Origin of the sequence: Streptomyces sp. RFCAC02, from assembly GCF_004193175.1 — a bacterium.
Classification (GTDB): domain Bacteria; phylum Actinomycetota; class Actinomycetes; order Streptomycetales; family Streptomycetaceae; genus Streptomyces.
In genome coordinates this window covers 2,202,876-2,316,245 of record NZ_SAUH01000001.1, presented here as the reverse complement: position 1 = coordinate 2,316,245, position 113,370 = coordinate 2,202,876, and the positions used below count along the sequence as shown (strand labels likewise).

Sequence of the window (113,370 nt, the reverse complement as noted above, 5' to 3'; positions counted from 1 at the left end):
GCGGCCAGGACGCGGAACGGAAGCTCGGCGGCATCCTCGCGGAGCGCGCCGACGGCGGTGTCGTCCTCGGCATCGGCCTCAACGTGAGCCTCCGCGCCGACGAACTGCCCGTCCCCACCGCCGGCTCGCTGCTCCTGGCCGGCGCCGCCGGCACGGACCGCGATCCGCTGCTGCGCGCCGTCCTGCGGTCCCTCGGCCAGTGGTACGGGCAGTGGGCGGAGGCCGGGGGCGACCCCGCCGCCGGTTCGCTCCAGTCGGCGTACGCCGCGGGCTGCGCCACACTCGGCCGCCGCGTCCGCGCCGAACTCCCCGGCGGCGGCGAGCTGCGCGGCGAGGCCGTCGCGGTGGACGGGGACGGGCGGCTGGTCATCGCCACCGGACCGGGCGCGCGGCAGGCGGTGGCGGCCGCCGACATCGTGCACCTCCGGGCGACGTGACGTTCGGCACAGCTACCGTAGGGTGGGTGCGTGAGAACGCGCGACGGGCGCTGCCGAGGGACGTACGGTCGAGCAGCGCGCAGCGAAGGGTACGCCCCCCGGGCCGCCGGTGCCGGGGCCTTGTCCGGCGGTGACCGTGGCCGGCACTGACGCGGCACAGCCCGTGCCCGAGGGCGACGAGCCCCGGCCCGGCCGTGGCGTCCCGGACGGTGCCGCACCGTACCGGGGGCAGCAGCCGCCGCCCGCGCCGGCGGACGGGGACGGCGCCGCCGTCGACGAGGACGAGTCCGACGACACCATCGCGCTGCGCATCGAGGCGCTGATCATCGGCGCCGAGCGGCAGTACACCCCGTTCCAGGCGGCGCGCGCGGCGGGCGTGCCGATGGAGCTGGCGTCCCGTTTCTGGCGGGCCATGGGGTTCCCCGACATAGGGCAGGCACGGGTCCTGACCGAGGCGGACGTGCTGGCGCTGCGGCGCCTCGCGGGCCTCGTGGAGGCGGGGCTGCTCAGCGAGGCGATGGCGATCCAGGTGGCCCGTTCCACCGGGCAGACGACGGCGCGTCTCGCGGACTGGCAGATCGACTCGTTCCTCGAGGGCCTGACCGAGCCGCCCGAGCCGGGCATGACGCGGACCGAGGTGGCGCTGCCGCTGGTCGAGCTGCTGCTGCCGGAGCTGCAGGAGTACCTGGTGTACGTGTGGCGGCGCCAGCTCGCCGCCGCCACCGGGCGCGTGGTGCAGGCGCAGGACGACGCGGAGATGGTGGACCGCAGGCTGGCCGTCGGCTTCGCCGACCTGGTCGGCTTCACCCGCCTGACGCGCCGCCTGGAGGAGGAGGAGCTGGGCGAGCTGGTCGAGGCGTTCGAGACGACGGCCGCCGACCAGGTCGCGGCGCAGGGCGGACGGCTCATCAAGACGCTGGGCGACGAGGTCCTGTTCGCCGCCGACGACGCCGGGACGGCCGCCGACATCGGGCTGCGGCTGGTGGAGACGCTGCGTGCGGACCCGATGATGCCGGAGCTGCGGGTCGGCATCGCGTTCGGCACCGTCACGACGCGCATGGGCGACGTCTTCGGCAACACGGTGAACCTCGCCAGCCGTCTCACGTCGATAGCGCCGAAGGACATGGTCCTGGTGGACGGCGCGCTGCGCGACGAGCTGACGTCGGCGTCCCTCGCGCCGCGCTCGGAGAAGGCCGCCGACGAGGAGGCGCCGGCGCAGGACTACCGGTTCGCCCTCCAGCCGCTCTACCAGCGGCCGGTGCGCGGCCTCGGCATCGTCGAACCGTGGCTGCTGACCCGGCGCGACGGCGCGGGCGGCCCGGTCTGACCGACAGCGCCCGCGGGGCCGTGCCGCGGTGCCACAATGCGCCCCATGAGCGATACGGCTGACGACGCGCGGCGGTACGGCCCCTGGGTCGCGGTACGGCGCGGCGGCCCGGGCGGGCGGGTCGCCGAACTGGTCCTGGACCGTCCCGGCGCGCTGAACGCCCTGTCCACCGACCTGGCCCGCCACCTCGCCGCCGCCTGCGCCGACCTCGCGGCCGACCGTACGGCGCGGGCCGTCGTCCTCACCTCGTCCGGGGCGCGCGCGTTCTGCGTCGGCGCGGACCTGAAGGAGCGCGACGGCATGGACGACACGGCGCTGCGGCGCCACCGGACGGTGCTGCGCGCGGCGTTCACCGGCGTCCTGGATCTGCCGCAGCCGACGGTGGCCGCCGTCGCCGGGTACGCCCTCGGCGGCGGGTACGAGCTGGCGCTGTCGTGCGACCTGATCGTGGCGGACGCGACGGCCGTCGTCGGGCTGCCCGAGGTGTCGGTGGGCGTCATCCCGGGCGGCGGCGGGACGCAGCTCCTGCCGCGCCGCGTGGGGTCGGCGCGGGCCGCCGAGCTGATCTTCACGGCCCGCAGGGTCGGCGCCGCCGAGGCCGTGGACCTGGGCCTCGTGGACGTCCCCGCGGCCGAGGGCGTACCGGCGCGCGAGGAGGCGCTCGCCCTCGCGGAACGCATCGCGGCGCACTCCCCGGTCGCGCTGCGGGCCGCGAAGCGTGCCCTGCGCACCGGTGTCGGCCTCGATCTGCGGGCGGGCCTCGAAGTGGAGGACGCGGCGTGGCGGACGGCCGCGTTCTCGCCGGACCGGGTGGAGGGCGTGCGGGCGTTCACGGAGAAGCGGGCGCCCGAGTGGCCGGGCGACGGCGCGGACCCGGCGGACGTGTGACGCCCGGCGCGGAGTAGCTGAGCATCCCACCGCGCGCCGGACGCCCATAGCCTGGGCGTATGGGTGACGACAGCCGGCTGCGCGCCGTCGCGGGCCTCGCGCAGCGGATGGCCGCCGCGCAGGCGCTGCACGAGGCGGCGCTCGCGGCGGCGGAGGGCGCGCGCCGGGCGCTCGGCGGGGCGTGTGCCGCGCTGTCGGTGTGGGAGCCGGACCGGGGGCGGCTGCGGGTCCTCGCGAACGCGGGGGTGCTCGCGCCCGGCCGGGAGCGGTTCCCGGCGGACGAGTCGTACGCCGCGCCGGACTTCCCCGCCTCCCCGGGGCGCCCGCGGCCGGGTCCCGGGCCGCGTGTCGTGATCCCGCTGCTGCTGGACGGGCGGCCGTGGGGGGAGCTGTCCGTGGCGCGGGAGGCGGGCGCCGAGGAGTTCGGGCCGGCGGCCGGGGATTTCGCCGCGGTGCTCGGGTCGGTGATAGGGGCCGGTCTGGTGAGTCACGAGCGGCTCGCGGAGGCGCGGCGGCTGGCGTTCACCGATCCGCTCACCGGGCTCGCGAACCGCCGCGCCGTGGACCTGCGGCTGGCGGAGGCGCTGGGCAGGCACCGCGCGACGGGGGTCGTCGTCAGCCTGGTGGTGTGCGACGTGAACGGTCTGAAGCAGGTGAACGACACGTTCGGCCACGCGACCGGCGACCGTCTGCTGGAACGTTTCGGCACCCTGCTGGCCGGCTGCGCCGCGACCGTGCCAGGGGCGCTCGCCGCGCGGCTCGGCGGGGACGAGTTCTGCCTCCTCGCGGTGGACGCCGACGCGGCCGACGTCGAACGGGCGGCCGGCGAGGTGTGCCGCCGGGCGGCGGAACTCGACCTCGGCGACGGGGTGGCCTGCGGGATCGCGTCCACGGGCGGGGCGATCGGGCCGCTGCGCTCGGCGCGGCGCCTGTTCCGGCTCGCGGACGCGGCGCAGTACGAGGCGAAGGCGACGCGGTCCCGCGAACCGGTGGTGGCGGGCCGGCCGGGCGCGGGGGACGCCGCGGTGGCGCTGGCCGACGACACGGCGCCGGCGGGCGGGGACCGCCGGGCGCTCAGGAGCCGGAAACCCCGCTGAGCCGCGACGTCAGGGCGGCGGGGGCGGCACCGATCACGTCGTCCAGGGCGGAGCGGGAGACCTCCAGGTCCACGATGGCGCGGGTGAGGCGGTCGCGCTCCCTGCGGAGGTCCGCCAGCAGGTCGGGGCAGGTGGGGACGAGCCGCTCGCCCTCGTCGCGCAGGCACGGCAGGATCGCGGCGATCGTCGCGGTGGTGAGGCCGGCCGCCAGGAGGCTGCGGATGCGCCGCACGACCGCGGCGTCGCGCTCCTCGTACTCGCGGTACCCGCTGGGGCGGCGCGCGGGGTGCAGCAGGCCCTGCTCCTCGTAGTAGCGCAGGAGGCGTTCGTGGACGCCGGTGCGCCGGGACAGTTCTCCGATCCGCAGGGTCATGGCGGGCTCCTCGGGCGGCGGTTGCGGGACTTGACTCTCACACGGATGTCAGAGTTTAGCGTCCGGGCATGACCACTGACAGGAACCGGAGTTCCCTCCTGCTCGCCGCCCTGTGCGCGGGCGTCTTCGTCGTCGGCACGGCCGAGTACCTGATCGCGGGCATGCTGCCCGAAGTGAGCCGTGACCTCGGGGTGTCCGAGGGGACGGCGGGGCAGGCCGTGACCGTGTACGCCCTCGGCGTCGTCGTCGGCGGCCCCCTGGTGGCCGGGCTGACGGCGCGGCTGCCGCGCAAGGGCGTGGCCGTCGGACTGATGGCGCTGTTCGCCGCCGGCAGTGTCCTGTGCGCCGTGGCCGGCTCGTTCGCGCCGCTGCTGGCCGGGCGGCTGGTGTCCTCCTTCAGCCACGCGGCGTTCGTCGCCGTGGCGCTGCTGACCGCCACGGGGCTGGTGCCGGCGGAGCGCATCGGGTCGGCGATCGCCCTGATCGCGTCCGGCTTCACGGTGTCCACCCTGCTCGGCGTGCCGCTGGGCGCGCTGGTCGCGGAACGGGCGGGCTGGCGCACGCCGTTCGCCGCGCTCGCGGTCCTCGCGGCGGTGGTCGCCGCCGTCCTGGCCGTCGCGCTGCCGAGCCAGGGGGCGGGGGAGACCCGGCTGCGGGACGAGATCCGGGTGGTGACGCGCCGTCCCGTGCTGCTGTCGGTGGCGGCCACCGCCGTCGGGTTCTCGGGGGTCGCCGTCGTCTTCACCTACATCGCGCCGCTGCTGACCCGCGTCGCGCACTTCTCCGACACGGCCGTCTCGGGGCTGCTGCTGGCGTACGGCGCGGGCAGCACGGTCGGGAACCTGGCGGCGGGGCGGCTGTCCGACCGGTCCCTCGGCGGCACGGTGCGGGGTGTCTTCGGCGGCCTCGCGGGCATCCTCGCCATGCTGCCGTTCGCCGTGCTGTGGCAGCCGGCCGCCGTCGCCGCCGTGCTGGTGCTCGGCCTCCTCGCGACGGCGACGATCGCGCCGCTCCAGAGCCTGATCCTGCGGCACGCCGGTGACGCGCCGACGCTCGCGGTCGCGGCGAACGTCGGCGCTTTCAACCTGGGCGCGGCGGCCGGCTCCGCGCTGGGCGGGGCGATGGTGGCGGCGGACGCGCTGCGCTGGACGGGCCTCGCGGGCATGCTGCTCAGCCTGGGCGGGCTCGCGCTGACGTACCTGGTCCTGCCCCGGACGGGCCGGGACGGCACGGCACGCGTCCCGGACACGGGACGGTCGCCCGCCACGGCGTGAGGCGCCGGTCAGCGGCGGCCGAGGGGCGTCCCGTGATCGAGGCGGGTCAGCTTCTCGGGGTTGCGCACGGCGTACAGGCCGGTGACGCGGCCGTCGTCGACACGCAGCGCGATGACGGTGTCGACCGTGCCGTCCCGGCGGACGACGAGCGCCGGGTCGCCGTTGACCCGCGTGGACTCGAACGTCATGGTGTCGGCGATCCTGCCCAGCACCCCGGCCACCCGGACGGCGCCCACGACGGGTTCGAGCGCGGCCCGTACGACGCCGCCGCCGTCGGTCAGCAGCACGACGTCCGGCGCGAGGATGTCGAGCAGGTCCTTCAGGTCCCCCGTCTCGACGGCCTGCCGGAACGCCTCGACGGTGCGGCGGGCGTCGTCGGCGGTGGCGGCCCCGCGCGGCCGGCGCGCCGCGACGTGGTTCCGCGCGCGGTGGGCGATCTGGCGGACCGCGGCCGGGCTCTTGCCGACGGCACCGGCGATCTCGTCGTACCCGAGGTCGAACACCTCGCGCAGGACGAACACCGCCCGCTCGGTCGGCGCGAGGGTCTCCAGCACCAGCAGCATGGCCATCGAGACGCTGTCGGCCAGTTCGACGTCCTCGGCCACGTCGGGCGTGGTCAGCAGCGGCTCGGGCAGCCACGGGCCGACGTAGGACTCCTTGCGGCGGCCGAGGGCGCGCAGGTGGCTGAGCGCCTGCCGGGTGGTGATCCGGACCAGGTACGCGCGCCGGTCCCGCACGACGGTGGGATCGACGCCCACCCACCGCAGCCAGGTCTCCTGCAGGACGTCCTCGGCGTCGGCGGCGGAGCCCAGCATCTCGTAGGCGACGGTGAAGAGCAGGTTGCGGTGGGTGACGAACGCCTCGGTGACGCCGTCCAGTGCGTCCCGTGCCCGCTCGTGTGTGGTGCGCTCGTCCATCCCCGGCTCCCGCCTGTTCGTCCACGGCTGCGTCGCGCACAAGACGCCGGCGTCCGCCGTTCCGTGACAGCCGCGGCCGGTGACGTACGCCACACCGCCGGGCCGTCACACGATCGTGGCCGTCGGCATCTTGTGGTCGTCCGGTGCGGACAGATGGCACACCACGAGTGAGGACGACGTCATGGAACGCCGTTTCGACCTGTTCGACAGCCCGACCGCCGCGAAGGTCGCGGCCCGGGGGAGGACCGTTTCCTCACGGCCGGCCCGGCGGCGGCCGGGTCAGCCGGCGGCCGCGGTCCCGGTGTCGGGATCGCCTGCGACGCCGGACAGGTCGCCGGCCTGGTCGCTGATCCCGTCGAGGTCGGCCTGCTCGGCGGGGACGACGGTACTGCCGGTGTCCGCGTCGGTGTCCGGGTGCGCGGGGGGCAGGAACCAGCCCAGGCACAGGACGCCGGCGGCCACGGTGCCGCACAGGATCGCGCGGCGGTTGACGCGGGTGGGGTTACCGTCCACGGGGACTCCCGGGGGTCGTACGAGGGGGGTGGTGCCGAGCGGGGGGCGCGATGGGTAGCGATGTTACGGGCGTCTGCGGGTCGCGGGAAGTGGCCGCCCCCGTGCGCCTTACGCTCCGGGGCATGAACGAAGAGCTGAGCGGGGAGACGCGTCACGTCCGGGTTCGCGTGGAGATGGTCCTGGAGATCACGGAGCGTGACGAGCTGATCCGCGCGGCCTGGGCACGGATCGAGGGCGACGAGCTGATGCCGCCCGCCGAACGGGAGCAGGCCGCGCGGGCCGTCTCCCAGGACGAGGCGGAGGCCGTCGCCTACCTGATCGACCCGATCGACCTGGTGGGCACGGTGCCGGGAACCGTGCTCGCGCAGGCGTCGTGGAGCAGTGAGCAGGCGGAGTACGACCCCGACGAGGCATGGGAGGACCTGGAGGACGACGGGACCGACGGCGACTGACCCGGCCTCATCGGGGCGCCACTCGAACGAGTGGTCTATCGCACGGATTCACTTACAGTGGAACCGGCTGCCGTGGGATCCGCGTTCTTCCCCTTGTGTCCTGTGGGGGGACACGGCAGCGGACGGAGTGGCGAACTGATGAGGGACGGCATGCGGCGCAAGGGCCTGACGGTGGCGGCTGCGCTGCTCACCGGAGCACTGACGTTGACCGGTTGCGGCGGGGGCGGTGACGACGATTCCGGCGAATCGGGCGGCGCCGGCGGCACCGAGAGCGCCGGCCAGACCGACGCGGACCGGGCGGCCGAGGACGCCGACACCTCGCAGGCGGTGATCTCCATCACCCCCGAGGACGGCGCGGACAACGTCGGGATCAACAGCGACGTCCAGGTGACCGTCGAGGACGGCACGCTCGACTCGGTCGTGCTGACCGCCACCGAGGCGGGCACGGAGATCGCCGGGACCATATCCGACGACGGCACGAGCTGGGCGCCCGACGACCAGCTCGAGCGCTCCACCGCCTACTCGCTGACGGTGCAGGCCAGCGACAGCGAGGGCCGCGAGGCCCACCAGAGCGCCGCCTTCACGACCGTCTCCCCGGAGAACAGCTTCATCGGCTACTTCACGCCCGAGGACGGTGTCACCGTCGGCGTGGGCATGCCGATCTCGCTCAACTTCGACAAGGCCATCACCAACCGCGCCGAGGTCGAGGCCGCCGTCTCCATCAACACGAGCAGCGGCCAGGAGGTCGTCGGCCACTGGTTCTCCGACACCCGGCTCGACTTCCGGCCGGAGAGCTACTGGGAGGCCGGCAGCCACGTCGAGGTCGAGCTCGACTTCGACGGCGTCGAGGGCGCCGACGGCGTCACCGGCGTGCAGGACCGCACGTTCAGCTTCGACATCGGCCGCTCCCAGGTCAGCACGGTGGACGCCGAGTCCATGCAGATGACCGTCGTCCGCGACGGCGAGGAGCTGCGCACCCTCCCGGTCTCCGCCGGCAGCGACGAGAACCCCACCTACAACGGCCAGATGGTGATCTCCGAGAAGCACGAGGAGACCCGCATGGACGGCGCGACCGTCGGCTTCACCGACGACGACGGCAAGGGTGAGTACGACATACCGGACGTGCCGCACGCCATGCGCCTGTCCACCTCGGGCACCTTCGTCCACGGCAACTACTGGGCCGCCGACAGCGTCTTCGGCAGCGCCAACACGAGCCACGGCTGCATAGGTCTCAACGACACCCAGGGCGCCGACGACGACTCCACGGACGCCGCCTGGTTCTACGAGGAGTCCATGATCGGCGACGTCGTCATCGTCGTGAACTCCCCGGACGAGCAGATGGCCCCGGACAACGGCCTCAACGGCTGGAACATGGACTGGGCCGACTGGACCGCCGGCAGCGCCCTGGCCTGACGCCACGGCCGTACCGCGGGTCCGCCTCGAGGCGGACACGGAGGATCCCCGGCAAGGGGGACGTCCGTGTCCGCCCCGCCGCATACCGTGCGACGCATGACCGAACCGGTGACCGCGGCCCCACGGGGCGCCCGCGACCTCAGAGCCGTCCGCGCCGCCCTGGCGGCGCCCTGGCACGACCTCGGCCGTGACCTCGTCGCCGAGCGCCACCTGCCCGCCCTGGGCCTGCCCGCCGCGGTCACCGCCGGCCTCCCCGCGCCGGCCCGCCGCGCGCTGCGGCCCTCCCGGCGCCTGTCCTACGGCCTCGTGGGGATCGTCGCCGTCCTGCTGACGCTCGGCGCGGGGGCCTGGGAGCAGTCCGACTTCGCCGACGACGCCCGCGGCACATGGCACGTGGTGCTCATCGCCGTACCCCTCCTCCTGGCCACCACCCGGCCGGTCCTCGGGTTCTGGCTGTCCCTGGGAAGCCTGGCGCTCCAGTCGACGTGGTCCCTGACGAGCGGGAGCTGGCCGTTCAGCAACCTCGCGATCGCCGCGCACATCCTCGTCATGCTGACCGTGATGCTCAGCGCCCGCCCGCGCGCCGCCGTGCCGATGTGGCTGCTGACGACCGCCACCGGCCTGCTCGTGACCGCCCGCGGCGGCAATCCCACCGGCAACAGCGACCACATCGTCTGTGCCGCGTTCGCCCTCGCCGCCCTGACCATCGCCGTTCTGCTCCGGGCCTGGGCCGACTCGCGGCACCAGGTCGCCGCCCAGAGCGCCGTCACCGAGCGGGAGCGCAGCCGCCGCACCGTCCTGGAGGAGCGGACCGCCATCGCCAGGGAGCTGCACGACGTCGTGGCCCACCACATGTCGGTCGTCGCCATCCAGGCCGAGGCCGCGCCCTACCGGGTCGCCGATCCGCCGCCCGAGCTGGTCCGGGCCTTCGCCACCATCAGGGAGAACGCCGTCACCGCCCTCACCGAGCTGCGCCGCGTCCTCGGTGTCGTCCGGGCGCCGGCCGACGCCGCCCCGGACGCGCCGCAGCCCACCCTGGCCCAGGTCGACACGCTGCTGGCCCGGGTGGGCGATGCCGGGCTGCCCGTCGAGAAGGCGGTGACCGGCGCGGTCCGCGAGCTGCCCCCCGGCGTCGAGCTGTCCGCCTACCGCATCGTCCAGGAGGCCCTGAGCAACGCGCTGCGCCACGCGCCCGGCGCCGCGACCCGCGTGGAGCTGTCCTACGTCATCGGCGGTCTCGGCCTGCGCGTCGTCAACGGCCCGCCCGCCGCCGTACCGCCCCCGCGAGCAGGGTCCCCGGGCGCGGGGCACGGCCTGACCGGCATGCGGGAGCGCGCCGCCATGCTGGACGGCGACCTGACGGCCGGCGCCACACCGGACGGCGGCTGGGAGACCACCGCGTTCCTGCCCGTCCCCCCGACCCGTTCCCCGGAGCCCGCGTGACCGTCCGCGTCCTGATCGCCGACGACCAGATGATGGTGCGGGAGGGCTTCTCCGTCCTCCTCGGCGCCCAGCCCGGCATCGAGGTCGCCGGCGAGGCGGTGGACGGCCGCGACGCCGTCGGGAAGGCGGCCGCGCTCCGCCCCGACGTCGTGCTGATGGACATCCGCATGCCGGTGCTCGGCGGCATCGAGGCGACACGGGAGATCACGGCGGGCGGCGGGCCGGACGGCACCGTGCCCCGCGTCCTCGTCCTCACCACCTACGACCTCGACGAGTACGTGTACGAGGCGCTGCGCGCCGGGGCGTCGGGGTTCCTCCTGAAGGACGCGTCCGCGCGGCAGCTCGCCGACGCGGTCCGCCTGGTCGCCGCGGGCGACGCGCTGCTCGCGCCGAGCGTGACACGCCGCCTGATCAGCGAGTTCGCCCGCATGGACCGCGCCCCGAGGCCGCCGGCGCGGGCGCGCCTGCGGGATCTCACGGAGCGGGAGACGGAGGTGCTCGCGCTGGTGGCCCAGGGCCTGTCGAACGCCGAGATCGCGGGCCACCTCGTCGTCGCGGAGTCGACGATCAAGACGCACGTGAGCCGCATCCTCGTGAAACTGGACCTGCGGGACCGCACCCAGGCCGCCGTCGTCGCGTGGGAGACGCGCCTCGTGACGCCCCCCTGACACGCGCCGGGGGCGGCGGGGCGGCGGCACCTGCCCGCCGTCCCGCCGCCCCCGGCCGGTCTCACGCCACCGTGCCCCATTCGCTCTCGGAGAACGTGTAGTCCTCCTCAAGACCGGACTCCCAGGTGACGTGCAGCGTGCCGTCCTCGTTCAGGACCAGCGTCGCCGAACGGTCGGGCCAGGGCTCGGCGCCCTGCTGGAGGCAGTCCTCCGGGGCGAAGGTGAGGGTGCCGTCGGCGTACACGCCGCGGTTGCACAGGTCGCCCTCCGCCTCCAGGCTCTCGATGAACGACACCTCGTCCGGGCCCTCCACGACGATGCGGTGGGAGCGGCCGGGGTCGGCGGGGTCGACGAACCAGTTGCCCATGAGGTCGTCCACCGACGGGGCGGCCGATCCGTCCGTCCCCGCCTCGGCGCCGTCGCCGCTCCCGCCCTCGCCGTCCTGGCCGCTGTCCTGGCTTTCCGCGTCGGTGTCCGCGTCGGTGCCGCCCTCGTCGGCAGCGGTCTCCCCGCTTCCCCCGTCCGACGAGGCGTCCTCGTCACCGCAGGCGGTGAGCGACAGGGCCGCCGCCGCGGCGACCAGGGGGAGGGCCAAGCGTATTGCCGTGCGCATGAATTCCTCTCGGAGGCGGTCAATCGGTCCCGTGAGCGTAGACCGCCGCCACCGGGAGGCCCGCACCGGCCACCGCACGTGACGTCCGACGGCCGGTCAGAAGGTGTACGGCGTCAGGTACTCCGGCATGAGCAGCCTGCTGCGCGGCGCCACCCGCCGCACGGCGTCCGTGAATTCCGTGAGCCGCCGCCGCGTGTCCGCGTCCGGCACCCGCGGCGGGTTGACGAGCGGCACCTCGAAGTTGTCCCAGTGCACGGGCACGATCGTCGCCGGCCGGTCCAGCGCCTCCAGCAGACGCGGCACGTAGTCGTGCGTGGCCTCGCTCGACTGGACGGCGATCATCGCGACGTCCGGCGCGAGTCCCGCGACGTTCCGCTCCACGAAGTCGCTCGCGCCCATGAAGAAGACGGACGGGCCGCCGCGGACCGTCACCTGGAACGCCAGGGTGTCGCCTTCCGGGAGGTCGGCGACCGTCTCCGGCGGGGCGGGCGGCGCGGTCAGCACACCGGGGAACAGCACGGACCACGAGGGGTTCCTGCTGTGCAGGGACGCCACGACCTCGACCGAGAACGCGTCGAACTCCAGCACCTCACCGCCCTTCACGGTGCTGAGCTGCCCGGTCGGCACGCTCATCGCGCGGGCGGCGTTGTACGTGGAGAGCGTCCCGATGACCCGGGCACCGGTGGTGGTCGCGATGTGCGGGACGTCGTTGAAGTGGTCCCAGTGCGTGTGCGTGACGAGCACGGTGCGGGCGCCGGCCGTGTGCGTGTCCACCGTGTCGGCGGCGACGGTCAGCCCCGTGCCGGCGCGGAAGCCGCCCGTCCACATCCCCGTGTCGTACCGGCTCAGGTACGGGTCCACCAGCAGGACGTGCTCGCCGGCCTCGACCCGCCAGCCCGCCGTGCCGAGCCAGGTGAACGCGGCGCCGCCGCCCCCGTCGTGCCGCCGCGCCGCCCGGGACGCGGCCGGCACCGCCGCCGACGCCGCGCCGCTCGCCGCCGCGGTGCCCGCCGCGAGCGCCGTGCCCGCCGTCACCGTCCGCAGGAATCCCCGCCGTCCGACACCCGCCATGATCCATCTCCTCCCCGGCCCGGACAGTCCCGGGCCTCCGCAAGGACACGGCGTACGGAACCACCCGCCGGCGCCCCCCGTCCAAGACGCGGCGGGCCGCCGACCGATACGCGATCGCGTATCACCGCACGTCAGAGCGGTCCGTGCAGCTTCTCCACCGCCTCACGCACCGCCCGGCCGAGGGCGAGGTCGACATCCAGCCGGCGGCTGTCCCACGTCGGGGTCGCCGCGAACGCCGCCACCGCGCAGCGCCGCCCGTCCGGGCGGGCGACGATCCCCGCCTCCATGTGCAGCCCGGGCAGCGTGCCCGTCTTGCCCGTCACCGCCACCTCGGCGGGGAACGCCGCCCGCAGCCGTGTCCACGCCATCTGCGTGCCCATCAGCCGCCGGACCAGCGCGCACGCCTCCGGCGGACCCGCCTCGTCCCGCGCGATCAGGGCCATCAGCCGCGTGATGTCCCGGGGCGTGCTGGACGTGGTGTGCGCCGGGTCGAACACCCGCAGCGCCCGCCTCCGTCCGTCCGGCAGCCCCGGGTAGACGGCCGCGAACTCGGCCGCGTCCCGCGCCCCCACGTCGGCGAACATCGACTCGAGCACCTGGCGCGGGCCGCCCCTGATCCGGGTGCGCGCGAGGCCCAGCTCGGCGGCCAGCAGCGGCAGCACGTCCGCGCCGACGCGCCGGAGCAGCACGTCGGCCGCGGTGTTGTCGCTCACCGACAGGGCGAAGTACGCGAGGTCCCGCAGCGACACCTCGACGTCGTCCGCGCAGCCCGCGAGCCCCCAGCCGCCCAGCCGGTCCGCCGCCCGCACCACGACCCGTTCCGCCGGGTCGAGCTGCCCGGCCGCCGCCTGGCGCGCGAACTCCAGCACCAGCAGCACCTTCAGGATCGACGCGATCACCACCTGGTCGTCCGCCCCCGAACCGGTCTCGCCGTCGCCGTCGATGTCCCGCACATGCAGCCTGATGTCCACGCTCTCCGTCATCCGTCTATCGTCGCCGCATGGACCTGCCCCGCCACCTGCGTCACTTCCTGGCGGTCGCCGACGAACTGCACTTCGGCCGCGCCGCCGAACTCCTCGGCATGGCCCAGCCACCGCTCAGCCAGTCCGTCCAGCGCCTGGAGCGCGAACTCGGCGTCGCCCTCTTCGACCGCGGCCGCCGCGCCATCGCCCTCACCTCCGCGGGCCGGCTGCTGGTGCCCGAGGCCCGCCGGCTCCTCGCGGCCGACGCGCGCCTGCGGGCCGTCATGGCCGGCGCCCGCGAGGGCACGCACGGCACGCTGCGGGCGGGCGTGCCGCCGGAGATGCCCGCCACCGCCCTGAACGAGATCCTCCGCCGCCTCGCCGCCACCGCCCCCGGGCTCGACCTCGAATTCCACGAACTGACCTCGGCCGAGCAGCTCGGCGCCCTCGCCGACGGCCGCATCGACACCGGCCTGCTCCAGCACCCGTTCCCCGCCGACGGGCTGGTCCTCGGACCGCCGGCCCGTACGCGCCTCGGCGTCGTCCTCCCGCGCGGCGGCCCCCTCGCCCGGCCGGCCGCGCCCCCGCCCGCGCTCGCCGACCTCGCCGGGCACGACCTGGTCATGGCCCCGCGCGACGCCGCGCCCGCCTGGCACGATCTCGTGCTCGCCACCTGCCGGGACCACGGCTGGGCGCCGCCGCGCGTCCGGTACGCCCGCACGCCGGACGTCCTCCTCGGGCTCGTCCTGGCCGGCCGGGGCGTCGCCTTCACGACGGAGGAGCTGGCCCGCCGTCAGCCGCGGGTCGCCTGGCGCCCGCTGGCGGGCGACCCGCTGACCGCGACCTGGGTCCCCGCCCGGCCCGCCGGCACCCCGCACCCGGCCGCGCCCCGGTTCGCGGCCGTGGCGGGCGCCGTCCTCGGCGGCGCCCCGGAGCCGGCGGCAGGACCCGCCGCCGCCCCCGGCGCGCCCGCGCCGTGGTCGGTCGTGTTCGACGGCGGCTGACCGTGGCCGTCCCGTTGCCGGGAGTTGACCACCCGCGCACCGGAAACGTTGAATACTGGGCACGACGCGTGATGGACGGGGCGGCGGAGGGGGCCGGCGTGGATGGCGTGAACGACGGGGACGACCGGGACGGCACGGTCGTCGTACGGGTGCTGCCCGGCCCCGACACCGACGGCGAGGACCTCGCGGATCTGGCGCAGAGCCTGCGCGGCGACCTCCTCGACCTGGACGTGGAGGACGTCGCGCCGCTGACGGACGCCGACGTGCCGCAGGGGGCCAAGGGCCTCGGCACCGTCGCCGGCGGCATGCTGGTGCGGATCGGCGTGTCGGCGGCACTGCGGTCGGTCGTCGCCGCGGTGAAGCGCTGGACGGCCCGGGACGCGGCCCGTTCCGTGGAGATCCAGTTCGGGGACGACGTGCTGCGCGTGACCGGGGTCACCGCCCAGCGGCAGGAGGAACTGATCGAGGTCTGGCTTGAGCGGCACCGCTCCGGCGCCTGAGCCGCCGCTCGGCCGCCGCTCCGCCCTGATCGCCGCCACCTCCAGCTACGCGGACGACGCGCTGGAGCGGCTGCGGTCGCCCGGCGAGGACGCGCGGGAGCTGGCCGGTGTCCTCGGCGACCCCGCCGTCGGCGGCTTCGACGTGACCGTGCTGTCCGACCCGACCGCCCACGCGCTGCGCGTCGGCCTCGCGGACTTCCTCGCCCACCGCAAGCCGGGGGAACTGGTCCTCGTCTACCTGTCCTGCCACGGCCTCCTCGACCGGCGCAACAAGCTGTACTTCTGCGCCGCCGACACCCGCAAGGACCTGCTGTCCGCCACCGGTGTCGAGGCCCGCTGGGTCCTCGACCTCATGGACGACTGTCACGCGAAGAGCCAGGTCCTCATCCTCGACTGCTGCTACAGCGGCGCGTTCGCGCGCGGTGCCAAGGGCGACGGCGACGGCCTCGACCTGGAGCGCCGCCTCGCCCCCGCCGGGCGCGGCCGCGTCGTGCTGACGGCGTCCCGCGCCGGTGAGTACTCGTTCGAGGGCGAGCCGCTGGGCGAGGGGCGCGCCCCGGGCTCGTCCGTCTTCACGGCCGGGCTGATCGACGGCCTGCGGTCCGGCGCGGCCGACGCGGACCTGGACGGGCTGATCTCCCTGGACGACGCCTACGCCCACGCGTACGCCCATGTCCAGGCCAGGGGCGCCCGGCAGACGCCGCAGCGGTGGCTGTACGGGGTGGAGGGCCGCATCTGGCTCGCCCGCAGCCCGCTCGGCCCCGGCGGGTCCGGCACGGCCGGGGCCTCGGGCGGGTCCGCGCCGGATCCGCTGCCCGAGTCCGTGCGGATGGCTCTCGACAGCCCGTGGCCCGCCGTCCGCGCGGGAGCCGTGCGCATCCTCGGCGACTGGCTCACGGACGGCGACCCGGCGCTGGCCGAGGCCGCACGCGAGCGCCTCCGTCACATCGCCGACCACGACATCCCCGCCGTGGCCGAGGCCGCCCGCGGCTGTCTGACCCCGGAGCCGGACCACACCGCCGAGGCCGGGGCGCTCGCCGACGACGCCGAGGAGCACCGCCTCGCCGGGCGGCGGCAGGAGGCGCTGGCCGGCTTCGACGCCGCGCTCGCCCTCGTCCCCGACTTCGTCCTCGCCCTCGCCCGCCGCGGTGAGACGCACCGGGCGGCCGGCCACACGCGGGCCGCCACCGCCGACCTGGACCGTGCCATCGCCCTCGACGCGGACAACGCGTTCGCCCTGGCGAGCCGCGGCGAGCTGCACCGCATCGGCGGCCGCCCCGCCGCCGCCCTCGCCGACTTCGACCGTGCCATCGCCCTGGAGCCCGACTACATCTGGGCGCTGGCCCGCAGGGGCGCCGTGCACCGCGGCGAGAAGAACGACGACCAGGCGGCGGCGGACCTGGACCATGCCCTGGAACTCGACCCGGACAACGCGTTCGCCCTCGCCGAGCGCGGCGCGCTGCGCCTGGTCACCGCGGCGGTCGACGATCTCGCGGACGCGCTGGCCGACCTGGACCGTGCCGTCGAGCTGGAGCCGGACAACGCGTTCGCCCTCGGCCAGCGGGCCGCGCTGCACGCCATGGCCGAGCGGGACGAGCAGGCGCTCGCCGACTTCACCCGCGCCATCGAGCTGAGCCCGGACGACGCCTTCGCGCTCGCGGGCCGGGGCGAGCTGCACCGGCTGGCCGGCCGGCCGGACGAGGCGCTCGCCGATCTCGACCGCGCCGTCGAGCTGGCGCCGGGCGACGTGTTCGCCCGCTCGCGCCGCGGCGGCGTGCACCGCCTGGCCGGCCGGCGCGACGCTGCGCTGGTCGATCTCGACCGCGCCCTCGGCCTCAGGCCCGACAATGCGTGGTCGCTCGCGGAGCGGGGCGCGCTGCACCTCACCGAGGACCGCCGCGACGCGGCCCTGCTCGACCTGGTGCGGGCCATCGCCCTGGCGCCCGACAACGCGTTCGCACTCGCCAACCGGGGGGAGCTGCACCGGCTGGCCGACCGGCCCGAAGCGGCGCTCGCCGACCTCGACCGCGCGCTCGCCCTCGCCCCCGACAACGTGTACGCGCTGGCCCGCAGGGGCGCCGTGCACCGGGTCGCACAGCGGCGCGACCGCGCCCTCGTGGACCTGGACCGGGCGCTGCGCCTGGCGCCGGACGACGCGTTCGCCCGCGCCGAGCGCGGCGCGCTGCACCTCACCGACAAGCGCTTCGACCAGTCCCTCGCGGATCTGGACCGGGCCATCGAGCTGGCCCCTGACAACGCGTTCGCGCTCGCGAACCGGGGCGAGCTGCACCGGGTGCGGGACCGCGCCGACCAGGCCCTCGCCGACCTCGACCGCGCCATCGAGCTCGATCCGTCGATGGCGTGGGTCATCGCGAGCAGGGGGGAGCTGCACCGGCTGGCGGACCGTCACGACGCGGCACTCGCCGACTTCGACCGCGCCCTGCGCATGACGCCCGACTCCGCCTGGACGCTGGCCCGCCGTGCCGACCTGCACCGGGTCGCGGAACGCCTCGACGCGGCACGCGCCGATTTCGACAGCGCGCTGCGGCTGGAGCCGGAGGACTCGTTCGCGCTCGCCGGCCGCGGTGCCGTCCACCGGGGGGCGGGGCGTCACGACGCGGCCCTCGCCGATCTGGACCACGCGCTGCGCGTCGATCCCGAGCACCTGTTCGCCCTGATGGAGCGCGCCCGCGTGCACTACGCCGCGGGCCGTCGCCGGCAGGCGCGCGCCGACCTGGACCGGGTCGCCGCCCTCACCGGGGGGCGCCGCCCGGCGCTGTGACCCGGGGTTGAACACCCGTGCGGATGGGCATCTTCTCCCCGGGGGAAGGGGGGAACCGATGCCCGGTGCCGTTCCGACTGTGTCCTCTCTCGTGTCCGGCTCGGTCTGCACCGCCGCCGGGATCGCCGTCGCGGCCCTGGCCGTGGACGACTTCCGTCTCGACGGTCCGGTGGCCGGCCGGGTGGCGACCGTCGTCTGCGCCGTCCTCGTCTGCAACGGCGCGCTGTACCTGCTCGCCCGGGCCATCACCGGAGGGCGGACGCCGCGGTCGCGCGCGCTGCCGGCCGTGCTCGCCGGCCTGGTGCTGTGGCCCCTGCTGCTGTGGGCGTGCGTGCGCCTGGCGCGCGCGGCCGGTGCCGACGTCCGGCTCGACGGGGTGTGGCCCGTCGTCCTCAGCGCCCTGGTCACCCTGTCCTTCGTCTCGACGTGCGGCATGCTCGGCGGTCTGCGGCGGCGCGAGGGCCGGCGCTCCCGGCTGCTCGCCGCCGCCTCCGTCCTCCTCGTCACCGGTGTCCTCGCGGGCGTGACGGCCGTGCTCGGCGGCGTCCGCCTCGAACCGGGGGAGGGCTGGCGCCAGGCCCTCACGATCGCTGTCCTGGCGCTGCTGTACACCTGGCGCCCCCACACGACCGCGACGCTGCCCTCCCTGACCGTCACCATCGTGCTGCTCGTCGCCGTCGACACGCTCCTGCTGTGGCTGCTGCTCCTGCTGGCGGAATCGATGACGACCCCGCTCCACATGGACGGTCTCTGGCCACTGCCGCTCACGGCGGCCCTGCTGTGGTGCGCGGAGTGGCCGAAGCGGCTCGCCGTCCCGCCGCAGCGGTCGGCGGCACCACCGCCCCCGATGCCGCACGACCCGTTCTTCCCGCACGGCGGCCCCATGTCGCCGCTGTACTGACCGCTCCCGCCGTCCGCCCCGCGCGCGTTAGGCCACCACGGGGGAGTGTCGGGCGTGCCTCCGACCGAAGACCGCCCGTGACCGCCAAGGTGCGAGCGATGAGAGCGATGGAACACACCAGACGCCGCTTCCTCGGCACGGCCGCCGCCGCCCTCGCCCTCACCGGCGCGGGACCCGGCCTCGGCACCGCGCGGGTGTGGGCGGCCCCGCGCTTCGCGACCGACCCGTTCGCGCTGGGCGTCGCGTCCGGCGACCCGCTGCCCGACGGGGTCGTCCTGTGGACGCGCCTCGCGCCCGACCCCCTGGCCCTGGACGGTCGCGGCGGCATGCCGGACGGCCGGGTCGCCGTGTCGTGGCAGGTCGCCGACGACGAGGCGTTCTCCCGCGTCGTGCGCGAGGGCACCGCCGAGGCCGTCCCCGAACTCGCGCACTCCGTGCACGCCGAGGTCTCGGGCCTCGCGCCGGGCCGCGACTACTTCTACCGGTTCCGCGTGGACGGCAGCGGCGACATCAGCCCCACCGGCCGGACGAGGACCGCGCCCGCGCCCGACGCCGCGCCGGACGCGCTGGCGTTCGCGTTCGCCTCCTGCCAGTGCTGGTACGAGGGCTTCTACACGGCGTACCGCCACATGGCCGCCGAGGACCTCGACTTCGTCGTCCACCTCGGCGACTACCTCTACGAGTACGGCGTCGGGACGAACGGCGGCGTGCGCGGCATGGAGCTCGACGCCTCGTTCCAGCACGAGACGTACTCGCTCACCGACTACCGCAACCGGCACGCCCTCTACCGCCTCGACGCCGACCTCCAGGCCGCGCACCGCGCGTTCCCGTGGATCCTCACCTGGGACGACCACGAGGTGGAGAACAACTGGGCGGACGGCGTGGCCCAGGTCGACAGCGACGGGTTCCCCGACGACGACCCGGACGCCTTCGCCGCGCGGAAGGCGGCGGCGTTCCAGGCGTACTACGAGCACCTGCCGCTGCGGGCGCCGCAGAAACCGGACGGCTCATCGGCGCGGCTGTTCCGGCGGCTCGGCTTCGGCGGCCTGCTCGACCTGCACGTCCTCGACAGCCGCTCCTACCGCGACGACCAGGTGTGCGGCGACGGCACCAAGCCCGGCTGCGACACGGAGCGCTCCGACCCCGCGCGCACCATGCTCGGCACCGAGCAGGAGGCGTGGCTGCTCGACGGCGCGGGACGGTCGGCCGCCACCTGGAACGTCCTCGCGAACCAGACGCTCGTCGCGCAGGTCGACCACGACCCGGACCCGGAGGTCTTCTCCGCCGGCCTCGACATGTGGGACGGCTACGCCGCCGCCCGCGACCGGCTGCTCAACGGGCTGTACGAGCGCGGCGTGCGCAACCCGGTCGTCCTCACCGGCGACATCCACCGCAGCGTGGTCGCCGACCTCAAGCTGGACTTCGGCGACGAGGACTCGCCGGTGGTGGCCACCGAGTTCGCCGGCACCTCGATCAGCTCGGGCGGCGACGGCACGGCGATGGACACGTTCGGCTTCGACTGGATGACGCCCGGCGTGAACCCGCACCTCAAGTGGCACAACGCGCAGCGCGGTTACACCGTCTGCACGGCGACGGCGGCCGAGTTCCGGGCGGAGTACCGGGTGCTGTCGCAGGTCGCCGAGCCCGGCGGCGACGTCTCGACGGCGGCGCGGTTCACCGTGACGGAGGGCCGCCCCGGCGCCCAGCAGGCATGAGACGCCGGCCGGCCGTCCACACCCTGTGGACGGCCGGCCGGGCTGCCGCGCCTTTCGCCCCCGGCAGAACCGCTTCGCCCCCTCTTTCCGTTTCCGCGCCCGCTTCCTACGCTGAAGCCGTGAGCACTCCAGCACACCGCCCCGTCCGCACACTCCCCCTCCCCCCGGCCGCCGAGCCCGCGAAGGAGCCGCTGTGGCGGGACGTCGTGGGCGGCGTCCTGCGCCGTGAACGGCTCGCCCAGGACCGCACCCTCAAGGACGTCGCCGAGGCGGCCCGCATCTCGATGCCGTACCTCTCCGAGATCGAGCGGGGCCTCAAGGAGGCGTCGTCCGAGGTCCTCGCGGCGGCCGCCCGCGCGCTCGGCCTCGGCCTCGCGGAGCTGCTCGCCCTGGTCCACCGCGACCTGATCCGTCTCACCGCCGTCCGGCGGGACGACCGGCGCGCCGCCACGGCCGCCGCACCGGTCACGCCCGTCACGTCGATCACGGCCCTCGCCGCCCGGCGACCCGGCCCGCGGGCGTCGGCGGCCGGCCCCGGCGAGGTCAGGCTCGCCGCCTGACCCGCCAGCTCACGCCGCGCCCGGCGGCACCCGGCGGCTCAGCACGTGGTCGGCCAGCCCGTACTCGACGGCCTCCCGCGCCGTGAACACCCGGTCCCGGTCCATGTCGGCCCGCAGCTTCCCGGTGTCGTGCCCCGTGTGCCGCGCCAGGACCTCCTCCACCTGGGCGCGGATCCGCTTCATCTCGGCGGCCTGCAGCGCCAGGTCCGACACGGTGCCGCGCTGCCCGCCGGACGCCGGCTGCCCGAGCAGCACCCGCGCGTGCTCCAGGACGACGCGCCGCCCCTTGTCCCCGCCGGCGAGCAGCACGGCCGCCGTGGACGCCGCCTGCCCGACACAGATCGTCGAGATCGGCGAGCTGATGTACGCCATCGTGTCGTAGATCGCCATCAGCGCCGTGTACGAGCCGCCGGGGGAGTTCAGGTAGATCGCGATCTCGCGCTCCGGGTTGGCCGACTCCAGGTGGATGAGCTGCGCGATCACGACGTTCGCGACGCCGTCGTCGATCTCCGTGCCGAGGAAGATGACCCGCTCGTTCAGCAGCCGGCTGTAGATGTCGAACGCCCGCTCGCCCGCCGGGGTGCGCTCCACCACGGTCGGGATCGTGTACTGGCCCATCAGAAACCCGCCCTCCGCTGTCCGCCGCCCGGCCGGACGTCCGCCATCGTCTCCACCACCCGGTCGACCATCCCGTACTCCAGCGCCTCCCGCGCCGTGAACCAGCGGTCACGGTCGCTGTCGCGCCGGATCGTCTCCTCGGTCTGGCCGGTGTGGTCGGCGAGGATGCGCTCGACGGTCCGCTTGGTGAACTCCAGGTTCTCCGCCTGGATCTCGATGTCGGCGGTGGTGCCCCCGATGCCCGCCGACGGCTGGTGCATCATCACGCGGGCGTTCGGCAGGGCGTACCGCTTCCCCCGGGTCCCGGAGGTGAGGAGGATCTGCCCCATGCTGCCCGCGAAGCCCATCGCCAGCGTGGCGACGTCGTTCGGGATCAGCCGCATGGTGTCGAGGATCGCGAGCCCGGCCGTGATCGAGCCGCCGGGGCTGTTGATGTACAGCGCGATGTCGGTCCTCGGGTCCTCGGCGGACAGCAGGAGGAGCTGCGCGCACACCCGGTTCGCGGACACGTCGTCCACCTGGGTGCCGAGGAGGACGATCCGCTGGGTGAGGAGCTGCTCGGCGAGGTGGTCGTCGAACCGTGTGGCGGCGGTGTCCCCCTCCTCCGCCACGGGCGTCATGAACGGTGGTGCCATCGTCGTCCCTTCCTTCCGGCCTGGAAGCGGCCCGCGCCCCTGCCGGCCGCGCACCGCACCCCCACTGTCGGCCGGGAACGACGACGGAAGAAGGAAAATCGGCCCCCGGCAGATCCGCCGACAGCAGACCCGCCCCGCGAGGCGGGAGAATCAGGCGGCGCGGGGAATGAACGAGACCTCGGTGTCCTCCGGATCGATCGCTACGTCCAGCGTCGCGTCGAGGGCCGCAGCCAGCCGACGCAGGAGCGGTAGCGCTGGTGTCGTACCACCGCCTTCGAGACGGTCGATGTCCGCCACTGTGAGGCCCGTCCGCCCGGCGAGCACCGCCCGGTCGATTCCCAGGGCAGTACGGCGGTCGTAGACGGCCTGTCCCAGGGCGATGGCAGCACCGGCCTCGATGTAGGCGGGATCGGCCCGATGCTCGTCGGGGATCATCCATGACGTGTGATAACCCGTGCTCATGACGGCTCCTCCTCAAAAGCCCGGTGGTACGCGGCCGTTCGCCGTCGGTCCCGACCGGCGGAGGCAGGTGCGCTCAGCCCGCGTACCGCGCGACTCCCACCGGGCAGGTGAGGCCCGTGCCGCCCAGGCCGCAGTAGCCAGCCGGGTTCTTGTCCAGGTACTGCTGGTGGTAGCCCTCAGCCGGGTAGAACGGGTGGTCGGCGGCCGGCCGGATCTCCGTCGTGATGGGGCCGTAGCCGGAGGCCGCCAGAACGCGCTGGTACGCCGCCAGGGAAGCCCGTGCCCGTTCCGCGTGGTCGTCGGAGTGCGTGACGATCGCGGACCGGTACTGCGTGCCGACGTCGTTGCCCTGCCGGTTGCCCTGCGTCGGGTCGTGCGCCTCCCAGAACACCTTCAGCAGGTCCTCGTACGACACGGCGGCCGGGTCGAAGACGACGCGGACCGTCTCGGCGTGGCCGGTCAGGCCGCCGCAGACCTCCTCGTACGTCGGGTGCGGCGTGATGCCGCCCTGGTAGCCCACCAGCGTCGTCCACACGCCCGGCGTCCGGTAGAAGCGCCGCTCGGCGCCCCAGAAGCAGCCGAGGGCGAAGTCCGCCACGGCGGAGCCGGCCGGGTGGGGGCCGAGGAGGGGGGTGCCGAGGACCGTGTGGGTCCCGGGCAGCTCGAAGGGCGATGCCCCGCGGCCCGGCAGGGCCTCCTCCGGGGTGGGGAGGCGGTTCCTGTGTGCCTGGGCGTACAGCATGGTGGTTCCACTCGTTCCTGACATGGCGCGCCGTGGCGCCGTTACCTCATTGACGTGCTATGGCCGTGGCGCGGTAGCGGGCGTACATGGCGGCGGGGTCGCCGCCGTCCACCCACGGCACCGCGCCCACGTAGCCGTCGACCGCACGCACCTGCTCGGCCGCCTCCGGGTACCGCTCGGCGCGGACCAGGAAACACAGCAGCAGGTGCCGGACGTGCGGCACGACCGGGTGGCCGTCCCGCACCGTGTTCAGGGCGTACTGGGCGGCCTCGATCGCGTCCCTGACCACGGCGCCCTGGTACATGCCGGGCGAGTGCTGGAGGTCCGGCAGGTGGTCGTAGACGGCGAACAGCGGCAGCGCCGGCAGCAGGCTCCCCTCGCCCGCGGCCCCCGCCGCGGCCCGCGCGAAGCCCTCCGCCTCGGCCCGCGACCCGTGCCACTTCTCCGACAGGTACGGCAGCGCCGCGAGGTGCGCCCCCATGTGCTCGGGTGCGCGGCGCGAGATCTCGCCCCACAGCGTCTCGAAGTCGGGCCGCCGGTAGCTCAGGCCGCGGGCGATGAACAGCTCCGTGATGTACGGCACCGGGTCGTCCGGCGCCAGCCGCGCCGCCTCGCCGCAGACCGTCCTGGCCTCCTCCAGCACGATCCGGTACTCGGCGGCGCCCGGGTCGGCCATCGCCTGCCACACGAGGAACTGGGCGTACACCTGGGCGCCGCCCGCGTCCCCCGGCTCGTCCGCGCGCCAGCGCCGCAGCCAGCCCGCGTCGGTGCCGCCCTCGCCCCGCCGGTGCGCCGCCAGCTCCATCGCCGCGGCGCCGGCCAGCGACTGGACGCGCTGCCAGCGCAGCTCCGGGTCATCGGTGAGGGCGAGGAGCTGACCCGCCGGACGCCAGTTCTGGGTCCGCTGGGTCTCCTCCAGCGCCGTCACGAGCTCGTCGTCGGGACCCGGCAGGCGGACGTCGAGCAGGTCGACGGGCACCAGCCCGCCCGGCGCCGCGTCCGGCGGGAAGCCGGGGCCGCCGGGCACATCGCCGTCCTTCGCGAACATCCCCGCGCCGCCGGGACCGGCCTGCGCCGCGGCCCGTTCGAACTCCTGCCGCTCACGCCGCCGGCGCAGGACCGGCGGCACCACGAAACCTCCGATCACGCCGAGCGCGATCAGCAACATCAGGGCTTCCATGACGGTGGCGGCTCCCCCTGTCGTTCCGCGGACGGGTCTGCGCGGGTGACGTACGGCTGTCCGTCCACCCTATGCCGCGCTCCCGCGCGGCACCGACTCCACCGTACGGCCCACTACCGTGGTGCCATGAACGAGCAGCACAGCGAAGGGCACCCCGACGGGCGGTTCGAGACGCTCGCCATCCACGCCGGCCAGGAGCCGGACCCGGTGACCGGCGCCGTCGTCCCGCCCATCCACCAGGTCTCCACCTTCAAGCAGGACGGCGTCGGCGGCCTGCGCGGCGGCTACGAGTACAGCCGCTCGGCGAACCCGACGCGCACCGCCCTGGAGGAGAACCTCGCCGCCCTGGAGGGCGGCCGCCGCGGCCTCGCGTTCGCCTCCGGGCTCGCGGCCGAGGACTGCCTGCTGCGCACGCTGCTGCGGCCCGGCGACCACATCGTGCTGCCCGGCGACGCGTACGGCGGCACGTTCCGCCTGGTCACGAAGGTCGTGGAGCGGTGGGGCGTCGCCTGGTCCGTCGCCGACACGGCCGACCCCGGGGCCGTACGGGCGGCGCTGCGGCCCGAGACGCGGCTGGTGTGGGTCGAGACCCCGTCGAACCCGCTCCTCGGCATCACCGACATCGCGGCCGTCGCCGGTATCACGCGCGCCGCCGGCGTGCGCCTGGTCGTGGACAACACCTTCGCGAGCCCCTACCTCCAGCAGCCGCTGGAACTCGGCGCCGACGTCGTCGTCCACTCCACCACCAAGTACCTGGGCGGGCACTCCGACGTGGTGGGCGGCGCGCTCGTCACCTCGGACGCGGGCCTCGGGGAGGAGCTGGCGTTCCACCAGAACGCGATGGGCGCCGTCGCCGGGCCGTTCGACGCGTGGCTGGTGCTGCGCGGGATCAAGACGCTCGCCGTCCGCATGGACCGGCACAGCGCGAACGCCGCCCGCGTCGTGGACACCCTGACCGCCCACCCGCGCGTCACCCGGGTGCTGTGGCCGGGGCTGCCCGAGCACCCGGGGCACGAGACGGCGGCCAAGCAGATGCGCGGTTTCGGCGGCATGGTGTCGTTCCGCGTGGCGGGCGGCGAGGAGGCGGCCGTCGCGGTCTGCGACCGGGCGCGGCTGTTCACGCTGGGCGAGTCGCTCGGCGGCGTGGAGTCGCTGATCGAGCACCCCGGGCGCATGACGCACGCCTCGGCGGCCGGCTCGGCGCTCGAGGTGCCGGCGGACCTGGTGCGGCTCTCGGTGGGCATCGAGGCGGCCGACGACCTGCTGGCCGACCTGGCGCAGGCGCTGGCCTGACCGGGCGGCCGGGCCGGGTCAGGCGGGGGGCCGGTCGCCTTCGGTCGCGGCCGGCGCCCGCCCGGTCGGCGGGGCGGACTGCCACGCGGCGATCGCCTCGTTGAACCGTGTCAGGAGCGCCGCGAAGTCAGCGCGCTGCCCGTCCGTCCAGTCGTCCGTCAGCAGCGCCATGAGCTGCCGCCGCGACCTGCGGACCTCGTCGAGACCGGCCCGGCCGAGGGGGGCGAGGCGCAGGACGACGGCCCGCCCGTCGTCGGGGTCGGGGTCGCGCAGCACGAGGCCGGCCTCCACGAGCGGGGCGACCTGCCGCGTCACCGTCGACGAGTCGATGCCCATGCCGGCGGCCAGGGCCTTCACCCCGGTGGGGCCGTGCCGGTCGAGGCGGCTGAGCAGCAGGTAGGCGGCCCGGTCGATGGCGCCGCCGGCCGGGGCCGTGGCCGACCCGGCGAGGCGCGTCTGCTCGGCGCGGCGGGCGAAGAGCGCGACCTGGTGCTGGAGGGCATCGAGCAGCTCGGGCGAGGGCGCTGATGGGGTGTCGTCAGGCGTCATGTCCCGGTTCGGGTCCGTGTGGCGCGCGGCGGCGCGGGATCGGCGGTACGGAGGGTGGCTCCGCGGACCCGTTCAGCGTACTGGCCCGGGCGGGTGTCCCGCGCAGGGCCGCCGGACGCCGGCCCTGCGACACTGGCGGCATGTCCGAGAAGGATCGGTTCCGGCCCGGGCCGGACGACGTGCAGGCGGCCAGGAAGACCCTCGCCGGTGTGACCAGGGTGACCGCGCTGGAGGGCAGCCGCTACCTGTCGGACCTGGTCGGCGCGCCCGTGCACCTGAAGTGCGAGAACCTCCAGCGCACCGGATCGTTCAAGCTGCGCGGCGCGTACACCCGTATCGCGGGGCTCGGTCCCGACGAGCGCGCCCGGGGCGTCGTCGCCGCGAGCGCGGGGAACCACGCGCAGGGCGTGGCGCTGGCCGCCTCGCTCCTCGGTGTCTCGGCCACGGTCTTCATGCCCGTGGGCGCGCCGCTGCCGAAGATCGCCGCGACGCGGGAGTACGGGGCGCGGGTGCGGTTCGCCGGGCAGGTGGTCGACGAGTCGCTGGACGCGGCGCGGGAGCACGCCGGGCGGACGGGGGCGGTGCTCATCCACCCGTTCGACCACCCGGACGTGGTGGCCGGCCAGGGGACGGTGGGCCTGGAGATCCTGGAGCAGTGCCCGGAGGTGCGGACGATCGTCGTCGGCATGGGCGGCGGCGGGCTGGCGGCCGGCGTGGCGGTCGCGGTGAAGGCGGTGCGGCCGGACGTGCGGGTGGTGGGCGTGCAGGCGGCGGGGTCGGCGTCGTATCCGCCGTCCCTCGCCGCGGGGCGGCCGCTGACGCTCGACCGGGTGGCGACGATGGCGGACGGCATCAAGGTCGCGCGGCCGGGGGATGTGCCGTTCCGTGTCGTCGCCGAGCTGGTGGACGAGATCCGCACGGTGGACGAGGGGCAGCTCTCGAGCGCGCTGCTGCTGTGCCTGGAGCGGGCGAAGCTCGTGGTCGAGCCGGCGGGCGCGAGCCCGGTCGCGGCGCTGCTCGCGGCGCCCGGGGCGTTCGGCGGCGGGCCGGTGGTGGCCATCCTGTCGGGCGGGAACGTCGATCCGCTCGTCCTCCAGCGGACGCTGCGGCACGGCATGGCGGCGGCCGGGCGGTACCTGTCGCTGCGGCTGGTGGTGCCGGACCGGCCGGGGGCGCTCGCGGCGCTGCTCGCCGAGCTGTCGGCGGCCGACGCGAACGTCCTCGCGGTCAACCACCTGCGCACCGACCCCCGTCTGGCGCTCGGGGAGGTCGAGGTCGAGGTGCACGTCGAGACGCGCGGCCCGGAGCACTGCGCGGCCCTGTCGGATGCCCTGACGGCGGCGGGGTACCGGATCCTCGGCTGAGCCCCCGGATCGGACGGCGTCCCGACGGGTGTGCGAGATTCACCCCCACGGGGGCTATCGCGTTGTATCGCGATACGCGTAGGCTGATGCCGCGCGTCACACGGGCCACGTCTGACGCGCCGTCACGCACTTCCGCCGCCCGCGGTGATCCACTGTGCTGCGTCCCCCGCGCACCGATCCGGCGCGGGCGGCCTTTCGAGTCATCAGCCGGCCCACCGACCACGACCCGGAGGAGCACATGCCAGGGGCCATCCACGCCGAGGCGCTGGTGAAGACGTTCGGCGACGTCCGCGCGCTCGACGGCGTCGACCTCGACGTCCCCGAGGGCACCGTCTTCGGCCTCCTCGGACCCAACGGCGCGGGCAAGACGACCGCCGTGCGCGTCCTGACGACCCTGCTGCGCCCGGACAGCGGCCGGGCCGTCGTCGCGGGCGTCGACGTCCTCCGCCAGCCGAACCGCGTCCGCCGTTCCATCGGCCTGTCCGGCCAGTTCGCCGCCGTCGACGAGTACCTCACCGGCCGGGAGAACCTGGAGATGGTCGGCCGCCTCTACCAGCTCTCCCGCCGCGACGCCCGGCGCCGCGCCGAGGAGCTGCTGGAGCGCTTCGCCCTCGCGGACGCGGGCGGCCGCATCACGAAGACCTACTCCGGCGGCATGCGCCGCCGCCTCGACCTGGCCGCCGCGCTCGTCGTCAGCCCGCCCGTGATGTTCATGGACGAGCCGACGACCGGCCTCGACCCGCGCAACCGCCAGGCCCTGTGGGACGTCATCCAGGAGCTGGTGCGGGGCGGCACCACCCTCCTGCTCACCACCCAGTACCTGGAGGAGGCCGACCACCTCGCGGACGGCATCGCCGTCGTGGACCACGGCCGGGTCATCGCCCGCGGCACGTCCGACGAGCTGAAGAGCCGCACCGGCGGGGACGTCGTGGAGCTCATCGTCCACGACCGGGCCGACCTGACCGCCGCCGACGAGATCCTGCGCCGCGTCGGCGACGGGGAGACCACCCTCGTCGAGCACACCCGCAAGCTCGCCGTCCCGGCCGCCGGCGGCGCGAAGCTGCTCGCCGAGATCATCCGCGAACTCGACGGGCGCGGCATCGAGATCGACGACATCGGACTCCGCCGTCCCACGCTGGACGACGTGTTCATCTCGCTGACCGGCCACTCGGCCGGCGACATGGCCCTCGCCGACGACCCGGCGGAGAGACCGGCCGGCGGCTCCGGCGGGCAGTCGGGACCGGCCAGGAAGGAGAACGAGCAGTGAGCATCGCCGCCCGCGAGGAGACCGTCCGCCCCCCGGCGCCGGCCGGTGAACGCATCGGCTTCCGCCAGGGCGTCCACGACTCCGTGGTCGTCGCCCGGCGCAACCTGCTGCGGATGCTGCGCATCCCCGAGGTCGTGGTCTTCAGCCTGGTCCAGCCCATCATGTTCGTGGTGCTGTTCTCGTACGTCTTCGGCGGCTCCATCAACCTGCCGGGCGCGGGGCTCGACGCCACGGCGTACCGCGAGTTCCTGATGGGCGGAATCTTCGCCCAGACGGTGACCTTCGCGACGGCCGGCGCCAGCGCCGGCATCGCCGAGGACATGCAGAAGGGCATCATCGACCGGTTCCGTTCCCTGCCGATGGCGCGCGGCGCGGTGCTCACCGGCCGCACGTTCGCCGACCTCGCCCAGACGGCCGTCATCATGGCCGTCCTCGCGGTCGTCGCCGCCCTCGTCGGCTGGCGGATCCACGACGGCGTCGTGAACGCCCTCGCCGCCTTCGGGCTGCTCCTCCTCCTCGGCTACGCCTTCACGTGGATCGGCGCGCTCATCGGCCTGTCGGTCCGCACGCCGGAGGCCGCCACCTCCGGGGGGCTGGTGTGGCTGTTCCCGCTGACGTTCATCTCGAACGCGTTCGTCCCCTCGGAGAACATGCCGTCCTGGCTCCAGCCCGTCGCCGAGTGGAACCCGTTCAGCGCCACCGTCCTCGCCGTCCGCGACCTCTTCGGGAACCTGCCGCCCCACTACCGGGCGCCCGACGCGTGGCCGATGCAGCACCCGGTGCTGGCGTCGCTGCTGTGGTCCATCGTCATCATCACCGTGTTCCGCACCCTGGCCGTCCACCGCTACAAGCGCGCCGCCTCCTGACCCCCGGCGGTCACATCCCTTCCACCCCTCCCTCTGCAACGACTTGGTCTCGAACCACCCCTGATGTGGCGTGAAATGACCGCTTCCCGGGCAGGGGCCGGTCGCAAGCGCGAGCACAGGGGGGCGCCCGATGCCGGTGGAGACACGCCTGTCCAGGCGTCATGAGGCCGAGGCGGAGAGCCTGCTCGCGCGGGCCGTCGAGGCGGAGGCCGCGCGCTCGGAGGGCCGCATCGACGCGGAACGTCTCCTCGCCCGCGCCCGTGCGGCCCTCCCCGAGATCGTCCGTCCCGCGGCGGAGGAGTACGAGGCGTACCGGCGCGCCGAGGAGGACAGCGCGCCCGGCAGGCTCGCCGACCGGTTCGGCGCCCGCGCGCTCGGCGGGCTCACCGCCGCCGCCGTGGCCGCCGGGCTGGCCGCCCTCCTCCTCGTCGGCGGCATCGGCTCGCCCGCCACCGCGTTCGCCGACTCCGGCCTCGTCATCGCGGCCGCCTTCGCCGGGTTCGCCCTCCAGGCCGTCGTCGCCCACCTGTGGTCGGCCGAACGCACCGCCGGCAGCCGCAACCAGCCCGGCGGCGTCGAGCAGCTCCGCCTCGCCTGGCGCAACGCCGTCGAGGTCCGCGGCCTCCGCCCCTGGCTCGACCAGCAGCGCGCCGTGGCACCGCGCCGCGACCCCCTGGCGGCCGCCGCCCGTCCCTCCGCCGCACCGGCACGGACCGCGCCCGCCACCGGCGGCGCCGCGCCGGGCGAGGGGGACGCGGCCACGGCGCCCCCCGCCGCCCGGCGCCGCGGGGCCGCGCGCCTCACCACCCGGCGGACCCGCCCCCGCGACCGCGACCGCAGCGGCGAGGCCCGCGCGCGGGCCGCCCTCGCCCGGTCCTTCGACCGGCTCGACGACTCCGGCCGGCCGTTCATCGGCCGCCGCGCCGAGCTGACCGGCATCACCCAGTGGGTCGCCCGCGACCGCGCGGGCACCGGCACCCGCCCCACCGTCGTCGTGCTCCACGGCCCCTCGGGATCCGGCCGCACCACCCTCGCCCGCCGCGCCGCCCTGGAGACGCGGGAGCTGTTCCGCGGCGCCTGCCTCGTGGACCTGCGCGGCCAGAGCGAGGACCCGCTCACGACCCGCGACGCGCTCCTGCACCTCATGAACCGCCTCGGCGCGCCCCGCGACCAGCTCCTCTTCCGCGAGGCCGCGCGGGGCGCCGACCCGGCCCGCCTGCGGCGCCTCACCGAGCGCTACCAGCAGCACCTCACCGGCCTGCCCGTCGTCATCGTCCTGGACGACGCCACCGACCCCGAACAGGTCGCCACCCTCGTCCCCGAGCGGTCCGACTCCCTCGTCCTGGTCACCGCCGCCGGCCCCCTCGACCTCCCAGGGGACCTCCAGGCGTCCGTCCACCACCTGGCCCTCGGCCCCCTCGACCAGGCGGCGGCCGAGGAGCTGCTGCGCGCGTCCGTCGCCGACGGCGGCACCGACACCGAGGCGCCGGCCGCCCACCCGTACGACGAGGACGGCTGGCGGCGCCTCACGGAGCTGTGCGACGGCCGGCCGCTCCTGCTGCGGCTCGTCGGCCCCGCCCTCGACCGCCGCCCGCCCGGCGCGCTCGCCGACGACCTCGCCGCGGCCCGCACCGCCGACACCGCCGCCGACGGCCCCGCCGAGCGCGCCCTGCGGCTGCGGTACGACGCCCAGCCCGAGCCGGCCCGCCGCCTCCTGCGCCGCCTCGCGCTCGTCGGCCGCGCCAGCCTCGGCGCCCGCGCCGCCGCCGCGCTGCTTGACGTGACCGAGCAGGACGGCGCCCGCGGCCTCGCCGACCTGGCCGCCGCCGGCCTCCTCACCGGCGATCACGGCGACCGCTACCGGCTGCACGAGCTGGTCCGCCGCCACGCCCGTGCCCGCCTCGCCGAGGAGGAGTCCGACGAGGACCGGTCCGCCGCCCAGGAACGCCTCATCCGCAGTTACGCCGAGCTGGCGGACACGGTGATCCGCCTGGTCGACGGCAAGACGTCCACCCGCGCCGGCCACCTCCCGGCGGCGGCCGGCGGCCACGGCTTCCGCTCCCTGGACGCCGCGCTGCGCTGGCTGGACGAGGAGACCAGCTTCATCACCGCGACCCTCCGGCACGCCGACGAACGCGTCGACCGCGAGGCCGTCGGCCACCTGCTGGGGGCGCTGTGCGACCACTGCCTGCTGCGCGGCGACCTGTACCGCCTCGGGGAGCTGAACGAGCTGGCCCAGTCCCTCGGCCGGACGCCCCTCACCCGCTCCGTCCAGTGGCGCACCGGCGTCGCGGCCCGCCAGCTCGGCGACCTGGACCGCGCGAACTCGACGCTCAGCTCCGTCGTCACCGCCTACCAGCGGGACCGCCACGACGCCGGGACCGCCCGCGCGCTGCGCGACCTCGGCATCACGCTCCAGCACCAGGGCAGGCTGCGCGAGGCCGGCGGCAAACTGCGCGAGGCCCTCGCCCTCCAGGACGCCGCGACGCTGCCGGGCGACCGCGCCTGGACCCTGCACGCCCTGGCCGCCGCCGAACGGACCCGGGGCCGCCTCGGGTCGGCCCGCGCCCTGCTCGCCGAGGCCCTGCCGCTCCACCAGGCCGGCGGCAGCGTCCACGGCGAGGCGTGGACCCGCTTCGGGCTCGGCCAGACGCTGCTGACCGCCGGCGACATCCCCGCGGCCGAGCGGGAGCTGCGACTCGCCATCGACCTGTACGACCGCTCCCGCGACGTCCGGGGCGTCGCCTGGTCCCAGACCGAACTGGGGCTCGCCCGGGTCCACGACGGCGACCCGGACGCCGCGCGCGAACAGTTGCGCTCCGCCCTCGCCCGCCACCGCGACACGGAGGACGCCCGCGGCGAGGCGTGGACGCTGTACGGCCTCGGGCAGGCGCTGGAGGAGGCGGGCGACGGCGCCGGCGCGATCCGCGCGCTGGAGCGCGCACGCACCATGTTCTCCCGGATGCGGGACATCTACGGCCTGGCCTGCGCCCGCCACCACTCCGCACGGGTGACGCGCGACCTGCGGGCGGCCGGCACCGGCTCGCTGCGCAACAGCGGCTTCGCCCGCCAGCTCCTCACCGACGCCCGCCGCGACTTCGCGCGGGCCGGCGCGCGTCACGGCGAGGGCTGGTCCCTCGTGGAGCTGGCCGTCATCGACGCGGGCAACGACCGCGCCGGTCAGGCGCTCGCCCTGGCCGACGAGGCGATCGCCCTCTTCACCGAGGGCTACGGCGAGGGCCGCCCGGACCGGCGCGGCGCGGACTGGGCGCGGTTCCTGCGGACGACGCTCCTGCCGCTGGCGTCACCCGGCGGTTCGGTCGTCGGGCAGGCGGTCGCCGCCGAGGAACTCGCCGAGCTGCTGGCGGACGACCACCCGCGGCGCGATCCGCGCCTCACCGAGGCGGCGGGGAGCCACGCCCTGATGCTGGAGCGCGGCCAGGGCCCGGAAACGGGCTGGACGGCATGGCGGCTCGGCATGGTTCCGGGCCGGGCCGCCCGTGATGTGCAGGCCGTGCTCGATGCCGGCTGACGGCCGGCCGCCGCGCGCCGCCGCACGCGCCGCTCAGGAGGAGCGCGACCCCGCCGTGGCGGCGTTCTCGCCGCGGGCGGCCGTGGAGCCCTGGGCCGGCACATCGGCCGCGGCCGCGTCCTCCGGGACGCTGATCCTGCCGAGGTGCCTGCTCATGGACTTCAGCAGGAGCCACACGCCCACGCCCAGGACGGCGAACACGATGAACCCGAGCACGCCCGGCGTCACGGTGTAGTTGTTCAGCTCCTTGGAGGCGAGGGGCAACCACTCACTCATGTCGTCCATGCCCTCAATTCTCGCGGATGCCCGCGAACAGGTCCGACTCGGGTAGGGAGGTGTCGATCCGGGACCGCGCCAGCTCGTAGTCCTCGGTCGGCCACACCTCCTGCTGCACGTCCATCGGCACGCGGAACCAGCTCCCGTCCGGGTCGATCTGCGTGGCGTGCGCGATCAGCGCCTTGTCCCGCACGGGGAACCACTCGGCGCACGGCACGCGCGTCGTCAGGGTCCGCTCCGGGATGCCGGACTTGTCCCAGCGCTCCAGCCACTCCGCGTACGGCGACTCCAGGCCGCGCGCGAGCATCGCCTCGTGCAGCGCGACGGTCCGTGCCCGGTTGAAGCCCTGCTGGTAGTAGAGCTTGAGCGGCTGCCACGGCTCGCCCGTGCCCGGGAAGCGCTCCGGGTCCCCCGCGGCGTCGAACGCGGCCATGGAGATCCTGTGGGTCATGATGTGGTCGGGGTGGGGGTAGCCGCCGTTCTCGTCGTAGGTGAGGATCACCTGCGGCCGGAACGAGCGGATCAGCCGCACCAGCGGTTCGGTCGCCGCGTCGAGGTCCTGGAGCGCGAAACAGCCGTCGGGCAGCGGGGGCAGCGGGTCGCCCTCGGGCAGCCCCGAGTCGACGAAGCCGAGCCACTCCTGCCGTACGCCGAGGATCTCGCGGGCCTCCGCCATCTCCCGGGCGCGGACCTCGTGGATGTGCTCCTCGATGTACGGGTCGCCCTGCAGCTTCGGGTTGAGGATCGATCCGCGTTCGCCGCCGGTGCAGGTGGCGACCATCACCTCCACGCCCTCCGCCGCGTACCGGGCCATCGTGGCGGCCCCCTTGCTGGACTCGTCGTCCGGATGGGCGTGCACGGCCATGAGCCGCAGCTTCTCAGTCACGCTCGGTCCTCGTCGTCTCGATCCACAACAGGCTTCTATAGTGACGGATGGACCGGGTGGGCTATTCCGCATTTTCCCGGCCGGTCCGAAGGACACCGGGCGAGCCGGGCAACCGACCGAGGACCACGCCATGACCGAAGCGCGTACGAAGCTCCCCGCGGGCCGTTACGGGGCCGACCCCGTCGCCGACGCCCGCACGGACCGGCGGCTGCGGGCCGTCGGGCTCGTCCTGGGCGCGGCGCTGCTGGCGTTCGTCGGCTGGGCCGGCTGGTCGTACGTCGCGGGGCAGGAGGTCAGCGGCGAGCTGACCGGTTTCGAGGTCGTCTCCGAGCACGAGATCGACGTGTATCTCGCGGTCCGCAAGCCGGCCGGCGCGGACGGCGTGTGCACCGTGCGCGCGCAGTCCGAGGACGGCCTGGAGGTGGGGCGCGCCGATTTCCGTTTCGATGAGGACACGGACAGTGTCCACCGCTCCGTTACTCTGAGGACCACGCAGCGTGCCACCGCCGCCGAGCTGATGAGCTGCTCGGAAGCCGAGGGCGCCGCCGGCTGACCCGCCGGGGTTTCACGCAGCGCAGCGGAGGGTAATCCTTCCGCACATCGGTCGTCGGGTTGTTAGAGTCAACATTTCGATCGTTGTTTCGCCCGCCCAGGGGCGCAGACCCCAGGGGCCGGGCGCTTGTTTTTATTCCCACCCTGTACCCGAGGAGCAACCTGTGACCCAGACCAGCGGCACCGTGACCTGGCTGACCCAGGAGGCCTACGACCAGCTCAAGGCGGAGCTGGAGCATCTGTCGGGTCCCGCGCGCGTCGACATCGCCAAGAAGATCGAGGCGGCCCGTGAGGAGGGCGACCTCAAGGAGAACGCCGGCTACCACGCCGCCAAGGAGGAGCAGGGGAAGATGGAGGCGCGCGTGCGCCAGCTCACCCAGCTCCTGGAGACGGCGCAGGTGGGTGCCCCGCCGGCGGACACCGGTGTCGTGGCGCCCGGCATGGTGGTCACCATCGCGTTCGACGGCGACGAGGACGACACGATGACGTTCCTCCTGGCCTCGCGCGAGTTCGCGACCTCGGACATCGAGACGTACTCGCCGCAGTCCCCGCTGGGCTCCGGCGTGCTGGGCAAGAAGGTCGGCGACGACGCCGAGTACGAACTGCCGAACGGCCGGACCGCCCACGTACGGGTGCTCGCCCTGAAGCCGTACCAGGCCGCCTGACACCTCTCCCCACCCCCGGGGCACCGCCCACCACCACCGGCGGGCCCCGGCAGCGGGCCTTCGCCACCGGTCACCGGCCGGACGCCGCCGGGCGGGACGACGGCCCGAGCGCGAAGGCCGCGAACCGGGGCAGGATGGGGGGATGAGCAACCGCCTCGCCGCAGAGACCTCGCCCTATCTGCTCCAGCACGCCGACAACCCGGTCGACTGGTGGCCCTGGTGTCCCGAGGCGTTCGACGAGGCGCGGCGGCGTGATGTGCCGGTGCTGCTGAGCGTCGGGTACGCGAGCTGTCACTGGTGCCACGTCATGGCGCGGGAGAGCTTCGAGGACGCCGGGATCGCGGCGTTCCTGAACGAGCGGTTCGTCGCGGTGAAGGTGGACCGCGAGGAGCGGCCCGATGTCGACGCGGTCTACATGGAGGCCGTGCAGGCGGCGACCGGTCACGGCGGGTGGCCGATGACCGTGATGATGACGGCGGACGGGGAGCCGTTCCACTTCGGTACGTACTTCCCGCCGCGCCCGCACCCGCAGCTCCCGTCGTTCCGGCAGGTCCTGGAGGGCGTGGACACGGCGTGGCGGGAGCGGCGCGGCGAGGTGACGGGGATCGCGGCGCGGATCGCCGAGGAGCTCGCGGGCGCCGACCGGGCGTACGACGCGCCGCGCGCGCCGGGGGCGGACGACCTCGCGGCGGCGGTGCGGGGCCTCGCGGCGGAGTTCGACGAGGCGCGGGGCGGCTTCGGCGGCGCGCCCAAGTTCCCGCCGTCGATGACGCTGGAGTTCCTGCTGCGGCACCACGCGCGCACGGGTTCCCCGGAAGCGCTGCGGATGGCGGAGCGCACCTGCGAGGCGATGGCGCGCGGCGGGATCCACGACCAGCTCGGCGGCGGGTTCGCGCGCTACGCGGTCGACGCCGCGTGGACCGTCCCTCACTTCGAGAAGATGTTGTACGACAACGCGCTGCTGCTCCGTGTCTACACGCACCTGTGGCGCGTCACCGGGGCTTCCTGGGCGCGCCGCGTGGCCCTCGGGACGGCGGATTTCCTGGTGCGGGAGCTGCGGACGCCGCAGGGCGGGTTCGCCTCCGCGCTCGACGCGGACAGCGCCGTCCCCGGCGGCGGGCACGAGGAGGGCGCGTACTACGTGTGGACGCCGGAGGCCCTGCGCGAGGCCCTCGGCGGCGACGAGGCCGAGGCACGGCGGGCCGCCGAGGCGTTCGGGCTGACGGACGACGCGCCCGTGCTGCGGCTGCCGGGTCCCGGCTGGGAGGTGCCGCACGAGCTTCGGTCCCGGCTGCTCGCCGCCCGTGAGCTGCGGGCGCGGCCCGGCCGGGACGACAAGGTGATCGCCGCGTGGAACGGGCTGGCCGTCGCCGCGCTGGCCGAGACGGGCGCCTGCTTCGACCGGCCGGATCTCGTCACGGCGGCCGTGGACGCGGCCGGACTGCTCGCCCGGGTGCACCTGGACGGGGCTGGCCGCCTGGTCCGTACGTCGCGCGACGGCCGCGCCGGGCCGAGCATGGGCGTGCTGGAGGACTACGGCGACGTCGCCGAGGGCTTCATCGCGCTGTACGGCGTGACCGGTGACCCGGTGTGGCTGCGGCACGCGGGGGCGCTCCTCGACACGGTGCTGACCCGGTTCACCGGCCCGGACGGCGCCCTGTTCGACACGGCGGACGACGCCGAGCGGCTGATCCGCCGCCCGCGGGACCCGATGGACGGCGCCGCGCCCTCCGGCTGGACGGCGGCGGCGGGCGCGCTGCTGTCGTACGCCGCGCTGACGGGCGACGACCGGTACCGGGCGGCGGCCGAGCGGGCGCTCGGCATCGTGACACCGCTGGCGGGCCGGGCGCCCCGGTTCATCGGGTGGGGGCTCGCGGTGGCGGAGGCGGCGTACGACGGGCCGCGGCAGGTGGCGGTCGTCGGCCCGCGCGGTGACGCGGCGACGGAGGCCCTGCACCGCACGGCGCTGCGCGCGGCGGCGCCGGGGGCGGTGGTGGCGCTGGGCGCGCCGGACGATCCGGAGCAGGCGCCGCTGCTGGCGGGCCGGCCCCTGCGGGAGGGGCGCCCGACCGCGTACGTGTGCCGCGGGTTCGAGTGCGACCTGCCGACCACCGAGCCGGAGACCCTGGCCGCGCAGCTCGGGGGCGGCCGCTGAGGCGCCGCCCCCGGCCGGGTCAGGCGGCGTGCTGGTACGCCACCAGGGACACGCCCACGTAGTGCACGATGAACGCGGCGAGCGTGAACAGGTGGAACACCTCGTGGAAGCCGAACCAGCGCGGCCACGGGTCGGGCCGCTTCAGGCCGTAGATGATGCCGCCGGCGCTGTACAGCAGACCGCCGGCCAGCACCAGGACGAGGACCGCGCCGCCCCCGCTGTGGAGGAAGTCGGGCAGGAAGAAGACCGCGGCCCAGCCCAGCGCGATGTAGCAGGGCGTGTAGAGCCAGCGCGGCGCGCCGACCCAGAAGACGCGGAACGCGATCCCCGCGAGGGCGCCCGCCCAGACGCCCCACAACAGCACCTGCTCCCGTGCGCCGTCGAGCAACAGGATCGTGAACGGTGTGTAGGTGCCCGCGATGATCAGGAAGATGTTCGCGTGGTCGAGGCGGCGGAGCAGCCCGGCGATCGGCGGACTCCATGATCCGCGGTGGTAGAGCGCGCTGATCCCGAACAGCAGGCAGGCCGTGAGCGTGTACACGGCGCAGGCCAGGCGGGCGTCCGGGGTCTCGGCGAGCGCGGTGAGGAAGACGCCAGCTATCAGGGCGGCGGGGAACATTCCGGCGTGCAGCCAGCCACGCATGAGGGGCTTGGCGAGCGAGGTCATGCACCGAATGGTACTGGGGCGCATCCCTGACCGGATCTCGCTCACATGAGCTGCTCTGGACACAGACGAGAGAACGAGGCACTATCAAACGAGCGGGGTGTTCATCCAATGAGCATCCGGCGTGTACGTGCGGTTCGCCCGTGCGAACTCAAAACAACCCTCAACCTCCAGGATCGAACGTGACGCTGACTCCAGCAGCTCCCGTCGCCGCCCAAGCCCCGACCCGCCACCGCGAGCTGATCGCGTGGGTCTCCGAGATAGCAGCCCTGACCGAGCCGGACGAGATCGTCTGGTGCGACGGCTCCGAGGAGGAGTACGACCGGCTGTGTGCGCAGCTCGTCGAACGGGGCACCTTCACCCGTCTGGACCAGGGCAAGCGCCCGAACTCCTACTACGCCGCGTCGGACCCGGGCGATGTGGCCCGCGTCGAGGACCGGACGTTCATCTGCTCCGAGAAGGAGGAGGACGCCGGCCCCACCAACCACTGGATGGACCCCGCGGCCATGCGGGACGTCTTCACCGGGCAGGACGGCCTCTTCCGCGGCTCGATGCGCGGCCGGACCCTGTACGTGGTGCCGTTCTGCATGGGGCCGCTCGGCTCCCCGCTCTCCGCGCTCGGCGTCGAGATCACCGACTCGGCCTACGTCGCGGTCGCCATGCGCACCATGACCCGCATGGGCGCGGACGTGCTCCGCGAACTGGGGGAGGACGGCGCGTTCGTCCGGGCCGTGCACTCGGTCGGCGCGCCCCTCGCGCCCGGCGAGAAGGACGTGCCGTGGCCGTGCAACACGGTCAAGTACATCTCCCACTTCCCGGAGACCCGCGAGATCTGGTCCTACGGCTCCGGCTACGGCGGGAACGCCCTGCTCGGCAAGAAGTGCTACGCCCTGCGCATCGCGTCCGTCATGGCGCGTGACGAGGGCTGGCTCGCCGAGCACATGCTCATCCTGAAGCTGACGCCGCCCGGCGGCACCGAGCCGACGTACGTCGCGGCGGCGTTCCCGTCCGCCTGCGGCAAGACCAACCTGGCCATGCTGCGGCCGACCCTCCCGGGCTGGAAGGTCGAGACGATCGGCGACGACATCGCGTGGATGCGGTTCGGCGAGGACGGCCGGCTGTACGCGATCAACCCGGAGGCCGGTTTCTTCGGCGTCGCGCCCGGCACCGGCGAGGACACCAACGCCAACGCCATGGCCACCCTGTGGGGCAACTCCGTCTTCACCAACGTCGCCCTCACCGACGACGGCGACGTGTGGTGGGAGGGCATGACGGAGACCCCGCCCGCGCACCTCACCGACTGGCGCGGCAACGACTGGACCCCCGACTCGGACACCCCGGCCGCGCACCCCAACGCGCGGTTCACCGTCCCGGCGGCCCAGTGCCCGACGATCGCCCCCGAGTGGGAGGACCCGGCGGGCGTGCCGATCTCGGCCATCCTGTTCGGCGGGCGGCGCGCGACCGCGGTGCCGCTGGTCACCGAGTCGTTCTCGTGGCGGCACGGCGTCTACCTGGGGGCGAACGTGGCCTCCGAGAAGACCGCGGCGGCCGAGGGCACGGTCGGCGAGCTGCGCCGCGACCCGTTCGCGATGCTGCCGTTCTGCGGCTACAACATGGGTGACTACTTCGGTCACTGGCTGCGGGTCGGACAGAACGCGCCCGACCCGGCGAAACTGCCGAAGATCTACTACGTCAACTGGTTCAAGAAGGACGCCGACGGCGGCTTCGTGTGGCCCGGGTTCGGCGAGAACATCCGGGTCCTGAAGTGGATCGTGGAGCGCCTCCACGGCACCGCCGAGGGCACCTCGACGCCCATCGGCGTCCTGCCGGCGCCCGGCGCGCTCGACACGGACGGGCTGGCCCTGACCCAGGAGCAGCTCGACTTCCTGCTGGAGGTGGACCCGGAGACCTGGCGCCGGGAGACGGCACTCGTGCCCGACCACCTGTCGACGTTCGGCAGCCACACGCCCGAGGGCCTGTGGGAGGAGTACCACGCCCAGGTTGAGCGACTCGGCTGACCCCGACCGGCTGGGTCACGACGGCCCCCGCACAACGGAGTGCGGGGGCCGTCGGCCGTTTCGGCGCGCCGTGGGCGGGGCGGTCAGTACTGGGCGTAGCCGTCGAGGAAGGAACCGATCCGCTCGATCGCGTCCTTGAGCTCGACGGCGGACGGCAGGGTGACGATCCGGAAATGATCGGGCTCCGGCCAGTTGAAGCCCGTCCCGTGCACGATCATGATCTTCTCCGACCGGAGCAGATCGAGCACCATCTGCCGGTCGTCCTTGATCGGGTAGACCTTCGGATCGAGCCGCGGGAACGCGTACAGCGCGCCGCGCGGCTTCACACAGCTCACCCCCGGGATCTGCGACAGCATCTCGTACGTCACGTCCCGCTGCTCCCGCATCCGGCCGCCGGGCAGCACGAGCTGCTCGATCGACTGCCGCCCGAAGAGCGCGGCGGCCACCGCGTGCTGCGCGGGCATGTTGGCGCACAGCCGCATGTTCGCCAGGATGGTGAGCCCCTCCACATAGGAGGTCGCGTGCTCCTTCGGCCCGCACACGGCGAGCCAGCCGCAGCGGAAACCGGCCACGCGGTAGTTCTTCGACAGCCCGTTGAACGTGAGCGTCAGCACGTCCGGCGCGAGGGCGGCCGTCGAGGTGTGGGTGGCGCCGTCGTAGAGGATGCGGTCGTAGATCTCGTCGGAGCACAGCACCAGCCGGTGCCGGCGCGCGACGTCCGCGAGCTGCCGCAGCATGTCGTCGTCGTAGACGGCGCCGGTGGGGTTGTTCGGGTTGATGATCACCAGGGCCTTGGTGCGGTCGGTGATCTTCCGCTCGATGTCGGCGATGTCCGGCATCCAGTCGGCCTGCTCGTCGCACCGGTAGTGGACGGCCGTGCCCCCCGCGAGGGACACCGACGCCGTCCACAGCGGGTAGTCCGGCGCCGGGACGAGGACCTCGTCACCGTCGTCGAGCAGGGCCTGCATGGCCATCTGGATCAGTTCGGAGACGCCGTTGCCCAGGTACACGTCCTCGACGGACAGGTCGATGCCGCGGGTCTGGTAGTGCTGCATGATGGCGCGCCGCGCGGACAGCAGGCCCTTCGCGTCGCCGTAGCCGTGGGCGGTGGCGACGTTGCGGAGGATGTCCTCCAGGATCTCCGGCGGGCAGTCGAAACCGAAGGCCGCCGGATTCCCCGTGTTGAGCTTCAGGATGCGGTGCCCCGCGGCCTCGAGACGCTGCGCCTCCTCGAGAACCGGTCCCCGGATCTCGTAGCAGACGTTGGCGAGCTTGGCCGACTGGATCACCTGCGTCATGCTGGCAACCTTACGGCCGCGTTACGCGGCACGCCGTGTGTTTTCCCCCACGCGGGTGATCCCGCCGCCGGCGGGCGCGCCGCCCGTGGCCCGCCCGCACCGGCCACCGGAGGCGCCGTGACCAGCCCGTTCGACGCGCTCGACGACGAGATCGTGGACCACCGGTTCAAGGGACTGCCGCCGGACGCGGCAGGCCGTACGGTCCGCGCCCTCGCCCGGGAACGCCGCGGACTGTACACAGGCGGCTTCACCACACCCGTCCTCGTCCTGTCCGCCCCCGCGCTGCGGCACAACCTCGCCGCCCTCCAGCGGTACGCGGGCCGCCACGGCCTCGCGTTCGCCCCGCACGGCAAGACGTCCATGGCGCCGCGGCTCTTCCGGCGGCAGCTCGACCACGGCGCCTGGGGCATCACCGTCGCCGTCCCGCACCAGGCCCGGGTCGCGCGCGCCTTCGGTGTCCCGCGTCTCTTCCTGGCCAACGAGCTGGTCGATCCCGCCGCCCTGGCGTGGCTCGCCGCCGAGCAGGACGGCGATCCCGCGTTCCGCTGCCTGGTCTGCGCCGACTCCGAACGGGGGGTCGCGCTCATGGACGCCGCCCTGCGCGCGGCGGGGGCGCGGCGGCCGGTCGAGGTGGTGGTGGAGCTGGGCGCGCCGGGCGGCCGGACCGGCGCCAGGGACGCCGCGGCGGCGGGGCGGGTCGCCGACGCCGTGGCGCGCGCGGGGACGCTGCGTCTCGCCGGTGTCGCCGGGTACGAGGGCGAGGTGCCCGGCGCCGACGGCCCCGGCGGCGGGGCGGCCGTACGGGCGTGGGTCGACGGGCTGTGCCGGCTCGCCGTGGCGTTCGACCGGGCCGGGCGGTTCGCGGGGCTGCCGGAGATCGTCGTGAGCGCGGGCGGCAGCGCGTGGTTCGACGTGGTGGCGGCCGGGTTCGCGGCACTGCCCCCGCTGTCGGCGCCCGTGCTGCGGCTCCTGCGGTCCGGCGCGTACGTGAGCCACGACGACGGGCGCTACCGCGACGCGACGCCGTTCAACCGTGTGCCGGGCGAGGGGTCGCTGCTGGCCGCGTTCCGGCTGTGGGCGCAGGTCGTCTCCCGCCCCGAGCCCGGTCTCGCGCTGCTCAACGCGGGGAAGCGCGACCTCGCCTACGATCTCGGCCTGCCGTGCGTGCTGGCCGTCCGCACGCCCGGCGGCGGGATGCGGCCCGGCGGCGGCGCGGCCGTCGTCCGCCTCGCCGACCAGCACGCGTTCGTCACGGGGGAGGACCTTCCCGAGGTGGGGGACTGGGTGGCGCTCGGCATGTCGCACCCGTGCACGGTCTTCGAGAAGTGGCCGCTGATCCCGGTCGCCGAGGACGACGGCACGGTCACCGAGTACCTCCGCACCTTCTTCTGAGCCACCCCGGGAACGGGCGGCCCCGGCCGCGGGTTCGCCGTACATCACGGTTCGTCGCCGTTCCCCGCCGCGCTGTTCCGGGTGGCGGGGGAGTCGATAAGCTCCGACCGGGCACCTCACCCAATACCGGACGGGTCCTCAACCCGAGGGAGCGGCATGCCGATTGCCATCGCGGTCACCAGTGCCGGTCTCGTGCTGCCGCCGACCGACCAGCACACTCCCGGTGCCCACATCCTGACCCGGCCCGAGGACCAGGACTTCCCGACGGCGCTCGCCGAGACCGCCCAGCTCATCGACCGGCACGGCCATGTCGTCGTCGTGCACCCGGCGACGGCCCCCCGTCCCTACGTCCAGCGTCTGCACGCCGTGCGCGCCATGCTGGAGTCCGACCGCATCGCCCTGCTGCCCAGCGCCCTGCCTCCGCTCGGCACCGCCGTCCTCGTGCGGCAGCTGAGGCAGTTGTCCGTCTGCGACTTCGCGCCCGGCGTCCTCGGGGCGTCGGCGCGGCTGCTCGCCCACTACGTGTACGCGGGCGCCCTGCTCGCGCCCGGCGTCCGCCTCGACCGGCTGCCCGTCCGCCTGCCCGGCGGTCCCGCGGCGGCCGGGCGGGGCGGCGGGCCGGCGGCCGTGCTGGCCGGCCCCACGACCCAGGTGGTCAGGGCACAGGGCGGCGAGCGGCTGGAAGGGCCGCAGTTCTCCACCTCCCTCACCTACGCGCCCGGCGCGATCGGGGCGGGCGGCGAGTGGGTCACGGCGCGGCTCGCGCACGACTGGCAGGTGCGCGGCCTGCACCCGGTGCCGCTGCCGGAGGAATCGGCCGCCTGGTGGGGCACGCCGAAGCTCGTCGAGTTCGCGGCCGCGATATCCGACGTCTCGCTGCTCTACCAGATGGTCAACTCCATGCGCCAGGAGACGTGTCACTGGTGCGGCCTCACCCTCATCGGGGACCGCTGCGCCTTCTGCGCCGCACCCGTACCGCAGATACGGGACCGTGCGGCGCCCTCCGCGCTCGGGCACGCCAGGCACCGCGCGCTGACCCCCGGCGGCCCGGGACGCTAGGGCGATCCGGACCGGACCGGCCGATGCCCCGCACCGACGACCGACCGACACCCATCGACGAGTACGACGAGCACGAGAAGGTAGAGACACTGCATGAACGCTCGCCAGCGACGCGGCACGCTGCTGCTGATCGCCTCGCTCGTCCTCGCGCTCGGTGCCCTCGCCGGCGTCGTGGCCGTCGTCAACGACGTGGAGTCCCGCGTCGGACCCGAGCGGACCGCCTACGAACTCGCCGAGGACATAGCCCCGTACGAGGAGGTGACGCCGGACCGGGTTCGGGAGGTCTCCATCCCCGAGCGGTACATCTCCGACTCCGCCGTGACCGACCTCGACCAGCTCGACGGCCGCGTCGCCGTCGGACCGCTCACCGAGGGCTCGCTCCTCCAGACCGACATGCTCGCCGAACGGCCCGAACTCGACCCGGGACAACAGGAGATCGCGGTCATGATCGACGCTTCCACCGGTGTCGCCGGCAAGATCTACCCGGGCGCCACCATCAACATGTACGCCGCCTACCGCGTGAACCAGCGGACCGGCGAGGCCGGCGGCGGCAGCGAGGACACCGAGTACGAGATCGTCCGCCTCATGGTGAACAACGCGGAGGTCATCGAGGTCGGCGACCTGACCGAGGTGGACGACGAGGACCGGGGCGCCACCGAGGCCGTCCCCATCACCTTCGCGCTCGACAACGCGGATGCGCAGCGGGTCACCTTCGCCGAGGCGTTCGCGGAGCAGGTCCGGCTCGCCCTGGTCGCTCCCGGCGACGAGCAGGAGATCCCCGAGGAGGAGCGCACGTACACCATCATTGGCGACATCGGCGGCGATCCGCACGCGGACCTCGGCGCGCAGATCCCGTGAGGAGCGAGCTGACCCGATGACGACGCGCATCCTCCCCGCGGTCGGCGACCCGGACGCCGCCCGTTCCGTGATCACCCTGCTGAGCCGGCTGCCCGACTGCGAACCGCTCCGCCCCGTCCCGGACTCCACCGCCCTGCTGGACACCCTGGCCTCGCTGGGCCGGGAGTCGGTGGCCGGGCTGCCGGAGGTCGTCGTGGTGCACGAACGGATCGGGCCGCTCCCGGCGCTCGAACTGATCCGCGAGACGGCTCTCAGGTTCCCCGCCGTCGGCGTCGTGCTGGTGTCCGCCGACCCCTCGCCCGGCCTGTACTCGGCCGCCATGGAGGCGGGCGCGCGCGGCCTCGCCGGGCTGCCGCTGTCGTACGACGAACTGGCCGCCAGGGTCGGGTCGGCCGCCCAGTGGGCCGCCGGCATGCGCCACCACCTCGGCGGCCTCGACACCGGCCCCGAGGCGCCGGGCGGCCGGGTCATCACCGTGTCGGGCGCCAAGGGCGGCGTCGGGACGACACTGGTCGCGTCCTGGCTGGCGCTGGCCGCGCAGACCGCGGGACCGTTCGAGCGCGGCGCGCTCCTCATGGACCTCGACCTGCTGGCCGGCGACGTCGGCTCGTTCTTCGACGTGCAGTTCCGGCGGTCCGTCGCCGACCTGGCGGGCATCCAGGACATCTCGCCGCAGGTGCTGGCCGAGGCGGTCTTCACGCACGAGACGGGGCTGTCGCTGCTGGTCGCGCCGGCCGAGGGGGAGCGGGGCGAGGACGTCACCGACGCCGCCGCCCGGCACGTCCTCGCCGCGGTGCGGTCCCGCTACGACATCGTGGTCGTGGACTGCGGCTCCCACATGAACAGCGCCGTCGCCGCCGCCGTCGAGACGGCCGACGCGGCCCTGCTCGTCACCACGCCCGACGTCATCTCCGTCCGCGCCGTCAACCGCATGGTCCGCATGTGGGACCGCCTGCGCGTCCGCAAGGCGCAGGACACCCTCACGGTCGTGAACCGCGCCAGCCGCTCCAGCTCGATCCAGCCGCAGCTCATAGCCAGGATCACCGGGACGACGGTGGCGCGCTCGGTCGTCCCCGCGGCCTTCAGGGAGCTCCAGGAGGCGCAGGACGCGGGCCGAATCCAGGACCTCGACGCCAAGTCCCAGATCCGGCGGGCGCTGTCCGCGCTCGCGACGGAGCTGGGGCTCGTGCCGCCGCAGGCCGCCCCCGCGGCCGCCGGACGCCGCCGGGGCAGGCGGGGATGACCGGCCGGCCGGCCCGGCGCACCGGTGCCGTGGCCGCGGCCCGGGACGCCCGGGCGGCGGACCGCGGGTCCGTCATCGTCGAGTTCGCGGGGCTGCTGCCCCTCGTGCTGCTGATGATGGCCGTCATCTGGCAGTGCCTCCTCATCGGTTACGCCTTCTATCTCGCCGCGGGCGCCGCCGACGCCGGCGCCCGCGCGGGCGCGGCGGCGGACGGCGACGGGACCGCCGCCTGCGTCTCGGCGGCCGAGGACGACCTGCCGGGCGGCTGGGACGCGGACGTGTCCTGCCCGCTGGACGGCGCTGTGCGCACGGCCCGGGTGCGGGTGAGCGTCCCCGTGATGTTCCCGGGCGCGTTCAACCTGCCCGTCACCGTCTCGGGCACGGCCGGAGCGGCGGAGGAGGGCCCCCGGTGAACGGCACTCCCCCCACCGCCCCGCACGGCGCCCACCGTCGCGGGCGCGCGCGGTGGCGCGGCGACCGCGGGGTGACGGCGGTGGAGTTCGCCGGGTGGGTGCCGCTGCTGCTGCTCGTCGCGTTCGCCGCGCTGCAGCTCGGCATCACCGGGTTCGCCGCCATCCAGGCCGGCTCCGCCGCCCGCACCGCCGCCCGGCTCGCCTCCAGGGAGGAGACGGAGGACGAGTACCGGGAGGGCGGTTACGCGTCGCTGGGCGGGATGTTCGCCGAGCGGGCCGAGATCGACCTGACCGCCGCCTGCGGGGAGGAGGCGACGGTGACCGTCCGCGTCCCGGTGCCGTCCGTCCTGCCGTTCTTCCTCGACAGCGTCGGTACCGCCACCCGTTCCGTCACCATGCCCTGCGACTGAGGAGGCAGCGATGGGTCTGCGATCCCGTGTCACCACCCCCGGCGAGCCGGAGGCCGCGGGCCTCGGCGACGGCCGCCTGGTCGCGACGTACCGCGCCGTGCTGCTGGAGGAGATCGACCTCGCGGAGATGTCCTCCCTGGAGGTCGCCGAGCGCCGCGACCGCCTCGAACGCGTCCTGGACCACATCCTCAGCCGCGAGGGACCGGTCCTCTCACCGCAGCAGCGCGCCCTCCTGATCCGCCGGGTCGTGGACGAGGCCCTGGGCCTCGGCATCCTCGAACCGCTCCTGGAGGACACCTCCGTCACCGAGATCATGGTGAACGGCCCCGACCACATCTATGTGGAACGCGGGGGTCGCGTCGAGCGGCTGCCTCTGCGCTTCGCGTCCGACGAGCAGCTCATGCAGACGATCGAACGCATCGTCTCCACCGTCAACCGCCGCGTGGACGAGTCCAATCCGATGGTGGACGCACGCCTCCCGACCGGCGAGCGCGTCAACGTCATCATCCCTCCGCTCTCCCTCAGCGGCGCCACCCTCACGATCCGCCGCTTCCCGCGCGCCTACACGCTCGCGGAGCTGATCGGCTTCGGCACCCTCGACGACCACCTCGTCCTCCTCCTCGCCTCTCTCGTCCGGGCACGGTTCAACGTGATCGTCTCCGGGGGCACCGGCTCCGGGAAGACGACCCTCCTCAACGCCCTCAGCGGCCTCATCCCCGACGGCGAGCGCATCGTCACCGTCGAGGACGCCGCCGAACTCCAGCTCCAGCAGAGCCATGTGATCCGCCTGGAGTCCCGTCCGCCCAACATCGAGGGCAAGGGCGAGGTCACGATCCGCGACCTCGTCCGCAACTCGCTGCGCATGCGCCCCGACCGGATCATCGTCGGCGAGGTGCGCGGCGGCGAGACGCTCGACATGCTGCAGGCCATGTCCACCGGTCACGACGGATCGCTCGCCACCGTCCACGCCAACAGCGCCGAGGACGCCCTGCTGCGGCTCCAGACCCTCGCCTCCATGTCCGAACTCCAGGTCCCCTTCGAGGCGCTGCGCGACCAGATCAACAGCGCGGTCGACATCCTCGTGCAACTCGTCCGGCACCCGGACGGCACCAGGCGCCTCGCGGAGATCGCCGTCCTCGCCTCGCGGGGCCACGAGATGTTCCGCATCGCGACACTCGCCGAGTTCCGGGTCCGGCCGATGGGCCCCGACGGCCGGATCCACGGCGAGTTCGTGCACCACCCCGTCCCCCGAGCCGTCGCCGAACGCCTCCGGCTGGCCGGCGAACAGGTACCCGCCGCGTTCGGCGTGCACCTCGACGACTCCCACCTCGCCGTCCGGGAGGCGAGCTGACCCGTGCGCAGCGACCTCACCCTCCTCGTCATCGGCCTCACGCTGGCCGCACTGCTGCTGGCCGTCGTCGGCGTCCAGCTCTACGCGTCGGGCCGTGCACAGCGCCGCGAACTCCTCACCCGGCTGACCGCGACCGCCGCGCTCCCGCCCGGCGATCCGGCGGGCGCCGCGACGCCCGCCGGACGCCGCCGCCGGTTCGCCGCGGTGGACCGGCGGCTGCGCGCCTCGCCCGCCGGCCGCCGGCTGCGCCGCAAGGTCGAGGCCACGGGGCTCGACGTCTCCGCCGGCGAGTACACCGTCTACGTGCTGGCGGCCGTGGCCGTGCTGTGGCTGGCCGGCAGCGTCGTCCTCGCCCCCTTCTTCGGTCCGCTGTGCGGCCTGATCGCCCTGTGGGGCGGTAACGCCTTCCTCGGCTGGCAGCGCGCCCGCCGTACCGAACAGTTCATCGGACAGCTTCCCGAACTCGCCCGTCTCATCGCCAACGGCACCGCCGCCGGTCTCGCCATGCGCACCGCGCTGTCCATGGCGGCGGAGGAGATGGAGGACCCGGCGGGCGCCGAACTCGCCACGGTCGCCGACCAACTGGCCGTCGGCCGCTCCATGGAGGAGGCCCTCACGGAACTGAACGCGCGGCTGCCGTCCCGCGAGCTGAACGTCCTGGTCACCACGCTCGTCCTCGCCAACCGCGCGGGCGGCACCATCGTCTCCTCGCTGCGCAACCTCACCACCACTCTGGAGGAGCGCAAGGAGACCCGCCGCGAGGTCCGCACCATGCTCGCCGAGATCAACGCGACCGCGCTCACCATCCCGTTCCTCGGCATCGGCGCCCTGCTCATGATCAACGGCATGTCCCCCGGCGCCCTGGGCCGCGTCACGAGCAGCGGGATCGGGCAGGCCGCCATGGTCGTCTCCCTCGCGCTGTACGTGATCGGCTTCGTCGTCGTCCGCCGCATCGGCCGCATCGACATCTGACCCTCCCGACGTCCCGGATTCCCCTTGATGACCTTGCGTGAGCACTCGTACCCATTATGCACACTCCGTAATCGTGCGCAACTGTGTGTGACAGAGCGGGCGGGCCGGCGCGGTCGGCCGCGTTCCGACCGACGACAGGAAGACGACTGATGGTGGGACTGCTGCTCGGCCTCGCGATGGGGATCGCCGTCCTCGGCATCCTGACGGCCATCCGGATGCTCCGCACCGACGCGCCCCTGCCGTCCGACCTGGCCGTCGCCCTGGAGATCGGCTCGACCCGCGTATCGGCCGGCGGGTCCGCCGTCGACCGCCTCGGGATGCGCTTCGCCCCGCTCGTCCTGCGCCTGATGGGACCCAAGGCCGTCGAGCGCAAACGCCGCCGCATCGACCAGGCGGGCAACCCCGGCGGCCTGACCATCGACCGCTACGCCGCCCGGCGTGCCGTCTACGGGGTCTTCGGCATCGTCATCGCCCTCGCCACGTGGTCGTCCGGCGTCCCCCTGCTCGCGCTCCTCGGCCTGGCGTTCGGCGCGTTCGCGGCCGACGCCGCCATCTGGCAGGGCATCCGCGAACGCCGCGACGTCATCGACCGCACGCTCCCCGACTTCCTCGACGTCCTGGCCGTCGTCGTCTCCGCCGGCCTCGGTTTCCGGCAGGCCCTCGACCGGGTCTCCGCCCGCTACGAGGGGCCGTGGGCCGACGAGATCCGCATCACCCTGCGGCAGATGGACATGGGCGTGCCCCGCCGCCAGGCGTTCGACGACCTCCGCAGGCGCAACGACTCCGAGCCCGTCAACCAGTTCGTCTCGGCCCTCCAGCAGGGTGAAGAACTCGGATCACCCATCGCCGACACCCTGATCCAGATCGCGCGCGACATGCGCCGCACCGACGCCCAGAACGCCCGCCGCCGCGCCGCCCGCGCCATACCGAAGGCGACGGTCGCGACGCTCGTCTTCATGCTTCCGGCGACGATGATCCTCATCGTGACGGGCATGATGCTCGGTACGGGAACGGACATCGGCGGGATCCTGGGCGACTGAGCGGCCCGCCCGGCCCTGTTGCGCCGCTGTGCGGCGGCTGTTACGAATCCGTGGAAGTGCGTGCGCGGCGACCCGCGTAGGCTGGCCTTCAGAGGGGGTGTTGCCCATGGCTCAGGGTGACCTGGACGTCACGTATCAGGACATGCACGACGCGGCCGACCGTCTTCGCGAGGCGAAGGACGAGCTGACGACCAAGTTCGACCAGTTGCGGACCTACATCGCCGACCTTGTGACGGACGGCTATGTCACGTCCCAGTCCTCGGTGAAGTTCGACACGTCCTACGACGAGTTCACAACGGGTGCGAAGGAGGCCCTGGAGGCTCTCCAGGGGCTGGGTGACTTCCTCGACGGGGCGGCCGACGGCTTCGCCGATCTCGACAAGCAGCTGGAGGAAGGTCTCCGCGACTGACGCCGGGGCCGGGAAGAGGAGCGGCCATGGCCGACAAATGGGTGGACACCGTCACCGTCGAACGCAAGGGGTTCCGGATCTCCGTTCCGGACTCGTGGTGGGAATTCGACCTGCGTCCCGAGACCCGGGACAACAGCATCCGGCGCATGGTGGACGAGCGGGTGAGGAACGTCCCGGAACTGGCCGAGCACCGCGAGGTGGTGGCCTCCTTCCTGCGCCGCCAGGCGCGGCAGGCATGGGACTCGGGAGCGGTGTACTGCGGCTGCATGGCCGAGAGCTTCGGCGGCGGTCCGCCGATCACCGCGACCGTCACCGTCTCGATCATCGGCGCCCGCACCTCGTCGGGGGAGGTCCTGCCGACCGACCCGGCGGCCATCGCCGGCCAGCTCGGCACGAAGACCGCGCGCCGTGAGGGGGACGCGTGGCGGGACGTCAGCACGGCCGACATCCCGGAGGTGGGCACGGTCGCGAGGACCAAGGGCGTCGAGGACATCGCCGTCCCCGGCGACAGCCGTACGGTCCGCGCGGTGCTGATGCAGACGTTCATCCCGATCCCGGGTGATCAGCAGGCCGTCGCGCTGGTGTCCGGCAGCAGCCAGGTCCTGGACCTCGCCGACTCCTTCTTCGACGTCTTCGACGCCATCACATCCACCTTCCGCTTCACGGCGGCGTAACCGAGGGGAGGGCAGAGCATGGGCGACAGCGGTGAGCGGATGGCCATTCCGCTCACGGAGCTGACGGAATTCGCGCCACAGCTCCGCGAGGTCAAGGACTACATGAACCGCACGGGCGACACGTTCGACTCGTACAACGACTCGTTCGGCGACGACCGTGTGGTGGACGCGCTCGACAGCTTCGTCAGCGGCTGGAAGGACGGCCGGGGCGACATCAGCGAGCAGCTCGAGGGTCTCGCCAAGATGACGGAGACCGTCATCCAGACGGTCAACGACTTCGAGGCGGAACTGGAGGCCACCCTGGAGGGGGACGGCGGCGGCGAGGGCGGCTAGCGCCCCGTTCGACACGGTCGCCCGACGGGTTTCACGGCGCGGCGCGCGGGGCACGGTCCCCGTGCGCCGCGCCGTGCGCGTACGCGGTGCCGTACCGGTACGACAGCCGCGCCACCGCCGTCGTACGGAAAGCGTGCGCGGTGTCAGCTGATCGGATGGTCTCTCTGCCCAAGCCGCGTCCGGTGTGGCACAGTCGGTGGCGACAGGTGTACGGACTGGCCTGCGGGGAGGGGGTCGGGCATGACACGTCGGGCCGTCAACCATGGATCGGGCGGCAGGAGTTGCAGCCCGCCCGCGACAACGCGGCGGGCCGTACCGCAGTACCGTGAGAACCGGACCACCACGGGCTCGGAACGACCGTCCGACCCGGCCCCGGCCGGAGGAGAGGGACACCATGGGCAGGCTGCTGCTGCGCTGGAAAGCCGCCGTCAGAGACCGACTTCAGACCCGTCACAGGGACAGCGGCGCAGGCTTCGTGGAGTACGCCGGCCTGCTGCTCTTCATCGTCGCCATCGTGCTCGTGGTCAGGGCATTGCCAGTGGGAAGCACGATCGGCAACTTCATCATGGACCGGGTCAACGCCGTCACCGGCGGTTCCTGAGCCACGTCCCGAAGCGGCGCGACGCGGGGGCCGTCTTCCCGTTGTACGTCTGGATGGTGACGATCTGCCTGCTGGTCGCACTGACGTTCTTCGTGTTCGCCCAGGCGGCGTCATTGCGTAACGGTGGGCAGTCAGCCGCCGATGCCGCAGCTCTCGCGGCGGCCCAGGAGGCGAGGGACACCCTGTTCGACGACCTCATAGAAGCCGTGGCTGACGGAGAGGGGGATCTCTCGGCGATCCTCCAAGCTCAGGATGTGGAGACGGCTGCCTGTTCAGCGGCGCAGGACTTGGCCGGTCGCAATGGGGCGTCCGTCGAAGAATGCGTCAAGCTCGATGGCCGGGCCGGGTACCGCGTCACGGTGCGCACTGAGGCATCCGTCGGGGACACGATCATCCCGGGTACCGAAGGACGGCATGCCGTACTGGAAGCCGTAGCGGTGATCGAGGGACTGTGCACGGCCGAGTCGGGCGATGAGTCGGATCCGGGGGAAACGCCCGATGATGACGACCCTGGGGATGGCGAAGACGAAGGCGGCGGCGAGCAGGACGATGCCACTCCCGTGACGCTCGACTGCGAAGACCGCGAGTGGGTCATCGACCCCGATGACAACGACACGGGCGACCTTCCCGATCCTCGGGATCTTTTCCGCGTTCATCTCGAAAACTGACGTTATCTACCACGATGCATTGAAGGACCGGCGCCTGATGGACCTCCGTGATAGCAAGTCCCGACTCATCCTGATCGTGGTCGCGCTGGGCGCCGCGTTGGTGATCGCGGTGGCAAGTTGCTCGGGTTCGGGCGACAACGAAGAGGCCCAGGGAAACGGCAGTATCTCGGAAACCGATTCCCCGGATGACGGCGCGGGCGCAGGTGGCGAGGAGCAGGGCGATGAGGACGCCACCGAGGCGGAGGGGGATCCGGACGAGGCGGAGCCGCTGGCCGAGGTGACGGGACAGCCGGATCTCACTCTCACGATCACCAGAGCCGAGCGCGAGGAGGGCGGGTTCCTCACGGTCGAGGGAACGTTGCACAACGGCGGTGGCTCACAGTGGTTCGATCTTCGTTGGGCGGGTGCCGAGGAGGAGCTGGCCGCGAACGGTGCTTCCATGGCCGGTGCCACGCTCATCGCCCCGACAGAGGGCAAGCGATACCTCATCTTGCGTGACACGACCGGCCGCTGTCTGTGCACCGGATTCGGTAGCGGGATCGCGCCCGGTGCCACGGTACCGTGGTTCGCCCAGTTCCCAGCGCCGGACCCGGCGACGACCGAAGTCGAGTTCCAGGTGGCGGACATGCCGCCGGCCACGATCGAAATCCGCTGAGGGGACCGCAGATGACCTACGGAGTGCAACGGCAGGCCCGCGCGGCCGCCGCCCTGTTGGCGGGCGTGGCTGTCATCACCATGGGAACGCCAGCTCTGGCTGACGATGGGGATACAGGTACTGAGCAACCCCCCGGCTACGAAGCGCCGCCTGTGCCGGAGGTGGATCCGGATGCTTCTGGGCTCCAGCTTGCGGATGGTGCGGAACTGGCCGAGCCGCGCGTCCTGGACATCAGATTCATCACCGAAAGTCTCGGTGACTCTGCTGGAGATGAAGGCGGTCAGAGCGGCGAGGAGACAACGACTGACGGCTCGACCGGCGGAGGCGGCGGCGAGGAGCCGAACGGTTCCGACGACGGCGCGCAGCGTGAGGAGCGAGTCGGGAGCAGTCACAAGTTCACGCTCCAGACGGACGTGATCTTCGGTGAGGGCAGCAGTGAGATCACCCCCGAGTCGGAGGAGGCGCTCGCCGAGGTGGCGGCTGCCATCGACGAGTACCAGCCGGCCCGCGTGAACGTCTTCGGCTTCACCGACGACCAGGGTTCCTACGACAGCGGCACCGCTCTGTCGGAGGAGCGCGCGCGGAATACCCAGGAAGTGCTGCTCGGGCTCATCGAGGACCCGTCCGGCATCGAGTTCAACGTCCGTGGCTACAGCGAGGACTACCCCCTCTACGACAACGAGACCGAGGAGGGCCGGCAGCGCAACCGGCGGGTGGAGATCTCCTGGCCCACCACCGAGTGAGGCCCGGGGCTCACCCGAACCACGGGCTGCCCGCCACGCGTATAGGAGAGGTGGACGGTGCCCGTGCCGCCCGAGCCGAGCCGCGCCGGCAGGCGGTATCCGGCCACCTCGCGCGGGTCCCGGTCGCCGAGGGGACGGAACGGTGGCGGTGCGGCGCCGGCACGCCCGCCCCTGCTCCCCGGGCCCGTACCCGCTGCTGCCCCTGCCACGGTGCCCCCACGGTCGGCACCGCCCGCACGGTCCATTCGGCGGCCGTGTCGCGCAGCGCATCCCAGTGCGGGCGGCGCGTCACTTGCCCCGCCGGGCTCCGGCCGGTACCGAGGGACCGTGACGAGTTTCACGTATCCCCGCGTCGGCGCCACCCGTGACCTGCGCCACGGCGGCGAACCGCCGCCCGGGTACCACCTGCTGCGCGTCCGCGCGGACATCGGGCACGGCCGGGATACGTGGGAGCGGGCCGTCCGCGCGGTGCTGCGGTGGGAGATGCACCGCGCCGCCGGACTGCGCGTGCGGGCGGACACGGACGAGGCCGTTCCGGGTGCAACGGTCACGGTCGGGCTCGGCATCGGCCCGCTGCGGCTGCCGGCAACCTCCCGTGTCGTCTGGACGATCCACGAACCCGACGCCGCCGGCTTCGGCTACGGAACGCTCACGGGGAATCCCGTACGGGGTGAGGAGGCGTTCGTCGTCGAGCGACACTCCGACGACCGGGTGTCACTCGACGTGACGGCGTTCAGTCGCGGGGCGGTCTGGTACACACGCGTAGCGGGACCGTTCGGGCGCGCGGCCCAGCGTGTCATTGCGCACAGTTACGCCCGCGGGCTGGGTCGCCTGTGCCGGAGGGGGTCACAGACGTCCTGACGGTGCGGTATCGTTCCTGTGTTGGCAGCCGCTGACACCCCTTACTGCCACCGTCGCCACTCCCACCCCGGCGGCGGCTGGCGGGCCGGGCCGTGAGCCACCCCCCCCGCTCCGGTCCTGCCCTATCAACGGGCCGGTCTGCCCTTCCCCCCACTCGGGCAGGCCGGCCCGCATTACGCTCGGCGCGTGTCCTCCTCTCCCGCGACTCCCGCGGTGCTGTTCGTGACGGTGGCCGCGCTCTGGGGCGCAGTGGCCGGTTCTCTCCTCGTACGGCCCGGGTACCGGTTGTCCGTCGCCCCCGGTGAACCATGGCGTCCGGCGTGTCCGGCGGGGCATCCTTTTCCCTCCCGTCCCCTCGGCGGCTGGCTGGGCCGCGGTCGCTGCGGTGACTGCGCGCTGCCCCTCGCCCGCACGCCGCGCGGCCCCCTTGTCCTCGCCGTGGTGTGCGCCGTCTGCTGCGCCGGGCTCGCCGCCGTATCGGGGAGCCGGCCGGAATCCGTCGTCTGGCTGCTGGCGGTGCCGGCCGCCGTCCTGCTCGCGGCCGTCGACTTCGCCGTGCAGCGGCTGCCCGACGTCCTGACGCTGCCCCTGGCCGCGGTGCTCGCGGCGGGGCTCGGAGTGGCGGCGCTGCTTCCCGGCGCGGGCGGGAGCTGGCCCCGGGCACTGCTCGGCGGGGCGGCGCTCGGCGGCGTCTACTTCGTGCTGTTCCTCGTCAATCCGCGCGGGATGGGCCTCGGTGACGTGAAGCTGGCCGTCCCGATCGGGGCCGCGCTCGCCTGGTACGGCTGGGACGCGGTGCTGCTCGGCACCTTCATGGGCTTCCTGCTCGCGGCCGGCTACGGCCTGATCCTGACGGTCCGGGGCAGGGCGGGGCGCCGGACGGCCATCCCGTTCGGGCCGTTCATGGTCCTCGGCGCGTTCGCCGCCCTGACGCTCGCCGCGGCGGCCGCGTAAATATCCGTGCGGCTATGCCCCCAGGAGCGCCGGAGATGCGTTACGGTGGAAACCCCCCCTCGGGCCGGTCCGTAACCCCCCCCACGGACCGGCCCGCTTTTTTGTGCCGCCAGGGGGGTGGACCGTTCGGGGGTAGAGTTCCGGCACACCCGAGCGGTCTTCGAGGGGCTGGCACATCGCATGAGCGCGGTCAAGAGCGCAGTGAAGAACACGCTGCGCCGTCTGGTCATACGTCTGTACGCGCGCCGGGTGGAGGACCGGCTCGACACCGCGCGGGCGCCCAAGCACATCGGCGTCATCCTCGACGGCAACCGCCGCTGGGCCAAGGCCGCCGGCGCGCCCACCCGGCGGGGGCACGAGGCCGGCGCCGCGAAGATCCGCGAGCTGCTGGGCTGGTGCGCGGAGACCGACGTCGAGGTCGTCACCCTCTGGATGCTGTCCACCGACAACCTGAACCGCGAGCCGGACGAGCTGGCGCAGCTCCTCACCGTCGTCGAGAACGCGGTGCGGGACCTCGCGGCCGACGGCCGGTGGCGCGTGCACCACGTGGGGGCGCTCGACGTGCTGCCCGAGCGCACCCGGCGCGTGCTGCGCGAGGCGGAGGAGACGGCGCGCGCCGCACCGGCATCCTCGTCAACGTCGCCATCGGGTACGGCGGCAGGCAGGAGATCGCCGACGCCGTCCGCTCGCTGCTCGCCAAGCGCGCCGCCGAGGGCCGCACGCTGGAGCAGGTCGCGGAGACCCTCGGCGTGGAGGACATCTCCGAGCACCTCTACACACGCGGCCAGCCCGACCCCGACCTCGTGATCCGCACGAGCGGCGAGCAGCGGCTGTCCGGTTTCATGCTGTGGCAGAGCGCTCATTCGGAGTACTGGTTCTGCGAGGCGTACTGGCCCGCGTTCCGGAAGGTCGACTTCCTGCGCGCGCTGCGGGATTACGCGGCACGGGACCGCCGGTACGGCGTCTGACCGCGACCGCCGGCGGCGGCGACACGCCGGGAGGGTCCGCCGGGCGGGCGTGCCGCCGCATGATGTGGGGCGGAGGCGGGCATATTTCCGGCGGACCGCGCGTCGGCGCGGTCTCCGGGAGGCCCGTTTGCGCACCACGTATTCCCCTCTCCAGCGGGGGCCAGGGCCGGTACCGGGCCCCGTGCGGCGCGGGTCCGGGCCGGCCGGCCGATCCCCGGCGCCATGGGCGCCGTGGTCCCAGACCTCGTCCGAGGGGGTTCGTCCACACGTGGCCACCAGCACCAAGCGTCCCAACGACCGCCGCATGTACGTCCTCGACACCAGCGTCCTGCTCGCCGACCCGTCGGCCCTCACTCGTTTCGACGAGCATGAGGTCGTCCTCCCGGTCGTCGTCATCTCCGAGCTGGAGGCGAAGCGGCAGCACCCCGAGCTCGGATACTTCGCCCGGCAGGTGCTGCGCCGGCTGGACGAGTACCGGGTGCGGTACGGGAGGCTCGACACGCCCCTGCCCATCGGCGACCTCGGCGGCACCCTCAGGGTCGAGCTGAACCACTCGGATCCGGCCGTGCTGCCCGCCGCCATGCTGAACGAGCGGGGCCGGCTCGCGGACAACGACTCGCGCATCCTCGCGGTCGCCCGCAACCTCCAGGCCGAGGGCCGCGACGTCACGGTCGTCTCGAAGGACCTGCCGCTGCGCATCAAGGCGTCGTCGGTCGGTCTCGCCGCCGAGGAGTACCGCGCGGAACTGGCCATCACCGACGCGGACGGCTGGAACGGCATGGTCGAGGTGGCGCTCGCCGCCGAGGCCGTGGACGAACTGTTCACGACCGAGCAGGTCGAGGACCCCGCCGTCGCCGGCCTGCCCGTGCACACCGGTCTGGTCATCTCGTCGGAACGGGGCCGCGCCCTCGGCCGGGTCACGGCGGACGGCCGGGTGCGCCTGGTGCGCGGCGACCGGGAGGCGTTCGGCATCCACGGCCGCAGCGCCGAACAGCGCATCGCCCTCGACCTGCTGCTCGACCCGGAGGTCGGCATCGTGTCGCTCGGCGGGCGGGCCGGGACCGGCAAGTCGGCGCTGGCGCTGTGCGCGGGGCTCGAAGCGGTGCTGGAGCGCCGTCAGCACAGCAAGGTCGTCGTCTTCCGGCCGCTGTACGCGGTCGGCGGCCAGGACCTCGGCTATCTGCCGGGCACCGAGGCCGAGAAGATGAACCCGTGGGCGCAGGCCGTGTTCGACACGCTGTCGGCGGTGACGACGCGCGAGGTCATCGAGGAGGTCGTGGCGCGCGGCATGCTGGAGGTCCTGCCGCTCACCCACATCAGGGGCCGTTCACTGCACGACACGTTCGTCATCGTGGACGAGGCCCAGTCCCTGGAACGGAACGTGCTGCTCACCGTGCTGTCCCGGATCGGACAGGACTCCCGTGTAGTCCTCACCCACGACGTGGCGCAGCGCGACAACCTCCGTGTCGGCCGGTACGACGGTGTGGTCGCCGTGGTGGAGAAGCTGAAGGGGCACCCGCTGTTCGCCCATGTGACGCTGACCCGGTCCGAACGGTCCCCGATCGCCGCGCTGGTGACCGAAATGCTGGAGGAGGGCCGGGTTTAGGGCGTAAAGGGGCGCGGCCGGTGCGTGTGCACCGGTTGCGCCCCGGTTGTGCGCCCCGGCGCGCCGGTGATCCACGGCACGCGCTCCCGGAGCCGGGCCGCGCCACCGGCCGTTCCTCCCGCGGAAACCCGCTGGCAGACGGACCGTCACGAGTCAAAGACGGTTGACAAGCCCATGGGGCATGTGACCTTTCCCACATGGGGGCGAATTGCCTCGGGGCAGCGGCTTCCGGCAGTGTGTCCGTCTGTCAGGCCCCGCATACGGCAACCGCTGTCCCCCATCGGGGACACCGCAAGGACTGCGTTTGACAACTGAACAGCCGATCGCCGTATGCCGCCCGAAGCACCACGTGAGTTCCACGCGCACCTCGCGCGCGGGGCTCCGGCCGGGCCAGTGCCTCCTTCAGCTTCATCCATCCGGGGAGGACCGTGTCAGGGGCGGGATTGCGCCCGCGTGGTCATCGCGCGGTCGATGTCGGAAGGAAACCGTGTGACCGGGATTTCGGTCCGGGGATTCGCAGTGGCGTCCGCCACCGCGGTGACCACCGTCGGCGCTGCCGTCGGTGTCGCCTCGGGGGATGAGCAGGGCCGTTCGGCCGATCCGGTCGAGGTGGTCGCTGCCGACGCGACGCTGCTCGCCGAGATACCCGCTGGAGCGGATACCCAGCTGCACACCGCGTCGCTGACGCAGCAGGCGGACACGCTGGCCGCGACCGCCGACGCGGACACCCTGCGTGCCGCGCAGGAGTCGGCGCGCGTGCAGGCCGCCGAGGCCGCGCACGAGCGGCAGGCCGAGGAGCAGCGCGAAGCGGAGGAGGCCCGCGAGCGGGAGCAGCTCCAGGAGACGCAGAACGCGTCGTCGGGGTCCACCGCGACCGCGCCGGTGCAGAGCTCCTACACCGCCGCCGAGGTACAGGCCATCGCCCGCCAGATGGTGGCCGCCGACCAGTTCCAGTGCTTCTCCAACATCGTGGACCACGAGAGCAGCTGGAACTACCAGGCCCAGAACCCGTCGTCGGGCGCGTACGGCCTCATGCAGGCGCTGCCCGGTTCGAAGATGGCCTCGGCCGGCGCCGACTGGCAGACCAACCCCGCCACGCAGATCAAGTGGGGTCTCAACTACATGGAGAGCCGCTACGGCAGCCCCTGCGGTGCCTGGGACTTCTGGTCCGTGAACAACTGGTACTGACGGGCCCGCCCGCGAGGGCGCGTCTCTTTCCGGTCAAGTCCCCGTGTCAGAACTGACACGGGGACTTGAGCATGCCCTGCCGGAGGTCCCGCCGCGCGGTCCGCACGGTAACGTCGGTCCGCGAAGCGTGCGAGCACATGGGGGCGGAGGGAATCGGGATGTCACGACTGAGCCGGTTCGGGGCCAGGGTGTCCCGGCTCGGCAGGAGAGTCTCGGGCCTGCGGGGCGAGGCCGAGCGCGAGCAGGAACGCCGGGAGCGCGAGGCCGCCGAGCGCGGCATGGCCGAGGTGACGGGCGCGCGCCGGTACGCCGCCGCGCCGGAGCGGTCCGACGCGGAGGGCGGGACGTCCCGGCCGGCGGCGGACGAGCCGGTGGCGGCCGCGGACGCCGGAGCCGACGGCGCCGCGTGGGCGGACGGTCCGGGCGCCGGCGAGCAGCCGGCGGGGGCCGTCCCCCTGGACAAGGGGGCCGGGGTCACCGTCCGGGCGGGAGAAGCCGGTTCCGCCGGCGGTGGCGGGGACGTTCCCGCCGAACCGCGGGCCGCCGCCGCGCCGGGGCCGCGCCGTCCCGAGCCCGCCGACGCCATTCCGTGGGGCGTACGGGTCGCGGCGGAGGCCGGCTGGCGCCTGCTGGTGCTGGCCGGTGTGCTGTGGGTGCTGATGGAGGTCGTCGGCGCCGTCAGCCTGCTGGTGATCTCGTTCGCCGCCGGCCTGCTGATCACCGCGCTGCTGCAGCCGGTCGTCGGATGGCTGAAGCGGCTCGGTTTCAGCCGGGGCGCGGCGACGGCGGTGACGGCGTTCGGCGGCTTCGCGGTCATGGGACTGATCGGCTGGTTCGTCGTCTGGCAGATCATCGAGAACACCGAGGACCTCGTCGACCAGGTGCAGGACGGTATCCGCACCCTGCGCGACTGGGTGATGGAGCTGCCGTTCGACATCACCGAGGACAACCTCGACGAGTGGGTGCAGCAGCTCAACGACTGGATCAGCGACCACAGCAGCGAGCTGACGTCCGCCGGCCTCGAAGGCGTGAACTACGCCATGGAGTTCTTCAGCGGCGCCGGCATCACACTGTTCGTGGTCCTGTTCCTGCTGTACGACGGCGCGGGCGTGTGGAGCTGGTTCCTGCGGCTGGTGCCGCGGGCGGCGCGCGAGGGGGTCGCGGGCGCCGGGCCGCGGGCGTGGATCACGCTGACCGGCTATGTGCGCGGCACGGTGATCGTCGCCATGATCGACGCGATCGGCATCGGCATCGGGCTGCTCGTCATCGATGTCCCGATGGCGGTGCCGCTGGCGGTCATCGTGTTCCTGTCGTCGTTCGTGCCGCTGGTCGGCGCGATCGCGTCGGGCGCGCTGGCGGTGCTGGTCGCGCTCGTCACCAACGGGGTGGTCGACGCCCTGCTGGTCCTCGGCGTCGTGCTGCTGGTGCAGCAGATCGAGGGGCACATCCTGCAGCCGTTCATCCTCGGCCGCATGGTGCGGGTGCATCCGCTGGCCGTGGTGCTCGGTGTCGCGGCGGGGTCGATGCTCGCGGGCATTCCGGGCGCGATCGTGGCGGTGCCGCTGATCGCCGTGACCAGTACGGTCGTCAGCTACCTGCGGGCGTACCAGGAGGAGGCGGATCAGCGTGCCGGGCACTCGGCCGCCGGCGGCGCGACGATCGCCGAGGTGAGCCCGTCCGTGCCGTCGTCCGGGTCGGGTACGCCGGAGGGCAGCGGCGGCGGCGTCTGACGCCGTACGGACCGGTGGTGGCCCGCCGTCCCGCCCCGCACGGGGGAGGGGCGGCGGGCCACCGCGCTGCCGGGGTCCCGCGGGTCAGCCGGCCCAGCCGTGAGTCGGCGGGTGGCGGAGTTCGAGGAGTTCCCCGAGGCGCCGCGAGTCGTCCTCGGTCCAGCCGTCCGGCCGGGTGATGGCGGCCCAGGCCCAGACGGGGTTGGAGCCGTACCGGTGGCCGTGCGGGGCGGGCGCGCCGTACGACACGGCCATGTCGACGGTCGTCTGCCAGAAGCTGACGAAGGGGAACCAGTCGATCGCCGAGGTCACGTCCGGGCCGAGCGGCTCGTTCAGCCAGTCGGGGCGCTGGAACAGGAGGTCGGGCGACCACCACACGACGGGGTCGGACGCGTTCTGCAGGTAGACGACGCGCGGCTCCAGCCACGGCTCGCCCTCGGGCAGCGCGAGGTCCCGGTCGGGGAACTGCCCGAAGCGCACGTGCCGTCCGTCGTCGTACTGGGGACGCCAGACCGGGCTGCCGGGGTCGCGCCGCTCGACAAGCTCGCTGTGGATGGGGCTGAAGTCCGGCGGGCCGATGAGGAGCGCGCCGTCGGTGCGCTCCAGCAGGTCGTCGAGGTCGTCGAACGCCGCCTCCACGGCGGAGACGGCCAGGCTCTCGCCGAAGACGAGGAGTTCGGGCCGGTCCTCCTCGGGCTCCTGCTCCCAGCGCGCGTGGACGGCGTCGAAGAGCGCCTCGGTCGCGAGACCGGCCTCGTCCCGGTCGACCATGAACGAGGCCCAGCTCGGCAGGTACGAGTACTGCATCGTGACGACGGCGGTGTCCCCGCCGTACATGTACTCCAGGGCCTCGACGGTCGTCGGGTTCACCCAGCCGGTGCCCGTGGTGCCGGTGACGGCCAGGACGGACCGGTCGAAGGCGCCGGTGCGTTCCAGCTCCTGCACGGCGAGCTGGGCGCCGTCGGCGAAGTCGTCGTAGGCCTTGCGGCCGACGTAGACGCGGATCGGGTCGAGGGCGTCCGCGCCGGTGAAATCGGAGATGTCGCCGGCGCTCAGGGCCGTTCCGGTGAAGGTGCGGCCCTTGTTGCCGAGGTCGTCCCAGGCGATGAGGGAGTCGGGGCTGCCGGAGAGGGTGGGGGAGTACGGCCGCATGACGCCCTCGTCCGTGCTGCGGTCCTTCGCGGCGGCGATGCGGCTCGCGATGCCGAGGACGCCCTGGTCCCACACGACGTCGCGGGTGCCGATCACGACGACGGTCGTCGACACGGCGAGGCCGAGCGCGACGGCGACGGGCCAGGGCACGAACCGGCCGAGCAGCCGCGTCAGGAAGCGTGTGCCGAGGCGGATGGCGCGGGCGACGAGGAGCAGCAGCGCCAGGACCACGAGCGCGATGAGGGCGATCATCAGCGAGTGCCACGTCAGGGTGGGCGGGAGTTCCTGGAGGCGGCGCAGTTCGCGCTGCATGTCGGCGCTGCGGCTCAGCATCAGCGCGACGGCGAACGGCAGGGCCACGAAGTACGCCAGCCAGCAGCGGGCGCGGGTCCGCTCGCCGGGCTCCCAGGGCGACAGGAGCCGGAACAGCCAGCTCACCAGGGCGCCCAGGCCGTAGCCGATGGCGGCGGTGATGCCGCCGATCAGCCCCTGGTAGTACCAGGGGCGGGGGACGAGGGAGGGGGTGAGGGAGAGCCAGAAGAAGAACGTGGCGGCGAGTGACGCGGTGAGGTCGGGCCAGCGGCGTATGAGCCAGTCGGGGTCGGGGCGCTGCCAGTAGGGGTGGCGGGCGACGGCGGCGGTGCGGGCGAGGGTGCGCCGGCCGGCGGCGTGCAGCCGGGCGCGCGCGCCGTCGGGGCCGGCGGGGGCCTCCGCCGGAGGGGCGGCGGTCTCGTCCGCGCCCTCGTCCCGCTCCCGGGTCCGGTCGATGGTGCCGCCGAGCGGCGCTCCGTCCGGCTCCGGCGCCGGTCGATCGTTCACATCGCGCCCCCGTCCGTGTCGGCATCTCTGTGCCCGTTCGTAGCTTTTCCACGCTAGATGATCGGACGCGAGGGCGGGGGCCGGAGTTGCCAGACGGAGGCCGGGCGGGCCTCTCCACCGGTATGCACCACGCGTATACATCGCGTGTATAGTGCTCGGCATGTCTCTCAGCCACACCCTGCTCGGCCTCCTGGAAGCCGGACCACGCCATGGCTACGACCTGAAGCGCGCCTTCGACACCCACTTCGGCCACGACCGCAACCTGCACTACGGCCAGGTGTACGCCACCATGTCGCGGCTGCTGAAGAACGGTCTCGTCGAGGTGGACGGCGTGGAGTCCGGCGGCGGACCGGAGCGCAAGCGGTACGCCATCACCGACGCGGGCGTCACCGACGTCGCCGGCTGGCTCGCCCGGCCGGAGAAGCCCGAGCCGTACCTGCAGAGCCTCCTGTACACGAAGGTCGTCCTCGCGCTCCTCACCGAGCGGGACGCCAACGCGCTCCTCGACACGCAGCGCGCCGAGCACCTGCGCCTCATGCGCGAGCTGACCCGCCGCAAGACGCACGGCGACCTCGCCGACCAGCTCATCTGCGACCACGCACTCTTCCACCTCGAAGCCGACCTGCGCTGGCTCGAACTCACCGCGGCCCGCCTCGACCGGCTCGCACTGGAGATCCACACATGACCGACCAGACCTCCCGGCCGGACGCGCCCGCGCTGCTGTCCGCGACCGGACTGCACAAGACGTACGGCAGCACGCCCGCCCTCGCCGGCGCCGACTTCCGGATCCGTTCCGGCGAGGTGGTGGCCGTCATGGGGCCGTCGGGCTCCGGCAAGTCCACCCTGCTGCACTGCCTGTCCGGCATCGTGCGGCCGGACGAGGGCACCATCCACTACGCCGGCCGCGACCTCGCCGGCCTCTCCGACGCCGAGCGCAGCGCCCTGCGCTGCACGGACTTCGGGTTCGTCTTCCAGTTCGGGCAGCTCGTCCCCGAACTGACCTGCACGGAGAACGTCGCCCTGCCGCTGCGCCTCACCGGCACCCCGCGCAAGGAGGCCGAGCGCCGCGCCACCGAGTGGCTCGCGCGCCTGGAGGTCGACTCCGTGCGCCACCACCGGCCGGGCCAGATATCGGGCGGCCAGGGCCAGCGCGTCGCCGTGGCCCGCGCCCTGGTCAACGAGCCGCGCGTGCTGTTCGCCGACGAGCCGACCGGCGCCCTCGACTCACTCAACGGCGAGCGCGTCATGGAGCTGCTGGTGGCCGCCGCGAAGGACACCGGGGCCGCCGTCGTCCTCGTGACCCACGAGTCGCGCGTCGCCGCCTACTCGCACCGCGAGGTCGTCGTCCGTGACGGGCGCGCCCGCGACATGGCGGGGGCGGTGTGAGCGCGTTCGCGTCCTGGCGGCGCGACCTGGGCATCGGGGTCCGCTTCGCGCTGGCCGGCGGCCGGTCCGGCGCCGTCCGCACCGTCCTGACCGCGGTGGGTGTCGCGCTCGGGGTGGCGGTGCTGCTGCTGGCGGCGTCCGTCCCCGCCTTCCTCCAGGCCCGGTCCGACCGGGAGGACGCCCGTCAGCCGCACTGGGCGGACGTGACGATGGCGGCGGCGTCCGACACCGTCCGGTTCGACACCGCAAGCACCGAGTACCGCGGCGACCACATCGGCGGTCTGTGGCTCCAGCCGGACGCGGGCGCCCGTACGACGGCCGAACCGCCGCCCGGCGTGGACGCGTTCCCCGGCCCGGGGGAGATGGTCGTCTCACCCGCGCTCGGCCGCCTCCTGGACTCGGACGAGGGCGCGCTCCTCGCCGAGCGCCTGGACGCGACCCGCGTCGGCACCATCGCCCCGGACGGGCTGAGCGGCCCCGACGAGCTGTTCTACTACATCGGCACCGACACGCTCGCCGATGACGAGGAGTTCGGGGGACGCGTCCGTGACTGGGGCATGTCCATCTCGTCGGATCCCCTGGGACCCGAACTCACGCTCCTGATCGTCATCGGCTGCATCGTCCTGCTCATGCCCGTCGCGGTGTTCGTGGCCACCGCCGTGCGGATCGGCGGTGAGCGCCGCGACCGCCGGCTCGCCGCCCTCAGACTCCTCGGCGCCGACGCGGCCATGGCGCGGCGGACGGCGGCGGGCGAGGCGCTGACCGGAGCGGTCCTCGGCGTCCTCCTCGGCGCGGCGCTGTTCCTCGTCGCGCGTTCCCGGGCCGAGAGCGTCTCGCTCCGCGGGTACACCTCCTACTCGGCCGACCTCACGCCCGATCCGCTGCTCGCCGCGATCGTCGCCGTCGGCGTGCCGCTGACCTCGGTTCTCGTCACGCTGTTCGCCCTGCGCGGCGTCGTGATCGAACCGCTCGGCGTCGTCCGGCAGAGCGGTGACCGCCGCCTGCGCCTCACCTGGCGCGTCCTGCCCGGCGTCGTCGGGATCGCGCTGCTCGCGCCGTTCGTCGTCTCGTTCGAATCGACCAGCGCCGCGACGTTCGTCCAGGCCGGTTCCGGCGTGGTCCTGATCCTCATCAGCGCCACGGTGGTCCTGCCCTGGCTCGTCGAACGCGTCGTCGGCCGCCTGCGCGGCGGCCCCGTCCCCTGGCAGCTCGCCGTCCGCCGCCTCCAGCTCGGCAGCGGCCCGGCGGCACGGGCGGTCAGCGGCATCACGGTCGCCGTGGCGGGCGCGACGGCCCTGTCGATGCTGCTCGCGGGCTCGGAGGAGGACCAGACGACCGCCACGGGCGCGGACTCGTCCCGGGCGCAGATCGAGGTCACCGCGTACGGAACGAGCCAGGAGGAGGGCGAGCGGCTGGCGGACGACATGGCGGCCCAGGACGGGGTCACCGAGGCCCTGTTCACGCTGAGCGGCTACTTCACCACGGACACCAGCTACACGGAGGTCAGGATCGCCGACTGCGCCACCCTCGCGGAGATGATCCGCGTCGACGCGTGCGCGGACGGCGATGTCTTCCTCGCGGGCACCTCGGGCGAGGACGGCTCGTCGTACATTCCCGAGCCGGGCGAGACCGTCGTCCTGCCCGAGTCGTCGGACGAGGCCGCGACGCCCGTCGCCCCCGGCGACGAGGGCGGCACCTGGACCGTGCCCGCGTCGGCCGTGATCACCGAGCCGCGCGTCGATCCGGCGGGCAGCACGTACGAGGGCGTCTTCGCGACCCCGGCGGCCCTGGACAGAGAACTGCTCGACAGCCCTCTGACCACGGTCCTGGTGAGCGTGGACGCGGCCGACACGGACGTGCTGGAACGGGTGCGCAACGTCGCCTGGACGTACGGGCGGCAGGTCTCGACGTGGCAGATCCAGGACACGACCCAGTCCGAGGAGATCCACAGCATCAGGACCGGCCTGCTCGTCGGCGCCACCGCCGTGATGGTCCTCATCGCCGCCAGCATGATCGTCGCGACGGTCGAGCAGCTCAGGGAACGCAAGCGGCTGCTGTCCGTCCTGGTCGCCTTCGGCACGCGCCGCTCGACGCTCGGCCTCTCGGTGCTGTGGCAGTCCGCCGTCCCGGTGGCGCTCGGGCTGCTCGTCGCATCGGCGGTGGGCACGGGGCTCGGTGCCCTGCTGATGGGGATGGTGGACCTGCCGGTGGGGAACTGGTTCGCGTTCTGGCCGATGCTGGCCATGGGCGCGGGCATGATCGCCCTCGTCACCCTGGGAAGCCTGCCGGTCCTGTGGCGCCTGATGCGCCCGGACGGCCTGCGCACGGAGTGACACGGCGCCCGGTCCGGGGACGGCACGCACACGGTGCCCGTCCCGGACCGGGCGCGCCGGGTCAGCGGCTGTCCGCCGGCGCGTGCCGGTCGTCGCCGCCGGCCGACCCGCGCCAGGAGTCCAGCCGGCGGCGCAGCCGGCGGGCGTCCGTGCGGACCAGGCCGACCTCGTCCCGCGTCAGCGTGTCCTCCTCGGCGGCGAGCAGACGCTCGTACTCGGCGCGCATCCGCTGGACGTACTCCAGCCGCGATCCGCCCGCGGGCTCCGGCAGGTCCGCGAGGTCGTCGCCGAGGGAGACCAGCTCCTCCCGCCAGGCCAGCGCCGCCGCCCGCGCCTGCTCGCGCTCCCGGGCCGCCTCCGCGGCCGTCAGGGCGGCGAGCCGGCTCCGGCTCCGCTCCACGGCCCGCCGCCGCCGCTTGGGGCGCGACGCGCGGGCAGCCACCGCCAGCGCGAACCAGAACACGAGGACGCACGCCACCGCCAGCAGGTACGGGAGCAGCCCCGCCCAGTCCACGTCGAACGCGACCCCGCCGGGGCCGTCGGGGCTGTCCTCGGCCGCGACGACGGTCAGCAGCTCGTCCAGCGTGCCCTTGATGAAAGGGTCACCGTCCTGCGTCCACCGGGCCTCCTCCACGAAGCCCGTGCTGCCGGTGAGGGACAGGTCCGTTATGCGCCCGCCGTCGTACGGGGACACCAGGTACACCGCGGTGTCCGTCCCGTCGATCGAGAGCAGCTCGGCCAGGCCCGGTCCGGTCGCGGGCATCTCGTCCCCCATCCGCAGCTCCAGCACTTCCTCGGGCAGGAACGCCACCCGGAGCCACGGGTGCCACTCGGCCAGGCGCTCCTGGTAGTCGATGAGTTCCTCGTAAGTGGTGCGGCCGTCGGATATGCCCGGGTGGACGAAGACGCCGCCGTCCGCCAGCGTGCCGCGCGCCAGGTCAAGCGGGTCCCGGCCCACCGTCGCGGCCAGCAGTTCGAGCCGCTCCACGACCTCACCGGCCGGGACGTCCGTGCCGCCGGTGCCCCCCACGACTCCCTCGAGGTCGGCGTTGTCGAAGGGCAGGGCGGACCCGGCCACGACGGAGGGCGCGAAATACGTGCCATCCCAGCGCAGCAGCACCGCGGCCCCGTCCGGCGGCAGGTCGTCGAGCATCGACGAACGGGCCGCCTCGTCGTCGCCGCCGAGACCTGAGACGACGGCGACCCGTATCTCCGGGGCACCGACGAACGCGCCGGTGATGACGCTCGCGCCGATGTGCGGGAACGCCTCCTCAACCGCCGGGTCCACGAAGACGGGCTCCTCGCCGGTGGTGGAGGCCACCCAGGGGCGGAGGTCGCCGTCCAGCGCGTCCGGGAGGCTGAGCAGGAAGTCCCCCGTGCCGATGCCGGCGCGGGCCAGCTCCTCGTCCAGCAGGTCGTCCATGGAGACGCCGGCGGCCGTGACCGCCGCCGCCTCCCATGTCTCGGGGAGGTCGGACAGCGGGGTGTCCACCTCGCTGCGCACGATGTAGACGCCGGGCTCGCCCACGGCCGACGCCAGCCGCTCGGCCGCCGAGTCGTCCCGGCCGATGTCCTCCGTGACCAGCGCGACGCGGATCGGTGTCTCCGCGCGGGCGTACCGCGCGTTCATGAGGGCGACGGCCTCGTCGCTCGCGCCCTCGTACCCGTCGGCCACCCACACACCGGGGCCGTCCGCCAGGGCGGCGGCTGCCTCGTCGAGCTGACCGGCGGCCCGCGCGGGCGGGGCGGTCAGTGCTGCGGCCGCCAGCAGGACCGCGAGGACGGCCGCCACCAGGGCCGCGGCCCCGCCCCGCGACCACCCCCGCCCAGCCCCGACCGCCCGATCCCGTCCCCGCATTCGTGCCCCCTCGGCCACCCGCTGTGTCATCCTAAGCCGCGCCACCGACACCGCGTGGGGAACGGGGGAGACCATGGTGACGACCGGTGACACGCTGGAGGGCCGCTACCGGCTCGTCCGCAAACTCGGTGAGGGCGGCATGGGCCAGGTCTGGCGCGCCCACGACGAGCGGCTGCGGCGCGACGTCGCCCTCAAGACCGCGAGCGAGGGCGGGGACGCCGACCTCGTCGAGCGGCTGGAGCGCGAGGCCCTGGCCATCGCACGCCTCGCCCACCCGCACATCGTCACGGTCCACGACCTGTTCACCGGCGAGTTCGACGGCCGGCCCACCGTCTTCCTCGTGATGGAGCTGGTGCCGGGCCGTTCCCTGGACCGGCTGCTCGCCGACGACGGGCCGCCGCCGCTGCCGGACGTCCTGGAGTGGGCGGCGCAGATCGCCGACGCCCTCGCCGCGGCCCACGCGCCGGGCGTCCGCATCGTCCACCGGGACCTGAAGCCCGCCAACATCATGCTGACGCGCAACCGCGTCAAGCTCCTCGATTTCGGCATCGCCCGGTTCGCGGAAGGGCTGAGCGACCGGCAGCGCACGTCCCTGACCGCCACCGGCACGGCCATCGGCACGCCCGACTACATGGCGCCGGAACAGTGCCTCGGCGACCCCGTGGACGGCAGGACGGACCTGTACGCGCTGGGCTGCGTCCTGTTCCAGATGCTCACCGGGCGGACGGTGTTCGCGCCCGGCGGCACGGTGATGCAGGTCCTCTACCGGCATGTCCACGAGACGCCGCAGCGGCCAGGCGAGGTGCGGTCCGGCATACCGGCGGACGTCGAGGACCTCGTGCTGCGGCTCCTCGCCAAGCGGCCGGGGGACCGGCCGGCCCACGCGGCGGCCGTCCGGGACCGGCTCCGCGAGCTGGGCGCGCGCCTCGGTGCCCGCCCGTTGCGCGACCTGCCGACCCGTGACCTGCGCCACGGTCCGGCTCCCGAGCCGGAACCCGAACGGCAGCCCGAGCCGACGCCCGAGCCGGAACCCGAACCCGAACGGCAGCCCGAGCCGGCTCCCGAGCCCGAGCCGGCTCCCGAGCCGGAGCCGGAGCCGGAGCCCGAGTCCGAGCCCGTCCAGGACTCCGTGCCCGAGCCCGTCCCCGCACCCGCCCCGGCTCCCCTCCCGCGCCTCGCCGCCCGCCTGCGGCCCAGCGCCGCCGGCGCCCTCCGCACCCGCGTCGCCGCGGCCGAGGCCGCCGACACCCCCGCCGCCTGGGCCGCCGTCATCCCCGACCTCGCCCGCTACTACGGTCCCGACGGCTGGCCCACGCTGCGTGCCTGCGTACGCCTGGGCGCGTTCGGCTCGGCTCCCGAGGCCACCGCGCTCGCCGCCGAACTGCACCGGACGTACGGCGCGCTGCGCACCCGTCCCGCCCGCCGGGCGCTCGGTGGGAAGCGCCTCAACCTCGCCTGACCCCGCCGGGTAGATTCGTGGCCATGAGTGGTAGCAACGAATTCCGCATCGAGCACGACTCCATGGGCGAGGTGCGGGTACCGGCGGACGCGAAGTGGCGTGCGCAGACCCAGCGGGCCGTGGAGAACTTCCCCATCTCCGGACAGGGCATCGAGCGCGCGCACATCGCGGCCCTCGCCCGTATCAAGGCGGCGGCGGCCACCGTCAACGCCGAGCTGGGCGTCATCGAGAAGGACATGGCGGAGGCCATCGTCGCGGCCGCCGACGAGGTGGCCGAGGGCACCTGGGACGCCCACTTCCCGATCGACGTGTTCCAGACCGGCTCCGGCACGTCGTCGAACATGAACACCAACGAGGTGCTGGCCACCCTCGCCACCGAGCGCCTCGGCCGCCCGGTGCACCCCAACGACCACGTCAACGCCAGCCAGTCGTCGAACGACGTCTTCCCCTCGTCCATCCACATCGCGGCCACCGGTGCCGTCACCGGCGAGCTGATCCCGGCCCTCGGCCACCTCGCCGACGCGCTGGAGCGCAAGGGCGCCGAGTTCGCGGGCGTCGTCAAGTCCGGCCGCACCCACCTGATGGACGCGACGCCCGTCACGCTCGGCCAGGAGTTCAACGGGTACGCCGCGCAGATCCGGTACGGCGTCGAGCGGCTGGACGCCGCGCTGCCCCGCCTCGCGGAACTCCCCCTCGGCGGCACCGCCGTCGGCACCGGCATCAACACCCCGCCCGGCTTCTCCGCCGCCGTCATCGCCGAGGTCGCCCGCGTCACCGGCCTGCCGCTGACCGAGGCCCGCGACCACTTCGAGGCGCAGGGCGCGCGCGACGGCCTGGTCGAGACGTCCGGCCAGCTCCGCACGATCGCCGTGTCGCTCACCAAGATCTGCAACGACCTGCGCTGGATGTCCTCCGGGCCGCGCACCGGTCTCGCCGAGATCGCGCTGCCCGACCTCCAGCCCGGCTCGTCGATCATGCCCGGCAAGGTCAACCCGGTCATCCCCGAGGCCGTCCTCATGGTCGCCGCCCAGGTCATCGGCAACGACCTCACCGTCACCACCGCCGGCGCCGCGGGCAACTTCGAGCTGAACGTCATGCTCCCCGTCATCGCGAAGAACCTGCTGGAGTCGATCCGCCTCCTCGCGAACGCCTCCCGCCTCCTCGCCGACCGCACGGTGGACGGCATCACCGCCAACGCCGAACGCGCCCGGGAGTACGCCGAGTCCTCGCCGTCCGTCGTCACCCCCCTCAACCGCTACATCGGGTACGAGGAGGCGGCGAAGGTCGCCAAGCGCGCCCTGAAGGAGCGCAAGACCATCCGCGAGGCGGTCCTCGACGGCGGCTACGTCGAGCGCGGTGACCTCACGCTCGAACAGCTCGACGAGGCCTTGGACGTCCTCCGCATGACACACCCCTGACCCCACCCGTTCCGTCCGGATGCGCCCGCCGTCCGTGCCGTCCCCCATACCATGTGGAGATGACAACGGGAACGGACCGGACCGACAGGGACGGCGGCGCGCATCCGTGGCGCCCGGGCGACCAGATCCTGTGGCGCTACCGGGCCAACGGCGCGGGCGGCAGCGCGGGGCGGTTCCACATCTGCCGCCCCGTGACCGTCGTCCGCGACACCCCGGACCTCCTGGCCGTCTGGCTCGCCCCGGGCACCGAGTGCGTCAAGCCCGAGCTGGCGGACGGTACCCCCGTGCACCTGGAGCCCCTCGCCACCCGCTACACGAAGCCGCGGACGACCGTGCGGTCGCGCTGGTCCGGCGCCGGGGTGCTGAAGCTCGCGCGGCCGGGTGAGCCCTGGTCCGTGTGGCTCTTCTGGGACCGGCAGTGGTCCTTCAAGAACTGGTACGTCAACCTGGAGGAGCCCAGGCGCCGCTGGCCCGGTGGCGTCGACTCCGAGGACCACTTCCTCGACATCGCCGTCTACCCGGACCGGTGCTGGGAGTGGCGCGACGAGGACGAGTTCGCCCAGGCGCAGCAGGCGGGTCTGCTCGACGCCGAGCAGGCGGCGCGCATCGGGGCGGCCGGCCGCGCCGCGGTCCGGCTGATCACCGACTGGGGGCCGCCGTTCTCCGACAACTGGCCCGCCTGGCGCCCCGACCCGCGCTGGCCGACCCCGCGTCTCCCCGGGGACTGGGACCGGCCGGGAAGCGCGCTACCCGCCGGTACGGGCGCCGGACGGCTGCCCGATCACCCTCGGGCCTCTTGATAGCCCCCCCTGTCGCGACCGTAGGATCGGTCCCCACGACCGCACAACCGCACAACCCCCCACACCGCACGTCAGTTTCCGCAGTGCCAGCCTGGATGGACATCCCCTCGTGACGGACCCGACCCCACCGCAGCCCGCGGCTCGCACGGCGGACGTGACCACGTTCGCCGAGAGCCGGGCACTGCCGCACGCCCGCTCCGAGTCCGCCCCGTCGGAGCACCCGCCGATCCGGCCGCCGGCGGGAGGTCACGACGGCGGCGGGGCCGACGGTGACGGCGGCGGGATCAGGGAGGCCGACCGGCTGCGGTTCGTGGGGTCGGCGACCCGCCGCATCGCGCGCGGCATGGACCTGGACGAGATCGTGCTCGGGCTGTGCCGTTCCTCGGTCCCGACGTTCTCCGACGTGACGCTCGTCTACCTGCGCCACCCCCTCCCGGTCGGTGACGAACAGCCGGTCTCGCCCTGGGTGCTGAGGCTGCGGCGCAGTGACCGCATCCCGGAGCAGCTCGCGTTCGGCGGTTCGCGCGCGTCGGAGCGGCCCGCCGGGCTGCCGGCGCTGCTGGGCGACCCGACGCCCCAGGTCGAGGTGCGGGGCAACGGGCCGCTCGCCGAGGTGCTGCGCGGCGTCCGGCCGGTCTTCACCGAGTCCCAGGTGCCGCGCGCGGCGCTGCGGGAGCTCACCGGTGTCACGGACCTGCCCGACGGCCGGCGGGTCATCGTCGCGCCGCTGCGGGGGCGGCGGCGCGTGATCGGCGCCGCGGTGTTCGCGCGGACCCGGGACCGGGCCGCGTTCGAGCAGGAGGACCTCCAGGTCGCCGCGCAGCTCGCCACGCACTCCGCGCTCGGCGTGGACAAGGCCGTGCTCTACGGCCGTGAGGCGTCCATCGCGGACGAGCTCCAGCGCACGATGCTGCCGGACGACCTGCCCGAGCCGACCGGTGTGCGGCTGGCCAGCCGGTACCTGCCGGCCGCGCAGTCGGCGCGTGTCGGCGGCGACTGGTACGACACGATCCCCCTGCCGGGCAGCCGGGTCGCGCTGGTCGTCGGCGATGTGATGGGGCACTCCACGACATCCGCCGCGATCATGGGTCAGCTCCGGACGACCGTGCAGACCCTCGCCGGGCTCGACCTGCCGCCGCAGGAGGTCATGCACCACCTCGACGAGCAGGCACAGCGGCTCGGTACCGATCGCATGGCGACCTGCCTGTACGCCGTGTACGACCCGGTCGCGCACCGCATCACGGCCGCCAACGCCGGTCATCCACCGCCCGTCCTGCTGCACCAGGACGGCTCCACGGAGGTGCTCGAACTCCCGCCGAACGCCCCGATCGGTGTGGGCGGTGTCGACTTCGAGACGGTGGAGATCGACGCCCCGGCCGGCGCGACCCTCGTCCTGTACACGGACGGCCTGGTCGAGTCGCGTGCGCGGGACGTGTGGGCCGGTGTGGAGCAGTTGCGGGAGAAGCTGGCCGAGATCTCCCGCCTCACCCGGCCGGACGCCGCACTGCCGCTCGAACCGATGTGTGACGAGATCCTCGACATCGTCGGCCCGGGCGACCGGGACGACGACATCGCGATCCTCGCCGCGCGGTTCGAGGGCATCGCGCCGGAGGCCGTGGCGTTCCTGCGGCTCGAACCGAAGGCCGAGTCGGTCCGCGAGGCCCGCCGCCTGGTCCGCGAGAGCCTGGCCCGCTGGGACCTCCAGGAGATCGAGGACTCGGTGGAGCTGCTGGTCAGCGAGGTCGTCACGAACGCCGTCCGGTACGCGGAGCGGCCCGTCACCGTCCGGTTGCTGCGCACCGGTGTGCTGCGCTGCGAGGTCGGGGACGACGTGCCGCAGCTCCCGAGGCTGCGGCAGGCCGGCCCGGCCGACGAGGGAGGCCGCGGCCTGTACCTGGTGCAGCGGCTGGCGCGGAGCTGGGGCGCGACCCGGCTGAGCACGGGCAAGCTGGTGTGGTTCGAGGTCGCGGCCCCCGCGCCGGACACCGCCTGACCCCTCCGGTCCGGGCGCGGGGGACCGTGCCCGGACCGGAGGGAAGCGCCGGGTCAGGCTCCCGCGAGCAGGGCGCCGGCGTCGAGCGTGTCGTCGCCCCTGGTCCAGTCGCACGGGCACAGGGCGTCGGTCCGGAGGGCGTCGAGCACGCGCAGGACCTCCTTCGGGCTCCGGCCGACGGAGCCGTCCGTGACCATGCTGAACCGGATCGTGTCGTCCGGGTCGACGAGGAACACCGCGCGCTGGGGCAGCCCGTCGCGCCCGAGGATGCCGAGCGCCGAGCACAGTTCGCGGCGCACGTCCGACAGCATGGGGAACGGCAGGTCGCGCAGGTGCGGGTGGTCGCGGCGCCACGCGTGGTGGACGAACTCGGAGTCGAGGGAGAGACCGAGGACGTTGGCGCCGCGCTCGGTGAACTCCGGGTGCAGCCGGCCGAATGCGGCGATCTCCGTCGGGCAGACGAACGTGAAGTCCATCGGCCATGCGAAGACGGCCTTCCACGACCCGGCGTACGTCTTCTCCGTGACGCGGGTGAACTCCTCGCCGGCGCGCAGCGACACGCAGGCGGTCAGGTCGAACGGGGGGAACGGGTCGCCGACAGTGAGCACGGCGGTCTCCTCGGGGCGGTGGTCGGACAGGCTGTCTGATCGGGGACCGGAGGTGGTCCGTCACCTACCGTGCCACAGTCGTCACGGATTGTGGTAATCCGGTGTGCTTCCCGTGCTACATGCCGTGACCTGCGTGTTTCCGAGTGGCGGCGCCGAAGTGGGGGGCGGGTCTCAGGGGTGGCTCAGGGGCGGGTGGGGGAGAGGTCGGGGGTGCGTTCGGGGCATGTCCGGGGTGCCGGGTCTGGTCGCGATGTATCGCGTGTCGCTAGGCTGTCGGGGTGACAGCCGAGAAGCCGCCCGCCGTCCGGCTGGGCAAAGAGTCCCCGCCGCCGGTCCGCGCCTCCGACGGGGATCGCGACCGGGTCGCCGAGATCCTCGCCGAGGCGCTGGCCGAGGGGCGCATCGACGCCGATGAGCACGCCGAACGCGTCGACGCCGTCTACGCCGCCCGCACCGTGGACGAGCTGGGACCGCTGATCCGCGATCTGCCGGCCGGTCAGCCGCCCGCGCCGGCGCGGGCATCCGCCGGCGGCCCCGGCGCCGCACCGCCCCACGGCGGGCACGGCGCGCGGAACGTCGTCGCCGTCCTGAGCGGCGCCGCCCGGCGCGGACGCTGGAGCACCGGCGGCACGATCAACGCCGTCGCCGTCCTCGGCGGTGTCGAACTCGACTTCACCCAGGCGATGTTCGAGCAGCAGTACGTCACGGTCAACGCGGTCGCCCTCCTCGGCGGCATAGAGATCCGCGTCCCGGAGAACGTGTCGCTGCGCTGTGAGGGCACCGGCTTCCTCGGCGGATTCGAGGTGGAGGAGGCGGAGGCCGCCGACCCCGACGCGCCCGTCGTCATCGTGAAGGGCTGGGCGATCCTCGGCGGCGTGGACGCCAAGCCGGTCCGGGGCAAGCGGGTCAAGGACCTGCGCCGCGACTGACCGGTACGGCTGACGTGGCACGCCATGCCGTCGCTTTGTGCATAGACGTGCGCACAGCGGGTAGGGCTCGGGGGACCGTCACTCGTATGGCCGCAGGGTGGGAAGAGGGAAGCGCGCTGTCCTCCAGGACGGGTGAGGGTCCATCAGCCAGGAGCGACCCCCGTAGCCGCCGTCGTGTCAGGAGTTGACCGTGCTGCCATCGTCACCGCCACACGAGTCCCCGTGGTCCCCCGCTGCACCTGCCCAGCGCAGTCCGAAAGACCTGGCGGGTCCGTGGCACTCCGAGGCCGCGTGCCGCCGCGACGAGGCGGGCCTGTTCTTCGCGCCCTCCCAGGAGCCGACAGCCGCCCGCCTCTCGCGCGAGCAGGCCGCCAAGTCCGTGTGCGCCCGCTGCCCCGTGCTGCTCGAGTGCCGTGAGCACGCACTGCTCCAGCCCGAGCCGTACGGCGTGTGGGGCGGTCTGACGGCCGCCGAGCGCCGGGTCGTCCTCAGCCGCCGCCGGCGGCGCGAGACGGCGGCGCCGGGCGGCCGCACATCGGACATCCCCCGCATCGCCTAGGCCACGCCCGGGCGACACCGACGGGAGGTCGTCCCCCCGCCCGCGCGGCCGCCCTCCCGCGCCCTCCCGTCCGCCCCGCGTGCGCACCCGCGCCGCCGGCCGGCCGACCGGTCGCCCACCGGTCGGCCGGCCGGCGGCGCGCGCGGTCAGCCGGCGCGCCCGAAGTCGACCACGCTGTAGGCGCGCAGCTTGGACAGCCGGTGCGTCGAGTCGATCTGCCGGATCGTGCCCGAGCGGGACCGCATGACGAGCGACTGCGTCGTCGCGGTCTCCGCGCGGTAGCGCACCCCCCGCAGCAGCTCGCCGTCGGTCACCCCGGTGGCGACGAAGAAGACGTTCTCGCCGCGCACCAGGTCGTCCGTGAACAGCACCCGGTCGAGATCGTGGCCCGCCTCCAGCGCGGCGCGGCGCTCGTCCTCGTCCTTCGGCCACAGCTTGCCCTGGATCGTCCCGCCGAGGCACTTGAGGGCGCAGGCCGCGATGATGCCCTCCGGCGTGCCGCCGATCCCCAGCAGCAGATCGACGCCCGTGCCCTCGCGCACGGTCATGATGGCGCCCGCCACGTCGCCGTCCGCGATGAACTTGATCCGCGCCCCGCTCTCCCGCACCCGGCGGACGAGGCCCTCGTGCCGGGGCCGGTCGAGGATGACGACCGTCACGTCCTCCGGCGCGCCGCCCTTGGCCTTGGCGACCCGGCGGATGTTGACCTCGGGCGGCGCCTCGATGTCCACGTACTCGGCCGCCTCGGGGCCGGTCACGAGCTTGTCCATGTAGAAGACGGCGCTCGGGTCGAACATCGCGCCCCGCTCGGCGACCGCGAGGACGGAGACGGCGTTGTTCATGCCCTTGGCGGTGAGCGTCGTGCCGTCCACCGGGTCGACCGCCACATCGCACTCGGGTCCGGTGCCGTCCCCGACGCGCTCGCCGTTGTACAGCATGGGCGCCTCGTCCTTCTCGCCCTCGCCGATGACGACGACGCCGTTCATCGAGACGGTGGAGACGAGGGCGCGCATGGCGCGGACGGCCGCGCCGTCGGCGCCGTTCTTGTCGCCGCGCCCCACGTAGCGGCCGGACGCCATCGCGCCGGCCTCCGTGACGCGGACGAGTTCGAGCGCCAGGTTGCGGTCGGGTGCCTCGGGGCCGACATCGAGCGCGGCCGGTAGGTGGTGGTGATCGGTCATCGGGGGACGCACCTTTCTGGGCGGGACGCTGAGCGTTCTTCGACTGTAACCGCACGTCCTCCAGATGAGCGGCCCTGCCATCGTATGAGCGGAACGGTGGGAGCGGCAGGGGGCGGTGCGGGGGCGCGCGCGGCGGTGCGCGACGATGGCGGGGTGGAGAGTGACGAGTCGCAGGGCACCGGGGCTGAGCCGACCGCCCCCGGCGGGACATCCGCATCCGGGCCGGCCGCGGGGGACACCGCCGCCGGGGACACGCCGCCGCCGGCCGACCGGCGCGCGCAGCGGGCGCGGCTCCAGACCGTCCGCAACATGGTGCTGTCCATGGTCCTGGTGTGCGTCGGCGCCTTCGGATTCTGGCTGGTCATCCCGCACGACGAGTCGCAGGACCCGGTGCGGACCGTCGAGTACGACGTGGCCGCCGCGACGGCCGCCCGCGCCGCCCCCTACGGCCTGCTGGTCCCCGAGGGCCTGGACGACGACTGGCGCGCCACGGCCGTGCGCTACGACGCGCAGGGCGAGTTCGGCGCGACCTGGCGCCTCGGGTTCATGGACCCGGCCGACGAGTACGCCGCCCTCACGCAGGCCGCGCCCGCGGAGGGGCACGAGGAGGAGTTCGTCACCTCCGTGACGCGCGGCGCGGCGGACACCGGCCGGACGGAGACGGTCGCCGGCGCAGAGTGGGCGCGCTGGGAGGGGCCGAAGTACGACGCCCTGGTGCGCTTCCAGGACGACGGCGTCACGGTCGTCATGGGGACCGCGTCGTCCGAGCGGCTGGCCGGTCTCGCCGCCGCGCTCCGGGTGCAGCAGGCCGGGCAGGTCTGACCCAGGGACGGGAGCGGCCGGGCGCACGCCCGGCCGCGGCACGCCGCCCGTGCTCAGAGGGAGGTGACGGCCTCCGTCGCGTCCAGCCGGGGCTGACGCGGATTGTAGGCCATCTCGGAGGGCCGGCCGATGTTCACCAGGACCAGGGACTTCTGGCGGCCGTCGCCGAAGAACTCCTTGTCCAGGCCCTCCGCGTCGAAGCCCGTCATCGGGCCGGCGGCGAGGCCCGCGGCCCGCACGCCCAGCAGGAAGTAGCCGATCTGGAGGGCGGCGTTCAGCCGGGCGTCGGCCTCGCGGGCGTCACGGTCGCCGTACACGTCCTGCGCGAGGGTCGGGTACACCGGGAACAGCGTCGACAGCTTCTCGTGGAAGCAGAGGTCGGCGGAGAGGATCGCGGTGACCGGCGCGGCGGCGGTGTGCGGCCGGTTGCCCTCGGCGACGTGCGCGAGCAGGCGCCGCTTGGCCTCCTCGCTGCGGATGACGGTCACGCGCAGGGGGGAGATGTTGAACGCGGTCGGCGCAGGCTTGATCAGGTCGTAGATCTCGTGGATCTGCTCGTCGGTCACCGGTTCGTCGGTGAACGAGCGCGCGGTGTGCGCCTCGTGGAACAGGAGGTTCTGGGCGACGGCGTCGAGGCTGAGGGCCATCAGGGTGGTGCCTTTCCGAGGGGGGCCGACCCTCCTTGTTGACGGGTCAACCTGTCCCGTCATGCTATGCCTCGCCCGCGGTGGCCCTGTCCTGCTCTCCGGCGTCCCCGGCCTCCTCGCCGGTGCCCGCCGCGTGCTCCTCCTCGGCGGCGATCGCCGCGTCCAGCCGGGCACGCGCTCCCTCCAGCCACTGCCCGCAGATCCGCGCGAGCTCCTCGCCGCGCTCCCACAGGGCCAGGGACTCCTCCAGCGTCGCCCCACCTGCCTCCAGGCGGCGGACGACATCGACCAGCTCGTCCCGCGCCTGCTCGTAGCCCATCGCCGCGCCGCCCGGCTCCGCCCCGGTCCCCGACTCCGTCTCCGTCACGCCCGCCACCCTATGCCCGTCTCTGCCGGCTCATCCCCGACCCGTACACCGAACGCCCCGTCCGCCACGCGCGCCCGCAGCACGTCCCCCGGGGCGATGTCCCCGACGGCCCGCACGGCCGCCCCGTCCGTCCGCTGGAGGACCGCGTACCCCCGCTTCAGGGTCGCCGCGGGGGACAGCGCCACGACGCGCGCCCGCGTGTGCTCCACATCGGCCGCCGCCCGGTCCAGCAGATGCCCCAGCGTGCGCCGGGAGCGCGCGACGAGATCCGCGACCTGCTCCGCGCGCCCGTCCACCAGCCGGTGCGGCGCGGCCAGGGCGGGACGGCTCCGCGCCGCGGCGAGGCCCCGCTCCTCGCGGTCGACGCGCGACGCCAGCACCCGCCGCGCACGGTCCCGCAGCTCCCGCACGCGCGCCACCTCCTCGCCCACGTCCGGCACCACGCGCTTCGCCGCGTCCGTCGGCGTGGAGGCCCGCAGGTCGGCCACCAGGTCGAGCAGCGGCGCGTCCGGCTCGTGCCCGATGGCGGAGACGACGGGGGTCCCGCAGGCCGCGACGGCCCGCACCAGTTCCTCGTCGGAGAACGGCAGCAGGTCCTCCACGCTCCCGCCGCCGCGCGCCACCACGATCACGTCCACGGCCGGGTCGGCGTCCAGCTCGCGCACCGCCGCCACAACCTGCGGCACGGCGTGCACACCCTGGACGGCCACGTTCCGCACGGCGAAGCGGACGGCGGGCCAGCGGAGCCGCGCGTTCTCCAGGACGTCGCGCTCGGCCGCGGACGCGCGGCCCGTCACCAGCCCCACGCACCCCGGCAGGAACGGCAGCCGCCGCTTGCGCTCCGGGGCGAACAGCCCCTCGGCCGCGAGCTCCCGTTTCAGCCGCTCCAGCCGCAGCAGCAGCTCCCCCATGCCGACGGCCCTGATCTCCGTCGCGCGCAGCGACAGCTCACCGCGCGGCGCGTACCACTCGGGCTTGGCGTGCACGACGATCCGCGCGCCCTCGCGCATCACGTCGGCGACCTTGTCGAACACGGCCCGGTAGCACGTCACGCGCAGCGACACGTCCCGCGCCGGATCGCGCAGCGTGAGGAAGACCACCCCGAAGCCCGGGCGCCGGGACAGCTGCGTGATCTGCCCCTCCACCCACACGGCGCCGAGCCGGTCGATCCACCCTCCGATGAGCCGCGACACGTCCCCGACCGGGATCGGCGTCTCGGCGGACGTCGTAACTGCCATGCCCGCAACCTAACGCCCGCCACTGACAACGGACACCGCGCGACCCCCGCCCGCCCCCGGCGCGCTCCCCGCCGCGTTCCGGCCGCCCGAAACGCCCCCGTACGATGGGGCACATGGCCGATTCGACCGTCCCGACCGACCCGACCGACACCAAGCGCCGCGTCCTGCTCGCCGCGCCCCGGGGCTACTGCGCGGGCGTGGACCGGGCCGTCATCGCCGTCGAGCGCGCGCTCGAGCAGTACGGAGCGCCCATCTACGTGCGCCACGAGATCGTGCACAACAAGTACGTCGTCCGCACGCTGGAGAAGAAGGGCGCGATCTTCGTCGACGAGACGGCGGAGGTGCCCGAGGGCTCGATCGTCATCTTCTCCGCGCACGGCGTCGCCCCCGAGGTGCACCGGGAGGCCGAACGCGGCCGGCTCGCCACCATCGACGCGACCTGCCCGCTGGTCACCAAGGTCCACAAGGAGGCGGTCCGGTTCGCCCGCGAGGACTACGACATCCTCCTCATCGGCCACGACGGCCACGAGGAGGTCATCGGCACCAGCGGCGAGGCGCCCGAGCACATCACGCTCGTCGACGGCCCCGGCGATGTCGCGAACGTCGAGGTCCGCGACCCCGGCAAGGTCGTCTGGCTCTCCCAGACCACGCTGTCGGTGGACGAGACGATGGAGACGGTCTCGGCCCTCAAGGACCGCTTCCCCGCGCTGGTCGACCCGCCGAGCGACGACATCTGCTACGCCACCCAGAACCGGCAGACCGCGATCAAGCAGGTCGCCGCCGACGCGGATCTCGTCCTGGTCGTCGGCTCGAAGAACTCGTCCAACTCGGCCCGCATGGTCGAGGTGGCGCTCGGCGCCGGCGCGGCCGCCGCGTACCTCGTGGACGGCGCGGACGAGATCGACGAGCAGTGGCTCGCGGGCGTCACCACGGTGGGCGTCTCCTCGGGCGCCTCCGTGCCCGAGGTCCTCGTGGACGGCGTCCTGGAGTGGCTGGCCGCGCGGGGCTTCGGCGACGTCGAGGTCGTCCAGCCGATGCAGGAGCACATCCAGTTCTCCCTGCCGAAGGAGCTGCGCCGCGACCTGCGGGCCGAGGCCGCCGCGAAGGTGGCCGGCCGCTAACGGACGGCGGCGCGGCGCGCGCGCAGCCGGCGCCCGGCGACCAGCAGGACCCGGCGGACCAGGGTGATCAGCGCCGCGACGGCCGTCCCGGCGAAGACCCACGGCGCCCGCAGGGCCAGCTCCGTCACGGCGGTGACCAGCCCGCCGGTCGTGAGCAGCCCCGCGGCGAACGCGATCGGCGCCGCCACCGGGGCGAAGACCAGGTCGGCCGGGCGCACCCACAGGGCCGTCGCCGTCCCCGTGACGACGAACAGCACGCCGTACACCGTCGGCGCGCCGCCCAGCAGCTCGCAGAACCAGGCCGTTCCCGTCATCGACACCGTCGCCAGGACGCCGCAGCCGAGGCCGGTCAGCCGGGGGCGCGGCAGCCGCCGCGGCGTGCGCGGCTGGGGCCGGGCCGGTACGGCACCGGCCGGCCTGGGCACGCGCGCCCGCACCCGGGCCGCGCCGGGGGTGCGCCGAGGGTGTTGGGTCGTGTGCGTAGTGTGATCCACCGGACCACGGTAAGCCGGGGTGGGTCGGGAAAAGGGTGATGGACACGCTTGCGTGCCCATATGACTGTCATGCCCGCTGTCTCCGCCCGGCGGGGGGCCGTCCGTTCTCCTGTGCGATGCCCCTGCACGCCGGTCCCGGGAACCGGAGCGATCATGCCTGACGTCCCGTCATCGGGGGGTGGGAGAGAGCACGGTCATCCGCTCCCCCAGGTGAAGCAACGGGGGAAGGTGGCTCATGGCACGGCCTGCTGATTGGTCTCCGGTGGGGATGGAGTCGGATCCGACTCCAGGAATCCCGGACGAGGTGCGGACGCTCGCCGAGGATCTGCAGACGTTCGCGGACGATGTGGGTGAGGCGCTGGGGAAGATCCGGGGGCTTGCCGGGGACAGCGCCGTCCAGGAATGGGCGGGGTTGTCGGCTGATGCGTTCCGGGACGAGTTCGACGGGGTGCCCGAGAACCTGACGAAGCTGCAGGACTCGTACGACCTGTGTGCGCAGGCGTTGCAGACGTACTGGCCGAAGCTGGAGACGGCGCAGGGGCAGGCGGATCGTGCGCTGGAGCGGGCGATCGCCGCGCAGGCCGATCTCACGGCCGCGCAGAGCGCTTTGGGGGATGCACAGGACTGGGTGTCGCGCGCGGGTGACGAGGCGGACCGTCTGGAGCGTGAGGGCGAGGGTGCACAGCCGCCGGACGATGCGGAGGTGCGTGCTGCGACGCGTGATCGGCAGGCGGCGCAGCAGGCGCAGGAGTCGGCGCAGGGGCGGGTGGACGATGCGCAGGGCCGTCTCGACGCCGCCCGGCAGCTCGCTGAAGAGGCGCGGGAGATGCGGGAGGAGGCGGCACGGAACGCGGCCCGTGACATCGACGAGGCGTCCGACGCGGGTATCCAGAACCGCAGGTGGTGGGAAGACGCGATCCATTGGGTGACGGAGAACTGGGACACGATCGTCGACGTCTGCAAGGCGATCGTCGCGGTCCTGGGCATCGTCGTGATGATCATCGGTGGGCCGTTGGCCTGGGTGGTGCTCGCCGCCGCCCTCGTCGTCCTCGCCGACACGTTGATCAAATACGCGAACGGCGAAGCATCGCTCTGGGACGTCGCGTTCGCCGTCCTCGACTGCATCCCGGGCATGAAGGGCCTGACCACCCTCGGCGGCCTCGCCCGAGGACTCAAGGGCGGCCTCGCCGCCGCCCGCACCGGCCTGAAGGGCCTGCGCCAGGGCGCCCTCAAGCTCGGCCGCCGCACGCGCGGCGACGGCATCCCGATGAACGGCCGCACCGCCTGCGGCGACCCCGTCGACATGGCCACCGGCGAACTGCTCCTGTCCGCCACCGACGTCAGCCTCCCCGGCGTCCTGCCCCTCGTCCTGGAACGCCACCACGTCTCGTCCTACCGGCGAGGCCGCCTGTTCGGCCGCTCCTGGGCATCCACGCTCGACCAGCGCCTCGAACTCGACGAGCACGGCGCGACGCTCCTCACCGCCGACGGCATGGCCCTCGTCTACCCCCGCCCCCTCCCCGGCGGCGACCCCGTCATGCCCGTGGAGGGACCCCGCTGGGGCCTCGCCTGGGACGGCCGGCCGTCCTCCCCGCTCACCGTCCACCAGCGCGAAACCGGCCGCACCCTGCGCTTCGCCCCGGTCGCCGGCCGCGAGGACACCGAGCTGCCGCTCCAGTCCATCACCGACCGCAACGGCAACACGATCGACTTCGCGTACGACCGGACCGGCACCCTCACCGACGTACGGCACAGCGGCGGCTACCACATCGGCCTCGACACCGACCGCGGCCGGGTGACCGCGCTGCGCCTGCTGAGCGCCCCCGGCGAGCCCGTCCTACGGCGCTACGGACACGACGACGACGGACTGCTCACGGCCGTCCACAACTCGTCCGGACGCGCCCTGCGGCTCTCCTACGACGACCACGCCCGGCTCACGCGCTGGGAGGACCGCAACGGCTACTGGTACGCCTACGAGTACGACGCCGAGGGCCGCTGCGTCTTCACCACCGGCACCGACCGCGTCCTCGAATACCGCTACCACTACGACACGGACAACCACCGCACGACGGCGGTCGACTCCCTCGGCTGCGCCACCGTCCACCAGTTCAACGACAGCTTCCAGCTCATCGCCGAGACCGACCCGCTCGGGCACGTCACCACCCGTGAGTGGGACCGTTACGACCGGCTGCTCGCCGTCACCGACCCCCTCGGCCACACGACCCGCCACACGTACGACGAGCACGGCGACCCGGTCGTCACCACCCGCCCGGACGGCAGCACCGTCCGCGCCGTCCACGACGGGTCCGGCCGGCCGACCGAGATCACCCAGCCCGACGGGACCGTCTGGGAGACCGCGTACGACGAGCGCGGCAACCGGGTCGCCGTCACCGACCCGGCCGGGAATCGGACGCGGTACGCGTACGACGAGCGCGGCGCCGTCACCGGCGTCACGGACGCCCTCGGCAACGCCGTCCGCGTCAGCAACGACGCCACCGGACTGCCGCTGCGGATCACCGACGCGGACGGCACGGCCATCACCTGCCGGCGGGACGCCTTCGGCCGGCCGGTCGCCGTCCTCGACGCCGTCGGCGGACGCGTCGACCACGAGTGGGACGGCGAGGGCAGGCCCCTGCGCCGGACGGACTCCGCCGGCGGCGTCCGCACCTGGGAGTGGGACGACGAGGGCAACCTGCTCGCCCACACCGACGAGAGCGGCGCCACCACGTGCTTCGAGTACCAGGGCTTCGACCAGGTCTCCGCGCAGACGAACCCGGACGGCACGCGGTACGAGTTCGCGCGCGACACCCGGCTCAGGCTGGTCAGCGTGCGCGACCCGGCGGGCCGGGCCTGGCGGTACACCTACGACCCGGCCGGGCGGCTCGTCGAGGAGTCCGACTTCGACGGGCGGGCCACGCGCTACGCCCTGGACGCCGCGGGCCGGCCCCTGTCCCGCACCAACCCGGCGGGCGAGCGGGTCGACTACCGCTACGACGCCCTCGGACGGCTCCTGGAGAAGCGGACCGCCGACGGCTCCGTCACCGCCTACACGTACGACGCCCTCGGCCGCCCCGTCCGCGCCACGACCCCGGACGTCGACGTGGAGCGGCGCTACGACCCGGTGGGGAACCTGGTCGAGGAGGCCGTCAACGGCCGGGTGCTCCGCCTCTCCTACGACCGCACCGGGCGCGTGGCGACCCGTGTCACCCCCGCCGGGCACCACAGCGCCTGGACGTACACACCGGCCGGCAGGCGCGCGGAGCTCACCACCGGCGGCAGGAGCGTGTCGTTCGGCCACGACGAGGCAGGCCGGCCGACCGGCCGCCGGTTCGGCGACACGCTCACCCTGACGCAGGGCTGGGACCCGCTGGGGCGGCTCGGCCACCAGGAGCTGACGGCCGGGGCGCGCGGCCTCGCCCGGTGGGACTACACGTACCGCCCCGACGGCTGCCTCACGGCGCTGGACGGCCCGGACGGGCACGCCCGGTTCACGCTGGACGAGGCGCAGCGCGTCACCGCCGTCCAGCGCCACGGGGCCGGCGAACGCTACTCCTACGACGCCACCGGCAACCAGCTCTCCGCCGTCTGGGACGACCCGGCCGGCGACAGCGCCGGTGAGCGGACCTACCGGGGCATGTCCCTGACGGGCGCCGGGCGCGTCAGCCACGAGTACGACGACGCCGGCCGCACCGTACTGCGCAGGCGGACCCGCCTGTCGCGCAAGCCCGACGCGTGGCACTACACCTGGGACGCGGAGAACCGGCTCACCGAGGTGCGGACGCCCGACGGCGCGCGCTGGCGCTACCTGTACGACGGGTTCGGCCGCCGCGTCGCCAAGCGCCGGCTCAGCGGCGACACCGTCGAGGCCGAGACGCTGTTCACCTGGCACCACCACCTGCTGGTCGAGCAGGAGGAGCGGGCCGGGGGACGCGCGCTCACCTGGGAGTACGAGGGGCTGCGCCCGATCACCCAGACCGAGCGGCGCCCGCGGGGAGCGGCGGCCGACCCGGACCAGGAGGAGACGGACCGCCGGTTCCACGCCATCGTCAGCGACCTCGTCGGCGCGCCCGTGCTCCTGGTCACCGAGGAGGGGGAGCACGCCTGGCGGTCACGGGCCACCGTGTGGGGCGTCCCGTACGGCGACCCGTCGGTGGACGGCACGGACATCCCGCTGCGCTTCCCGGGGCAGTACGCGGACGAGGAGACCGGCTGGCACTACAACCTGCACCGGCACTACGACCCGGCCACCGCACGGTTCACGACCCCCGACCCCCTGGGCCTCGCGCCCGCCCCGAACCCGTACACGTACGTCCACAACCCGCACACGTGGGCCGATCCGCTCGGCCTCGCCGGCCATGACGTCGACAACCTCGTCAACAACATGGACGACAACACCTTCTTCCACTACACGGACGAGGCGGGGTACCAGCGCATCATGCAGGAATGGGGAGCCCGGTTCACCGCCAATGACGCCGGTAAGCTCTTCTTCACCCAGGACATGCTGTCGCCGGGCGACGTCGAGAGCTTCGTCTTCATCGGCAATCCCTTCTACCGCGGGAAGGGCGACTTCATGATCGCCTTCCAGAAGCCGGAGGGGGCGTTGTTCCGGCCCGGCGAGCAGCCGAACGAAGTGATCCACTGGGGCGGACTCAAGATCTCGATGGACGACGTCCTCTTCCACGGAAGGAACCCGTTTTGACGCACCGGGCCGCGTTCGAGTCGGTGACGGACATGGAGGCGCTGCTGCGGGCGGCGGTGCTGTTCAAGTTCGAGGGCGGTACGGACGCGGAGCCGTACGTCGGCAGCCCGGCGTACGCCCGCGCGCTCGACCGGCTGCTCGACGCCGTCGTGACCGCCCACCGGGAGGAGGGGCGCGGCGGCACCGCGGACCGGTGGGCCGGTCTGTACCGGCTGTCCGGGCACGCGGAGCGCGCCGAGTTCGTCCGCCGGTGGTCCCGCCGGCACCCGCGGTGGGAGGAGTTGGACGACGCCGGGCGCCGGGAGTGGCTCGGCGTCCTGGCGGCGCCGTACCGGCTGGGGGAGCGGGATGTGGCGGACCTGCTCGGATAGCGGGCGGACCGCTCGCGTTCCCGTCCCTGTACCGTGAGACACGCACGGGGCCGAGTCGCGGCCGTTGCCCACCTACGTTGATCTTGAGCGGACGTCTGAGTCATGAGTACTAGCATCGGAATCGTCGGCCTGCCGAACGTCGGCAAGTCGACCTTGTTCAACGCCCTGACCAAGAACGACGTGCTGGCGGCCAACTACCCGTTCGCGACCATCGAGCCGAACCTCGGCGTCGTCGGCGTGCCGGACCCGCGGCTGGCGAAGCTGGGCGAACTGTTCGGCTCCGAGCGCGTCGTCCCGGCGCACGTGGACTTCGTCGACATCGCGGGCATCGTGCGCGGGGCGAGCGAGGGCGAGGGGCTGGGCAACAAGTTCCTCCACCACATCCGCGAGTCGGACGCCATCTGCCAGGTCATCCGCGCCTTCAAGGACGACAACGTCGTCCACGTTGACGGTCGCGTCTCGCCCAAGAGCGACATCGAGACGATCAACACCGAACTGATCCTGGCCGACCTGCAGACGATCGAGAAGGTCCTGCCGCGCCTCCAGAAGGAGGCCCGCGTGAAGAAGGACAAGCAGCCGACCGTCAAGGCCGTCGAGGAGGCGCAGGCCATCCTGGAGGACGGCCGCACCCTCTTCGCCGCCGGCATCGCCCAGGGCACCGAGCGCGCCGAACCGCTGCACGAACTGCACCTGTTGACGGTGAAGCCGTTCCTGTACGTCTTCAACGTGGACGAGGAGGAGCTGACCGACGACGCCTTCAAGGCCGAACAGGCGGCCCTCGTGGCCCCGGCGGAGGCGATCTTCCTCAACGCGAAGCTGGAGGCCGACCTCACCGAGCTGGACGAGGAGGAGGCCCTGGAACTCCTGCGCACGGTGGGCCAGGAGGAACCGGGCCTCGCGACCCTCGCCCACGCGGGCTTCCGCACCCTCGGCCTGCAGACGTACCTGACCGCGGGCCCGAAGGAGGCCCGCGCCTGGACGATCAAACAGGGCGCCACGGCCCCCGAGGCGGCCGGCGTGATCCACACGGACTTCCAGAAGGGCTTCATCAAGGCGGAGGTCATCTCCTACGAGGACCTGCTGGAAGCCGGCTCGACAGCCGAGGCCCGCGCCCGCGGCAAGGCCCGCATGGAGGGCAAGGACTACGTGATGCGCGACGGCGACGTGGTGGAGTTCCGCTTCAACGTCTAATACGTTCGGCGAAAGGCCGTCTGACCTGCGACGGAGCGGGTCGGACGGCCTTTGCGGTCCGCACAGAGTCCGTGGCTAACATCAGCCACCGACATGCTGTGTAGATCTCTGCGATGCACGAGCCTGCCGACTTCGGGGACAACCACTGGTTACCTTCCGGCAAGGTGCACTCGTCAAAATGAATGACTTTTCAGTAGCATTGTGCATCAACCCAACCAATCGCTGCACTGATCGCCCCCTCGGCGCCGATGCCGCCTTATCAGACGCAGCACCGCGCGATCCACGCGCCCCTGGCTCTTCGACGCTCGCATGCCTGGCGACTTCAGAGGATCATTTCAGGGATGGGTGCGGTGAACGGGGGAACTGTGTATCCAAGCTATCTCGAACTGCTGGAGGGCAATGGAGTAAAGCAGTCCTGGTGCCCGGACGTACAGGCAGGGGGAGTTCCTGCCGTGCGTGGAGCTGCTGTAGAAGGTCAGGAAGGCGGCTCGGTCCGTCGCAATCACGCGGCAGGTGTTGGGCAGGTTGAATTCGCGGAGTTCGACATTGCCTCGCGCGGACGTGACGTGGGTGAGGTAGTCCATGTTCGTCCGCACCTGGCCTCTGAGCAGGGTTCGGGTGTAGCCGGGGTCGAACCGCTGCACGTCATGGGAGCGCTGGTCGAGCCAGGAGTCCTGCCGAGCTCGTGAGTCGGGAAGCAAAACTTGGACAGAGTCGGGCGACAGTTTCCCGGACCACACCGAGGAGAACGCCTCGCGGGTGAGCACGTTCCCGCGCCCCGCGAGGACCTTGATCCAGCGGGCGCGGTCGAGGTCGCGTGCGATGTCCCGCTCGGCGGACGCCTGTCGGCGGTAGATGCGGCGGAGGCCGGTGCCGGTGAAGGAGGAGCAGGCGGCGATCAGCCACCACAGCGGACGTGAGCCGCGAAGGAGGTCGAGTCCGAGGACGATTGCGCTGGCTGCCAGTGAACTGAGCATCCCCAGGAGGAAGGGGGTCATGCGAACCATCTCCTGTGACTGCGTGACGTCGCTTGTCAGGAAAGCGGTGAGCAGATGAAGGGAATGAGCTCCCGCAGGACGTGTGCGGCGTTTCGGGCCGCGAGTTCGTGATACCCATGGCCCTTCTTCGCGTCGGCGTTGTCGGACACGCCTCTGATGACGATCCAGCCAGGATTCTCCCCACCACGGACGGAGTGCTCCTGCCAGTACTGGCTGAGCCCTCCGGCTTCCATGTCCACGGCCAAGACCTTCTCGTGGTAGGTCTTGAGGTAGTGCCGGATCTCGCTGTCCCGGTCCGCGATGACGGCTTCGCCTGACCCGATCAGTCCCGGGTAGATGTCAAATTCCTCCGCGGCACGCGAACGGACTCGACGGCGTAGACGTGTTGGCATTCCGTTCTCCGCGAAGAAGGCATTGACGGCGTGGACGACCGGGGCCGGTGCCTGGCGGTGCTCCCCGCGGTGCCGGACATCACCGTGCGGATTGATCTTGCGGTTCTCGTAGTAGACGACGTCGGTGGAGACGATGACGTTGCCGATGCGGGCCCGCTCAGTGTCGATGCCGCCGCCCACGCCGACCATGGCCCACAGCCGCGGCGCGTAGTGACGGTGCAGGTTCTCCAGGGCGGCCATTGCCGACCGCTGGCCCGGGCTCTGGGTCTGAGTGGCCACGATACGGACGGTCGAGTCCGGGGTGGTGAGGCTGCCCCGGTAGAAGTAGAGGCCGCCGGGTTCCTTGTGGCGCCGCAGGCCCAACTCATCTATCACCGAGCGTAATTCCTCGCTGAGGATGGTGACCACCCCGATGTCCCAAGTGGGCGTGGGATCGACGTCTCCCGTGTCGCCGCTCGCGGGGTCGTCGACGTTACGAGGGGCGGACTTCTCGCAAACCTTGGCGTTTGCCCCGATGGCGTTGTTGCTGAAGTTGTTGTTGTTCCCATTGCTGATGATGCCTCGGTTGTCGATCACTGTTTTCCTCCTGCGCTGGGGGTGCCAGAGCCCACGGGCTGATTCCCTGCGACGCCGACGTGGGCCGTGTCACCGACAGCGTTGTTGTTGAAGCTGTTGTTGTCGCCGAAGTTGAAGATCCCGCTATTGATGATCTTCATGGCGCGATGGGTGAACTCGGATATGTCCACTTCCTTGGTGGACAGGAAGTCACTGGCGGCCCGGAGCAGCCTCAGTTCGATCGTCTTCATCTGACCCAAGATTTCGCTCTTTTCCAGTTGCACCTTGGACCACGCCTGACTCGACGTCTCCCTGATGCTCACCCGGCTTCCTATCAACACGTTGCGTCGCGGCTCGCTGGTGAGGTCGCGAGGGAGCACGGCGGCCTTTCCTAGCGCGCCGAGGTGGCGTACGACCCGCCACGACCTCTGGATCTCCCGTGGCAGCCCGCGCAGTTCGCGGAACGCGGACCAGACCACGGCCATGGCGCCGTGCTGACCGAATTCCTCGGTCTGCTGGAAGGAGCGCGGCGTGTGGGCGAGAACGCAGGCCGCCATGGAGATACTCAAGGTCCGTCCCTGGACGTTGACGCGCAGCAGGACGGTCGCAACGTATTCCGATCCTGCCATGGGTGTCGTGACTTCGAGGAAGTGGTGCCGCCTCGCTCCCGGGGTGTTGATGACGGCCCGCAGTTCGGCGTCGTCCAAGGGCCGGGCGAGAAGGGACGGGTCTGCCGCCACATCGGTCTCGGCTACGTAGACGCGGTCCCGTACTTGGGTGGGAAGCCGGACTTCCTGACTATCAGTGTCGAGAAGTCGCACCGCTTCGCGCAGGTGGTCGACCAGCTCGTGTGTCTGGAACGGCGGTTCCCGGTGTTCGAGGTCATGGAGCTGTGCGCCGTCGTCGTCGCTCGGGCGCAGCAGCTGGATGCTCATCGGCGGATTCCATTGGTAGACGAGCTCACCGGCCCCAATGAAAGGTGATGTGTCCCCGAAGAGGGTGAAGAAGGTCAGATCCTCCTCATCATCGTCGTCCTCGCTGTGGCGGGGCCGGCGGTAGACTGCGCAGGTGTGATGCTGCTGGAGGTCCGCCGCCCGCTGCCGACCGGAAAGGCGCGCGGGCCGGAGATCCCGTGCTCGGTGGATGCGGTTGAGCATCAACTGCCGCGTGGCGCCGACCCCCAGGCACATGAACGCCATGCCCATGGTGATGGCCAGAGCCGCCAGTGCCTGGCCCGGATCGGAGACCGCCACGGCCGAGCCGGTCGCGGCCACTGAGAGCGCGACGACGCGTATCCGCCGGAAGACGGGCGGCTTCCGTGCCCTCCCGTCGGGGAAGAGCAGACCGAGGAAGTCGCTGTCGATAATCGCGAGTTCCCACTCACGGCGCTTCGATGTCCTCCTTGGCTGCCGCTCCCGATCGGCTTCCCGCAGCACCCTCGTGACGCGTAGCAGCCAGAGCAGGGCGAGACCGCACCCGACGAGGACAGCGCATGGCAGGGCTCCGACCAGGGCCGGGACGACCACTGATCCCACCAGCGTCGAGCGGAGGATGGTGGACAGCGCAGCGGCCCGCCAGGCATGGCGCATGACGGGGACGATGTCGAACCCGTAGGAGGGCGCGACCCTCCGGTACGGGGCAGTGCACACCTCGTCGATCACGAGGTCGCGGAACCGTTCATCGACGTACACGCCCACGCATAAGTGGCGGGTGGCGGCGGTGGGTTCTGCGAGCGATTCCTTGGTCGGCAGTGCATGTGCGGTGATCATGCTATGCCCCTACTCGCTGGATTAAGGTCCATGAGACCATAAACGCTCGGCAGCTTTAAGTCAATGTGACCTTTAGGGGTTCTGGTGAACGACCGGCTGGAGGACTCCGCCGAGGTGGAGCCGTCGTGGGTGACTGTGGACCTGGCGATCTTCACTGTCAGGAGCGACCGGTTGATGGTGCTCCTGATCGATCGCGGGCGGGAGCCGTACATCGGCCGAGCTGCGCTGCCCGGCGGTTATGTCCGCAAGGGTGAGACCCTGCGCGCCGGGGCGCTGCGGGAGCTCCGGGAGGAGGCGGGCATCGACGGCAGCCGGCTGCATCTGGAGCAGCTCGGCGCCTACGGGGATCCGCCACGCGACCCGAGGGGGCGCGTGGTCACCGTCGCCTACCTAGCCTTGGGGCCGGACCTTCCCGTACCCGTGGGTGGCACAGACGCCGAACGCGCCTACTGGACTCCAGTGTCAGAACTTCTGGGTGTCACCGACTATCTGGCTTTCGACCACGCCGATATCCTCGCGGATGCCTTGGAGGAGGTCCGCAGGAAGCTCGAGTACACCGCCATCGCCACGGCCTTCTGCGAGGAGTCGTTCGCGTTGAGCGAGCTGCGTACGATCTACGAGGTGATCTGGGGGCAACCCCTCGACCCGAGCAACTTCCGCCGCAAAGTACTCAACACCAAAGGCTTCGTGCGGCCCACCGGGGAACAGCGGCTACCCGCCACGGGCCGCCCGGCCGCCCTCTACACCCGGGGGCACGCGTGGTTGCTCAGCCCGCCGCTGCTGCGGAGCGGCGGACATCACGCCTAAGTCTCCTGCGGATTTGAACCCGCACCTGGCCAGCGCGCCGATTGGCAACGCGGTGCTCGTCTCCGCCGAGGACTACGCGGCACTGCGTCAGGAGTCCATACCTGCTGCGCTCGCCCGCCAACGCCCGTCGACTGCTCAAGGCGTACGAGAACGCCTTGGGTGACTTTGACGTTCCGGAGCGTGAACTGATCGATCCGGAAGGGTAGGTCTCGGTTCTGTGCCGGCGACCCAGCTTCAGCGCCTGGTGGATGGCTTATCGCCACAGCGGGAATGCGGGAGACACGTAGCCTCGAAGGGCCTGCTCCTTCGCGAAGATCTCGAGTTTTCTCGCGCGCTGGGCCAGTGTGGGATGGCTGGACGTCATACGTTGATGATTTCCACGGTGAGGCCGCAGGGGAGCGTGAGGTCCTCGGGGTCGGATGTCAGAACGGTCACGGGCTGGGGAGCAGTGCGTGCGATGACCGAGAACACCGCATCGATGGCGTACTTGTGGCCGTGAAGCCGATGCGTGCGCAGAAGAGCGGCAGCATCGGCGGTGATCTCCTTGGTGATCCCATGGGCATCCACGCGTGAGAGCACCCACCTGATCCGAGCTGGGTGGTCCTCCGGGAGGCTCACGGAGTACTTCTTACTACCGCTCACACCCTCAATTCTGCCGCTGGTAGCCGCCCGGAGACCGGGATGGGCAGCAACGCCCGCTGGTGATGTCCAGCGTGCGGGACGTTCCCCGGAGCGTTCGCGGTGCTTCGCGGCGTGGGGAGACCGTCAGTGTTCCGCGAGCAGTCCGTTCACGATGCTGCGCAATCCGTCCAGGTATGTGTCGCGGGCCGTCAGTGTCACCCATTGGTCCGCGACCTCGGCCAGTCGGGGCAGTTCCTCCGGGGCGAGGTCGGCGAAGACCTGTTCGCGGTAGGTCGGACGGTCGTCCTCCCGGCGTCGTGCCGCCGCCGCGCGGGCCATGATCTCCCCGGCCGTGTAGTGCCAGATCACGCGGTAGCCCAGCACTGCGGCCTCGGGTGTCAGCCCGCCGTCGGCCAGGCCGTCCACGATCTGCTCGACGAACCACAGCGCCGACCTCGACATCAGGTCGTCGGCGGCGAGCACCTCCACGATCCAGGGGCACGACGCGAGCACCTCGTGGATCGCCGCGGCGGCGGCCACGACCCGCTCGCGGGGTTCGGCCGGCACCTCGGGCCGCCGCGCGGTCCGTGCCGCGTGGTCGTCCAGCAGCAGGAGGAGCAGCTCCTCCTTGTCGCGGACGTGGTGGTACAGGGCCATGGGTGTGCTGCCGACCTCGGTGGCCAGCCGCCGCATCGTCAGCCGGTCCACGCCGTCCTCGTCGATGATCCGGCGGGCCGTCCCGATGATCTCCTCCCGGGAGATGCGGGGCGGCCGGCCGGCGGTCCTGCGGGGCGCGGTCGGTTTCGGCATGGCTCCATCATCGCGCGGGTTCGACAGCGGGAAGCGCCGTGCTACTTTCTATACATGTATAAAAATCCAGCGGGGCGACCCGGAGTGGTGCTGGCGGCCGCCGCCGTCGCCCAGTTCGTCGTCGCCCTGGACATGGCGGTCGTCAACGTCGCGCTCCCCGCGATACGCACCGCGCTGCACTTCGCACCGCTCGACCTGTCCTGGGTCGTGCACGTCTACGCCCTCACGTTCGGCGGCTTCCTGCTGCTGGGCGGCCGGGCCTGCGACCTCTACGGCAGGCGGCGCCTGCTGTCCGCCGGCCTGGCCGTCTTCGGGCTGGCCTCCCTGGCCGGCGGACTGGCCCAGGCGCCGTGGCAGCTCGTCGCCGCGCGCGCCGGGCAGGGCCTCGGCGCCGCCGCTGCCGCCCCGGCCGCGCTCGCGCTGCTGACCACCACGTTCCCCGAAGGCCGCGCCAGGGTCCGCGCGCTCGGCGTGTGGAGCGCGGTGAACGCCGCGGGCGGCGCGCTCGGTGTCCTCGCCGGCGGCGTGCTCACGGAGTACGCGGGCTGGCGCTGGGTCATGCTGATCAACCTGCCGATCGTGGCGGCGGCACTCGTGCTGATCACCCTCGGCGTGCCCGCCGACGAGCGCCCCGATCGGCGCGCGCGGCTCGATGTGCCCGGAGCCGTCCTGGTGACCGGCGGGATCGGCCTGCTGGTGTTCGGTGTCGTCCGCACCGACGCCGAGGGGTGGGCGTCCCCGGTCACCGCGGCGACGCTCGCGGCCGGTGCCGTGCTGCTCGTCGCCTTCGTGTTCGCCGAGACGAGGTCGCCCGCGCCCCTGCTGCGTCTCGGGCTCCTGCGCAGCCGCTGGGTGGCGGGCGCGAACGTGCTCGTGTTCCTGGCGGCGGCGGGCCAGTTCACGGCGTTCTACTTCGTGACGCTGTACCTGCAGGAAGTGGTGGGCATGGGGGCGGCGGAGACCGGGCTCGCGTTCCTGCCCTTCTCGGCCGGGCTGGTCCTGGGCTCACTCGTCGCGACCCGCGTCACCACGGCGCGCGGCCCCCGCGCGTCCCTCGTGCCCGGGGCGCTGATCGCCACGGCGGGGCTCGCCTGGTTCGCCTTCATCAGCGCGGACGGCGGCTTCGTCACCGACGTGCTCGGCCCGTCGCTCCTGACCAGCGTCGGCGCCGGTCTCGTGCTGGCCCCGGTCGCCGCCGCCGCGACCACGGGAGTCGCACGGGGCGAGGCCGGGATGGCCTCCGGGCTCGTCAACAGTGCCCGGCAGCTCGGTGGTTGCGTCGGCCTCGCCGCGCTGGCCACGGTCGCTGCGCACCGCACGGGAGGGGCCACCGACCCCGCGTCCCTGAACGACGGCTATGCGCTCGGACTCGCCGTCACCGCCGCCGTCTTCGCCCTCGCGGCGGTCGTGGCGGCCGTCGTACTGCCCCGGCGCCGCGCCACCGCACCGGCGCCGGCCCCCGCCGCACCGGCGGAACAACTGGAAGGGATCTCCTCGTGACCACGCACCCCGTGAACCTCTTCGACTCGGCCCTGCGGTTCCACCCGAACGGCGATGTACGCGCCGGTGAGCGGCGGATGACGACGGGCGACGAGGGCACCTGGCAGGTCGGCACCTTCCGTGTCGAGACGGACGAGGACGTCCACGCCGACCACTGGGAGATGCACCCGGCGGCGGAGGAGGCCGTGTGCTGCCTGGCCGGGGGAGTGCGGCTCCACTTCCGCGCCACGGCGGCCGGAGATCCGGAGGAGACCGTACGGCTGACCCCGGGCACCGCCGTGATCGTGCCGCGCGGCCGCTGGCACCGCCTGGAGCTGGACGGTCCGAGCGACCTGATGTCCATCACACTGCGGGATGGCACGCGTCTGGAGAAGCGCGCCGACGCCGGCTGACGGACGCGCGGTCGGGCGACGGGTGATCAGGGACGGGAGGGCGGGAGGAGCTTGTCCAGGTCCACGGCGATCTCGAACGGGACGGGGCGCCGCAGGTGCCCGCGGAAGATTCCGGCGGGCGCGTAGGCACCGGTCGGCCCGTCCAGCTCGTACACGTGGACGACGGGTGACCCGCCCTCCTCCTCGACGCACCAGTAGTGCGGGATACCGGCCTCCGCGTACTTGCGCAGTTTGACCGTGCGGTCACGGTGGGCCGACTCGGGAGAGACGACCTCGACGACGAGCAGCACGTCCTCCGGCGCGAACCACGTGCGGTCGCCCGTGAAATCGACGGTCGTCAGCAGGAGGTCCGGCTCGGGGCGATTGCGCGCGTCGAGCCTGATCGACATCTCGCGGCCGACTCTCGTCCCTGCTGGTGCCTGCTCCATCAGAGCGACGGCGAGCATGGTGATGAGGTGGCCGTGCCACCACCTCTGCGGCGACATCATGAAGACGAGGGCTCCGTCGATCAGTTCGGTGTGGCGCGGTGCTTCCGGCAGGTGGTCCAGATCGTCCGCGAACCAGCCTTCCGCGTGCGGCGGGCTCATCCAGTCGGGCAATGCGGTCATGGGGCAACCGTAGCGTCTTCCCCCGGTGCCGTACCTGCCTTGTTGGCGGATGCCCTCGGGGTTCGGCCGCCGGTCCGTGTCCTGGGGTGGTGCGGGGCGTGCGGTGCTGGTGGGGTGGGAGGCCGGAGTCTCGAAAGCTGACGGAAAACGTAACAACAGCCGCCGTGGCGGTGAGTGGTACGGCCGTGACCTGCGGTGGTCGTCCTGTCTGATATTTCGTGGAGTTGTCCGATCCGTGACGCCGGGCATTGAGGTCTTGTCAACTTCTGTGCGGGCTCGGATCATTCCTCGTGACGGTCGTCGCGCCCGGGAATGTCATGAGCACGACAGGTGTGGCGCCGTCCTCTTCCAGCGCACCACCGATGAGGAGGAACCCCTCGATGGCAGTGTTGCGATTCCCCGGCGGGCCGCGGGCCTGGAGCACGGCGGCGGTCGCCGCCCTCCTGGCCCTCGGGGCCGGCGCGCTCGTGCCGGCCGCCGCGCAGGCCGCCGGCGGTCCGGCGGCGGTCATAGCGAACGCCGGGGCCGAGGACACCGTGGCGGGCAGCTACGTCGTCCAGCTCAAGGACTCGGCGTTCTCCGCCGCGTCCGTCCGCGCCGAGGCCCTGGCCGAACGGCACGACGCGGTGGTCACCAGCGTCTACACCCACGCGATCAACGGCTTCGCGGCCGAGATGGGCGAGGCCGACGCCCTCGCCCTGGCCGCCGACCCGGCCGTGGAACGGATCGTCCAGAACACCGTCCACCACGTGGACGACACCCAGACCGACCCCCCGTCCTGGGGTCTCGACCGCATCGACCAGCCGTACCTGCCGCTGGACGACGGCTACACGTACGACTCGGCGGGCGCGGGCGTCACCGTGTACGTCATCGACACCGGTGTCCGCGTCACGCACGAGGACTTCGGCGGGCGCGCCAGCGTCGGGTTCGACGCGTTCGGCGAGGACGGTCTCGACGGGTACGGCCACGGCACGCATGTCGCGGGCACGGTCGCCGGCGAGGACTACGGCGTCGCCAAGGAGGCCGACATCGTCTCCGTGCGCGTCCTGGACGACGACGGGTACGGCACCACCGAGTCCGTCGTCGCCGGCATCGACTGGGTGACCGGCGACGTGGACGGCCCCGCCGTCGCGAACATGAGCCTGGGCGGCGGCGCCGACGCGGTGCTGGACGAGGCCGTCGAGAACTCCATCGACGCGGGCGTCGTCTACGCGGTCGCCGCCGGCAACGACTACGGCGACGACGCGGGGGGCAGCTCCCCGGCCCGTGTCGAGGCCGCCATCACGGTGGGGTCGAGCGACTCGTCCGACGGTGTGTCGTCCTTCTCGAACGTCGGCAGCGTCCTGGACCTCTTCGCGCCCGGGACCGGCATCACCTCGGCCTGGAACGGCAGCGACACCGACGAGGACACCATCTCCGGCACCTCCATGGCGACCCCGCACGTGGCCGGCGCCGCGGCCCTCTTCCTGGGCGAGAACCCGTCCGCCACGCCCGCCGAGGTCGAGGACGAACTCGTCGGCACGGCGGTGTGGGGCCAGCTCTCCGGCGTGCCCGCCGACACGCCGAACGCGCTGCTGCACACCGGCGGCCAGGGCGGCGGCGCCCCCGAGGAGCCGACCGGCCCCGAGTTCACCAGCGACACGGAGGTGGCCATCGAGGACAACAGCACCGCCGAGTCCACGATCGACGTGTCGGGCGTCGGCACGCTCACGGGCGTCTTCCAGGCGGAGATCCACATCACCCACACCTGGGTCGGTGACCTGACGGTCGAACTGACCGCGCCCGACGGCACCTCGCTCGTCCTGCGCGACCAGACGGGCGGCTCCGCCGAGAACATCGACACCGTCTACACCCTGAACGGCGCCGGCATCGACGCCGACGGGACGTGGACGCTCGCCGTCACGGACAACGCGAGCCTGGACGAGGGCACCCTCGACTCCTGGTCGCTCCAGTTCTGACCCGGCGCCGCCGCCGGCGGGCGGGCGCGGGCGCCGCTACGCGTCCGCCGCACGCTCCGCCGGCGGGGTCTGCTGGCGCAGGATGTCCGGCTCCAGGTAGATGACGCGCGCGATCGGCACGGCCGAGCGGATACGGGCCTCGGCCGCGTCGATCGCCGCGGCGACGGTGGCCGCGTCGTCGTCGTGCTCGACGGCGATCTTGGCGGCGACCAGCAGCTCGTCCGGCCCCAGGTGCAGCGTCCGCATGTGGATGACGCCCGTGACGGTGACCCCGTCCACGGCGGCCGCGCGGATCTTCAGGACCGACTCCTTGCCCGCGGCCTCGCCGAGGAGCAGCGACTTCGTCTCCGCCGCGAGGACCAGCGCGATGGCGATCAGCAGGACGCCGATGCACAGGGTGCCGACGCCGTCCCACACACCCTCGCCCGTGGCCATGGCCATCAGCACGCCGCCCAGGGCCAGCACCAGGCCGATGAGGGCGCCGAGGTCCTCCAGCAGCACGACGGGCAGCTCGGGCGCCTTGGCCGTACGGACGAACCCGGCCCACGACTGCGTGCCGCGCGTCTCGTTCGACTCCTTGATGGCGGTGCGGAACGAGAAGCCCTCCGCGATGATCGCGAACACCAGCACGCCGACCGGCCAGTACCAGTGCTCCAGCTCGTGCGGGTGGCGGATCTTCTCGATGCCCTCGTAGAGCGCGAAGACGCCGCCGACCGAGAAGAGGACGATCGAGACGAGGAAGGCGTAGATGTACCGCTCGCGGCCGTAGCCGAAGGGGTGCTCCTCGCTGGCCGCGCGCTTGGCGCGCTTGCCGCCGAGCAGGAGGAGCGCCTGGTTGCCGGAGTCGGCGAGGGAGTGGACGCCCTCGGCGAGCATGGAGGACGACCCGCTGAACGCCGCCGCCACGAACTTGCTCACGGCGATGGCCAGGTTGGCTCCCAACGCGGCGACGATGGCCTTCGTTCCGCCTGACGCGCTCATGGTCGGTGGGTCCCCCTTCGGACAGCTTCGGTTGTCGGCGGCACATTCTTGCAGGGGTCGGGGCGTGCGGGGGACGAGCGGGTCCGCGGGCGGCAGGACCGGCGGTCATCACTTCGGGTGAAACTCTGGCCGTTCCTTTGCGGCGGGCGACGGAGCGTCGTCATCCTGTTGCCGATGGTCAACAACATCGGGAGGGTCGATGGCGTTCGGTGAGCAGCCCGCGTACCTCCGCGTCGCGGACGAACTCAGGGCACAGATCGCCGACGGCAGGCTGCCGCCGCACACGAGGCTGCCGTCCCAGGCGAGCATCAGGGCGGCCTACGGCGTGTCCGACACGGTGGCGCTGGAGGCGCGCAAGGTGCTCATGGCGGAGGGGCTGGTGGAGGGCAGGTCCGGGTCCGGCACCTATGTGCGCGAGCGGCCCGTCCCCCGGCTCATCCACCGCAGCGGCCACCGCGTCCTCGGCCGCAACTCGCCCTTCCGCCAGGAGCAGACCGACGAGTGCGTGCGGGGTACCTGGGAGGGCGACAGCGAGCGGGAGGACGCGTCGCCCGCCGTCGCGCGGCGGCTGCGGATCGAGCCGGGCGAGCGTGTCGTCTGCACCCGGTACGTCTTCCGGTACGGCACCGAGGCCGTGATGATGTCGACGTCCTGGGAGCCGATGAGCGTGACCGGCAGGACGCCCGTGCTGCTGCCGGAGCACGGTCCGCTGGCCGGGCGCGGTGTGGTCGAGCGGATGGCGGCGATCGACATCGAGGTGGACAGCGTCTCCGAGGAGGTCGGCGCCCGGCCGGCGCTCACCCGGGAGGCGGAGGTGCTGGGCGGGCTGCCGGGCCATCCGGTGCTCGTCATCGAGCGGACGTACCGGGCCGGCGCCCTGCCGGTGGAGACGGCGGACGTCGTCGTGCCGGCGGACCGCTTCCGGCTCTCCTACCACCTGCCGGTGCGGTAGGGCCGGTCCGCCGGCGGGCGGCGCCGCGGGTGTCAGCCGGGCAGGCCCAGCTCGAACCAGACCGTGCGGCCGATGGGTCCCTCGCGCGTCCCCCAGCGGCGGGACTCGGCCGCGACCAGCGGCAGGCCGCGCCGGCTCTCGTCGTCCAGCGCCGACGCCGTGTCGCGCACCGGGTCCGGCACGGGGTCGGTCACCTCGATGAGCAGGGTCGTGCTGTGGACCATGCGCAGGGAGATGGGGCCGCGCGTGTAGCGGCTGGCGTTGCCGATGAGTTCGGCGACGAGCCGCTCGGCCCGGGGGCACAGGGCTTCGAGGCCCCACTGCGCGAGGGTGGCGCGGACCCGGCCCTTCGCGTTGTCGGACGCCGGCAGCCCCGCGGGGAACGTCCAGGTGCCCACCCGGTCGTCGGGCAGCGCGCCGAGCCGGGCGACGAGCAGCGCCAGGTCGTCCGAGTCGCGTCCGGCGTCCTTCGGGCGGAGCGAGCGGATCACCGTGTCGCAGACGCCCTCCAGCGGTGTCGCCGGCCCGATCGACCGGGTCAGCACCTCACCGAGCCGCGCCACGCCCTCCGTGATGTCCTTGTCCCGCTCCTCGACCAGGCCGTCCGTGTAGAGGGCGAGCACGCTGCCCTCCGCCACCTCGATCCGCAGCTCGTCGAACGGCACGCCGTCCACGCCGAGCGGCGCGCCGGACGGCAGGTCCAGGGGGCGCGCGACCCAGTGGCCGGTGGCCGGGTCCTCGCAGACCAGGACCGGCGGCAGGTGCCCGGCCTTCGCCAGCGTGCAGACGCGGGTGCCCGGGTCGTAGGCGGCGTACAGGCAGGTCGCCATCACCGGGTCGTCGGGGCGCTGCGCGATGTCGCGGCCGAGCTGGTTCAGGCGGTGCAGGAGCCGGGCGGGCGCGAGGTCGAGCCCGGCGAGGGTGCGGACGGCCGTGCGGAGCTGGCCCATGAGCGCGGCGGCGCGCAGCCCGTGGCCCGTGACGTCGCCGATGACGAACGCCACCCGTCCGCCGGTCAGCGGGATCACGTCGAACCAGTCGCCGCCGATCTCCGCGCCGCTGCTGCTCGGCACGTAGCGGTGCGCCGCCTCGATGCCCGGCAGCTCGGGCAGGGACTGCGGCAGCAGGCTGCGCTGGAGCGTGAGGGCGCCCTCGCGCTCGCGGACGTAGAGGCGGGCGTTGTCCAGGGAGATGCCGGCGCGGGCGGCCAGTTCCAGGGCGAGCGTCAGGTCCTCGCGGTCGAAGCCCGCGCGCTCCCCGGCGCGGCTCACGACCAGGAGGCCGAGGGCGCGGCCCCGGGCGCGGAGCGGGACGGTGAGCATCGAGTGGATGCCGAGCGCCTCGACGGCGGGTCCCATGGGGTCGCCCGGCGCGACGGCGGCGAGCAGTTGCTCCCGTGTCTCGGCGAGGTGGGGCGTGCCGGTGGCCAGGACGGGGCCGAGCACGGAGCCGGGGCGGAAGACGATCTCGTCGCCGTCCTCGTGGGACACGCGCAGCATCCGGTCCACGGCGGGGTCGTGCCGCTTGGCGGCGACGGCGATCTGGACGAGGCGCGCGTCGATGCCCTCGCCGACGTCGGGCGGGTCGCCGCCGGATGCGACGGGGACGAGGAGTTCGACCCCCGCGTAGTCGGCGAAGCGGGGCACGAGGGCGAGGGTCAGCGCCTCCCCGATGCGGCGGACGTCGAGGAGGTCGCCCAGGGCGATGCCGACGTCGTCGAGGAGCGCGAGCCGCTGCCGGGCGCGTTCGATGTCGGCCAGGGCCTCGCGGCGTTCCGAGATGTCGAGGACGGTGCAGCTCACGCCGAGGGTCCGGCCGGCGCGGTCGGTGAGGCGGCCGAAGGACACGGAGTGCGCGCCGCGTCCGTCGGGGGACGCCGTCACGAGGTCGCCGATGGGCTGGCCGGTGCGCAGGACGGCGCGCTGGATGCGGTGGAGTTCCTCGCCGACGGGGGAGGGGAGGACGTCCAGGACGGTGCGGCCGGTCAGGTCGGCGGCCGGGATGCCGTACAGGCGGGTCAGGGCCTCGTTGACGCGCGTGTAGCGCTGCTCGGTGTCGAACAGGGCGATGCCGATGGGGGACGAGGTGAAGAGGGCGTCGAGGGCGGCCGCGTTCCGTTCCAGGAGGTGGAGGGGGCGGGCGCCCGCGATGTCGGCCAGGACGCGGAGGGTGCCGTCGCCGTCCCTGGCGGGCCAGGCCCGGACGGCCAGCTCGACGGTGTGTCCGTCCCGGTGGCGCAGCGGGAGGGTGCCGCGCCAGCGGTGGTCCCGCAGCAGCGCGCGCAGGAGGCCGGTGCCCCGGGCTGCGGGGTGGCCGGGGGGCAGGAGGCCGGCCAGCCGCATGCCGGTCGCCTCGTGCTCGGACCAGCCGAGGAGGTCCGTGGCCGGGGCGGTCCACAGGTGGACGGTCCCGCGCGCGTCGAGGGCGACGGTGCCCAGGGGCAGCAGGTCGAGGAGGGAGCGCGGGCTGCCCGCCGGGCCCGTGGTGGCCGAGTCCCGGCCACCCGGTTCGGAAGGTTCAGTGCTCACCGCCGGCCCCCGTCGGGTCTGGGTTGAATATCCCTTATGCCCGATTGTGCCTGGGGTCAGCCCTGGGCGCGGCCCGCGATGTCCACGCGTTCCACGACATACCGGGCCGGAGCACCGGCCGCGTGCGCCCCGGCGCTCGTCCGCAGCCGCTGGACGAGCCGCTGCGCCTCGGCGCGTGTGGCGCAGTGCCCTATGCGGTACCGGCCGCCGTTCTCGTCCTGCCGGATGACCTGCCACGGCTGCAGGTTGATGGCGTTCATTCATCACCCCCGATCTGCATATGCCAGACCATACGCCAGCGCCTCACCCAGCGAACAGGGGCGGGGGGAAGGGCCGGTGGGCGTGTGCGGGACCGGTCAGACGAGGGTGCCCGCGTCGTGCTCGACGTGCCCCGCGGCCTCGTGGGCGAGGGCGTCGGCGCGGCGCGCGGCGCGCAGGGCGGCGGCCGGGTCGCCGGGGGCCGCGCGCTCCGCCTCGTCCAGTGCCCGCGCGGCCGCCGCCACGCGGAGGCGGGCCGCGCTGCCCACGCTCTCGCGGTGGGCGGTCAGCAGGGCGTCGGCCCAGGCCAGCTCGCTGCGGGCGAGCAGCAGGGCGGCGTCGAGCAGGTCCCGTGCGCCCCCGCCGCGCGCTCCCGGGCCGCGGTCGCCGCTCCCGGCGGCGACGAGGTCCCGCAGGACGTCGAACGGGTCGCCGTCCGGGCGTGCGCCGATGGGCGCGGGCACCTCACCGTGCGCCGTGTCGTGGGTGGTGCGCGCCCGGAGCGCGGCGATGGCGTTCGCCCGATCCCGTGACCGCCGCGCGACGGCCGCGTGCAGGGTCTCCGCCTGGACGAGCGCCGACTGGGCCGCCCGGGCGGAACGGGACGCGGCCCCGCCGTCGCCGGCCGCGGCCGACCGCAGCGCCCGGTGCAGGGCCACCGTGGCCTGGGACAGCCGGCCCGCGGCGGCCGAACCGCGCCGGACCCGGAGGGCGGCGGCGCGCTCCCGGGCGGCGTCCAGCGTGCCGGCCGGGTCGCGGGGCGGGGCGGAGGCGAGGTGGTCGCGTGCCTCGGCGCACCGTTCGGCCGCCCGGACCAGCAGGCGGCGGCGTGCCGCCCGGCCGCCGTGGAACGCCGGGTCGTCCAGCCGGTACCTGGCGCGCAGCGCCGCGTCGGCCGCGGCGGCGGCCGACGAGAGGGCCGCGACGGCCGCGGGGGGCGGGTCCGGGTCGAACGACAGCTCGGCGGCACGCGTCCGGACGGCGTCGTCCACGTCGATGAGGAGGCCGCGGACCTGGGTGTCGAGTTCCGGCACGGCGGGGCCGGTGCGGGCGCCCTCCGGCGGCAGGCCGCGTTCGGCGTGCCGGATGAGGCCGGCCACCAGGAGCCCGGCCACCGCCACCAGGACGGCGGGGACGATCCAGTCGCCCACCGCGAAGCCGCCCCCATCGCCCGTGTCGGGCACGCCCTGCGTGAGGCGCGGAGCCGGCACCGGCTCGCCGGCGGCGGCCGCGGCGTACCCGTCGGCGGCGCCGATGGCCGCGCCGGCCCAGTCGGAACGGCGCAGGGCCGGCGCGATCGCGACCCGTTCGACCTCGGCGAGGTCGCCGGCCGACAGCCCGGAGTGCACGGCCGCCGAGACCGCGTGCCGCCGCTCGCGGGTCGCGACGGCGAGGAGCAGGTCGCGGGCGCCCAGCTCGTTGCGCTCGGCGACGGCGTCCGCCCATGACCGGGGCTCGTGACCGGAGAAGTCCCGTACGTAGACCACCAGGAGCCGGTGGCCGCCCGCCGCTCCGAGCCGCTCCAGGGCGCCGCGCACGGCGGCCGCGCGGTCGCCGAGGACGTCGGACCGGTCGGTGACCCCGGTGTCCCGGTCGAGGTCCACCGTGTCCTCGGCCAGGGCGCCGGGGGCGGGCGGGACGAGCAGCAGCGCGGCGGCCAGCGCGACGGCGGCCGCCCGTCCTCGCATCCGGTCCACCTTTCGCGCGGCCCCCCCTCACGACCGTAGGCGCGGTGGCCGGACGCCGCACCCGCGCGGTCAGCCGGCGTTCAGCGCGGCGAGGACCTCGGCGACCAGCGGTTCGTCCAGGGGTTCGTCCGTCGTGAGGACGCGGTACCACAGGACGCCGAAGACGAGGTCGGGCACCGTCGCCGGCGCCGGCCGGTCCGGCAGGTCGCCCCGCCGTGCCGCCCGGTCGACGACGACGCGCAGCGCGGCCCGCCGCTGGGCGAGGAAGCGGGAGCGGAACCGCGCGCCGAACTCCTCGTCGGTCAGGGACTGGGCCATCAGGGCGCGCAGCAGCCGGTTCACCTCGGGCCTGGAGGCGAGGGCGTAGGTGTCGCGCAGGAACGCCCGGAGGTCCGCGCCGTACGAGCCGTGGTCGGCGACCGTGACGTACAGCGCGCCCTTGGCGAGCGCGGCGTCCATCAGGACGTCGGCCTTGGTCGGCCACCAGCGGTAGATCGTCTGCTTGCCGCAGCCGGCGCGGCGCGCGATGCCCTCGATCGTGAGGTCGGCCCAGCCCTTCTCGGTGAGCAGCGCGACGGCGGCCCGCAGGATCGCGAGCCGGCTCTCCTCGCTGCGCGGCCGGCCCGGCCCCGGCGTGGCGGGGGCGGGCGTGGGGCGGTCGTGTGGTGTCGGCACGGTCCCATGCTATAACGAGACGTGACGGTTCGAAATTGTCTCCCGGCCGTCCCGCACCGATGAGAGGTCCGCCATGTCCCGTTCCACCTCGTCCTCGACCCCCACCGCCCTGGTCGTCGGCGGCACGTCCGGCACAGGGCTGGCGACCGCCCGCCTCCTCGCCGGGCGCGGCGACACCGTCCACGTGACCGGCAGGACGGCCGCCCGCGTCGAGGCGCTGGCCGCGTCCGACCCGGGCCTGACCGCCCACGCCGCCGACGCCGCCGACGCGGACCGCATGGCCGGGGTCGGCGATGCGGTCGGCACCATCGACCGGCTGGTGCTCGCCAGCAGCGGCGGCGACGGCGCAGGACCGCTCGCCGACCTCGACCTGGCCGTGCTGCGCGGCGCGTTCGAGGCGAAGCTGTGGGGCCAGCTCACCTCGCTCAGGACCCTGCTGCCGCGGCTCGCGCCGGACGCGTCGGTCACCTTCGTCAGCGCCATATCCGCCCGCGCCGCGCTGCCCGGCACCGCGGGCCTCGCCGCGGTGAACGGCGCGATCGAGGCCATGGTCCGCCCCCTCGCCGTCGAGCTGGCGCCCCGCCGCGTGAACGCCGTCTCGCCCGGGGTCGTGGACACGCCCTGGTGGAGCGCCCTCCCGGAGGACGCCAGGCGGGCGTACTTCGAGCAGGTGGCCGCCGCCCTGCCGGTCCGCCGGGTCGCGACCGCCGAGGACATCGCCGAGACGGTCGCGCTGGCCGCGACCAACCGCAACCTCACCGGGACGGTGCTGGAGACGGACGGCGGCGCCCGGCTCGTCGGGCCTCTCGGCTGAGCGGGTGGCCGGTCCGCCGTCACCGCCGTGTCCCCTGGCCCCCGGTCGCCGCCACCCCTCAGATGGGGGCTGACGATCTGATCAACGGACCGGTGAGACCGGAGGTGGCGGATGGCAGGCCGTACGGGAGGGCGCGCGTGGTGGGCCGTGTGCGCCGTGGGGCTGATGCTCGCGCCGCTGCTCAGCGCGTGCACCACCCCCACCGAGGACGACACGGTCCCCGTCAGGGCGCTCCAGTCGATCAGCACCGCGCGCCGCTCCCAGCTCCGCAGCGGCGGCACGGTCCGGTGGGCCGTCGACGCGCTCCCGACGACACTGAACGCCTACCAGTTCGGCGCCGACGCGGTCACCGACCGGGTCGCCGAGGCCGTGCTCCCGCACCTGTTCGTCCTCGACGCGGAGGGCCGCCCCCGGCTCGACACGGACTACCTGCGGTCCGCCGAGATCACCGAGCGCGAACCCCGCCAGACCGTCGTCTACACCCTCCACCCGGAGGCCCGCTGGAGCGACGGCCGGCGCGTCGGCGCCGACGACTTCATCGCCCAGTGGCAGGCGCTGAACGGGAAGGACCCGGACTACTGGTCCGCCCGCAACGCCGGCTACGACCGGATCGCCGACGTCCGCGAGGGGCCCGGCGCACACCAGGTCGAGGTGACGTTCAGCCGGCCCTACGCCGACTGGAAGTCCCTCTTCACCCCGCTCTACCCGCGCTCGGTGACCGGCGACCCCGACACGTTCAACGAGGGCGCCCGCGCCGGCCTGGCCGTCTCCGGCGGCCCGTTCGAGGTCGCCGGCGTCGACGAGGACGCCGGGACCGTCACCCTGGCCCGCAACGACGCCTGGTGGGGCGACCCGGCGCTCCTCGACAGCCTCGTCCTGACCGCCGTGCCGCGCTCCGAGCGCCGCGACGCCCTGGCCGCGGGCGAACTCGACGTCGCCGAGATCACCCCCGGGGACGCCGACCGCATCACCGCGGCCCGCCGCGCCCCCGCCCCGAGCGGCTCGGGCGCCACGGACGGGGCCACGGGCGCCGCCACGGCCGACGACGCGGGCGGCGACACGGAGGGGGCCAACGGCGACGGGGACGACGGTGTGCCCCCCGGCGCCGCGCCCAGCCCCGTCACCGCACTCGACGGCCTCGACGCCCTCGCCCGCGCCCACCTCGCCGGCGACGGGGTCGAGCGGGCGGCCGAGACGTACCGGCGTGCCTACGCCGAGGCCGCGCGCGCCCGCGAGCGCCAGCACGCCACCCGCGAGGAGGCCCGCGTCGAGGCGCTGAGCGGCTTCACGGTCCACCGCGCCTACGCGCCCTCCTGGACCCAGCTCACGCTGAACGGCGGCTCGGGCGCCCTCGCCGACGAACGCGTACGGTGGGCCGTCGCCCGCGCCGTCGACCGCGCGGCACTGGCCGGGAAGGTCCACCGCCCCGCGGGACTCCCCGCCCAGCCCCTCGGCAACCACCTGCGCACCCTCGGCCAGCCCGGCTACACCGACAACAGCGACGCCCTGGGCACCCCGGGCGCCGCGTCCGCCGCCGCGCTGCTCGACGAGGCCGGCTGGCGGGCACCCGCGGCAGCCCCCGACGCCAAGCCGGGCAGCGCCGTGCCCCGCGCCAAGGACGGCGAGGACCTCACGCTGCGGTTCGTCGTCCCCGACGGCGAGGACGCCCGGCCGCAGCGCGCCGCGGCGCGCCGGATCGCCACGATGCTCGCCGCGGCCGGCATCCGCGCCGAGCTGACCGAGGTGCCGGCCGCCGACTTCTTCGACGAATGGATCACACCCGGCCGCTTCGACCTCGCGCTGTTCTCCTGGCCGGCGGGCGCCTACCCGGCCACCGAGGCGGCCCCCGTTTTCGCCAAGCCGCGCACCACACCCGGCGGCGACCTCCTGATCGGCCAGAACTACGGCCGCGTCGGGACCGACTACGTCGACCAGCTCCTCGACCAGGCCGCCGGCGCCCTCGACGAGGAGGAGTACGCGGACCTCATCGACCGCGCCGACGCCCGCATCTGGGCGTCCGCGGTGTCCGTGCCCCTCTACCAGCGGCCCCAGCTCGTGGCGGTCGGTGACGGCCTGGCCGGGGTCGGCGCGTTCGGCCTGGCCACGCCGCGCTACCAGGACATCGGCCACCGCCGCTGACGCCGCGCCTGGGAGCGGCGCGGCCGGGGGACGTACGATGGCGGGTGACGCCGGTGCCGCGGTCTGTTCGGGGGAAGCCCCGCCGGGCGGACGATCCCCGCCGAGCCGTCCACGAAACGAACTCGCCCGGGAGAAGCGCCCAGCCATGCCCACGCGCCACGACATCCGCAATGTCGCCATCGTCGCCCACGTCGACCACGGCAAGACGACCCTGGTCGACGCCATGCTCCGGCAGGCGGGGGCGTTCGCCGCCCACCAGCAGGTCGACGACCGCGTCATGGACTCCAACGACCTGGAGCGCGAGAAGGGCATCACCATTCTCGCCAAGAACACCGCCGTCAGGTACCACCCCAAGGGCGGCGGCAGCCCGGTCGTCATCAACATCATCGACACCCCAGGACACGCCGACTTCGGCGGCGAGGTCGAGCGCGGCCTGTCCATGGTGGACGCCGTCGTCCTCCTCGTGGACGCGTCCGAGGGGCCGCTGCCGCAGACCAGGTTCGTCCTGCGCAAGGCCCTCCAGGCCCGCCTGCCGGTCATCCTGTGCGTGAACAAGACCGACCGCTCCGACGCCCGGATCGCCGAGGTCCTGAACGAGACGTACGACCTGTTCCTCGACCTCGACGCGGACGAGGACCAGATCGAGTTCCCCATCGTCTATGCCTGCGCCCGCGACGGCATCGCCTCGCTGACGCAGCCGAAGGACGGCACGGTCCCCTCCGACAGCGACAGCCTGGAGCCGTTCTTCACCACGCTGCTGTCCACCGTCCCCGCGCCCGTGTACGACGAGGACGCCCCGCTCCAGGCGCACGTCACCAACCTGGACGCCGACAACTTCCTCGGCCGCATCGCGCTGTGCCGCGTCCGCCAGGGCACGCTGCGCAAGGGCCAGACCGTCGCCTGGATGAAGCGGGACGGCAGCACGCAGAACGTCCGCATCACCGAGCTGCTGATGACCGACGCCCTGACGCGCAAGCCCGCCGAGGTCGCGGGCCCCGGCGACATCTGCGCGGTCGCCGGCATCCCGGACATCATGATCGGCGAGACGCTCGCCGACCCGGAGAACCCGGCCGCCCTCCCCCTGATCACGGTGGACGAGCCCGCGATCTCCATGACCATCGGCACCAACACCTCGCCGCTCGTCGGCCGCGGCGGCAAGAACCACAAGGTGACCGCCCGCCTGGTGAAGGACCGCCTCGACCGCGAGCTGGTCGGCAACGTCTCGCTGCGCGTCCTGCCCACCGAGCGGCCCGACGCCTGGGAGGTCCAGGGCCGCGGCGAGCTGGCCCTCGCCATCCTGGTGGAGACCATGCGCCGGGAGGGCTTCGAACTGACCGTTGGCAAGCCGGAGGTCGTCACCCGGGAGATCGACGGCAAGGTCCACGAGCCGGTGGAGCGCATGACGATCGACGCACCCGAGGAGCACCTGGGCGCCATCACGCAGCTCATGGCGTCCCGCAAGGGCCACATGGAGACCATGACGAACCACGGCTCCGGCTGGGTCCGCATGGAGTTCCTGGTGCCCTCCCGCGGGCTCATCGGGTTCCGCACCGAGTTCCTGACCGAGACGCGCGGCACCGGCATCGCGCACAGCATCTACGAGACGCACGAGCCGTGGGCCGGCGAGCTGCGCACCCGCAAGAGCGGCTCCCTGGTCGCCGACCGCGCGGGCACGGCCACCCCGTACGCCATGATGAACCTCCAGGAGCGCGGCGTGATCTTCGTCGAGCCCGGCACCGAGGTGTACGAGGGCATGATCGTCGGCGAGAACTCCCGCTCCGACGACATGGACGTCAACATCACCAAGGAGAAGAAGCTCACCAACATGCGGGCCGCGTCGGCCGACACCACCGAGAACCTGGTGCCGCCGCGCAAGCTGTCCCTTGAGCAGTCCCTCGAGTTCTGCCGCGAGGACGAGTGCGTCGAGGTCACGCCCGACGAGGTCCGCATCCGCAAGGTCGTCCTCGACCAGAAGGACCGCGCCCGCACCGCCGCCCGCGCGAAGCGGCAGTGAGGTGACGCCCCGGCCCCCGCGGGGGCCGGGGCCGGACTCCGGGTCAGCCCTCCTCGCTGCCGAGGATCACGGTCCGCCAGGTGAAGCCGTCCGCCGAGAGCCGGTAGTGCCCCGGGTGGTCGACATCGGTCAGCAGGTAGCCGGCCGGCGTCATCCGGGGCCGCTCGGGCGGCCGCCCCGGCCGGTCGACGGTGAACGTCCGCCCGCCGTCCGCGCTGACCCGCACCCCGTCCGTGGCGTAGACGATCAGCCGGCCGTCCGCCGCGGCGATCGGCGTGCCGAGCAGCGCGCCCGTCGGCTCCGCCGCGCCGGCGCTCCAGCGGCGCTCCCAGGTCGCGCCCCCGTCGCCGCTCCAGTGGACGGTGGTGAGGGCCGAGGCGGAGTCCGCCCCGAAGAGGTACAGGCCGTCCCGGCCGGCCTGCAGGAGCAGGTGTGCCGGGGCCTCGCCGCCCTCCGCGGGCGGGCTGGGCAGCAGCTCCCAGCTCTCCCCGTGGTCCCGGCTGACGGCGACGCGCGGGGTGTCCGTGCCGTCCGTGCCGGCGGCCCAGTAGCCGCCGTCCGGCAGGAGCTGCACGTCCCGCAGCAACTCGAGCGGTGGCTGTGCCGCCAGGGTCCGCAGCTCGCCGGTGCCGGGGAGCAGGACGACGAGGCGCGCCGGCCCGTCCCCCCGCCGGGGCCACACGGCGGCGCCGTCGGGCACCGAAGTGATCTCGCCGGACGGCGTCCCGTCCGTCTCCCGCCAGGTCACCGCGCCGTCGGTGCTGATCCAGTCGCGGGGCTCGGCGGCATCGAGGACGGACAGCCGGACGACGCCGTCGCCGGCGGCCCGGTACTCGCGCTCGGCGGTGAGGGCGGCGGCCGGGAGCCGTGGCCCCCGGCGCTGTTCCCAGGCGCCGTCCGCCAGCACGGCGACGCGGTCCTGGCACGGGCGCTCCGGGTCGTCACCCTCGGCGCAGTCGGGGGAGGCGACCGCGACGGCGTCCCGGTCGTCGAGGAAGAGGAGGTCCCAGCCCGCGCCCGGCAGCTCGGGCGCGGAGGGGATGGGGGCGGGGCGGCGGAGGGCGTGGCGTCGAGGTCGGGTGCGGTGGTCGGGGGAGTGGCCTGCTCGTGGTTCCCGTCGTCACCGGCGGCCGTGCAGCCGGTCAGCAGCGCGAGAGCCAGGAACGTCGCAGATAGGACGGCTGAGCTGCTCCTCATGTCCTCGCACCCTAGTGGAGGAGCGGCGTCCGGCATACGGGGGTTTCCGGGCATTGCTCCGCGGCCGGACAGACCCTCGGGTCCCTCCGATGGATGCGCATATCGGGCGCAAAGGTCCTGTCGGTACGTGAATGTGACGTACTGCTGTGAATCTCACTCACCCGAGGAGGCGCCCATGCGCGGCAGCACCCACCTCACGCCCGCTCTCG

The 113,370-nt window shown here is 73.6% G+C and carries 103 protein-coding genes and 3 pseudogenes (2 of these 106 running past the window's edge); 70 read left to right on the top strand and 36 right to left on the bottom strand.

The features are described from left to right. From EMA09_RS10550 to EMA09_RS10535, 4 genes are all read left to right on the top strand, one after another. Positions 1-437: the end of a biotin--[acetyl-CoA-carboxylase] ligase gene (locus EMA09_RS10550; RefSeq protein WP_129840812.1), read on the top strand. Its footprint begins 439 nt before the window's first position; 437 of the gene's 876 nt are visible here — the last part of the coding sequence; its start codon lies off the left edge, out of view; the stop codon is at positions 435-437. A gap of 136 nt (positions 438-573) precedes the next feature. Next, positions 574-1,764 (top strand): adenylate/guanylate cyclase domain-containing protein, encoded by a 1,191-nt coding sequence (locus EMA09_RS10545; RefSeq protein ID WP_240796340.1) that lies wholly within the window; start codon positions 574-576, stop codon positions 1,762-1,764. A gap of 45 nt (positions 1,765-1,809) precedes the next feature. Further along, the gene (locus EMA09_RS10540) at positions 1,810-2,652 is read left to right on the top strand and encodes an enoyl-CoA hydratase-related protein (protein WP_129840811.1); all 843 of its coding nucleotides are present in this window, start codon (positions 1,810-1,812) and stop codon (positions 2,650-2,652) included. 59 nt (positions 2,653-2,711) lie between these two features. Then, on the top strand, positions 2,712-3,749 hold the full coding sequence (locus EMA09_RS10535) for a GGDEF domain-containing protein (protein WP_129840810.1): 1,038 nt from the start codon (positions 2,712-2,714) through the stop codon (positions 3,747-3,749). Here the strand turns inward: EMA09_RS10535 and EMA09_RS10530 are convergent. Next, on the bottom strand, positions 3,727-4,116 hold the full coding sequence (locus tag EMA09_RS10530) for a MerR family transcriptional regulator (RefSeq protein ID WP_129843958.1): 390 nt from the start codon (positions 4,114-4,116) through the stop codon (positions 3,727-3,729). The two genes, EMA09_RS10535 and EMA09_RS10530, sit on opposite strands and share 23 nt — an antisense overlap. Positions 4,117-4,190: 74 nt before the next feature. Between EMA09_RS10530 and EMA09_RS10525 the strand changes: the two genes are divergently transcribed. After that, positions 4,191-5,396 carry an MFS transporter gene (locus tag EMA09_RS10525; RefSeq protein WP_129840809.1) on the top strand — a complete coding sequence of 402 codons (1,206 nt, stop codon included), beginning with the start codon at positions 4,191-4,193 and terminating at the stop codon, positions 5,394-5,396. A gap of 8 nt (positions 5,397-5,404) precedes the next feature. Here the strand turns inward: EMA09_RS10525 and EMA09_RS10520 are convergent, their stop codons facing one another. Both EMA09_RS10520 and EMA09_RS28280 read right to left on the bottom strand, forming a co-directional pair. After that, on the bottom strand, positions 5,405-6,313 hold the full coding sequence (locus tag EMA09_RS10520) for an RNA polymerase sigma-70 factor (RefSeq protein ID WP_129840808.1): 909 nt from the start codon (positions 6,311-6,313) through the stop codon (positions 5,405-5,407). Between the two features lie 279 nt (positions 6,314-6,592). Beyond that, positions 6,593-6,826 carry a hypothetical protein gene (locus EMA09_RS28280; RefSeq protein WP_168220690.1) on the bottom strand — a complete coding sequence of 78 codons (234 nt, stop codon included), beginning with the start codon at positions 6,824-6,826 and terminating at the stop codon, positions 6,593-6,595. A gap of 122 nt (positions 6,827-6,948) precedes the next feature. On the opposite strand from EMA09_RS28280, the gene EMA09_RS10510 reads away from it, so the two are divergent. The 4 genes from EMA09_RS10510 (at position 6,949) to EMA09_RS10495 (ending at position 10,802) form a co-directional block, all read left to right on the top strand. Then, entirely contained in the window at positions 6,949-7,278 is a 330-nt protein-coding gene (locus EMA09_RS10510; RefSeq protein WP_129840806.1) for a hypothetical protein, read from the top strand. 138 nt (positions 7,279-7,416) lie between these two features. Further along, on the top strand, positions 7,417-8,691 hold the full coding sequence (locus tag EMA09_RS10505; protein WP_129840805.1) for an Ig-like domain-containing protein: 1,275 nt from the start codon (positions 7,417-7,419) through the stop codon (positions 8,689-8,691). A 96-nt stretch (positions 8,692-8,787) separates the two neighbouring features. After that, complete coding sequence (locus EMA09_RS10500; RefSeq protein WP_129840804.1) at positions 8,788-10,134, top strand: histidine kinase; 1,347 nt, start codon at positions 8,788-8,790, stop codon at positions 10,132-10,134. Beyond that, entirely contained in the window at positions 10,131-10,802 is a 672-nt protein-coding gene (locus EMA09_RS10495) for a response regulator transcription factor (protein ID WP_129840803.1), read from the top strand. The genes EMA09_RS10500 and EMA09_RS10495 overlap by 4 nt, the downstream gene beginning before the upstream one ends. A gap of 61 nt (positions 10,803-10,863) precedes the next feature. Here EMA09_RS10495 and EMA09_RS10490 read toward each other — a convergent pair whose 3' ends face one another. The 3 genes from EMA09_RS10490 to EMA09_RS10480 all read right to left on the bottom strand — a co-directional run bounded on the left by EMA09_RS10490 (position 10,864) and on the right by EMA09_RS10480 (position 13,469). Further along, entirely contained in the window at positions 10,864-11,415 is a 552-nt protein-coding gene (locus tag EMA09_RS10490; protein ID WP_129840802.1) for a hypothetical protein, read from the bottom strand. A 96-nt stretch (positions 11,416-11,511) separates the two neighbouring features. Then, positions 11,512-12,486, bottom strand: a complete 975-nt coding sequence (locus tag EMA09_RS10485) for an MBL fold metallo-hydrolase (protein WP_129840801.1) — start codon at positions 12,484-12,486, stop codon at positions 11,512-11,514. A 131-nt stretch (positions 12,487-12,617) separates the two neighbouring features. After that, positions 12,618-13,469 (bottom strand): serine hydrolase, encoded by an 852-nt coding sequence (locus tag EMA09_RS10480; protein ID WP_129840800.1) that lies wholly within the window; start codon positions 13,467-13,469, stop codon positions 12,618-12,620. Between the two features lie 17 nt (positions 13,470-13,486). On the opposite strand from EMA09_RS10480, the gene EMA09_RS10475 reads away from it, so the two are divergent. The 6 genes from EMA09_RS10475 (at position 13,487) to EMA09_RS10450 (ending at position 20,910) form a co-directional block, all read left to right on the top strand. Beyond that, positions 13,487-14,452: a LysR substrate-binding domain-containing protein gene (locus tag EMA09_RS10475; protein WP_129840799.1), complete on the top strand. Its 966-nt coding sequence runs from the start codon at positions 13,487-13,489 to the stop codon at positions 14,450-14,452. 98 nt (positions 14,453-14,550) lie between these two features. After that, the gene (locus tag EMA09_RS10470; protein WP_129840798.1) at positions 14,551-14,952 is read left to right on the top strand and encodes a hypothetical protein; all 402 of its coding nucleotides are present in this window, start codon (positions 14,551-14,553) and stop codon (positions 14,950-14,952) included. Further along, positions 14,927-17,734 carry a tetratricopeptide repeat protein gene (locus EMA09_RS10465; protein WP_129840797.1) on the top strand — a complete coding sequence of 936 codons (2,808 nt, stop codon included), beginning with the start codon at positions 14,927-14,929 and terminating at the stop codon, positions 17,732-17,734. The genes EMA09_RS10470 and EMA09_RS10465 overlap by 26 nt, the downstream gene beginning before the upstream one ends. Positions 17,735-17,813: 79 nt before the next feature. Further along, a complete protein-coding gene (locus EMA09_RS10460; RefSeq protein ID WP_129840796.1) occupies positions 17,814-18,635 on the top strand; it encodes a hypothetical protein in 822 nt (273 codons plus the stop codon). A 107-nt stretch (positions 18,636-18,742) separates the two neighbouring features. Then, the gene (locus tag EMA09_RS10455) at positions 18,743-20,350 is read left to right on the top strand and encodes an alkaline phosphatase D family protein (RefSeq protein ID WP_129840795.1); all 1,608 of its coding nucleotides are present in this window, start codon (positions 18,743-18,745) and stop codon (positions 20,348-20,350) included. Between the two features lie 119 nt (positions 20,351-20,469). Next, positions 20,470-20,910, top strand: a complete 441-nt coding sequence (locus EMA09_RS10450; RefSeq protein ID WP_240796339.1) for a helix-turn-helix transcriptional regulator — start codon at positions 20,470-20,472, stop codon at positions 20,908-20,910. 9 nt (positions 20,911-20,919) lie between these two features. Here the strand turns inward: EMA09_RS10450 and EMA09_RS10445 are convergent, their stop codons facing one another. From EMA09_RS10445 to EMA09_RS10425, 5 genes are all read right to left on the bottom strand, one after another. Next, complete coding sequence (locus EMA09_RS10445) at positions 20,920-21,528, bottom strand: ATP-dependent Clp protease proteolytic subunit (protein ID WP_129840794.1); 609 nt, start codon at positions 21,526-21,528, stop codon at positions 20,920-20,922. Beyond that, entirely contained in the window at positions 21,528-22,163 is a 636-nt protein-coding gene (locus EMA09_RS10440) for an ATP-dependent Clp protease proteolytic subunit (RefSeq protein WP_129840793.1), read from the bottom strand. Before EMA09_RS10440 ends, EMA09_RS10445 begins: the two co-directional genes overlap by 1 nt. A gap of 150 nt (positions 22,164-22,313) precedes the next feature. Next, entirely contained in the window at positions 22,314-22,625 is a 312-nt protein-coding gene (locus EMA09_RS10435; protein WP_240796338.1) for a helix-turn-helix domain-containing protein, read from the bottom strand. 73 nt (positions 22,626-22,698) lie between these two features. Further along, positions 22,699-23,367, bottom strand: coding sequence for a peptide-methionine (S)-S-oxide reductase MsrA (gene msrA, locus EMA09_RS10430; protein WP_129840792.1), 669 nt, complete (start codon positions 23,365-23,367; stop codon positions 22,699-22,701). 46 nt (positions 23,368-23,413) lie between these two features. Then, a complete protein-coding gene (locus EMA09_RS10425; RefSeq protein ID WP_129840791.1) occupies positions 23,414-24,547 on the bottom strand; it encodes a hypothetical protein in 1,134 nt (377 codons plus the stop codon). A gap of 126 nt (positions 24,548-24,673) precedes the next feature. On the opposite strand from EMA09_RS10425, the gene EMA09_RS10420 reads away from it, so the two are divergent. Then, positions 24,674-25,840 carry a cystathionine gamma-synthase gene (locus EMA09_RS10420; protein WP_129840790.1) on the top strand — a complete coding sequence of 389 codons (1,167 nt, stop codon included), beginning with the start codon at positions 24,674-24,676 and terminating at the stop codon, positions 25,838-25,840. 18 nt (positions 25,841-25,858) lie between these two features. Here the strand turns inward: EMA09_RS10420 and EMA09_RS10415 are convergent, their stop codons facing one another. Continuing rightward, positions 25,859-26,389, bottom strand: coding sequence for a MarR family transcriptional regulator (locus tag EMA09_RS10415; RefSeq protein WP_129840789.1), 531 nt, complete (start codon positions 26,387-26,389; stop codon positions 25,859-25,861). A gap of 140 nt (positions 26,390-26,529) precedes the next feature. On the opposite strand from EMA09_RS10415, the gene ilvA reads away from it, so the two are divergent. From ilvA to EMA09_RS10395, 4 genes are all read left to right on the top strand, one after another. Beyond that, positions 26,530-27,753, top strand: coding sequence for a threonine ammonia-lyase (ilvA, locus tag EMA09_RS10410; RefSeq protein WP_129840788.1), 1,224 nt, complete (start codon positions 26,530-26,532; stop codon positions 27,751-27,753). 238 nt (positions 27,754-27,991) lie between these two features. Beyond that, positions 27,992-29,020 (top strand): ATP-binding cassette domain-containing protein, encoded by a 1,029-nt coding sequence (locus EMA09_RS10405; RefSeq protein ID WP_129843955.1) that lies wholly within the window; start codon positions 27,992-27,994, stop codon positions 29,018-29,020. A 53-nt stretch (positions 29,021-29,073) separates the two neighbouring features. Next, entirely contained in the window at positions 29,074-29,886 is an 813-nt protein-coding gene (locus EMA09_RS10400) for an ABC transporter permease (RefSeq protein WP_276324215.1), read from the top strand. Between the two features lie 130 nt (positions 29,887-30,016). Next, positions 30,017-33,418, top strand: coding sequence for a tetratricopeptide repeat protein (locus EMA09_RS10395; RefSeq protein ID WP_129840786.1), 3,402 nt, complete (start codon positions 30,017-30,019; stop codon positions 33,416-33,418). A 33-nt stretch (positions 33,419-33,451) separates the two neighbouring features. Here EMA09_RS10395 and EMA09_RS10390 read toward each other — a convergent pair whose 3' ends face one another. Both EMA09_RS10390 and mca read right to left on the bottom strand, forming a co-directional pair. Continuing rightward, positions 33,452-33,703 (bottom strand): hypothetical protein, encoded by a 252-nt coding sequence (locus EMA09_RS10390; protein WP_129840785.1) that lies wholly within the window; start codon positions 33,701-33,703, stop codon positions 33,452-33,454. A 4-nt stretch (positions 33,704-33,707) separates the two neighbouring features. Continuing rightward, on the bottom strand, positions 33,708-34,580 hold the full coding sequence (gene mca / locus EMA09_RS10385) for a mycothiol conjugate amidase Mca (protein WP_129840784.1): 873 nt from the start codon (positions 34,578-34,580) through the stop codon (positions 33,708-33,710). A gap of 130 nt (positions 34,581-34,710) precedes the next feature. On the opposite strand from mca, the gene EMA09_RS10380 reads away from it, so the two are divergent. From EMA09_RS10380 to EMA09_RS10370, 3 genes are all read left to right on the top strand, one after another. Next, positions 34,711-35,133 carry a DUF4307 domain-containing protein gene (locus EMA09_RS10380; protein ID WP_129840783.1) on the top strand — a complete coding sequence of 141 codons (423 nt, stop codon included), beginning with the start codon at positions 34,711-34,713 and terminating at the stop codon, positions 35,131-35,133. A 163-nt stretch (positions 35,134-35,296) separates the two neighbouring features. Next, positions 35,297-35,797 (top strand): transcription elongation factor GreA, encoded by a 501-nt coding sequence (greA, locus tag EMA09_RS10375; RefSeq protein WP_129840782.1) that lies wholly within the window; start codon positions 35,297-35,299, stop codon positions 35,795-35,797. A 142-nt stretch (positions 35,798-35,939) separates the two neighbouring features. Next, positions 35,940-37,952: a thioredoxin domain-containing protein gene (locus EMA09_RS10370; RefSeq protein ID WP_129840781.1), complete on the top strand. Its 2,013-nt coding sequence runs from the start codon at positions 35,940-35,942 to the stop codon at positions 37,950-37,952. Positions 37,953-37,971: 19 nt separating this feature from the next. Here EMA09_RS10370 and EMA09_RS10365 read toward each other — a convergent pair whose 3' ends face one another. Next, positions 37,972-38,619 (bottom strand): hemolysin III family protein, encoded by a 648-nt coding sequence (locus EMA09_RS10365; protein WP_240796337.1) that lies wholly within the window; start codon positions 38,617-38,619, stop codon positions 37,972-37,974. 179 nt (positions 38,620-38,798) lie between these two features. Here EMA09_RS10365 and EMA09_RS10360 point away from each other — a divergent pair, with 179 nt between their 5' ends. Beyond that, a complete protein-coding gene (locus tag EMA09_RS10360) occupies positions 38,799-40,634 on the top strand; it encodes a phosphoenolpyruvate carboxykinase (GTP) (RefSeq protein WP_206305931.1) in 1,836 nt (611 codons plus the stop codon). 83 nt (positions 40,635-40,717) lie between these two features. Here EMA09_RS10360 and EMA09_RS10355 read toward each other — a convergent pair whose 3' ends face one another. Then, positions 40,718-41,932, bottom strand: a complete 1,215-nt coding sequence (locus EMA09_RS10355) for a pyridoxal phosphate-dependent aminotransferase (RefSeq protein WP_129840779.1) — start codon at positions 41,930-41,932, stop codon at positions 40,718-40,720. Between the two features lie 117 nt (positions 41,933-42,049). Between EMA09_RS10355 and EMA09_RS10350 the strand changes: the two genes are divergently transcribed. The 22 genes and pseudogenes from EMA09_RS10350 (at position 42,050) to EMA09_RS10240 (ending at position 62,060) form a co-directional block, all read left to right on the top strand. After that, positions 42,050-43,324 (top strand): alanine racemase, encoded by a 1,275-nt coding sequence (locus EMA09_RS10350; protein WP_129840778.1) that lies wholly within the window; start codon positions 42,050-42,052, stop codon positions 43,322-43,324. Between the two features lie 156 nt (positions 43,325-43,480). Then, positions 43,481-44,383: a hypothetical protein gene (locus EMA09_RS10345; RefSeq protein ID WP_129840777.1), complete on the top strand. Its 903-nt coding sequence runs from the start codon at positions 43,481-43,483 to the stop codon at positions 44,381-44,383. Positions 44,384-44,476: 93 nt separating this feature from the next. Next, positions 44,477-45,241, top strand: a complete 765-nt coding sequence (cpaB, locus tag EMA09_RS10340) for a Flp pilus assembly protein CpaB (RefSeq protein ID WP_129840776.1) — start codon at positions 44,477-44,479, stop codon at positions 45,239-45,241. 16 nt (positions 45,242-45,257) lie between these two features. Continuing rightward, positions 45,258-46,484 (top strand): AAA family ATPase, encoded by a 1,227-nt coding sequence (locus EMA09_RS10335; protein ID WP_129840775.1) that lies wholly within the window; start codon positions 45,258-45,260, stop codon positions 46,482-46,484. Beyond that, positions 46,481-46,897: a TadE/TadG family type IV pilus assembly protein gene (locus EMA09_RS10330; protein ID WP_129840774.1), complete on the top strand. Its 417-nt coding sequence runs from the start codon at positions 46,481-46,483 to the stop codon at positions 46,895-46,897. The genes EMA09_RS10335 and EMA09_RS10330 overlap by 4 nt, the downstream gene beginning before the upstream one ends. Then, positions 46,894-47,307, top strand: coding sequence for a TadE/TadG family type IV pilus assembly protein (locus EMA09_RS10325; RefSeq protein WP_129840773.1), 414 nt, complete (start codon positions 46,894-46,896; stop codon positions 47,305-47,307). The genes EMA09_RS10330 and EMA09_RS10325 overlap by 4 nt, the downstream gene beginning before the upstream one ends. A 10-nt stretch (positions 47,308-47,317) precedes the next feature. After that, positions 47,318-48,658 (top strand): CpaF family protein, encoded by a 1,341-nt coding sequence (locus EMA09_RS10320; protein WP_129840772.1) that lies wholly within the window; start codon positions 47,318-47,320, stop codon positions 48,656-48,658. Positions 48,659-48,661: 3 nt separating this feature from the next. Continuing rightward, complete coding sequence (locus EMA09_RS10315) at positions 48,662-49,630, top strand: type II secretion system F family protein (protein WP_129840771.1); 969 nt, start codon at positions 48,662-48,664, stop codon at positions 49,628-49,630. Between the two features lie 149 nt (positions 49,631-49,779). Further along, positions 49,780-50,670 carry a DUF5936 domain-containing protein gene (locus tag EMA09_RS10310; protein ID WP_129840770.1) on the top strand — a complete coding sequence of 297 codons (891 nt, stop codon included), beginning with the start codon at positions 49,780-49,782 and terminating at the stop codon, positions 50,668-50,670. A 106-nt stretch (positions 50,671-50,776) separates the two neighbouring features. Further along, positions 50,777-51,079, top strand: a complete 303-nt coding sequence (locus EMA09_RS10305; RefSeq protein WP_129840769.1) for a WXG100 family type VII secretion target — start codon at positions 50,777-50,779, stop codon at positions 51,077-51,079. A 26-nt stretch (positions 51,080-51,105) separates the two neighbouring features. Further along, complete coding sequence (locus EMA09_RS10300) at positions 51,106-51,753, top strand: hypothetical protein (RefSeq protein ID WP_129840768.1); 648 nt, start codon at positions 51,106-51,108, stop codon at positions 51,751-51,753. A gap of 18 nt (positions 51,754-51,771) precedes the next feature. Then, the gene (locus EMA09_RS10295) at positions 51,772-52,086 is read left to right on the top strand and encodes a hypothetical protein (protein ID WP_129840767.1); all 315 of its coding nucleotides are present in this window, start codon (positions 51,772-51,774) and stop codon (positions 52,084-52,086) included. Positions 52,087-52,480: 394 nt separating this feature from the next. Next, complete coding sequence (locus EMA09_RS10290) at positions 52,481-52,687, top strand: hypothetical protein (RefSeq protein WP_129840766.1); 207 nt, start codon at positions 52,481-52,483, stop codon at positions 52,685-52,687. Between the two features lie 53 nt (positions 52,688-52,740). Then, entirely contained in the window at positions 52,741-53,355 is a 615-nt protein-coding gene (locus tag EMA09_RS10285) for a hypothetical protein (protein WP_129840765.1), read from the top strand. Next, positions 53,291-54,010 (top strand): hypothetical protein, encoded by a 720-nt coding sequence (locus EMA09_RS10280; RefSeq protein ID WP_240796336.1) that lies wholly within the window; start codon positions 53,291-53,293, stop codon positions 54,008-54,010. The genes EMA09_RS10285 and EMA09_RS10280 overlap by 65 nt, the downstream gene beginning before the upstream one ends. Before the next feature lie 11 nt (positions 54,011-54,021). Continuing rightward, positions 54,022-54,753, top strand: coding sequence for an OmpA family protein (locus EMA09_RS10275; RefSeq protein WP_129840764.1), 732 nt, complete (start codon positions 54,022-54,024; stop codon positions 54,751-54,753). 327 nt (positions 54,754-55,080) lie between these two features. Then, positions 55,081-55,614, top strand: a complete 534-nt coding sequence (locus EMA09_RS10265; protein WP_129840762.1) for a DUF1990 domain-containing protein — start codon at positions 55,081-55,083, stop codon at positions 55,612-55,614. 186 nt (positions 55,615-55,800) lie between these two features. Further along, entirely contained in the window at positions 55,801-56,568 is a 768-nt protein-coding gene (locus EMA09_RS10260; protein ID WP_240796335.1) for an A24 family peptidase, read from the top strand. A 180-nt stretch (positions 56,569-56,748) separates the two neighbouring features. Then, positions 56,749-57,536 (top strand): annotated as a pseudogene (locus EMA09_RS10255) (isoprenyl transferase). Positions 57,537-57,840: 304 nt separating this feature from the next. After that, entirely contained in the window at positions 57,841-59,142 is a 1,302-nt protein-coding gene (locus EMA09_RS10250; protein WP_129843951.1) for a PhoH family protein, read from the top strand. 489 nt (positions 59,143-59,631) lie between these two features. After that, the gene (locus EMA09_RS10245) at positions 59,632-60,330 is read left to right on the top strand and encodes a transglycosylase SLT domain-containing protein (RefSeq protein WP_129840761.1); all 699 of its coding nucleotides are present in this window, start codon (positions 59,632-59,634) and stop codon (positions 60,328-60,330) included. A gap of 158 nt (positions 60,331-60,488) precedes the next feature. Beyond that, on the top strand, positions 60,489-62,060 hold the full coding sequence (locus EMA09_RS10240) for an AI-2E family transporter (protein WP_129840760.1): 1,572 nt from the start codon (positions 60,489-60,491) through the stop codon (positions 62,058-62,060). Positions 62,061-62,144: 84 nt separating this feature from the next. On the opposite strand, the gene EMA09_RS10235 is transcribed toward EMA09_RS10240, so the two are convergent. After that, positions 62,145-63,887, bottom strand: a complete 1,743-nt coding sequence (locus EMA09_RS10235) for an alpha/beta-hydrolase family protein (RefSeq protein WP_240796650.1) — start codon at positions 63,885-63,887, stop codon at positions 62,145-62,147. Between the two features lie 304 nt (positions 63,888-64,191). Between EMA09_RS10235 and EMA09_RS10230 the strand changes: the two genes are divergently transcribed. Genes EMA09_RS10230 through EMA09_RS10220 form a run of 3 tightly spaced genes read left to right on the top strand, consistent with a single transcriptional unit; the run spans position 64,192 to position 67,750 of the window. Continuing rightward, a complete protein-coding gene (locus EMA09_RS10230; RefSeq protein ID WP_129840758.1) occupies positions 64,192-64,716 on the top strand; it encodes a PadR family transcriptional regulator in 525 nt (174 codons plus the stop codon). Next, the gene (locus EMA09_RS10225) at positions 64,713-65,417 is read left to right on the top strand and encodes an ABC transporter ATP-binding protein (protein WP_129840757.1); all 705 of its coding nucleotides are present in this window, start codon (positions 64,713-64,715) and stop codon (positions 65,415-65,417) included. The genes EMA09_RS10230 and EMA09_RS10225 overlap by 4 nt, the downstream gene beginning before the upstream one ends. Further along, positions 65,414-67,750, top strand: coding sequence for an FtsX-like permease family protein (locus tag EMA09_RS10220; protein ID WP_129840756.1), 2,337 nt, complete (start codon positions 65,414-65,416; stop codon positions 67,748-67,750). Before EMA09_RS10225 ends, EMA09_RS10220 begins: the two co-directional genes overlap by 4 nt. Before the next feature lie 61 nt (positions 67,751-67,811). Here the strand turns inward: EMA09_RS10220 and EMA09_RS10215 are convergent, their stop codons facing one another. Then, entirely contained in the window at positions 67,812-69,608 is a 1,797-nt protein-coding gene (locus EMA09_RS10215) for a hypothetical protein (protein WP_129840755.1), read from the bottom strand. A 73-nt stretch (positions 69,609-69,681) separates the two neighbouring features. On the opposite strand from EMA09_RS10215, the gene EMA09_RS10210 reads away from it, so the two are divergent. The 4 genes from EMA09_RS10210 to EMA09_RS10195 all read left to right on the top strand — a co-directional run bounded on the left by EMA09_RS10210 (position 69,682) and on the right by EMA09_RS10195 (position 75,278). Continuing rightward, positions 69,682-71,067, top strand: coding sequence for a serine/threonine-protein kinase (locus tag EMA09_RS10210; RefSeq protein WP_129840754.1), 1,386 nt, complete (start codon positions 69,682-69,684; stop codon positions 71,065-71,067). Between the two features lie 23 nt (positions 71,068-71,090). Next, complete coding sequence (locus EMA09_RS10205) at positions 71,091-72,485, top strand: class II fumarate hydratase (RefSeq protein WP_129840753.1); 1,395 nt, start codon at positions 71,091-71,093, stop codon at positions 72,483-72,485. 59 nt (positions 72,486-72,544) lie between these two features. Next, a complete protein-coding gene (locus EMA09_RS10200; protein ID WP_129840752.1) occupies positions 72,545-73,285 on the top strand; it encodes a DUF402 domain-containing protein in 741 nt (246 codons plus the stop codon). Between the two features lie 109 nt (positions 73,286-73,394). Continuing rightward, positions 73,395-75,278 (top strand): SpoIIE family protein phosphatase, encoded by a 1,884-nt coding sequence (locus EMA09_RS10195; protein ID WP_240796334.1) that lies wholly within the window; start codon positions 73,395-73,397, stop codon positions 75,276-75,278. A 53-nt stretch (positions 75,279-75,331) separates the two neighbouring features. Here the strand turns inward: EMA09_RS10195 and EMA09_RS10190 are convergent, their stop codons facing one another. Further along, the gene (locus EMA09_RS10190) at positions 75,332-75,886 is read right to left on the bottom strand and encodes a peroxiredoxin (RefSeq protein WP_129840751.1); all 555 of its coding nucleotides are present in this window, start codon (positions 75,884-75,886) and stop codon (positions 75,332-75,334) included. A 278-nt stretch (positions 75,887-76,164) separates the two neighbouring features. Between EMA09_RS10190 and EMA09_RS10185 the strand changes: the two genes are divergently transcribed. Together EMA09_RS10185 and EMA09_RS10180 are read left to right on the top strand one after the other, a co-directional pair. After that, positions 76,165-76,815 (top strand): DUF1707 domain-containing protein, encoded by a 651-nt coding sequence (locus tag EMA09_RS10185; protein WP_129840750.1) that lies wholly within the window; start codon positions 76,165-76,167, stop codon positions 76,813-76,815. 193 nt (positions 76,816-77,008) lie between these two features. Beyond that, positions 77,009-77,374: a WhiB family transcriptional regulator gene (locus EMA09_RS10180; RefSeq protein WP_129843949.1), complete on the top strand. Its 366-nt coding sequence runs from the start codon at positions 77,009-77,011 to the stop codon at positions 77,372-77,374. Between the two features lie 146 nt (positions 77,375-77,520). Here EMA09_RS10180 and glpX read toward each other — a convergent pair whose 3' ends face one another. Next, on the bottom strand, positions 77,521-78,555 hold the full coding sequence (gene glpX / locus EMA09_RS10175; RefSeq protein WP_129840749.1) for a class II fructose-bisphosphatase: 1,035 nt from the start codon (positions 78,553-78,555) through the stop codon (positions 77,521-77,523). A gap of 153 nt (positions 78,556-78,708) precedes the next feature. On the opposite strand from glpX, the gene EMA09_RS10170 reads away from it, so the two are divergent. Then, the gene (locus EMA09_RS10170; protein WP_240796333.1) at positions 78,709-79,377 is read left to right on the top strand and encodes a DUF4245 domain-containing protein; all 669 of its coding nucleotides are present in this window, start codon (positions 78,709-78,711) and stop codon (positions 79,375-79,377) included. A gap of 53 nt (positions 79,378-79,430) precedes the next feature. Here the strand turns inward: EMA09_RS10170 and EMA09_RS10165 are convergent, their stop codons facing one another. The 3 genes from EMA09_RS10165 to xseA all read right to left on the bottom strand — a co-directional run bounded on the left by EMA09_RS10165 (position 79,431) and on the right by xseA (position 81,629). Next, entirely contained in the window at positions 79,431-80,024 is a 594-nt protein-coding gene (locus EMA09_RS10165; protein ID WP_129840748.1) for a malonic semialdehyde reductase, read from the bottom strand. Between the two features lie 64 nt (positions 80,025-80,088). After that, positions 80,089-80,343 (bottom strand): exodeoxyribonuclease VII small subunit, encoded by a 255-nt coding sequence (locus EMA09_RS10160; RefSeq protein ID WP_129843947.1) that lies wholly within the window; start codon positions 80,341-80,343, stop codon positions 80,089-80,091. A gap of 44 nt (positions 80,344-80,387) precedes the next feature. Next, complete coding sequence (xseA, locus tag EMA09_RS10155; RefSeq protein ID WP_129840747.1) at positions 80,388-81,629, bottom strand: exodeoxyribonuclease VII large subunit; 1,242 nt, start codon at positions 81,627-81,629, stop codon at positions 80,388-80,390. Between the two features lie 113 nt (positions 81,630-81,742). Between xseA and EMA09_RS10150 the strand changes: the two genes are divergently transcribed. Beyond that, positions 81,743-82,750 carry a 4-hydroxy-3-methylbut-2-enyl diphosphate reductase gene (locus tag EMA09_RS10150; protein WP_129840746.1) on the top strand — a complete coding sequence of 336 codons (1,008 nt, stop codon included), beginning with the start codon at positions 81,743-81,745 and terminating at the stop codon, positions 82,748-82,750. Here the strand turns inward: EMA09_RS10150 and EMA09_RS10145 are convergent. Continuing rightward, positions 82,747-83,244, bottom strand: coding sequence for a DUF6542 domain-containing protein (locus EMA09_RS10145; RefSeq protein ID WP_129840745.1), 498 nt, complete (start codon positions 83,242-83,244; stop codon positions 82,747-82,749). The genes EMA09_RS10150 and EMA09_RS10145 overlap by 4 nt on opposite strands. A gap of 268 nt (positions 83,245-83,512) precedes the next feature. Here EMA09_RS10145 and EMA09_RS29275 point away from each other — a divergent pair, with 268 nt between their 5' ends. From EMA09_RS29275 to ychF, 3 genes are all read left to right on the top strand, one after another. Beyond that, entirely contained in the window at positions 83,513-87,943 is a 4,431-nt protein-coding gene (locus EMA09_RS29275; protein ID WP_168220688.1) for a DUF6531 domain-containing protein, read from the top strand. Next, positions 87,940-88,314: a hypothetical protein gene (locus EMA09_RS10135; protein ID WP_129840743.1), complete on the top strand. Its 375-nt coding sequence runs from the start codon at positions 87,940-87,942 to the stop codon at positions 88,312-88,314. The genes EMA09_RS29275 and EMA09_RS10135 overlap by 4 nt, the downstream gene beginning before the upstream one ends. Before the next feature lie 102 nt (positions 88,315-88,416). Next, complete coding sequence (gene ychF, locus EMA09_RS10130; RefSeq protein ID WP_129840742.1) at positions 88,417-89,505, top strand: redox-regulated ATPase YchF; 1,089 nt, start codon at positions 88,417-88,419, stop codon at positions 89,503-89,505. 335 nt (positions 89,506-89,840) lie between these two features. Here the strand turns inward: ychF and EMA09_RS10125 are convergent, their stop codons facing one another. From EMA09_RS10125 to EMA09_RS10115, 3 genes are read right to left on the bottom strand one after another with little or no spacing between them, the layout of a single operon-like run. Continuing rightward, positions 89,841-90,503 (bottom strand): hypothetical protein, encoded by a 663-nt coding sequence (locus EMA09_RS10125; RefSeq protein WP_129840741.1) that lies wholly within the window; start codon positions 90,501-90,503, stop codon positions 89,841-89,843. Between the two features lie 35 nt (positions 90,504-90,538). Continuing rightward, positions 90,539-91,471: a hypothetical protein gene (locus EMA09_RS10120; protein ID WP_129840740.1), complete on the bottom strand. Its 933-nt coding sequence runs from the start codon at positions 91,469-91,471 to the stop codon at positions 90,539-90,541. Continuing rightward, positions 91,468-93,219 (bottom strand): hypothetical protein, encoded by a 1,752-nt coding sequence (locus tag EMA09_RS10115; protein WP_129840739.1) that lies wholly within the window; start codon positions 93,217-93,219, stop codon positions 91,468-91,470. Before EMA09_RS10115 ends, EMA09_RS10120 begins: the two co-directional genes overlap by 4 nt. An 84-nt stretch (positions 93,220-93,303) precedes the next feature. On the opposite strand from EMA09_RS10115, the gene EMA09_RS10110 reads away from it, so the two are divergent. Continuing rightward, positions 93,304-94,026: an NUDIX domain-containing protein gene (locus EMA09_RS10110; RefSeq protein ID WP_129840738.1), complete on the top strand. Its 723-nt coding sequence runs from the start codon at positions 93,304-93,306 to the stop codon at positions 94,024-94,026. A 43-nt stretch (positions 94,027-94,069) separates the two neighbouring features. Beyond that, a pseudogene (locus tag EMA09_RS28930) lies at positions 94,070-94,232 on the top strand (type II toxin-antitoxin system prevent-host-death family antitoxin); the annotation flags it as partial. Between the two features lie 154 nt (positions 94,233-94,386). Here EMA09_RS28930 and EMA09_RS10100 read toward each other — a convergent pair. After that, positions 94,387-94,626 (bottom strand): annotated as a pseudogene (locus EMA09_RS10100) (DNA-binding protein); the annotation flags it as partial. A gap of 165 nt (positions 94,627-94,791) precedes the next feature. Continuing rightward, positions 94,792-95,457, bottom strand: coding sequence for a TetR/AcrR family transcriptional regulator (locus EMA09_RS10095; RefSeq protein WP_129840737.1), 666 nt, complete (start codon positions 95,455-95,457; stop codon positions 94,792-94,794). A 54-nt stretch (positions 95,458-95,511) separates the two neighbouring features. On the opposite strand from EMA09_RS10095, the gene EMA09_RS10090 reads away from it, so the two are divergent. Both EMA09_RS10090 and EMA09_RS10085 read left to right on the top strand, forming a co-directional pair. After that, complete coding sequence (locus EMA09_RS10090; RefSeq protein WP_129840736.1) at positions 95,512-96,957, top strand: MFS transporter; 1,446 nt, start codon at positions 95,512-95,514, stop codon at positions 96,955-96,957. Next, positions 96,954-97,349, top strand: coding sequence for a cupin domain-containing protein (locus EMA09_RS10085; protein ID WP_129840735.1), 396 nt, complete (start codon positions 96,954-96,956; stop codon positions 97,347-97,349). The genes EMA09_RS10090 and EMA09_RS10085 overlap by 4 nt, the downstream gene beginning before the upstream one ends. A gap of 26 nt (positions 97,350-97,375) precedes the next feature. Here the strand turns inward: EMA09_RS10085 and EMA09_RS10080 are convergent, their stop codons facing one another. Next, a complete protein-coding gene (locus tag EMA09_RS10080; RefSeq protein WP_129840734.1) occupies positions 97,376-97,957 on the bottom strand; it encodes a Uma2 family endonuclease in 582 nt (193 codons plus the stop codon). A 380-nt stretch (positions 97,958-98,337) separates the two neighbouring features. On the opposite strand from EMA09_RS10080, the gene EMA09_RS10075 reads away from it, so the two are divergent. Beyond that, on the top strand, positions 98,338-99,915 hold the full coding sequence (locus EMA09_RS10075) for a S8 family serine peptidase (protein WP_129840733.1): 1,578 nt from the start codon (positions 98,338-98,340) through the stop codon (positions 99,913-99,915). Positions 99,916-99,951: 36 nt separating this feature from the next. Here the strand turns inward: EMA09_RS10075 and EMA09_RS10070 are convergent, their stop codons facing one another. Continuing rightward, positions 99,952-100,896 carry a cation diffusion facilitator family transporter gene (locus tag EMA09_RS10070; RefSeq protein ID WP_129840732.1) on the bottom strand — a complete coding sequence of 315 codons (945 nt, stop codon included), beginning with the start codon at positions 100,894-100,896 and terminating at the stop codon, positions 99,952-99,954. A gap of 199 nt (positions 100,897-101,095) precedes the next feature. Between EMA09_RS10070 and EMA09_RS10065 the strand changes: the two genes are divergently transcribed. After that, a complete protein-coding gene (locus EMA09_RS10065; protein WP_129840731.1) occupies positions 101,096-101,848 on the top strand; it encodes a GntR family transcriptional regulator in 753 nt (250 codons plus the stop codon). Positions 101,849-101,880: 32 nt separating this feature from the next. On the opposite strand, the gene EMA09_RS10060 is transcribed toward EMA09_RS10065, so the two are convergent. The 4 genes from EMA09_RS10060 to EMA09_RS10045 form a co-directional block, all read right to left on the bottom strand. After that, the gene (locus EMA09_RS10060) at positions 101,881-104,376 is read right to left on the bottom strand and encodes a SpoIIE family protein phosphatase (RefSeq protein ID WP_129840730.1); all 2,496 of its coding nucleotides are present in this window, start codon (positions 104,374-104,376) and stop codon (positions 101,881-101,883) included. 56 nt (positions 104,377-104,432) lie between these two features. Beyond that, a complete protein-coding gene (locus tag EMA09_RS10055) occupies positions 104,433-104,636 on the bottom strand; it encodes an SPOR domain-containing protein (protein ID WP_129840729.1) in 204 nt (67 codons plus the stop codon). 96 nt (positions 104,637-104,732) lie between these two features. Continuing rightward, on the bottom strand, positions 104,733-106,322 hold the full coding sequence (locus EMA09_RS10050) for a TPM domain-containing protein (protein WP_129840728.1): 1,590 nt from the start codon (positions 106,320-106,322) through the stop codon (positions 104,733-104,735). A 69-nt stretch (positions 106,323-106,391) separates the two neighbouring features. Continuing rightward, positions 106,392-106,997, bottom strand: a complete 606-nt coding sequence (locus tag EMA09_RS10045) for a TetR/AcrR family transcriptional regulator (protein WP_129840727.1) — start codon at positions 106,995-106,997, stop codon at positions 106,392-106,394. Between the two features lie 73 nt (positions 106,998-107,070). Between EMA09_RS10045 and EMA09_RS10040 the strand changes: the two genes are divergently transcribed. From EMA09_RS10040 to typA, 3 genes are all read left to right on the top strand, one after another. Next, positions 107,071-107,811: an SDR family oxidoreductase gene (locus EMA09_RS10040; protein ID WP_129840726.1), complete on the top strand. Its 741-nt coding sequence runs from the start codon at positions 107,071-107,073 to the stop codon at positions 107,809-107,811. A gap of 111 nt (positions 107,812-107,922) precedes the next feature. Then, on the top strand, positions 107,923-109,950 hold the full coding sequence (locus EMA09_RS10035; protein ID WP_129840725.1) for an ABC transporter family substrate-binding protein: 2,028 nt from the start codon (positions 107,923-107,925) through the stop codon (positions 109,948-109,950). 145 nt (positions 109,951-110,095) lie between these two features. After that, a complete protein-coding gene (gene typA / locus EMA09_RS10030; protein WP_129840724.1) occupies positions 110,096-111,964 on the top strand; it encodes a translational GTPase TypA in 1,869 nt (622 codons plus the stop codon). 43 nt (positions 111,965-112,007) lie between these two features. Here the strand turns inward: typA and EMA09_RS10025 are convergent, their stop codons facing one another. After that, complete coding sequence (locus EMA09_RS10025) at positions 112,008-112,871, bottom strand: sialidase family protein (RefSeq protein WP_129840723.1); 864 nt, start codon at positions 112,869-112,871, stop codon at positions 112,008-112,010. A 465-nt stretch (positions 112,872-113,336) separates the two neighbouring features. Between EMA09_RS10025 and EMA09_RS10020 the strand changes: the two genes are divergently transcribed. Next, a protein-coding gene (locus EMA09_RS10020) for an ABC transporter substrate-binding protein (RefSeq protein WP_129840722.1) crosses the window boundary here: on the top strand, positions 113,337-113,370 show its 5' end (the start). Its footprint extends 1,604 nt past the window's final position; the window shows 34 of its 1,638 coding nt (coding positions 1-34); it begins with the start codon at positions 113,337-113,339; its stop codon lies beyond the right edge, outside the window.

Bases quoted from the DNA above. Each gene is read 5' to 3' on its own strand.
- EMA09_RS10310 (WP_129840770.1), top strand. From the start codon at position 49,780: ATGGTGGGACTGCTGCTCGGCCTCGCGATGGGGATCGCCGTCCTCGGC.
- EMA09_RS10535 (WP_129840810.1), top strand. From the start codon at position 2,712: ATGGGTGACGACAGCCGGCTGCGCGCCGTCGCGGGCCTCGCGCAGCGG.
- EMA09_RS10505 (WP_129840805.1), top strand. From the start codon at position 7,417: ATGAGGGACGGCATGCGGCGCAAGGGCCTGACGGTGGCGGCTGCGCTG.
- typA (WP_129840724.1), top strand. From the start codon at position 110,096: ATGCCCACGCGCCACGACATCCGCAATGTCGCCATCGTCGCCCACGTC.
- xseA (WP_129840747.1), bottom strand. From the start codon at position 81,629: ATGGCAGTTACGACGTCCGCCGAGACGCCGATCCCGGTCGGGGACGTG.
- EMA09_RS10320 (WP_129840772.1), top strand. From the start codon at position 47,318: ATGGGTCTGCGATCCCGTGTCACCACCCCCGGCGAGCCGGAGGCCGCG.
- EMA09_RS10345 (WP_129840777.1), top strand. From the start codon at position 43,481: ATGCCGATTGCCATCGCGGTCACCAGTGCCGGTCTCGTGCTGCCGCCG.
- glpX (WP_129840749.1), bottom strand. From the start codon at position 78,555: ATGACCGATCACCACCACCTACCGGCCGCGCTCGATGTCGGCCCCGAG.
- EMA09_RS10275 (WP_129840764.1), top strand. From the start codon at position 54,022: ATGACCTACGGAGTGCAACGGCAGGCCCGCGCGGCCGCCGCCCTGTTG.
- EMA09_RS10165 (WP_129840748.1), bottom strand. From the start codon at position 80,024: ATGGCCCTCAGCCTCGACGCCGTCGCCCAGAACCTCCTGTTCCACGAG.
- EMA09_RS10510 (WP_129840806.1), top strand. From the start codon at position 6,949: ATGAACGAAGAGCTGAGCGGGGAGACGCGTCACGTCCGGGTTCGCGTG.
- EMA09_RS10250 (WP_129843951.1), top strand. From the start codon at position 57,841: ATGTACGTCCTCGACACCAGCGTCCTGCTCGCCGACCCGTCGGCCCTC.
- EMA09_RS10480 (WP_129840800.1), bottom strand. From the start codon at position 13,469: ATGACGGAGAGCGTGGACATCAGGCTGCATGTGCGGGACATCGACGGC.
- EMA09_RS10440 (WP_129840793.1), bottom strand. From the start codon at position 22,163: ATGGCACCACCGTTCATGACGCCCGTGGCGGAGGAGGGGGACACCGCC.
- EMA09_RS10050 (WP_129840728.1), bottom strand. From the start codon at position 106,322: ATGCGAGGACGGGCGGCCGCCGTCGCGCTGGCCGCCGCGCTGCTGCTC.
- EMA09_RS10300 (WP_129840768.1), top strand. From the start codon at position 51,106: ATGGCCGACAAATGGGTGGACACCGTCACCGTCGAACGCAAGGGGTTC.
- EMA09_RS10160 (WP_129843947.1), bottom strand. From the start codon at position 80,343: ATGGGCTACGAGCAGGCGCGGGACGAGCTGGTCGATGTCGTCCGCCGC.
- EMA09_RS10055 (WP_129840729.1), bottom strand. From the start codon at position 104,636: ATGAACGCCATCAACCTGCAGCCGTGGCAGGTCATCCGGCAGGACGAG.
- ilvA (WP_129840788.1), top strand. From the start codon at position 26,530: ATGTCCGAGAAGGATCGGTTCCGGCCCGGGCCGGACGACGTGCAGGCG.
- EMA09_RS10230 (WP_129840758.1), top strand. From the start codon at position 64,192: ATGTCTCTCAGCCACACCCTGCTCGGCCTCCTGGAAGCCGGACCACGC.
- EMA09_RS10210 (WP_129840754.1), top strand. From the start codon at position 69,682: ATGGTGACGACCGGTGACACGCTGGAGGGCCGCTACCGGCTCGTCCGC.
- EMA09_RS10395 (WP_129840786.1), top strand. From the start codon at position 30,017: ATGCCGGTGGAGACACGCCTGTCCAGGCGTCATGAGGCCGAGGCGGAG.
- EMA09_RS10330 (WP_129840774.1), top strand. From the start codon at position 46,481: ATGACCGGCCGGCCGGCCCGGCGCACCGGTGCCGTGGCCGCGGCCCGG.
- EMA09_RS10390 (WP_129840785.1), bottom strand. From the start codon at position 33,703: ATGGACGACATGAGTGAGTGGTTGCCCCTCGCCTCCAAGGAGCTGAAC.
- EMA09_RS10365 (WP_240796337.1), bottom strand. From the start codon at position 38,619: ATGACCTCGCTCGCCAAGCCCCTCATGCGTGGCTGGCTGCACGCCGGA.
- EMA09_RS10420 (WP_129840790.1), top strand. From the start codon at position 24,674: ATGAACGAGCAGCACAGCGAAGGGCACCCCGACGGGCGGTTCGAGACG.
- EMA09_RS10305 (WP_129840769.1), top strand. From the start codon at position 50,777: ATGGCTCAGGGTGACCTGGACGTCACGTATCAGGACATGCACGACGCG.
- cpaB (WP_129840776.1), top strand. From the start codon at position 44,477: ATGAACGCTCGCCAGCGACGCGGCACGCTGCTGCTGATCGCCTCGCTC.
- EMA09_RS10200 (WP_129840752.1), top strand. From the start codon at position 72,545: ATGACAACGGGAACGGACCGGACCGACAGGGACGGCGGCGCGCATCCG.
- EMA09_RS10115 (WP_129840739.1), bottom strand. From the start codon at position 93,219: ATGATCACCGCACATGCACTGCCGACCAAGGAATCGCTCGCAGAACCC.
- EMA09_RS10215 (WP_129840755.1), bottom strand. From the start codon at position 69,608: ATGCGGGGACGGGATCGGGCGGTCGGGGCTGGGCGGGGGTGGTCGCGG.
- EMA09_RS10075 (WP_129840733.1), top strand. From the start codon at position 98,338: ATGGCAGTGTTGCGATTCCCCGGCGGGCCGCGGGCCTGGAGCACGGCG.
- EMA09_RS10455 (WP_129840795.1), top strand. From the start codon at position 18,743: ATGGAACACACCAGACGCCGCTTCCTCGGCACGGCCGCCGCCGCCCTC.
- EMA09_RS10070 (WP_129840732.1), bottom strand. From the start codon at position 100,896: ATGAGCGCGTCAGGCGGAACGAAGGCCATCGTCGCCGCGTTGGGAGCC.
- EMA09_RS10080 (WP_129840734.1), bottom strand. From the start codon at position 97,957: ATGACCGCATTGCCCGACTGGATGAGCCCGCCGCACGCGGAAGGCTGG.
- EMA09_RS10295 (WP_129840767.1), top strand. From the start codon at position 51,772: ATGGGCGACAGCGGTGAGCGGATGGCCATTCCGCTCACGGAGCTGACG.
- EMA09_RS10290 (WP_129840766.1), top strand. From the start codon at position 52,481: ATGGGCAGGCTGCTGCTGCGCTGGAAAGCCGCCGTCAGAGACCGACTT.
- EMA09_RS10370 (WP_129840781.1), top strand. From the start codon at position 35,940: ATGAGCAACCGCCTCGCCGCAGAGACCTCGCCCTATCTGCTCCAGCAC.
- EMA09_RS10095 (WP_129840737.1), bottom strand. From the start codon at position 95,457: ATGCCGAAACCGACCGCGCCCCGCAGGACCGCCGGCCGGCCGCCCCGC.
- EMA09_RS10335 (WP_129840775.1), top strand. From the start codon at position 45,258: ATGACGACGCGCATCCTCCCCGCGGTCGGCGACCCGGACGCCGCCCGT.
- EMA09_RS10225 (WP_129840757.1), top strand. From the start codon at position 64,713: ATGACCGACCAGACCTCCCGGCCGGACGCGCCCGCGCTGCTGTCCGCG.
- EMA09_RS10285 (WP_129840765.1), top strand. From the start codon at position 52,741: ATGGTGACGATCTGCCTGCTGGTCGCACTGACGTTCTTCGTGTTCGCC.
- EMA09_RS10445 (WP_129840794.1), bottom strand. From the start codon at position 21,528: ATGGGCCAGTACACGATCCCGACCGTGGTGGAGCGCACCCCGGCGGGC.
- EMA09_RS10380 (WP_129840783.1), top strand. From the start codon at position 34,711: ATGACCGAAGCGCGTACGAAGCTCCCCGCGGGCCGTTACGGGGCCGAC.
- EMA09_RS10205 (WP_129840753.1), top strand. From the start codon at position 71,091: ATGAGTGGTAGCAACGAATTCCGCATCGAGCACGACTCCATGGGCGAG.
- EMA09_RS10425 (WP_129840791.1), bottom strand. From the start codon at position 24,547: ATGGAAGCCCTGATGTTGCTGATCGCGCTCGGCGTGATCGGAGGTTTC.
- ychF (WP_129840742.1), top strand. From the start codon at position 88,417: ATGAGTACTAGCATCGGAATCGTCGGCCTGCCGAACGTCGGCAAGTCG.
- EMA09_RS10040 (WP_129840726.1), top strand. From the start codon at position 107,071: ATGTCCCGTTCCACCTCGTCCTCGACCCCCACCGCCCTGGTCGTCGGC.
- EMA09_RS10540 (WP_129840811.1), top strand. From the start codon at position 1,810: ATGAGCGATACGGCTGACGACGCGCGGCGGTACGGCCCCTGGGTCGCG.
- EMA09_RS10090 (WP_129840736.1), top strand. From the start codon at position 95,512: ATGTATAAAAATCCAGCGGGGCGACCCGGAGTGGTGCTGGCGGCCGCC.
- EMA09_RS10035 (WP_129840725.1), top strand. From the start codon at position 107,923: ATGGCAGGCCGTACGGGAGGGCGCGCGTGGTGGGCCGTGTGCGCCGTG.
- EMA09_RS10485 (WP_129840801.1), bottom strand. From the start codon at position 12,486: ATGGCGGGTGTCGGACGGCGGGGATTCCTGCGGACGGTGACGGCGGGC.
- EMA09_RS10500 (WP_129840804.1), top strand. From the start codon at position 8,788: ATGACCGAACCGGTGACCGCGGCCCCACGGGGCGCCCGCGACCTCAGA.
- EMA09_RS29275 (WP_168220688.1), top strand. From the start codon at position 83,513: ATGGAGTCGGATCCGACTCCAGGAATCCCGGACGAGGTGCGGACGCTC.
- EMA09_RS10240 (WP_129840760.1), top strand. From the start codon at position 60,489: ATGTCACGACTGAGCCGGTTCGGGGCCAGGGTGTCCCGGCTCGGCAGG.
- EMA09_RS10280 (WP_240796336.1), top strand. From the start codon at position 53,291: ATGACAACGACACGGGCGACCTTCCCGATCCTCGGGATCTTTTCCGCG.
- EMA09_RS10150 (WP_129840746.1), top strand. From the start codon at position 81,743: ATGGCCGATTCGACCGTCCCGACCGACCCGACCGACACCAAGCGCCGC.
- EMA09_RS10125 (WP_129840741.1), bottom strand. From the start codon at position 90,503: ATGACCCCCTTCCTCCTGGGGATGCTCAGTTCACTGGCAGCCAGCGCA.
- EMA09_RS10435 (WP_240796338.1), bottom strand. From the start codon at position 22,625: ATGAGCACGGGTTATCACACGTCATGGATGATCCCCGACGAGCATCGG.
- EMA09_RS10415 (WP_129840789.1), bottom strand. From the start codon at position 26,389: ATGACGCCTGACGACACCCCATCAGCGCCCTCGCCCGAGCTGCTCGAT.
- msrA (WP_129840792.1), bottom strand. From the start codon at position 23,367: ATGCTGTACGCCCAGGCACACAGGAACCGCCTCCCCACCCCGGAGGAG.
- EMA09_RS10355 (WP_129840779.1), bottom strand. From the start codon at position 41,932: ATGACGCAGGTGATCCAGTCGGCCAAGCTCGCCAACGTCTGCTACGAG.
- EMA09_RS10525 (WP_129840809.1), top strand. From the start codon at position 4,191: ATGACCACTGACAGGAACCGGAGTTCCCTCCTGCTCGCCGCCCTGTGC.
- EMA09_RS10405 (WP_129843955.1), top strand. From the start codon at position 27,992: ATGCCAGGGGCCATCCACGCCGAGGCGCTGGTGAAGACGTTCGGCGAC.
- EMA09_RS10475 (WP_129840799.1), top strand. From the start codon at position 13,487: ATGGACCTGCCCCGCCACCTGCGTCACTTCCTGGCGGTCGCCGACGAA.
- EMA09_RS10490 (WP_129840802.1), bottom strand. From the start codon at position 11,415: ATGCGCACGGCAATACGCTTGGCCCTCCCCCTGGTCGCCGCGGCGGCG.
- EMA09_RS10520 (WP_129840808.1), bottom strand. From the start codon at position 6,313: ATGGACGAGCGCACCACACACGAGCGGGCACGGGACGCACTGGACGGC.
- EMA09_RS10065 (WP_129840731.1), top strand. From the start codon at position 101,096: ATGGCGTTCGGTGAGCAGCCCGCGTACCTCCGCGTCGCGGACGAACTC.